The 112,154-nt window shown below is 69.5% G+C and carries 103 protein-coding genes and 3 pseudogenes (2 of these 106 running past the window's edge); 46 read left to right on the top strand and 60 right to left on the bottom strand.

The features are described 5' to 3' along the window. The 3 genes in view from AC1VVG_RS22735 to AC1VVG_RS22725 are tightly spaced (at most 59 nt apart) and all read left to right on the top strand, a layout consistent with a single transcriptional unit that may run on beyond the window. On the top strand, window positions 1-286 hold the 3' portion of the coding sequence (locus tag AC1VVG_RS22735; RefSeq protein WP_034188590.1) for a nuclear transport factor 2 family protein. 236 nt of this gene lie to the left of the window's left edge; 286 of the gene's 522 nt are visible here — the last part of the coding sequence; its start codon lies beyond the left edge, outside the window; the stop codon is at window positions 284-286. Between the two features lie 31 nt (window positions 287-317). Then, window positions 318-1,442 carry an amidase gene (locus tag AC1VVG_RS22730; RefSeq protein ID WP_482836337.1) on the top strand — a complete coding sequence of 375 codons (1,125 nt, stop codon included), beginning with the start codon at window positions 318-320 and terminating at the stop codon, window positions 1,440-1,442. Window positions 1,443-1,501: 59 nt separating this feature from the next. Continuing rightward, on the top strand, window positions 1,502-2,245 hold the full coding sequence (locus AC1VVG_RS22725) for an SDR family NAD(P)-dependent oxidoreductase (protein ID WP_124608065.1): 744 nt from the start codon (window positions 1,502-1,504) through the stop codon (window positions 2,243-2,245). Window positions 2,246-2,261: 16 nt separating this feature from the next. On the opposite strand, the gene AC1VVG_RS22720 is transcribed toward AC1VVG_RS22725, so the two are convergent. Further along, window positions 2,262-2,897, bottom strand: coding sequence for a response regulator transcription factor (locus AC1VVG_RS22720; RefSeq protein ID WP_034188317.1), 636 nt, complete (start codon window positions 2,895-2,897; stop codon window positions 2,262-2,264). Window positions 2,898-3,248: 351 nt separating this feature from the next. On the opposite strand from AC1VVG_RS22720, the gene hpaC reads away from it, so the two are divergent. Continuing rightward, the gene (gene hpaC / locus AC1VVG_RS22715) at window positions 3,249-3,794 is read left to right on the top strand and encodes a 4-hydroxyphenylacetate 3-monooxygenase, reductase component (RefSeq protein WP_034188318.1); all 546 of its coding nucleotides are present in this window, start codon (window positions 3,249-3,251) and stop codon (window positions 3,792-3,794) included. Between the two features lie 11 nt (window positions 3,795-3,805). Here the strand turns inward: hpaC and AC1VVG_RS22710 are convergent, their stop codons facing one another. Further along, the gene (locus AC1VVG_RS22710) at window positions 3,806-5,056 is read right to left on the bottom strand and encodes a YbfB/YjiJ family MFS transporter (protein WP_034188319.1); all 1,251 of its coding nucleotides are present in this window, start codon (window positions 5,054-5,056) and stop codon (window positions 3,806-3,808) included. A 485-nt stretch (window positions 5,057-5,541) separates the two neighbouring features. On the opposite strand from AC1VVG_RS22710, the gene AC1VVG_RS22705 reads away from it, so the two are divergent. Both AC1VVG_RS22705 and AC1VVG_RS22700 read left to right on the top strand, forming a co-directional pair. Beyond that, entirely contained in the window at window positions 5,542-5,664 is a 123-nt protein-coding gene (locus tag AC1VVG_RS22705; RefSeq protein WP_006766865.1) for a hypothetical protein, read from the top strand. A 58-nt stretch (window positions 5,665-5,722) separates the two neighbouring features. Next, window positions 5,723-6,676, top strand: a complete 954-nt coding sequence (locus AC1VVG_RS22700) for a CgnE/CgnB domain-containing protein (protein ID WP_049033179.1) — start codon at window positions 5,723-5,725, stop codon at window positions 6,674-6,676. Window positions 6,677-6,696: 20 nt separating this feature from the next. On the opposite strand, the gene AC1VVG_RS22695 is transcribed toward AC1VVG_RS22700, so the two are convergent. Both AC1VVG_RS22695 and AC1VVG_RS22690 read right to left on the bottom strand, forming a co-directional pair. Then, the gene (locus AC1VVG_RS22695; RefSeq protein ID WP_034188321.1) at window positions 6,697-7,206 is read right to left on the bottom strand and encodes a GNAT family N-acetyltransferase; all 510 of its coding nucleotides are present in this window, start codon (window positions 7,204-7,206) and stop codon (window positions 6,697-6,699) included. 55 nt (window positions 7,207-7,261) lie between these two features. Beyond that, a complete protein-coding gene (locus tag AC1VVG_RS22690) occupies window positions 7,262-8,293 on the bottom strand; it encodes an AraC family transcriptional regulator (protein ID WP_482836335.1) in 1,032 nt (343 codons plus the stop codon). A gap of 239 nt (window positions 8,294-8,532) precedes the next feature. Between AC1VVG_RS22690 and AC1VVG_RS22685 the strand changes: the two genes are divergently transcribed. From AC1VVG_RS22685 to AC1VVG_RS22675, 3 genes are read left to right on the top strand one after another with little or no spacing between them, the layout of a single operon-like run. After that, the gene (locus AC1VVG_RS22685; protein WP_034188323.1) at window positions 8,533-10,251 is read left to right on the top strand and encodes a GMC family oxidoreductase; all 1,719 of its coding nucleotides are present in this window, start codon (window positions 8,533-8,535) and stop codon (window positions 10,249-10,251) included. Continuing rightward, complete coding sequence (locus AC1VVG_RS22680; RefSeq protein ID WP_482836333.1) at window positions 10,238-12,688, top strand: flavin-containing monooxygenase; 2,451 nt, start codon at window positions 10,238-10,240, stop codon at window positions 12,686-12,688. Before AC1VVG_RS22685 ends, AC1VVG_RS22680 begins: the two co-directional genes overlap by 14 nt. Then, the gene (locus AC1VVG_RS22675) at window positions 12,685-12,981 is read left to right on the top strand and encodes a helix-turn-helix domain-containing transcriptional regulator (RefSeq protein ID WP_049032874.1); all 297 of its coding nucleotides are present in this window, start codon (window positions 12,685-12,687) and stop codon (window positions 12,979-12,981) included. The genes AC1VVG_RS22680 and AC1VVG_RS22675 overlap by 4 nt, the downstream gene beginning before the upstream one ends. Window positions 12,982-12,996: 15 nt before the next feature. On the opposite strand, the gene AC1VVG_RS22670 is transcribed toward AC1VVG_RS22675, so the two are convergent. Together AC1VVG_RS22670 and AC1VVG_RS22665 are read right to left on the bottom strand one after the other, a co-directional pair. Then, window positions 12,997-15,015, bottom strand: a complete 2,019-nt coding sequence (locus AC1VVG_RS22670) for an LssY C-terminal domain-containing protein (protein WP_482836331.1) — start codon at window positions 15,013-15,015, stop codon at window positions 12,997-12,999. A 102-nt stretch (window positions 15,016-15,117) separates the two neighbouring features. After that, window positions 15,118-15,570, bottom strand: a complete 453-nt coding sequence (locus AC1VVG_RS22665; RefSeq protein WP_059559643.1) for a hypothetical protein — start codon at window positions 15,568-15,570, stop codon at window positions 15,118-15,120. A 322-nt stretch (window positions 15,571-15,892) separates the two neighbouring features. Between AC1VVG_RS22665 and AC1VVG_RS22660 the strand changes: the two genes are divergently transcribed. Continuing rightward, window positions 15,893-16,546: a response regulator gene (locus AC1VVG_RS22660; RefSeq protein WP_049031728.1), complete on the top strand. Its 654-nt coding sequence runs from the start codon at window positions 15,893-15,895 to the stop codon at window positions 16,544-16,546. After that, window positions 16,543-18,336: a sensor histidine kinase gene (locus AC1VVG_RS22655; protein ID WP_482836329.1), complete on the top strand. Its 1,794-nt coding sequence runs from the start codon at window positions 16,543-16,545 to the stop codon at window positions 18,334-18,336. Before AC1VVG_RS22660 ends, AC1VVG_RS22655 begins: the two co-directional genes overlap by 4 nt. A 37-nt stretch (window positions 18,337-18,373) precedes the next feature. On the opposite strand, the gene AC1VVG_RS22650 is transcribed toward AC1VVG_RS22655, so the two are convergent. The 3 genes from AC1VVG_RS22650 to AC1VVG_RS22640 form a co-directional block, all read right to left on the bottom strand. Beyond that, window positions 18,374-18,691 carry a type II toxin-antitoxin system RelE/ParE family toxin gene (locus AC1VVG_RS22650; protein WP_080287841.1) on the bottom strand — a complete coding sequence of 106 codons (318 nt, stop codon included), beginning with the start codon at window positions 18,689-18,691 and terminating at the stop codon, window positions 18,374-18,376. Beyond that, entirely contained in the window at window positions 18,649-19,959 is a 1,311-nt protein-coding gene (locus tag AC1VVG_RS22645) for an MFS transporter (RefSeq protein WP_049035680.1), read from the bottom strand. Before AC1VVG_RS22645 ends, AC1VVG_RS22650 begins: the two co-directional genes overlap by 43 nt. Before the next feature lie 97 nt (window positions 19,960-20,056). Next, window positions 20,057-21,073, bottom strand: a complete 1,017-nt coding sequence (locus tag AC1VVG_RS22640) for an ABC transporter substrate-binding protein (protein ID WP_059560072.1) — start codon at window positions 21,071-21,073, stop codon at window positions 20,057-20,059. Between the two features lie 236 nt (window positions 21,074-21,309). Between AC1VVG_RS22640 and AC1VVG_RS22635 the strand changes: the two genes are divergently transcribed. Together AC1VVG_RS22635 and AC1VVG_RS22630 are read left to right on the top strand one after the other, a co-directional pair. After that, window positions 21,310-21,975 carry a response regulator transcription factor gene (locus AC1VVG_RS22635; protein ID WP_034188331.1) on the top strand — a complete coding sequence of 222 codons (666 nt, stop codon included), beginning with the start codon at window positions 21,310-21,312 and terminating at the stop codon, window positions 21,973-21,975. Beyond that, on the top strand, window positions 21,962-23,383 hold the full coding sequence (locus tag AC1VVG_RS22630; protein WP_049035679.1) for a sensor histidine kinase: 1,422 nt from the start codon (window positions 21,962-21,964) through the stop codon (window positions 23,381-23,383). The genes AC1VVG_RS22635 and AC1VVG_RS22630 overlap by 14 nt, the downstream gene beginning before the upstream one ends. Before the next feature lie 39 nt (window positions 23,384-23,422). Here AC1VVG_RS22630 and AC1VVG_RS22625 read toward each other — a convergent pair whose 3' ends face one another. Both AC1VVG_RS22625 and AC1VVG_RS22620 read right to left on the bottom strand, forming a co-directional pair. Continuing rightward, window positions 23,423-23,875 carry a hypothetical protein gene (locus tag AC1VVG_RS22625; RefSeq protein ID WP_482836328.1) on the bottom strand — a complete coding sequence of 151 codons (453 nt, stop codon included), beginning with the start codon at window positions 23,873-23,875 and terminating at the stop codon, window positions 23,423-23,425. 84 nt (window positions 23,876-23,959) lie between these two features. Continuing rightward, window positions 23,960-24,532 carry a TetR/AcrR family transcriptional regulator gene (locus AC1VVG_RS22620; RefSeq protein WP_226103878.1) on the bottom strand — a complete coding sequence of 191 codons (573 nt, stop codon included), beginning with the start codon at window positions 24,530-24,532 and terminating at the stop codon, window positions 23,960-23,962. Between AC1VVG_RS22620 and AC1VVG_RS22615 the strand changes: the two genes are divergently transcribed. Continuing rightward, complete coding sequence (locus AC1VVG_RS22615; RefSeq protein WP_226103877.1) at window positions 24,516-25,235, top strand: DinB family protein; 720 nt, start codon at window positions 24,516-24,518, stop codon at window positions 25,233-25,235. The two genes, AC1VVG_RS22620 and AC1VVG_RS22615, sit on opposite strands and share 17 nt — an antisense overlap. A gap of 16 nt (window positions 25,236-25,251) precedes the next feature. Here the strand turns inward: AC1VVG_RS22615 and AC1VVG_RS22610 are convergent, their stop codons facing one another. From AC1VVG_RS22610 to AC1VVG_RS22590, 5 genes and pseudogenes are all read right to left on the bottom strand, one after another. Beyond that, window positions 25,252-26,016: an ABC transporter ATP-binding protein gene (locus tag AC1VVG_RS22610; protein WP_482836327.1), complete on the bottom strand. Its 765-nt coding sequence runs from the start codon at window positions 26,014-26,016 to the stop codon at window positions 25,252-25,254. Beyond that, window positions 26,013-26,872, bottom strand: a pseudogene (locus tag AC1VVG_RS22605) (ABC transporter ATP-binding protein). The gene AC1VVG_RS22610 and the pseudogene AC1VVG_RS22605 overlap by 4 nt, the downstream one beginning before the upstream one ends. 13 nt (window positions 26,873-26,885) lie before the next feature. Further along, on the bottom strand, window positions 26,886-28,697 hold the full coding sequence (locus AC1VVG_RS22600) for an ABC transporter permease (protein ID WP_049034267.1): 1,812 nt from the start codon (window positions 28,695-28,697) through the stop codon (window positions 26,886-26,888). Window positions 28,698-28,735: 38 nt separating this feature from the next. Further along, window positions 28,736-29,929 (bottom strand): ABC transporter substrate-binding protein, encoded by a 1,194-nt coding sequence (locus tag AC1VVG_RS22595; protein ID WP_226226934.1) that lies wholly within the window; start codon window positions 29,927-29,929, stop codon window positions 28,736-28,738. Window positions 29,930-29,942: 13 nt separating this feature from the next. Continuing rightward, window positions 29,943-30,224 (bottom strand): hypothetical protein, encoded by a 282-nt coding sequence (locus tag AC1VVG_RS22590; protein WP_226226935.1) that lies wholly within the window; start codon window positions 30,222-30,224, stop codon window positions 29,943-29,945. Between the two features lie 60 nt (window positions 30,225-30,284). Here AC1VVG_RS22590 and AC1VVG_RS22585 point away from each other — a divergent pair, with 60 nt between their 5' ends. From AC1VVG_RS22585 to AC1VVG_RS22570, 4 genes are read left to right on the top strand one after another with little or no spacing between them, the layout of a single operon-like run. Further along, the gene (locus AC1VVG_RS22585) at window positions 30,285-31,298 is read left to right on the top strand and encodes a LysR family transcriptional regulator (protein ID WP_049034269.1); all 1,014 of its coding nucleotides are present in this window, start codon (window positions 30,285-30,287) and stop codon (window positions 31,296-31,298) included. Beyond that, the gene (locus AC1VVG_RS22580) at window positions 31,295-32,719 is read left to right on the top strand and encodes an NAD(P)-binding domain-containing protein (protein WP_473375359.1); all 1,425 of its coding nucleotides are present in this window, start codon (window positions 31,295-31,297) and stop codon (window positions 32,717-32,719) included. The genes AC1VVG_RS22585 and AC1VVG_RS22580 overlap by 4 nt, the downstream gene beginning before the upstream one ends. 45 nt (window positions 32,720-32,764) lie before the next feature. After that, a complete protein-coding gene (locus tag AC1VVG_RS22575) occupies window positions 32,765-33,295 on the top strand; it encodes a CMD domain-containing protein (RefSeq protein ID WP_069704496.1) in 531 nt (176 codons plus the stop codon). Next, complete coding sequence (locus AC1VVG_RS22570) at window positions 33,292-33,882, top strand: peroxidase-related enzyme (RefSeq protein ID WP_034188343.1); 591 nt, start codon at window positions 33,292-33,294, stop codon at window positions 33,880-33,882. The genes AC1VVG_RS22575 and AC1VVG_RS22570 overlap by 4 nt, the downstream gene beginning before the upstream one ends. 36 nt (window positions 33,883-33,918) lie before the next feature. On the opposite strand, the gene AC1VVG_RS22565 is transcribed toward AC1VVG_RS22570, so the two are convergent. Then, window positions 33,919-34,350, bottom strand: a complete 432-nt coding sequence (locus AC1VVG_RS22565; RefSeq protein ID WP_049034261.1) for an Lrp/AsnC family transcriptional regulator — start codon at window positions 34,348-34,350, stop codon at window positions 33,919-33,921. 296 nt (window positions 34,351-34,646) lie between these two features. Here AC1VVG_RS22565 and AC1VVG_RS22560 point away from each other — a divergent pair, with 296 nt between their 5' ends. Continuing rightward, the gene (locus tag AC1VVG_RS22560; RefSeq protein ID WP_059559672.1) at window positions 34,647-35,726 is read left to right on the top strand and encodes an ornithine cyclodeaminase; all 1,080 of its coding nucleotides are present in this window, start codon (window positions 34,647-34,649) and stop codon (window positions 35,724-35,726) included. Between the two features lie 61 nt (window positions 35,727-35,787). Then, window positions 35,788-36,789 (top strand): citrulline utilization hydrolase CtlX, encoded by a 1,002-nt coding sequence (gene ctlX / locus AC1VVG_RS22555; protein WP_034188346.1) that lies wholly within the window; start codon window positions 35,788-35,790, stop codon window positions 36,787-36,789. 130 nt (window positions 36,790-36,919) lie between these two features. Here the strand turns inward: ctlX and AC1VVG_RS22550 are convergent, their stop codons facing one another. From AC1VVG_RS22550 to AC1VVG_RS22535, 4 genes and pseudogenes are all read right to left on the bottom strand, one after another. Continuing rightward, complete coding sequence (locus tag AC1VVG_RS22550; RefSeq protein WP_482836326.1) at window positions 36,920-39,664, bottom strand: Hsp70 family protein; 2,745 nt, start codon at window positions 39,662-39,664, stop codon at window positions 36,920-36,922. A gap of 5 nt (window positions 39,665-39,669) precedes the next feature. Further along, window positions 39,670-41,511 (bottom strand): Hsp70 family protein, encoded by a 1,842-nt coding sequence (locus AC1VVG_RS22545; RefSeq protein WP_124670835.1) that lies wholly within the window; start codon window positions 41,509-41,511, stop codon window positions 39,670-39,672. Next, a complete protein-coding gene (locus tag AC1VVG_RS22540; protein WP_034188349.1) occupies window positions 41,508-42,092 on the bottom strand; it encodes a DUF2760 domain-containing protein in 585 nt (194 codons plus the stop codon). Before AC1VVG_RS22540 ends, AC1VVG_RS22545 begins: the two co-directional genes overlap by 4 nt. Before the next feature lie 260 nt (window positions 42,093-42,352). Further along, window positions 42,353-42,560, bottom strand: a pseudogene (locus tag AC1VVG_RS22535) (transcriptional regulator); the annotation flags it as partial. A gap of 3 nt (window positions 42,561-42,563) precedes the next feature. On the opposite strand from AC1VVG_RS22535, the pseudogene AC1VVG_RS22530 reads away from it, so the two are divergent. The 5 genes and pseudogenes from AC1VVG_RS22530 to AC1VVG_RS22510 form a co-directional block, all read left to right on the top strand. After that, window positions 42,564-42,764 (top strand): annotated as a pseudogene (locus AC1VVG_RS22530) (NAD(P)/FAD-dependent oxidoreductase); the annotation flags it as partial. A gap of 98 nt (window positions 42,765-42,862) precedes the next feature. Then, entirely contained in the window at window positions 42,863-43,789 is a 927-nt protein-coding gene (locus tag AC1VVG_RS22525; RefSeq protein ID WP_482836325.1) for a LysR substrate-binding domain-containing protein, read from the top strand. Window positions 43,790-43,900: 111 nt separating this feature from the next. Further along, window positions 43,901-45,031, top strand: coding sequence for a DSD1 family PLP-dependent enzyme (locus tag AC1VVG_RS22520; protein ID WP_034188351.1), 1,131 nt, complete (start codon window positions 43,901-43,903; stop codon window positions 45,029-45,031). 108 nt (window positions 45,032-45,139) lie between these two features. Continuing rightward, window positions 45,140-46,111 (top strand): ornithine cyclodeaminase family protein, encoded by a 972-nt coding sequence (locus AC1VVG_RS22515; RefSeq protein ID WP_034188352.1) that lies wholly within the window; start codon window positions 45,140-45,142, stop codon window positions 46,109-46,111. Window positions 46,112-46,134: 23 nt separating this feature from the next. Beyond that, window positions 46,135-46,857: an HAD family hydrolase gene (locus tag AC1VVG_RS22510; protein ID WP_034188353.1), complete on the top strand. Its 723-nt coding sequence runs from the start codon at window positions 46,135-46,137 to the stop codon at window positions 46,855-46,857. Between the two features lie 36 nt (window positions 46,858-46,893). Here AC1VVG_RS22510 and AC1VVG_RS22505 read toward each other — a convergent pair whose 3' ends face one another. After that, window positions 46,894-47,511, bottom strand: coding sequence for a glutathione S-transferase family protein (locus AC1VVG_RS22505; protein WP_034188354.1), 618 nt, complete (start codon window positions 47,509-47,511; stop codon window positions 46,894-46,896). 90 nt (window positions 47,512-47,601) lie between these two features. Next, window positions 47,602-47,970 carry a hypothetical protein gene (locus AC1VVG_RS22500; protein ID WP_482836324.1) on the bottom strand — a complete coding sequence of 123 codons (369 nt, stop codon included), beginning with the start codon at window positions 47,968-47,970 and terminating at the stop codon, window positions 47,602-47,604. 81 nt (window positions 47,971-48,051) lie between these two features. Here AC1VVG_RS22500 and AC1VVG_RS22495 point away from each other — a divergent pair, with 81 nt between their 5' ends. After that, entirely contained in the window at window positions 48,052-48,519 is a 468-nt protein-coding gene (locus AC1VVG_RS22495) for a MarR family winged helix-turn-helix transcriptional regulator (RefSeq protein WP_034188356.1), read from the top strand. 30 nt (window positions 48,520-48,549) lie between these two features. On the opposite strand, the gene AC1VVG_RS22490 is transcribed toward AC1VVG_RS22495, so the two are convergent. Further along, on the bottom strand, window positions 48,550-49,131 hold the full coding sequence (locus AC1VVG_RS22490) for a TetR/AcrR family transcriptional regulator (RefSeq protein ID WP_482836322.1): 582 nt from the start codon (window positions 49,129-49,131) through the stop codon (window positions 48,550-48,552). Between the two features lie 130 nt (window positions 49,132-49,261). On the opposite strand from AC1VVG_RS22490, the gene AC1VVG_RS22485 reads away from it, so the two are divergent. Together AC1VVG_RS22485 and AC1VVG_RS22480 are read left to right on the top strand one after the other, a co-directional pair. Next, complete coding sequence (locus AC1VVG_RS22485) at window positions 49,262-50,317, top strand: saccharopine dehydrogenase NADP-binding domain-containing protein (protein WP_482836321.1); 1,056 nt, start codon at window positions 49,262-49,264, stop codon at window positions 50,315-50,317. Further along, a complete protein-coding gene (locus AC1VVG_RS22480; protein WP_482836320.1) occupies window positions 50,304-51,065 on the top strand; it encodes an isocitrate lyase/PEP mutase family protein in 762 nt (253 codons plus the stop codon). The genes AC1VVG_RS22485 and AC1VVG_RS22480 overlap by 14 nt, the downstream gene beginning before the upstream one ends. 342 nt (window positions 51,066-51,407) lie before the next feature. On the opposite strand, the gene AC1VVG_RS22475 is transcribed toward AC1VVG_RS22480, so the two are convergent. Further along, window positions 51,408-52,307, bottom strand: a complete 900-nt coding sequence (locus AC1VVG_RS22475) for a LysR family transcriptional regulator (RefSeq protein WP_069245831.1) — start codon at window positions 52,305-52,307, stop codon at window positions 51,408-51,410. A 101-nt stretch (window positions 52,308-52,408) separates the two neighbouring features. On the opposite strand from AC1VVG_RS22475, the gene AC1VVG_RS22470 reads away from it, so the two are divergent. After that, window positions 52,409-53,287: an aldo/keto reductase family oxidoreductase gene (locus AC1VVG_RS22470; RefSeq protein ID WP_034188361.1), complete on the top strand. Its 879-nt coding sequence runs from the start codon at window positions 52,409-52,411 to the stop codon at window positions 53,285-53,287. 49 nt (window positions 53,288-53,336) lie between these two features. Here the strand turns inward: AC1VVG_RS22470 and AC1VVG_RS22465 are convergent, their stop codons facing one another. Next, complete coding sequence (locus AC1VVG_RS22465) at window positions 53,337-54,539, bottom strand: MFS transporter (protein WP_034188362.1); 1,203 nt, start codon at window positions 54,537-54,539, stop codon at window positions 53,337-53,339. A 70-nt stretch (window positions 54,540-54,609) separates the two neighbouring features. On the opposite strand from AC1VVG_RS22465, the gene AC1VVG_RS22460 reads away from it, so the two are divergent. Continuing rightward, window positions 54,610-55,659 carry a cupin domain-containing protein gene (locus tag AC1VVG_RS22460; RefSeq protein ID WP_482836318.1) on the top strand — a complete coding sequence of 350 codons (1,050 nt, stop codon included), beginning with the start codon at window positions 54,610-54,612 and terminating at the stop codon, window positions 55,657-55,659. A 59-nt stretch (window positions 55,660-55,718) separates the two neighbouring features. Here AC1VVG_RS22460 and AC1VVG_RS22455 read toward each other — a convergent pair whose 3' ends face one another. Continuing rightward, entirely contained in the window at window positions 55,719-55,889 is a 171-nt protein-coding gene (locus tag AC1VVG_RS22455; protein WP_167361897.1) for a hypothetical protein, read from the bottom strand. Between the two features lie 69 nt (window positions 55,890-55,958). Further along, complete coding sequence (locus AC1VVG_RS22450) at window positions 55,959-57,866, bottom strand: DUF3857 domain-containing transglutaminase family protein (RefSeq protein WP_482836316.1); 1,908 nt, start codon at window positions 57,864-57,866, stop codon at window positions 55,959-55,961. 420 nt (window positions 57,867-58,286) lie between these two features. On the opposite strand from AC1VVG_RS22450, the gene AC1VVG_RS22445 reads away from it, so the two are divergent. Then, on the top strand, window positions 58,287-59,150 hold the full coding sequence (locus tag AC1VVG_RS22445; protein ID WP_069245828.1) for a crotonase/enoyl-CoA hydratase family protein: 864 nt from the start codon (window positions 58,287-58,289) through the stop codon (window positions 59,148-59,150). A gap of 48 nt (window positions 59,151-59,198) precedes the next feature. On the opposite strand, the gene pdeR is transcribed toward AC1VVG_RS22445, so the two are convergent. The 4 genes from pdeR to AC1VVG_RS22425 all read right to left on the bottom strand — a co-directional run bounded on the left by pdeR (window position 59,199) and on the right by AC1VVG_RS22425 (window position 67,684). Continuing rightward, window positions 59,199-61,202, bottom strand: coding sequence for a cyclic di-GMP phosphodiesterase (gene pdeR / locus AC1VVG_RS22440; RefSeq protein ID WP_482836314.1), 2,004 nt, complete (start codon window positions 61,200-61,202; stop codon window positions 59,199-59,201). Between the two features lie 560 nt (window positions 61,203-61,762). Next, window positions 61,763-65,407: a hydantoinase B/oxoprolinase family protein gene (locus AC1VVG_RS22435; protein ID WP_482836313.1), complete on the bottom strand. Its 3,645-nt coding sequence runs from the start codon at window positions 65,405-65,407 to the stop codon at window positions 61,763-61,765. 120 nt (window positions 65,408-65,527) lie between these two features. After that, complete coding sequence (locus tag AC1VVG_RS22430) at window positions 65,528-66,826, bottom strand: MFS transporter (protein ID WP_034188368.1); 1,299 nt, start codon at window positions 66,824-66,826, stop codon at window positions 65,528-65,530. A gap of 84 nt (window positions 66,827-66,910) precedes the next feature. Beyond that, entirely contained in the window at window positions 66,911-67,684 is a 774-nt protein-coding gene (locus AC1VVG_RS22425; RefSeq protein ID WP_034188369.1) for a putative hydro-lyase, read from the bottom strand. A gap of 206 nt (window positions 67,685-67,890) precedes the next feature. On the opposite strand from AC1VVG_RS22425, the gene AC1VVG_RS22420 reads away from it, so the two are divergent. Beyond that, a complete protein-coding gene (locus AC1VVG_RS22420; protein ID WP_175028512.1) occupies window positions 67,891-68,823 on the top strand; it encodes a LysR family transcriptional regulator in 933 nt (310 codons plus the stop codon). A 155-nt stretch (window positions 68,824-68,978) separates the two neighbouring features. Then, window positions 68,979-69,806 (top strand): hypothetical protein, encoded by an 828-nt coding sequence (locus AC1VVG_RS22415; protein WP_069245825.1) that lies wholly within the window; start codon window positions 68,979-68,981, stop codon window positions 69,804-69,806. Between the two features lie 10 nt (window positions 69,807-69,816). Here AC1VVG_RS22415 and AC1VVG_RS22410 read toward each other — a convergent pair whose 3' ends face one another. The 6 genes from AC1VVG_RS22410 to AC1VVG_RS22385 form a co-directional block, all read right to left on the bottom strand. Continuing rightward, window positions 69,817-70,143 carry an antibiotic biosynthesis monooxygenase family protein gene (locus AC1VVG_RS22410; RefSeq protein WP_034188371.1) on the bottom strand — a complete coding sequence of 109 codons (327 nt, stop codon included), beginning with the start codon at window positions 70,141-70,143 and terminating at the stop codon, window positions 69,817-69,819. A gap of 76 nt (window positions 70,144-70,219) precedes the next feature. Beyond that, entirely contained in the window at window positions 70,220-71,206 is a 987-nt protein-coding gene (locus AC1VVG_RS22405; RefSeq protein ID WP_482836312.1) for a flagellin N-methylase, read from the bottom strand. Next, the gene (locus tag AC1VVG_RS22400; RefSeq protein ID WP_482836310.1) at window positions 71,200-72,012 is read right to left on the bottom strand and encodes a MetQ/NlpA family lipoprotein; all 813 of its coding nucleotides are present in this window, start codon (window positions 72,010-72,012) and stop codon (window positions 71,200-71,202) included. Before AC1VVG_RS22400 ends, AC1VVG_RS22405 begins: the two co-directional genes overlap by 7 nt. Then, a complete protein-coding gene (locus AC1VVG_RS22395) occupies window positions 72,009-73,058 on the bottom strand; it encodes a formylglycine-generating enzyme family protein (protein WP_069704482.1) in 1,050 nt (349 codons plus the stop codon). Before AC1VVG_RS22395 ends, AC1VVG_RS22400 begins: the two co-directional genes overlap by 4 nt. A gap of 16 nt (window positions 73,059-73,074) precedes the next feature. Then, entirely contained in the window at window positions 73,075-75,033 is a 1,959-nt protein-coding gene (locus tag AC1VVG_RS22390; RefSeq protein ID WP_049031087.1) for an arylsulfatase, read from the bottom strand. 128 nt (window positions 75,034-75,161) lie between these two features. Further along, on the bottom strand, window positions 75,162-76,115 hold the full coding sequence (locus AC1VVG_RS22385) for a LysR family transcriptional regulator (RefSeq protein WP_482836308.1): 954 nt from the start codon (window positions 76,113-76,115) through the stop codon (window positions 75,162-75,164). Between the two features lie 127 nt (window positions 76,116-76,242). Between AC1VVG_RS22385 and AC1VVG_RS22380 the strand changes: the two genes are divergently transcribed. Next, window positions 76,243-77,262 (top strand): zinc-dependent alcohol dehydrogenase family protein, encoded by a 1,020-nt coding sequence (locus tag AC1VVG_RS22380; protein ID WP_482836306.1) that lies wholly within the window; start codon window positions 76,243-76,245, stop codon window positions 77,260-77,262. A 44-nt stretch (window positions 77,263-77,306) separates the two neighbouring features. Here the strand turns inward: AC1VVG_RS22380 and AC1VVG_RS22375 are convergent, their stop codons facing one another. The 3 genes from AC1VVG_RS22375 to AC1VVG_RS22365 are packed head-to-tail and all read right to left on the bottom strand — an operon-like array spanning window position 77,307 to window position 80,493. Next, a complete protein-coding gene (locus tag AC1VVG_RS22375; protein ID WP_482836304.1) occupies window positions 77,307-78,491 on the bottom strand; it encodes a porin in 1,185 nt (394 codons plus the stop codon). A 51-nt stretch (window positions 78,492-78,542) separates the two neighbouring features. Continuing rightward, window positions 78,543-79,325, bottom strand: coding sequence for an ABC transporter substrate-binding protein (locus AC1VVG_RS22370; RefSeq protein ID WP_059559723.1), 783 nt, complete (start codon window positions 79,323-79,325; stop codon window positions 78,543-78,545). Window positions 79,326-79,371: 46 nt separating this feature from the next. Further along, window positions 79,372-80,493 carry a M20 aminoacylase family protein gene (locus tag AC1VVG_RS22365; protein WP_059560078.1) on the bottom strand — a complete coding sequence of 374 codons (1,122 nt, stop codon included), beginning with the start codon at window positions 80,491-80,493 and terminating at the stop codon, window positions 79,372-79,374. A 184-nt stretch (window positions 80,494-80,677) separates the two neighbouring features. Here AC1VVG_RS22365 and AC1VVG_RS22360 point away from each other — a divergent pair, with 184 nt between their 5' ends. Next, on the top strand, window positions 80,678-81,637 hold the full coding sequence (locus tag AC1VVG_RS22360) for a LysR substrate-binding domain-containing protein (RefSeq protein ID WP_069704478.1): 960 nt from the start codon (window positions 80,678-80,680) through the stop codon (window positions 81,635-81,637). 81 nt (window positions 81,638-81,718) lie between these two features. On the opposite strand, the gene AC1VVG_RS22355 is transcribed toward AC1VVG_RS22360, so the two are convergent. The 8 genes from AC1VVG_RS22355 to AC1VVG_RS22320 form a co-directional block, all read right to left on the bottom strand. Then, entirely contained in the window at window positions 81,719-84,025 is a 2,307-nt protein-coding gene (locus tag AC1VVG_RS22355) for a TonB-dependent receptor (RefSeq protein ID WP_034188382.1), read from the bottom strand. Between the two features lie 192 nt (window positions 84,026-84,217). Continuing rightward, on the bottom strand, window positions 84,218-85,435 hold the full coding sequence (locus tag AC1VVG_RS22350; RefSeq protein ID WP_049036340.1) for an MFS transporter: 1,218 nt from the start codon (window positions 85,433-85,435) through the stop codon (window positions 84,218-84,220). Further along, window positions 85,432-86,496: an ABC transporter substrate-binding protein gene (locus tag AC1VVG_RS22345; RefSeq protein ID WP_226226954.1), complete on the bottom strand. Its 1,065-nt coding sequence runs from the start codon at window positions 86,494-86,496 to the stop codon at window positions 85,432-85,434. Before AC1VVG_RS22345 ends, AC1VVG_RS22350 begins: the two co-directional genes overlap by 4 nt. 34 nt (window positions 86,497-86,530) lie before the next feature. After that, window positions 86,531-86,941 carry an ExbD/TolR family protein gene (locus tag AC1VVG_RS22340; RefSeq protein WP_089443264.1) on the bottom strand — a complete coding sequence of 137 codons (411 nt, stop codon included), beginning with the start codon at window positions 86,939-86,941 and terminating at the stop codon, window positions 86,531-86,533. Then, entirely contained in the window at window positions 86,941-87,657 is a 717-nt protein-coding gene (locus AC1VVG_RS22335; RefSeq protein WP_175028505.1) for a MotA/TolQ/ExbB proton channel family protein, read from the bottom strand. Before AC1VVG_RS22335 ends, AC1VVG_RS22340 begins: the two co-directional genes overlap by 1 nt. 41 nt (window positions 87,658-87,698) lie before the next feature. Beyond that, a complete protein-coding gene (locus AC1VVG_RS22330) occupies window positions 87,699-88,397 on the bottom strand; it encodes an energy transducer TonB (protein WP_482836303.1) in 699 nt (232 codons plus the stop codon). Window positions 88,398-88,534: 137 nt separating this feature from the next. Further along, window positions 88,535-89,581, bottom strand: coding sequence for an ABC transporter substrate-binding protein (locus AC1VVG_RS22325; RefSeq protein WP_482836302.1), 1,047 nt, complete (start codon window positions 89,579-89,581; stop codon window positions 88,535-88,537). Between the two features lie 50 nt (window positions 89,582-89,631). After that, a complete protein-coding gene (locus AC1VVG_RS22320; RefSeq protein WP_034188596.1) occupies window positions 89,632-90,804 on the bottom strand; it encodes an LLM class flavin-dependent oxidoreductase in 1,173 nt (390 codons plus the stop codon). 439 nt (window positions 90,805-91,243) lie between these two features. Here AC1VVG_RS22320 and AC1VVG_RS22315 point away from each other — a divergent pair, with 439 nt between their 5' ends. The 4 genes from AC1VVG_RS22315 to AC1VVG_RS22300 are packed head-to-tail and all read left to right on the top strand — an operon-like array spanning window position 91,244 to window position 95,084. After that, window positions 91,244-92,320: an ABC transporter substrate-binding protein gene (locus AC1VVG_RS22315; RefSeq protein ID WP_034188389.1), complete on the top strand. Its 1,077-nt coding sequence runs from the start codon at window positions 91,244-91,246 to the stop codon at window positions 92,318-92,320. A gap of 31 nt (window positions 92,321-92,351) precedes the next feature. Continuing rightward, complete coding sequence (locus AC1VVG_RS22310) at window positions 92,352-93,458, top strand: PhnD/SsuA/transferrin family substrate-binding protein (RefSeq protein ID WP_482836301.1); 1,107 nt, start codon at window positions 92,352-92,354, stop codon at window positions 93,456-93,458. Next, window positions 93,458-94,273, top strand: coding sequence for an ABC transporter permease (locus tag AC1VVG_RS22305; protein ID WP_034188391.1), 816 nt, complete (start codon window positions 93,458-93,460; stop codon window positions 94,271-94,273). Before AC1VVG_RS22310 ends, AC1VVG_RS22305 begins: the two co-directional genes overlap by 1 nt. Before the next feature lie 22 nt (window positions 94,274-94,295). Beyond that, a complete protein-coding gene (locus tag AC1VVG_RS22300) occupies window positions 94,296-95,084 on the top strand; it encodes an ABC transporter permease (RefSeq protein ID WP_059559741.1) in 789 nt (262 codons plus the stop codon). Here the strand turns inward: AC1VVG_RS22300 and AC1VVG_RS22295 are convergent. Further along, window positions 95,075-96,193 carry a sigma-54 interaction domain-containing protein gene (locus tag AC1VVG_RS22295; RefSeq protein WP_059559743.1) on the bottom strand — a complete coding sequence of 373 codons (1,119 nt, stop codon included), beginning with the start codon at window positions 96,191-96,193 and terminating at the stop codon, window positions 95,075-95,077. The two genes, AC1VVG_RS22300 and AC1VVG_RS22295, sit on opposite strands and share 10 nt — an antisense overlap. 120 nt (window positions 96,194-96,313) lie before the next feature. Then, entirely contained in the window at window positions 96,314-96,994 is a 681-nt protein-coding gene (locus AC1VVG_RS22290; RefSeq protein ID WP_482836299.1) for a class II aldolase/adducin family protein, read from the bottom strand. Between the two features lie 373 nt (window positions 96,995-97,367). Here AC1VVG_RS22290 and AC1VVG_RS22285 point away from each other — a divergent pair, with 373 nt between their 5' ends. From AC1VVG_RS22285 to AC1VVG_RS22255, 7 genes are all read left to right on the top strand, one after another. Further along, window positions 97,368-98,651: a lipase family protein gene (locus AC1VVG_RS22285; RefSeq protein WP_482836297.1), complete on the top strand. Its 1,284-nt coding sequence runs from the start codon at window positions 97,368-97,370 to the stop codon at window positions 98,649-98,651. 142 nt (window positions 98,652-98,793) lie between these two features. Continuing rightward, window positions 98,794-99,084 carry a co-chaperone GroES gene (locus AC1VVG_RS22280; RefSeq protein ID WP_034188396.1) on the top strand — a complete coding sequence of 97 codons (291 nt, stop codon included), beginning with the start codon at window positions 98,794-98,796 and terminating at the stop codon, window positions 99,082-99,084. Between the two features lie 12 nt (window positions 99,085-99,096). Further along, window positions 99,097-100,737, top strand: coding sequence for a chaperonin GroEL (gene groL, locus AC1VVG_RS22275; protein ID WP_034188397.1), 1,641 nt, complete (start codon window positions 99,097-99,099; stop codon window positions 100,735-100,737). 518 nt (window positions 100,738-101,255) lie between these two features. Further along, complete coding sequence (locus tag AC1VVG_RS22270) at window positions 101,256-101,627, top strand: DUF6697 family protein (protein WP_034188398.1); 372 nt, start codon at window positions 101,256-101,258, stop codon at window positions 101,625-101,627. A 58-nt stretch (window positions 101,628-101,685) separates the two neighbouring features. After that, entirely contained in the window at window positions 101,686-101,904 is a 219-nt protein-coding gene (locus tag AC1VVG_RS22265) for a hypothetical protein (protein WP_226103875.1), read from the top strand. 132 nt (window positions 101,905-102,036) lie between these two features. Continuing rightward, on the top strand, window positions 102,037-102,558 hold the full coding sequence (locus tag AC1VVG_RS22260) for a PTS sugar transporter subunit IIA (RefSeq protein WP_482836294.1): 522 nt from the start codon (window positions 102,037-102,039) through the stop codon (window positions 102,556-102,558). A gap of 49 nt (window positions 102,559-102,607) precedes the next feature. Next, window positions 102,608-103,501, top strand: coding sequence for an amino acid kinase family protein (locus AC1VVG_RS22255; protein ID WP_482836292.1), 894 nt, complete (start codon window positions 102,608-102,610; stop codon window positions 103,499-103,501). A gap of 69 nt (window positions 103,502-103,570) precedes the next feature. Here AC1VVG_RS22255 and AC1VVG_RS22250 read toward each other — a convergent pair whose 3' ends face one another. The 9 genes from AC1VVG_RS22250 to AC1VVG_RS22210 all read right to left on the bottom strand — a co-directional run. Continuing rightward, window positions 103,571-105,571, bottom strand: coding sequence for a family 2A encapsulin nanocompartment cargo protein cysteine desulfurase (locus AC1VVG_RS22250; protein ID WP_473375380.1), 2,001 nt, complete (start codon window positions 105,569-105,571; stop codon window positions 103,571-103,573). Then, entirely contained in the window at window positions 105,546-106,478 is a 933-nt protein-coding gene (locus AC1VVG_RS22245; protein ID WP_034188401.1) for a family 2A encapsulin nanocompartment shell protein, read from the bottom strand. Before AC1VVG_RS22245 ends, AC1VVG_RS22250 begins: the two co-directional genes overlap by 26 nt. A 138-nt stretch (window positions 106,479-106,616) precedes the next feature. Further along, window positions 106,617-106,838, bottom strand: coding sequence for a helix-turn-helix domain-containing protein (locus AC1VVG_RS22240; RefSeq protein ID WP_034188402.1), 222 nt, complete (start codon window positions 106,836-106,838; stop codon window positions 106,617-106,619). A gap of 8 nt (window positions 106,839-106,846) precedes the next feature. Continuing rightward, a complete protein-coding gene (epsC, locus tag AC1VVG_RS22235) occupies window positions 106,847-107,788 on the bottom strand; it encodes a serine O-acetyltransferase EpsC (protein WP_034188403.1) in 942 nt (313 codons plus the stop codon). Between the two features lie 28 nt (window positions 107,789-107,816). After that, window positions 107,817-108,287 carry a rhodanese-like domain-containing protein gene (locus tag AC1VVG_RS22230; RefSeq protein ID WP_049030959.1) on the bottom strand — a complete coding sequence of 157 codons (471 nt, stop codon included), beginning with the start codon at window positions 108,285-108,287 and terminating at the stop codon, window positions 107,817-107,819. Between the two features lie 378 nt (window positions 108,288-108,665). Further along, entirely contained in the window at window positions 108,666-110,066 is a 1,401-nt protein-coding gene (locus AC1VVG_RS22225) for an amidase family protein (RefSeq protein ID WP_482836290.1), read from the bottom strand. 76 nt (window positions 110,067-110,142) lie between these two features. After that, entirely contained in the window at window positions 110,143-110,934 is a 792-nt protein-coding gene (locus AC1VVG_RS22220) for an alpha/beta fold hydrolase (RefSeq protein ID WP_034188599.1), read from the bottom strand. 84 nt (window positions 110,935-111,018) lie between these two features. Then, window positions 111,019-111,345 carry a DUF4148 domain-containing protein gene (locus AC1VVG_RS22215; protein WP_049030956.1) on the bottom strand — a complete coding sequence of 109 codons (327 nt, stop codon included), beginning with the start codon at window positions 111,343-111,345 and terminating at the stop codon, window positions 111,019-111,021. Window positions 111,346-111,632: 287 nt separating this feature from the next. Then, window positions 111,633-112,154 carry the 3' portion of a cytochrome P460 family protein gene (locus AC1VVG_RS22210; protein ID WP_482836288.1) on the bottom strand. Its footprint extends 18 nt past the window's final position, so only the last 522 of its 540 coding nucleotides appear in the window; its start codon lies off the right edge, out of view — the gene reads right to left on this strand; it ends in the stop codon at window positions 111,633-111,635.

Genomic DNA, 112,154 nt, shown 5'->3' with positions numbered 1-112,154 from the left:
CGCGATGCTGGGCCGCTACCTGCCGCCCGACCCGCATTTCGCGGCGAACCTGCACTTCCTGACGTCGGAGTCGATCGAGATCGGCGCCGGCAACACGCGCGCGCGCGGCCGCTGGATCATGCTGCAGGCGTCGCGTTATGCGGACGGTTCGGCCGAGCTGATCGCCGCGCGGCTGACCGTCGATTTCGCGCCGGCGGCCAGCGGCTCCGCGTGGCTGATCCGTCATTTCCGCACCGAACGCGTACTCGACGGCCCGTGGCCGCTCGCCGCCGCGCCACGGTCCTGATCCATTCCACCGCTTTCGCGCGATACCGACCATGACAGGCTTCATCGACACCTTCACGCTGGGCGGCCCCGGCCCCACGATCGCGATCAAGGACACGATCGACATCGCGGGCCATCCGACCCGCGCGGCAAGCCGCGCGCTCGCCGACGCGCCGCCGGCCGCACATCACGCGGACGTGGTCCGCCTGCTGCTCGACGCCGGCTGGCAGATTGCCGGCAAGGCGAACATGCACGAGCTCGCGTTCGGCATGACCGGCATCAACGACTACACGGGCACGCCCGTCAATCCGCAAGATGCGACGCGCATTCCCGGCGGCTCGTCGAGCGGGTCCGCGTCGCTCGTCGGGCTCGGCGCCGTCGACGCGGCGCTCGGCACCGACACCGGCGGCTCGATCCGGGGGCCGGCCGCGTGCTGCGGCGTGGCCGGCCTGAAGCCGACGTTCGGCCGCGTATCGCGCCGCGGCGTCGCGCCCGCCGACACGACGCTCGATTGCGTCGGGCCGTTTGCGCGCGATATCCGCACGCTGGCCGCGGTGATGGCCGCGATCGCCCCGGGCTTCGATCGTGCGCAAGCCGCGGCATCCGCGGCAGGCTTTACCGTCGCGCACGTCACGGTCGAAGCCGATCCGGCCGTCGCGGCCGCGCTCGATGCGGCCGTTCGCGCCGCGGGCCTGCACGCGCACGCCGTCGTGCTCGACGACATGCCGGCCGCGTTCGCGGCGGGGCTCACCGTCATCAATGCGGAAACGTCGCGCGCGTTCGGCCATCTGGTCGCGACGGGCCGGCTCGGCGCCGATCTCGACGCGCGCCTGCGCACGGCCGCGACGACGACACCGGCCGCGCTCGCCGAAGCCGAAACCGTCCGCGCACGCTTCACCGCGCAGGTCGATGCCGCGCTCGAGCACGCCGACGTGCTGGTGCTGCCGACGCTGCCCGCGCTGCCGATCACGCTGCAGCAGGCACGCGACGGCGTGTCGGTCATCGCGATGTCGTCGCTGATCCGGCCGTTCAACCTGAGCGGCCATCCGGCGCTCAGCCTGCCGCTGCCGCTCGCCGGTTCGCCGCTGAAGGCCGGCCTGCAGATCGTCGGGCGCAAGGGCGCGGACGAACAGGTCTGCGCGATCGCGGCGCACTTCGAAGCGGCTCTCGCCGCATGAACCACGATACGGGCGCCGCTTCCACCGGCGTGCGCCCGCGAACCAGGGAACCACGCACCATGTCAGATCGAGTCGTCCTCGTCACCGGCGCCGCGCGCGGGCTCGGCGCCGTCATCGCCGAGCGCTTCCATGCAGCCGGCTACCGCGTCGCACTGGCCGATATCGCCGCCGACGCCGTTCGCGCGCATGCACGCGACCTCGACCCGAGCGGCGCCCGCGCGATCGCGCTGCCGCTCGACGTCACGTCGAAACGCGATTTCGAAGCCGCGCGCGATGCGCTCGTCGCACGCTGGGGCACGATCGACGTGCTCGTCAACAATGCGGGCGCCTCGAAGGTCGTGCCGGCCATGGAGATCACGGCCGAGCAGTTCGACCAGGTGATCGACGTGAACCTGCGCAGCGTGCTGTTCGGCTGCCAGGTGTTCGGCCAGTACTTCGCGGCGCGCGGCGCGGGCCGCATCGTCAACATCGCGTCGCTCGCCGGACAGAACGGCGGCTCGGCGACGGGCGCGCACTATGCGGCCGCGAAAGGCGGCACGCTGACGCTGACCAAGGTGTTCGCGCGCGACCTCGCCGCGCAGGGCGTGACCGTCAATGCGATCTCGCCGGGCCCGCTCGACCTGCCGATCGTGTACGAGAGCGTCGCGCCGGAGAAGCTGCGCCAGGTGCTCGCGAGCCTGCCGGGCGGCAAGCTCGGGTCGGCCGGTTTCGTGGCGGATGCCGCCGTGCTGCTCGCGTCGGGCGACGCGCACTTCGCCAACGGGGCGTGCTGGGACATCAACGGCGGGTTGTACATGCGCTGAGCGCGGCAGGCAGGCCTTATCGCGCCGACTCCCCGCCATCGCCCCACACGACCATCACGTCGCGCACGAGCGCGGCGATCGACGTCGCGCCGAGCTTCTCCTTGATGCTCGCGCGATGCACGTCGACGGTCTTCACGCTGATCGACAGGTCCGACGCGATCTGCTTGCTGCCCTTGCCGTCCACGACGCCGCGCAGCACTTCCTTCTCCCGCGCGGTCAGCGCATCCAGCCGCTGGCGCAGCTCGCGGTGGCGCTGGCTCACCGCGTGCCGCTGCTGCGCGAGCCGCAGCGCGCGCTGCACGCGTTCGAGCATCTGCTGCGAGTTGTACGGCTTCTCGACGAAATCGATCGCGCCGTTCTGCAGCGCGCGCACCGACATCGGAATGTCGCCGTGCCCGCTGACGAAGATCACCGGCAACGTCGCCCCGCGCGCATTCAGTTCGGCCTGCACGTCGAAGCCGCTTTTCTCGGGCATCCGCACGTCGAGCACCAGGCACGCGGGCAGGTTCGCGTCGAAGCGCGCGAGAAACTCGCCCGCGTTCGCGAACCCTTCGGACGCAATGCCGACCGATTCGAGCAACCACGCGAGCGACGTCCGCATGCCGCCGTCGTCGTCGACGATGTATACGATCGGTGCGGGTGACGTCGTCATCGCGGGTGTCTCGCTGAATATCGGTATGGGTGTCGCACGCGCCGCGCGACAGGCCGGTGGCCGGCGGGTCGCGCGCGTCGTTCGCTGGGGGTGTGCGGCACATCATAACGAGCCGAAAACTCGCTGAATACCCTTTTGCGTGCCGCACGTCCGCCCAATCGCGCTTTTTTCGCGCGGCGCGGCGCGCATCTAGGTAGAACCTTTAGATGCGTTGGCGGGAACGCCATGTCCATCGTCAATCGTGCGAATGGTCGCCCGCATTTTCGCGACGTACGCTTGGATCATCGTCGGCGATCCGGCGCTGCCTCGACAGCGTGACGCGATCGCCGCCTTCGTCCAACAGGAGCACCCATGTCTTCCACGACCGATATCCCGCGACCGGCACGCGTCGAACCGACCGACACGCAGAAGGCCTTCCGCCAGGCGATGGCCCACCTCGGCGCGGCCGTCAACGTCATCACCACCGCCGGGCCGCACGGCCGCTGCGGGATCACCGCGAGCGCCGTGTGCTCCGTCACCGATACGCCGCCGACGCTGCTCGTGTGCCTGAACCGGTCGAGCGCGATGCACGCGACCTTCGAGCGCAACCGCCACGTCTGCATCAACGTGCTGCCGGCCGAGCACGAGCTGCTCGCGCGGCATTTCGCGGGACTCACCGACCTGCCGATGGCGCAGCGTTTCGAACTGCCCGTGTGGGATCGGGGCGAGCAGGACGTGCCCGTGCTGCGCGACGCGCTCGCCAGCCTCCAGGGCACGATCGCCGACATGAAGGAAGTCGGCTCGCATTCGGTGATGTTCATCGAGGCGACGTCGATCCGCGTGCGCGACGACGGCGACAGCCTCATCTACTTCAGCCGCGCGTTTCATCGCGTCTCGCGCACCGCGTACGTGCGGTGACGTTCGCGTGATTACGCGGGCGTCCGCAACGCGCGCTGGGCGGCCGCAAGCGCCGCGCCCGCGAACAGCGTCAGCGCCGAATACACGAGCCCGCGCGCGAGCCCCGCGCTGTCCGACACCCAGCCGATCGCGACCGGCCCCGCGATCTGGCCGAATGCGAAGACCGTCGTGAACGCGCTGATCCCCTTCGCCCAGCCGTCGGGCGGCAGGTTGTGCCGCACGAAGGCCGTCGTCGACGCGACGGCCGACAGGAACGTCGCGCCGAACAGCACGCCCGACGCGAACGCGGCGGCCGGATGCACGAACATCGCGGGCATCAGCGTCGCGATGCCGAGCAGCGCGTTGAGCACCGCGAGCGCCTGCCCGCCGCGCATCCGGTCGAGCAGCCCCGACCACAGCCGCGCCGACACGACGGTCGCGACGCCGAGCATCACGTAGAACGCGGCGACCACCGTGCCGCTCATGCCCGCGCCGCGCAGCAGCGCGACGATGAACGTCATGTAGCCGATGTAGCCGACGCCGAACAGGCCGTAGCCGGCCAGCGCGAGTCCGAAACGGGCCGCGCGCGCGGTTGCCGCCGGTGCCGTGCCGTCGCGCGGCCTCGCCGGTGCCGCGTGTGCGCGCTCGATGCGATGCGCGGCCGCGATGGCCACCGCCGAGAACAGCGCGCAGGCGAGCGCGAGCGCGAACCACGCGGCCTGCCAGCCGTGCACGCCATGCGTGAGCGTGGCCGGCACGAGCAGCGACGACGCGACGATGCCCCATCCCGTACCGCCGTAATAGAGGCCGAGCAGCAGCCCCGCATCGCGCGGCGACGCCGACGCGAGCCGCGCGGCCAGCACGCCGCCGCTGATGAAGATCAGCGCGCTGCCGATACCCGTTGCGAGCCGCTGCACGAGCAGCGCGTGCATGCCGGACGTGAGCCCGCAGGTCGCCATCAGCACCACGGTCAACGCGCAGCCGGCCGCCAGCAGCGTGCCCGCGCGCCAGCGCCGCGACAGCAGCGGAAACGCCAGCGCGCCGACCAGGTAGCCGGCCGCGTTCGCGGTATTCAGCGCGCCGGCCTGCGCGAAGGTCCAGCCGAGATCGGCCTTCATCGGCGGCAGCAGCAGCGCATACGAAAAGCGTGCGAGGCCGAGCGCGATCGCGCTGCCGAGCGACAGGCCGATCGCGAGCCGCCACGCGGCCATGCGGTCGGGATCGGTGGTGCCGGCGGCCGGCTGCGTCGGGCCGGCGCGCTCCGGTTGCGGCGCTGCACGCATCGGGTCGTCTCCATCGTTGTGATGCCGTCCTGACGACGGCGCACGCGGCCGCGGCCATCGCGCAAGATCGTCAGATGGTGCCAGAAAACCGGAGGCATCGCCGCACGCGGGCCCGCGCGCAATATGCGCGTGATACGCGTGCGCGATCGTCTTTCATGAATCACGCAATGCGAAATAATCGACGCCATTGCACGTCGAATTATAAAAAACGGCCGAATGCATTAATCGAACGGAATCCCGATAATTGGAAAATCAGGTCGGTCCCGTTATTCTATTTATCGGCCTCCTTTTCCCGTCGACCTCGATAAAATGCCGGTGTTTAGCACGCTTTGGCTAAAAACGTCGCAATGCATTGCATTAACAAAATCGTCAGACTAATATCGACGCCACTTGTCCGGCATTCACGAAATACCGAACAAGGAGCGGCAAGATTTTCTACCGCACTTTCATGTTGAATCACTCATGTTCACCACAGGAGAATTGACATGCAGGACACCCAGCAGATCGAATTGCTTGACTGGATGCAGGAAGACACGCACCCCGAGGCCGTCGACATGATGGTCGAGGACGCCGTGGTGCCGTTCGGCACCGCGCTCTGGCCGGTCTGAGCGGGCCACCCGTTCTCGCGGAAGGGCCTCGGCCCTTCCGCCGCTTCCGGAGATACGCATGCTGAACCTGCACCGCGCGCTCGGGTTTCACCCCGCGCTGCGCGACAAGCTGGCGCGCGGCGAGTCGGGAAAACTGCTGGTCGGCCATGACACCCGCAACCGCGACATCGCGTTGCGCGCGTTTTCCGCCCTGCCTGATTCGCTCGACGCCACGACCCTCTGCCTCGAAAGCACCCCGCCCGCCGACATCGCCGCCGCGCTCAATGACGCCGACCTGTTCGTGCTGCTGTACGACTCGTCGTGCCTGCCGACACCCTCGCCGAGCGGGCCGCCGTTCCTCGCCGCGATCCGCCCCGCGATCGTCGAGCACTGGAGCAAGTCGGTCTTGTTCAAGGATTACGGCCCGCATCTCGACGAAGCCTTCGCCGAATCGCTCGACGACATCGCCGCACGCAACGGCCGGTTGATCGACGCGGCCGCACGCGCGTCACGGATCCGCTTCATCGACGAAGCCGGCAACACGCTGACGGGCTCGCTCGCACCGGACCAGAAATGGACGAGCGTCGACGGCATGGGCAACCTCGACGTCGTGCCCGGCGAGATCGCGACGCACGTGACCGACCTGAACGGCTCGGTCGTGTTCAGCGGCACGTTTCTCGGCACCGTGCCGTTCGCGATCAAGTACAAGGTGGCCGAGCGGCTCGCGACGCTGCGGGTCGAGAACAGCACGATCGTCGATTTCGACACCGACGATGCCGGCTTTCGACGCGATTTCACGACCTATCTCGACCGGCACGCGAACCACCGGCGCATCGAGGAATTCGGCATCGGCACGAACCTCGGCATCCGCGGGCTGTACGGCCGCAACGCCGGGTTCGAGGAACGCCATCCGGGCCTGCATCTCGGGCTCGGCGGCGGCGAAAACGGCAGCCATCACCTCGACCTGATCTTCGCGCGCGGCACGCTCGCGCTCGACGAACGGATCGTGTTCGACGGCGCGTTCGCCGTCTGACGACGGGGCGGCTTGCGGGCTCAGGCTTCGGCGGCGGGCGTGTCGCCGAGCCACTTGAACATCACGAGGCAATCGACGAAGCCGAGCCGCGCGTGGCGGTACGCGCGCGGCAGGCGGCCGACGATCTCGAATCCCAGCTTCCGCCACAGCGCGACCGCGACCTCGTTCGTCGCGACCACCGAGTTGAACTGCATCGCAAGGAAACCGCGCTCGCGCGCGACCTGCTGCGAGTGTTCGCACATCAGGCGCGCGACGCCGCGGCCGCGCGCGGCCTCGCTCACCATGTAGCCGCAGTTGCTCACGTGCTTGCCGGGGCCGGCCGCGTTCGCCTTCAGGTAGTACGAGCCGAGCACCACGCCGTCCTCCTCGGCGATCCACGTGCAAAGCGGCGCGTCGAGCCACAGCACGCGCGCCGCTTCCCGTGTCGGCGCGGGATCGAATGCATAGGTTTCCTGAGCGGCGACGATGGCGCGATAGGTCGGCCAGAAGCGCGGGAAATCGTCGTCGGTCATCGGGCGAATCGTGATCATGCGGGTTCTCTCGTGAGGGGGATGTCGGCAGGCAAGCGATCGATCGTACCGCGATTCATCGGCGGCCGCCGACCCGCCGCGCCGCACTGCGATACGCGCCCGGCGGCACGCCGTACCAGCGCTTGAACGCCTGCGAAAAACTCGACAGGTCGCTGAAGCCGAGCCGCTCGGCCACCTCCGCGAGCGACAGCCGCGCATCGCCGAGCAATGTCTCGGCCATCGCGCCGCGCGCCTGCGCGAGCAGCGTGCGAAACGTCGTGCCCTCCTCCTGCAGCCGGCGCTTGAGCGTGCGCGGGCTCGTGTTCATCAGCCGCGCCATGTCCTCGAGCGAGAACGGCGCACCGCCGGCCGTCGAGCCCAGGTACTGGCGCACCATCTCCGACGTGCCCACGCGCGCGCGCCGCGCTTCGACGAGTTGCCCGCACATCTGCTCGCACATCGACACCGTCAGCGGATTCGCATGCGGCAGCGGCCGGTCGAGAAACGCGCGGTCGAACGCGAGGCTGTTCACGCGCGCCGAGAAGGCCGGCTCGATGCCGGCGATGCGCGGCGCGACGAGCGACGGTGAACGCGCGGCCTGCAGCGTGAAGCGCGACAACGCGAAATCGCCGCTGGCGATTTCCTGCAGCAGCACGGCAGCAGCCGTCATGTCGCGCTCGACGAGGAACCGGCTCAGGTCGCCGTCGAGTTCCGGCGCGCCGAAGTTGAGCACGCCCGTATCGGGCGCCTCGCGGTACGTGATGACGGTGTATGCATACGTGAGCGGCAGGAAGCGCATCGCCAGCGCGAGCGCGTCGCGCCCGGTCGCGCTCGCGATCAGCCCGTAGCCCCACACGCCGTACGCGGAGAAGTGATAGCGCAGGCCGACCTCGAAGCCGAGGCCCTGCGCGCGGCCGAGCGCGCGCAGCAGGTTGCCGGTCAGCCGCAGCTCCTGTGCGGCCGTCACCTCGACCTTCGGATCGTCGAGCTGCGCATCCGCCAGGCCGGTACCGGCCAGCAGCGTCGCGTGCGGCACGCCGCGTTCGTCGCCGAAATCGACCAGCAGCCGGGCGCTGGCCGGACTCCGGGTGAAATCCCAGAAGCTCATGCGGAGAAACCCTCGAAGCGCCGATTTGGCCCAAATACTAAAACAATTGTCCCCAAGCAGCATTGGTGTTTCCCCGTGCGGCCCGCACCATCGGCGTCATCCAGTCGTCACCCGAACGACGCCATCGCCCCAGGAGGAGACACCATGCGACCGAGCCGCCCGACCGATCCCGCCGCCTGCGCCCCCGTGCCGGCGCCCGTCGGCTGATCCATCGACTACCGAACAAAGGAGACGATTCCATGAGCAAGACGTTCGACTACATCGTCGTCGGCGGCGGATCGGGCGGCTGCGTCGTCGCCGGGCGCCTGACCGAGGACCCGGCCGTGACCGTATGCGTGCTGGAGGCCGGCGGCCGCGGCGACGGCGCGCTCGTCAACGTGCCGACCGGCGCGGTCGCGATGATGTCCACGCGCCTGAACAACTGGGCGTTCGACACGGTGCCGCAGCCCGGGCTCGGCGGGCGCATCGGCTACCAGCCGCGCGGCAGGGCGCTCGGCGGATCGTCGGCGATCAACGCGATGGTCTACATCCGCGGCCATCGTGTCGACTACGACGGCTGGGCCGCGCTCGGCAACGAAGGCTGGGGGTACGACGACGTGCTGCCGTACTTCCGCCTGAGCGAGCACAACGAGCGCTTCGACGATGCATGGCACGGCCGTGACGGCCCGCTGTGGGTCAGCGACCTGCGCACCGGCAACCCGTTCCATGCGCGCTACCTGGAAGCCGCGCGACAGGCCGGCCTGCCGCTCACCGACGATTTCAACGGTGCGCGGCAGGAGGGCATCGGGATCTACCAGGTCACGCAGAAGCACGGCGAACGCTGGAGCGCAGCGCGCGCGTACCTGCTGCCGCATCTCGGCCGCCGCGACAACCTGACGGTCGAGACGCACGCGCAGGTGCTGCGCATCCTGTTCGACGGCACGCGCGCGATCGGCGTCGAGGTCCGCCAGCACGGCGAGGTCCGCACGCTGCGCGCGCGGCGCGAAGTCGTGCTCGCGGCCGGCGCGCTGCAGACGCCGCAGTTGCTGATGCTGTCGGGCGTCGGCCCGGGCCGCGCACTCCAGCAGTTCGGCATCGCGGTGCAGGCGGACCTGCCCGGCGTCGGGCGCAACCTGCAGGATCATCCGGATTTCATCTTCGGCTATCGCACGCGCAGCGTCGACACGATGGGCGTGTCCGCACGCGGCGGCCTGCGGATGCTGCGCGAGTTCGCGCGCTTTCGCCGCGAACGGCGCGGGATGCTGACGTCGAATTTCGCGGAAGGCGGCGGGTTCCTGAAAACGCGCGCCGATCTCGCCGCGCCGGACATCCAGCTGCATTTCGTCGTCGCGCTCGTCGACGACCATGCGCGCAAGCTGCATGCCGGCCACGGGCTGTCGTGCCACGTGTGCCTGCTGCGGCCGCGCAGCCGCGGCTCGGTCACGCTGAACAGCGCCGATCCGCTCGCGGCGCCGCGCATCGACCCCGCGTTCTTCGACGATCCGCGCGACGTCGACGACATGGTCGCGGGCTTCCGCATCACGCGCCGGCTAATGGAAGCACCGGCGCTCGCGAGCTGGATCACGCGCGACCTGTTCACCGCGAACGTGACGACCGACGACGAGATCCGCGACGTGCTGAGGCGGCGCACCGACACCGTGTATCACCCGGTCGGCACCTGCCGGATGGGGCACGACGCACTCGCCGTCGTCGATCCGCAACTGCGCGTGCGCGGCCTGCAGGGGCTGCGCATCGTCGATGCGTCGGTGATGCCGACGCTGATCGGCGGCAACACCAACGCGCCGACGATCATGATCGCCGAGAAGGCCGTCGACCTGATGCGCGGCGTGCGCCGCGTGCCGGACCGGCCGCATGCCGGCGAGACCGTCAGGACAGCGACGGATTGCGATTCCGCCCGTGCCGCGCGCGCGGCACACGACGTCATCCAGCCCGAGGAAACCCGCCATGCTGTCGCCTGATCCTTCCCGTTGCGCCGGCTCCGCCGCACCGCTTGCCGCGATCATCATCGGCGCCGGCTTCGCCGGCATCGGCATGGCCGTTGCGCTGCAACGCGCCGGCATCCACGATTTCGTGATCGTCGAACGCTCGCACGACGTCGGCGGCGTATGGCGCGACAACAGCTACCCGGGCGCCGCGTGCGACGTGCCCTCGCACCTGTATTCGTTTTCGTTCGAACCGAATCCGGCCTGGTCCCGCGTGTTCGCGCCGCAGCCGGAAATTCACGCATACCTGCAGCATTGCGCACGCAAGTACGGGCTCGCACGCCACCTGCGCTTCGGCGCCGAAGTCGGGCACGCGCGCTACGACGAAACCGGTGCGCTGTGGCACGTCACGCTCGTCGACGGCACGACGCTCAGCGCCGCCCTGCTTGTCAGCGGCACCGGCCAGTTGAGCCGCCCGGCGATGCCCGACCTGCCCGGCATCGACACGTTCCGCGGCCGCGCGTTCCACTCCGCGCACTGGGATCACGACTATTCGCTCGCCGGCAAGCGCGTGGCCGTGGTCGGCACCGGCGCGTCGGCGATCCAGTTCGTCCCGGCGATCGCCGGCAGCGTGCGGCACCTGACCGTGTTCCAGCGTTCGCCGGCCTACGTGATACCGCGTCCCGACCGCGCGTATCGCCCGTGGGAAAAGGCGATGTTTCGCCGGATGCCGTGGGCGATGAAGCTGCATCGCGCGTGGATCTACACCCGCTACGAATCGCGTGCGATCGCGTTCACGCGCCTGCACGGGCTGATGAAGGTGGCGGTCGGCCGGCCGTTCCGCAAGCTGCTCGCGCGCGACGTGCCGGACCCCGCGTTGCGCGCCCGGCTCACGCCCGACTACCCGATCGGCTGCAAGCGCCTCCTGCTGTCGAGCGAATACCTCGCGACGATGAGCCGCGACAACGTCGCGCTCGTCACGCAACGCATCCGGCGCGTGACCGAGGACGGCATCGAAACCGTCGACGGCGTCCAGCATCCGGTCGACGCGATCGTCTACGGCACGGGGTTCGCGGCAACCGAATTCCTGTCGCCGATGCGCATCACGGGCCGCGACGGGCTCGACCTGAACGACGCGTGGCGACGCGGCGCGCAGGCGTATCTCGGGCTCACCGTGCCCGGCTTCCCGAACTTCTTCATGCTGTACGGCCCGAACACCAACCTCGGGCACAACTCGATCGTCTACATGCTCGAAAGCCAGATCGCGCACGTGATGCGCTGCGTGCGGGCGATGCGGCGCGACGGCGCGCGCGAGATCGACGTCGATACGCGCCGCTACCGGCGCTTCAACGCGCACGTGCAGCAGCGGCTCGCCGGTTCGGTCTGGAGCGGCTGCAAGAGCTGGTACGTCGATGCAGCGGGGCACAACAGCACGAACTGGCCGGGTTTCACGCTGACCTACCGGTGGATCACGCGTGTCGGCGGCATGTCCGCATACCGCTTCACGCGCCCGTTGCCCGAGTCGGCCGCGGCAGCGCACGGCACGGTGATCGCGCCGCCGGCCGGTCGGCTGGAGGCGCTCGCCGCCGCTTCGCTGCGCGGCTTCCTGCGCGTTGCGTTCCGGCCGCTGATCGGGCCGCCGTTCGGTGCACGCACGCAGCGCCGCGTCGTCGCGCTGCTGTCGCCGCTGATGCCCGGTGCCGGCGGCACGCTGCGCTATCGCACGTCCGCGCACCACGTGCCGGTCGAAGTCGTCGCGCCGAAACGCGGCGACACGGGTGGCGCGATCCTGTATCTCCACGGCGGAGCATTCTGCCTCGGCGGCCCGCATACGCATCGCGGCGTGACGACGCGGCTCGCGAACGATGCCGGCCTGCCGGTGTGGGTGCCCGATTACCGCCTTGCGCCCGAGCATCCGAGCCCGGCCGCGCTCGACGATGCGCTCGCCGTGTACGACGCGATGCGCGCGCAGGGTCATGCGCCGCACCGGATCGTGATCGCCGGCGACTCGGCCGGCGGTGCGCTGGCCCTCTCACTCGCCATTGCGCTGCGCGAGCGCGGCGATCCGGCCGCCGCCGCGCTGCTGCTGATCTCGCCCGTGACCGACCCGGCGCTCGGCGGTCCGACGCTGGCCTCGCGCCGCCGCGACGATCCGATGATCCGGCGCGGCTGGCTCGAACAGGGGCTGCGCTGGTATCACGGCGCCGGCTCGACCGCCGCGCGCGGCCCGCTCGACACCGACCTGCGCGGTCTGCCGCCGATGCTGATTCAGGCCGGCGACCAGGAGGTGCTGCTGTCGGATGCGCAACGGCTGGCGGATCACGCACGCGCGTGCGGCGTGCCGTGCCGGCTGGAGATTCACGCGGCGCGCTGGCACGTGTTTCATCTGCAGGCGTTCTACCTGCGCTCGGCGCGCGATGCACTGCGCACGCTGGCGGGATTTGCGTCGGCACGGGTGGCCGCGAGCGCGTGACGATCGGGCGGCAATGCGCGGCGAGCGGCGCGTGCGCGGTCGCCTATCTGCGCGTCGCGATGGAATCGCTCGACGATCCCGACAATCGCGCGGCCGGCCTGCTCGCGCTGCGCACGGTCGCGGAAGCCTATGGCGGGCTCGGCGCGGTCGCGGCAGAAGCCGGCATCAGCCGCGAATCGCTGTATCGCACGCTGTCCCCGAACGGCAACCCGACGCGGAAAACCCTGCTCGCGGTGCTCAAGACCGTCGGCCTGCGCCGGTCCGTCGTCCTGGCCCAGCCGGAGCATGCATGAGCGGCGCGCGCCCGCTCACGGCCTGACCATCCACACGAGCAGCATCCCGGCCGGCGCGGCCGTCATCCCCGCCGGCGGACGCTCGATCGTCGGCTCGACCGCCAGCGCCTGCGCGATCGCCGCCGCATCGTCGATCGGCGTCGTGCGCACGATCGTCATCAGCCGCGCCGGCCGGTGCAGCGCCTCGCGATACAGCGCGCCGTACCACAGCGGCCGCATGCCGAGCGCGTCCTCCAGCACGTACGGATAGCGCCACAGCCGCAGCACGAGGCGGCTGTCCGGATGGGCCGGATCGACGCGGACGAACACGCGGCGCGTGCTTTCGCCATGCGTATAGCGCGGCAGCACGGGCAGCGCGTCGGCCGGCGCCTGCGGCAACAGCCAGCGCAACGCGGTGGCCGGCGACCACGGCGTCGCGCGCTGCCAGCCGGCCTGCGCGAGATGCCGGTCGAGCGTGTCCGATGTCGCGCTCCATTGCAACGGCAGATATTCCTCGCGATCGCCGCCGATCTCGGTGCGCCGCGTCGGCACGCGCTGCCACCCGCCGTGCAGCCACTGATCGACCGTCATTGCCACCACGTCACCGACGTGCGGGCGCGCCGCGCGCTCGAGCTGCCATTGCGCGGGAACCGTCCATACGCCGGCCGTCGCGAGCACCACGACCACCGCGACCAGCGCGCCGCGCGGCTGCACCTGTTCGCGCACGCGCCAGTATGCATAGGCGCCGGCGAGCAGCGCGAACCAGGCCAGCCCGAGACTCCAGCCGCCGAGCAGGCCCGACAGCCAGGTGTCGCCAACGTAGAGCCGCGCGAAACCGCCGAGCACGATCCACAGCACGACCGCCGTCACGACCGGAATGCGCCATCGCGCGGGCCGGTCGCGCGTGAGCACCCAGCCGAGGCCGCTGCTCGCGAGGATCGCGAACGCGGCGTCGGCATCGGGCAGCGGCAGGTGCAGCGCGCCGGGCGGCAGGCTCGCGGGCGTCGCGCCCGGCACGCCCGCGCCGAACGCCGGCACGAGCACGACCGCGATACCGACCGTCGCGAGCCACCACGCGGACGTCAGCCAGCAGCGATGGATCATCAGCCAGACGAGGAACGCGGCCGCGACGATCAGCCCCGTGTCGTGCCCGTGCAGCACGGCAAGCGCACTCATCGCGGCGTCGACGGGCGGCGTGCGCAGGTTCTGCAGGAACGCATACAGCGCGATGTCCGCGTGCATCAGCGGATCGTTCGCGACGACATCCCGCACCATCCCCGCGAACAGCCACACGCAGCCGGCGAACAGCAGCGCGAGCACGGGCACCGCGCCCGGCAGGCCGCGCACGTCCGCGATCGCGTCGTGCAGCCGCGCGCCCACCCGCGGCCAGCGGCGCGCGCAAGCGTGCACGGCTGCGACGAGCGCGCGGTGCAGCAACGGCCAGCCGCGCCGCAGCGCGACGCGCACGCCGACCCAGACGAGCACGACCAGCGCGGCGACGACCAGCAGGATCGCGGCGACCCGCACGCTGATCGCCGCGGCCAGCGCGGCCGACGCGCCGAACACGATGCCCGGCGCGACGTGTACCGGCGCCCACACGAGCGCCGAGACGACGTTGACCGGATAAAACGACCGCCGCGGCAGCGTCGCGCAGCCGACGACGACCGGCACGACCGCACGCACCGGCGCGAGGAAGCGCGCGAGCACGATGCTCTTCATCCCGTGACGCAGGACGAACTCCTCCCCGCGCGCATAGGCGTTCGCGTAGCCGAGGCGCGCCCACACGTTGCGGATCATCCCGCGGTAGTGCCGCCCGATCTCGTAGCTGATCCCGTCGCCGACCACCGCGCCGGCGGCCGCGATGCCGATCGTCGTCCAGCCGTCGAGCGCGCCCGCGCCGATCAGCGCACCGGCCGCGAACATCACGGCGCCGGCCGGCACGATCGTGCCGATCAGCGCGATCGCCTCGGCGCACGCCGCCACGAACACGATTGCCAGCACGAGCAGCGGATGCGCGCCGATCGCGCCGATCCACGCGTGGATCGTGTCGCTCATCGCACGCCCCGCGGCGAAACGGCCCGGCGGTCGAACACCGGATCGGCGATGGCAGGGTGAATGGTCATGGCGAGGTGCGCGCGCTCGCGCCGGCGTGAACGGTCAATCGAACTCGTGCTGCCGCGCATCGACCTCGAGCGGCGCGTCGTGATAGCCGACCGTCGCGATTTCCTGCAGATAGCGCGCAAGAAATGCGCCGATCGAACCGGCGGCCTCGTACTGATGCACGTGACGGAATTCGTGGGTCAGCAGGCGGCGCGTGTCCTGCCCGCGCAGCACGTACACCGCATGGCCGAGCGTCAGACCGATCGTCCCCGGCGACAGCAGCCCCGTGTCGCGGGCGATCGCGGCCAGCGACGGCGTCTCGGGGAACGGCATGCGATCGACGGTCACCACGCGGATCCGTTCCGGCCGGGCAACGCCCACCGCGCGTGCGTCGTCCGCCTGCGCCGGCGTCAGCGGCGCCCCCTGCGCGATCCCACGCGCCGCTTCCGCTTCGGCCCATGCGACCGCGGCGGGCAATGCGGACGGCAGGATATCGGCAAGATCGATCATCGCGGGGCTCCCCTGTGGGTGGATTGGCATCGGGCACCAGTTTAGTCCCGAATCGCGGCGGCTCGACGCACGGTCCGGGCAGCGCGTCGCCGGTCCGGCCCGGGTACGGCAGTCACCCGGGAATACCCTGACCGCCGCGCACGACACGTCGTGCCCTTTCCGGTCGATTATTTCGCTTCAGTACACATTCGTCGATCAGCCATCTCGAAAATTTCCCGAATGAGTACCGTTTTCGAATTCGGCGGAATATATTGGTCAGAAGAACGGCCGCGTCGATAACCAGACATGCAGTTCGCGGCGTCATCCCGAAGAGGGCCGCTAGATGATCAGGGTAATTCTGGCTGACGATCACGCAGTCATGCGGGACGGACTGCGTTACATCCTGGAAATGGCCGGCGGTTTCGAGATCGTCGGCGAGGCAAGCGACGGCTCGGCCACGCTCGCGCTGGCCGAACACGCGGCCGCCGACGTGCTGCTGCTCGACCTGTCGATGCCCGCGCCGACCGGCATCGAGCTGATCCGGATGGTCAAGAGTCACGCGCCGTCGCTGCGCACGCTCGTGCTGACGATGCATGCCGAGGCGCAGTACGCCGCGCGCGCGTTCAAGGCCGGCGCCACCGGCTACCTGACGAAGGACAGCGCGACCGCCGAACTCGTCGAGGCCGTCGGCAAGGTCGCGGCCGGCGGCGTCTACGTGAGCCCGTCCGCGGCCGAAAGCCTCGCGCGCACGCTGCGCGCGCCGGCCCGGACGTTGCCGCACGAGCGGCTGTCCGCCCGCGAGCTCGACGTGATGCGCCGCATCGTCGCCGGCCAGACCGTCACGCAGATCGCGTCCGAACTCGGGCTGAGCACGAAGACGGTCAGCACGTACAAGACGCGGATCCTCGAGAAAATGGAGTTGCCGCACGACGCGGCGCTGGTCCGCTACGCGGTACGCCACGATCTCGATCCCGGCGCCGGCGCCGACGACGCATGACGGCCGCGTCCCGGTTCCCGCCCGCGCCGCCGGAAGACGACGATCCGGACACGTCGCGCCTGTTCATGTCGTCGCTGCCGCCGGGCCGGCGCGAACGGCGCTTCGCGCTCGCGACCGTGCTCGTGTCGGCCGTGATCTTCGCCGCGCTCGCGCCGTTCGCGGGCATGCCGCTCGCGCCGGGCTCGGCGTTCATTCCCGTGTACCAGTCGGCGATCGTCGTCAACGACATGGTGACGGCCGGCCTGCTGCTCGGCCAGTACGCGATCCTGCGCCAGAAACCGCTGCTCGTGCTCGCGGGCGGCTACCTGTTCACGGGCTTCATGGCCGGCACGCACATGCTGAGCTTCCCCGGGCTGTTCGCACCGCACGGCCTGCTCGGCGGCGGCGACCAGACCACCGCGTGGCTGTACCTGTTCTGGCACGGCGGGTTTCCGCTGGCCGTTTCCGCGTATGCGCTGCTGCGCGCGACGCCGCGCGCCCGCCCGATCGCGAGCCCGCAGCGCCGGGCGGCGATTCCGGTGGGGTTCTGCCTCGCGTCGGCGGCCGCCGCGACGGTCGCGCTCGCGCTGCTCGCGACCGCCGGCCACGACCTGCTGCCGCGCATCATGAACGGCAACCGGATGGCCGCGACGATGACGAACGCGATCACGATCGTCTGGGGGCTGAACCTGGTCGCGCTGATGCTGATGTGGCGGCAGCGGCGCCGCCACTCCGTGCTCGACCTGTGGGTGATGACGGTACTCGTCGCGTGGCTGTTCGATATCGCGCTGTCGTCGATGCTCAATCACGGGCGCTACGATCTCGGCTTCTACGCGGGGCGCGCGTACGGCCTCGTCGCGTCCGGCGTCGTGCTGTTCGCGATGCTGTTCGAGAACGGCCGGCTGCATGCGCAGACCGTGCGCGCGCTGGCCGGCGCGCGCTACCAGCATCTGCTCGTCGTGCAGAAGAGCGCGCAGTTGAACGACGCGAACGAACGGCTCGAACAGCGCGTCGCCGCGCGCACCGCGCAACTGAGCGCGTCGAACCGCGACCTGCGGCGCGAAGTCGAGGAGCGCGTGCGCGCGGAGCGGGCGCTGCAGACGTCACGCGAGGAACTGCGCGAGATCGCCGCGATCAGCGCCAGCGCGCGCGAAGCCGAGCAGCGCCGCATCGCGCGCGAGCTGCACGACGAACTCGCGCAGACGCTCGCGACGCTGAAGAACGATCTCGAATGGCTGATCGACCGCGTGCCGCAGGACGACGCGTTGCTCGCGCGCAAGATCGCGGCGATGCATGCGCTCGCGCGCGGCGCGGTGGCCGCGACGCGGCGCATCGCGTCGGACCTGCGCCCGCTGATGCTGGATGACCTCGGTTTCGCCGCGGCGATGCAATGGCTCGTGGAAGATTTCCGGCACCGTCACGGGATTGCGTGCTCGCTGCGCGTCGAGCCGCCCGAGCTGCAACTCGACGAGCCGTACGCGACGGCCGTGTTCCGCATCGCGCAGGAAGCGCTCGCGAACGTCGCGCGGCATGCGGCCGCGTCGCATGCGGACGTCGAACTCGTGCACGGCGGCGATACGCTCGCGCTGACGATTCGCGACGACGGCGCGGGATTCGATCCCGGCGTGCCGCGCAAGTCGGGTTCGTTCGGGCTGGTGGGATTGCGCGAGCGCGCGTATCTGGTCGGCGGCACGCTGCGGATCGCGACGACGCTCGGCGAAGGCACGACGGTCGACGTCGAGATTCCGCTGACGCACGCGCCCGTCGCGGTCGCGCATGGCGGGAATGGGGGTTCTCGGCCCGATCGCTGACCGAGGCGGCGATGCCGGCCGCCGCATCGATCACGCGTCAGTGGTAATCCTCTTCCCGTTGATGTCGCACCGCGAGAATCGTAACTTGTTCGGCCACTTCAATCTCGAACAGCAGGACAAAACCCGACGCGCCGAAGGACACGATCAGCTCGCGCAAAAACGGATTTCCATTCTCGATCTTGCGGCATGTGAACGGAAACAGGCGCAGCACGGCAACACCTTGCCCGATCGCGTCCGCGGCGCGCGCCGCCGCATCCACATCACGTTCGAGCAGGGTTCGAAACGTATCTGGAGCCGCAATCCGCCCGCCGGTCACACCCGCGCCGCCACCATCCCCCGCTCCGATCGCGTCCATGCGACCAGCGCGCCGATGCCGAGCAGCGCGAGGCACACGATCGGCACGATCATCGGCCCGAACGCGGTGCCCGTCACCTTGCCCGCGAACGGCATCAGGTTCTGGCTGAAGAAACCGCCGAGGTTGCCGATCGAGTTGATCGCCGCGACGCTCGCCGCCGCCCGCGCGCCGGTGAAATAACGCGGCGGCATCGACCAGAAGCACGGATACAGCAGCGGGATGCACGCGCCGCCCAGCACGAGCGCCACGAAGCGCAACGGCGTCGACGGCAGCACGAGGCTCAGCAGGAAGCCGAGCGCGCCGAGCGCCGCGACGATCGCGATCGTGCGCAGGATGCTCTTCGCGCGACGCAGCTTCGCCGGCAGCCACAGCAGCAGCAGCACCGCGAGCGCCCACGGCAGCATGCTCAGGAAGCCGTTCGTGCTGCTCGACACGCCGAACGATTTCACGAGCGTCGGCAACCAGTACGTGACGCCGTACAGCGACGTCGACATCAGCATGTAGGTCGCCGCGAACAGCATCACGCGCGGATCGAGCAGCGCCTTCCACGGCTGGCCGTGCTCGGCCTGCGCCGGCTTCTCGCGCTCCAGCGCGGCCGCGACGATCTGCTTCTCGCGCTCGTCGAGGAACGGCGCTTCGCGGAACGACGCCGGCAGCACGCGGAACACGACGATCGCGACGACCACGGCCGGAATGCCCGTCGCCACGAACACCCATTGCCAGCCCGCGAGGCCCCACACGCCGTTCAGGCTCAGCAGCACGCCGCCGACCAGCGAGCCGAGCATGTTCGCGAGCGCGCTGCCGAGCGTGAAGATGCCGAGCACCTTCGCGCGGTAGCTCTGCGGGAACCACAGCGTCAGGTAATAGATCACGCCCGGGTAGAAGCCGGCCTCGGCGATGCCGAGCAGGAAGCGCAGCGAGCAGAACGCGGGCATCGACGTCGTGAAGCCCATCAGCACCGTGATGAGGCCCCACGTCAGCATGATCCGCGCGAGCCACACGCGCGCGCCGTAGCGATGCAGCGCGAGCGTGCTCGGCACCTCGAACAGCAGGTAGCCGATGAAGAACAGCGACGACGCGAGCCCGAACGCGGCCTCCGTCATCCCGAGGCTGTGCACCATCTGCAGTTTCGCGAAACCGACGTTCTGCCGGTCGATGAACGCGATCAGGAACATCACGACGAGGATGGGCAGCAGGCGCCGCGCCACCTTCGACATGATGCGCTGTTCTTCGGCGGACGCGGGGTCCAGGGTGTCGGTAGCGGTCACTTCATGCTCCTTGCGTGAATCGGTTGCGTATCGGTTGAACCGATGCCCGCGCGCAGCCGTCGCGCGGGCACCGGATGTCTCGTTGAACGGGGGGCGATCAGCCCGACCGGTAATCGTCGAGCATCGGCGCGAACATCTCGTGCCACGCGCGCGGCTTCGCCTTGATCGTGCCGGCCAGGTACAGGAATTCGACGTAGTCCATCAGCTGGTTCGGCAGCACCGAGAAGCGCGTGTCGGGCGCGGCCAGCATGCGCATCACGTCGTCGTGCGACACGCCGACGCCCGACGACGCCGCATACAGCGCGGCCGCCGCGCGCGGGTCCTGCGCGATCAGGCGGTTCGCTTCGTCGAGCGCGCCGAGAAACGCGACGGCGAGCGCGGGTTCCGCATCGACGAGCCGCTTCGGCGCGAACACGACGTCGAGCGTCAGCGGGCCGAGCACGTCGACCGAACTCACGACGCGATGAATACCCGGCTGCCGCAACTCGAGCGTCGAGAACGGCGGCGACGTGAAGTGCGCGGTGACGCCGTTCTCGCGGCGGATCAGCGCCTGCATCGCCTGCGGATGCGGCAGGTTCACGGTAATCGAATCGAGCTGCGCGAAATGCCGCGGGCCGAGTTGCCGGCTCGCGACCATCTGCAGCACGACGGCCGACAGCGACGTGCGAATGCCCGGCACCGCGATCCGGTCGGACGGCGCGAAGTCGCGCAGCGACGCCAGGCCCGGGCGGTTCGCGTTCAGCGACAGCGACGTGGTCGACAGCCCGCTGATGCCGATCACCTCGACGTTCGGAATGCCGCGCGCCCGCGCCCACAGTTCGATGAAACCCGGCGCGCCGGCGCCCGCGAAATCGAGCGTGCCGGCCATCATCGCGTCGTTGACGGAATTGCCGCCGTCGAGCAGCACCCAGTCGACCGCGACGTCGCGCACGCCGTGGCGTGCCGCGTGCCGCTCGAACAGCCGCTGCTTCTCCATCACGAGCAGCGGCAGGTACAGCACGCCATAGCCCTTGGAGATCCGCACCGTGCGCGGTTTCGCCCGCACGAGCGACGGTGCGGCGAGCACGCCGAGCCCGGCGGCGATCAATGCGCGGCGGCGTGGCGACATCGTCATGCGCACGCCGCCCCGCGACGGGCGGCACACGGCCGCGCGAAGGCCGCCGTCGCGCCGCGTCGCGCGTTCGTCGCGCCCGTGACATGCTGCATGTTGCCGTCTCCTTGAATATTTCTGGTATTAATGCCGTCCTTGCCTGCTGCTTCCGGCTCGACACAGGTTATCGACCGAGTCTGAGAAAATGCTGACATCCCGGCCCCGGGAAAACCCTATCCACTTACCTGCAAAACGGCACCATGCGCATTCTCGTCGTGGAGGACGATGCCGAAATCGGCGCGGCGATCCGCAACCGCCTGGCGCGGCTCGGCCACGCGGTCGATCTCGAAACCGACGGCGCGACCGCGCACGGGCTGTTGCGCGTCGAGCGTTTCGACCTCGTCGTGCTCGACGCGAACCTGCCCGGCATGGACGGCTTCACGGTATTGCGCCACCTGCGCGCGTCGGGCAGCACGACGCCCGTGCTACTCGTCACCGCGCGCTCGGCGATCGACGACCGCGTGAGCGGCCTCGGCCTCGGCGCCGACGACTACCTCGTGAAGCCGTTCGACTACCGCGAGCTCGACGCACGCGTGCAGGCGCTCCTGCGCCGCAACAGCGGCCACGCGAACGACGTGCTGACGCTCGGCGGCCTCGTGATCGACCGCAGCAGCCGCCTCGCCGAACTCGACGGCCAGCCGCTGTCGCTGTCGCGGCAGGAGTTCGCGCTGCTCGAAATCCTCGCGAGCCGCCCGCAGCGCATCTTCTCGAAGGACGAACTGCTGAACCAGCTGTTCAGCTTCGGCAACGAGCCGACCACGAACGCGGTCGAGCAGTACGTGACGCGTGTGCGCAAGAAGCTGCAGGGCAGCTCGGTCGAGATCCGCACCGCGCGCGGGATGGGGTATCAGATTGCGGCGCACTGACTGGTTCCCGAAGACGCTGTTCGGGCGCACGCTGCTGTTCATCGCGCTCGTCGTCGCGACCGGCGCGCTCGCGCTCGCGGCGATCGCGCGCTATTACGCGGGCGTCGCGGCCGAGCGGGCATACGACCAGTTGCTGGCGGGCGCATCGATCCAGGTCGCGGAAAACCTCTACGTGCAGGGCGGCGTGCTCGCGCTGAATCCGCCGGTGGGCGCGCTGTCGACGCTGTCGCGCTACGACCTCGTCTACTACAAGGTCGTCGATTCGCGCGGCGTCGTCGTGGCCGGCTACAACGATCTCGCGAGCCCCGCGACGCTCGCGGCCGCGAAACAGGGCCCCGCGTTCGCGAATGCCGTCTACCAGGGGCACCGCATCCGCACCGCGACGATCGCGCGCTACATGCCCGAGGAAAACACGCCGGGCTGGGCGCTCGTGACCGTTGCGCAGACAACCAACGCACGCCAGCAGCTGACGAACGACATGAGCATCAAGGTATGGACGCTGATCCTGCTGATGAGCGTGCTCGCGATCGGCGCGAGCGGCCTCGCGATCCGGCGCGGCCTGCGCCCGCTCGCGCAGATCGGCACGATCATCGCCGCGCGCGACCCGGCCGACCTGCGGCCGGTGGCCGTCGACACGCCGAGCGAGATCGACGCGATCATCGGCTCGATCAACGGGTTGATGCACCGTCTCGCCGAACGGATCAACGCGATGCAGCGCTTCATCGCCGACGCCGCGCATCAAATGCGCACGCCGCTGGCGCGGCTCGACGCGCAGATCGAGCTGCTCGACGGCGAATCCGATCCCGCGCGCCGCGCGGCGCGGCTCGATGCGCTGCGCGCGACCTCCTCGGACGTCGGCCGGCTCACCGGTCAGTTGCTCAATCATGCGATGGTGATTCATCGCACCGAAGCCGTGCCGCTGCAGCCCGTCGACCTCGTCGCGCTCGCGAAGGAAGTGCTCGGCCGCACGATTCCGCTCGCGGGCGAACGCGATGTCGCCGTTGCGTTCGCGAGCGACGCGCCGCTGGCGCGGATCGACGGCGACGCGATCAGCCTGCAGGAAGCGCTGTCGAACGTGCTGCACAATGCGCTGCTGCACGGTCACGCGGACGACATTGTCGTATCGGTCGCGACGACGGGCAACGTTGACGGCGCGGTCACGCTGACCGTGACCGACAACGGCCGCGGGATACCGCGCGAGCACTGGGATGCGGCGCTGCAACCGTTCGTGCGGATCGCGCCGGACGGCAGCGAGCGGCGCACGGGGTCAGGGCTCGGGCTCGCGATCGTGCAGGAAGTGATGAAGGCGCACGGCGGGCGCGTGGGGTTCGCGTTTCCCGATGCGGGCGGGTTCGCGGTGGTGCTGACGTTTCCGCGCTCGGCAGGAACCGGCGCGGAACACGCATGAACAGTCGAATCAGTGCAGTGCCGGGCGCGCGGCGCACGCTCAATCGTCGTTGTCGTTATCGTCGTCGAACCGGTTGCGCTCCGCATGCCGCGCTGCCCGTCGATCCAGCTCGTCGTACTGGCGATCGCAGAACAACCGGCACAGCGTATCGACATCCGCACGCGTATCGACGTCGATCGTGTCGACGTGCTGCTCCAGCGTCCCCTTCCCGATCCCGAACAGCCCCTTCTTGATCCGCATGGAGACGACATTCAGCTGGAAGCCGCCTGAACGCGCGTCGCTCAACGCGGTCACCCACAACGCCCTCTGATCGTCGGCATGCTGCAGCACGAGCGCCGGCAACGGGCCTTCCTGCGTCTCGTCCCACTCGGCATGCTGCGCCGCCCACGGGAACGCATCGAAGGCATGCGTGAACGACGCGTAATCCGTCGCGCCCTGCGGATCCAGTTGCTTGTAATCGTAGCCGACCTTCTGAATCGAATAAGTCAACATGGCGCGGTAGCCCCCGTGGCGTTCGAGATCAGGAAAGCATCAATCTACCTGAGTTTCGGTGTCCGTCATGATTTTCGCCGCGGCTCACGTATGTGCCTTTGCCGCGCGATCGCGCGGATCCTCCAGGTAGCCGCGCGCCAGCCTGACGAGTTCGCGCTTCAGTTTCGGATCGTCCAGCAGCCCGCGCCGGGCCGCATTGTGCACGATGCCTTCGAGCGCGGAAGACAGCACCTGCGCCGTCATGGCATCGGCCTTGACGGGCGCACGCCCGCGACAGGCGGCAACGATCAGCGCATAGCGGCGCAAGTACGCCTTCTGGAACGCGTCGTACGCGTCCTTCGCGCCCCCCGGATCAGGCAGATCGAGCAGCGCCCGGTGCAGCGACGGGTGATCGCGGTGCGCGGCGATCAGGTCGCCGATCAAGCCTTCGACGAGACGCCCGGCGCTTGCCCGACGGTCATGCGCGCGTTGCAGCACGGCCAGCACGTCGTCGAAATGCCGGCGCCGGATCGCATCGACCAAGGCGAGCTTGTTCGGGAAGTACTGGTACACGGAACCGATACTGACGCCGGCAACCTCCGCGACTTCGTTGGTCGTGAATCCGGCCCACCCGTGCGTATCGAGAACGCGAGCCCCGGCCGTGACGATCACGTCCACGGTCGCACGCGAACGCGCCTGGCGCGGGGCTTTCCGCATCGCGGCGGCGGTATTGGAAACGCGAGTGGACATGCGGACTCCGACCGAAAATAATGGTGCCGAAGCTCACATATTAGGTGAAACCCACGAGGAAACGACCATGAGCGCGAACGCACTCCTGTCCCGCATGCTGCGCTACCAGGCATGGGCGAATGACGACATGCTGGCGGCCATCGCCGGGCTCGACGCGGGGCAACACGCCGAAGCGCGCCATCTCGCGCTGCGCCTGATGAACCATTGCCTCGTCGTCAACCGGATCTTCGCCGCGCATCTGACCGGCGAGCGCCATGGCTTCGTGTCCGACAACACACCCGACACGCCGGAGCCCGACGCACTGCGTGCGGCCTTCGCGTCGCTCGATCGCTGGTATCTCGACTATGCCGACGCCGCCACGCCCGGAATGCTGTCCGAATCGATTCCGTTCACGTTCACCGACGGCGACAGCGGATACATGACTCGCGAAGAAATGCTGACCCATGTCGTCACGCACGGCGGCTATCATCGCGGCGAAGCCGGACGCCTGATGAGCCAGGCGGCGGCACGCTCGGGGCGAGCCATCGAACTGCCGTGGGACACCTACGCCGTTCACCTGCACCGGACGGAACCCGCGCGCAGACTTCAGGGAAAAACCGAAGCGGCGAATCCGGCACCCGCAGTGCGATAGGCTGACGCCAGGCCCGCTACGCCGCCACGGCCTCCCCGCCGAGATACGCATCGCGCACGCGCTCGTCGTCGAGCAGCGCCTTCCCCGGCCCTTCGAGCACGACGCGCCCCGTCTGCAGCACGTACCCGTAATGCGCGATCTCCAGCGCGAGGCTCGCGTTCTGCTCGACCATGAACACCGTCACGCCCTGCCGGTTGATCGCGTCGATCAGTTCGAGCACCTTGTCGACGTAGAGCGGCGACAGCCCCATCGTCGGCTCGTCCATGCAGATCAGCTTCGGCCGCGCCATCAGCGCACGCGCCATCGCGAGCATCTGCTGCTCGCCGCCCGACAGCGTGCCGGCGCGCTGCGTCAAGCGTTCGCGCACGCGCGGAAACAGGTCGAGCACGCGTTCATAGTCGTCGGCCACGGCCGCGCGATCGCCGCGCGTGTACGCGCCCATCAGCAGGTTCTCGCGCACGCTCATGTCGCCGAACAGCCGCCGTGCCTCGGGCACGGCCGCGATCCCGCGCCGCACGCGCTGCGGCGTCGCGAGCGCCGTCACGTCGGCGCCGTCGAAACGCACGACGCCGCGCTTCGGCCGCATCAGGCCGAGGATCAGCTTCATCGTCGTCGACTTGCCGCTCGCGTTGCCGCCGAGCAGGCTGACGATCTGCCCGCGGCCGACTTCGACGTTCACGTCGAAATGCACCTGCACCGGCCCGTAGAACGTGTCGAGGTGTTCGAGTTTCAGCAGCGCGTCGGTCATCGTCGTATCGGGTCCGAAAGAAGGCAGGGTCATGCGGCCGCCCGGGCGGTGCGATCGGCCGGTGCGCCGCCCGCATGGCGGCGGCCGAGATAGGCTTCGATCACGCGCGGATCGTGCCGCACGTCGCGCGGCGCGCCCTCGGCGATCTTCACGCCGTTGTCGAGCACCATCACGCGGTCGGACACGCGCATCACGAGTTCGAGCTTGTGCTCGATCAGCAGGATCGTCAGCCCACGCGCCTTCAGCGACTGGATCAGCTGCAGCATCTCGGCCGTCTCCGTCTCGTTCATGCCGGCCGTCGGTTCGTCGAGCAGCAGCAGGCGCGGATGCAGCGCGAGCGCGCGGCCGATCTCGACGCGCCGCCGGTTCGCGTACGACAGGCTGTGCGCCGGATGATCGATGCGCGGCGTGAGCCGTTCGCCGAACCCGGCGACGATCGCGCGCGCGCCTCGTCGCGCAGCGCGGCTTCCTCGCGCCGCACCGACGCCGGCCGCACGAGCGCGCGCAGCACCTCGGCGGCCGCACCGAGCGCGGGCCAGCCCGGCCGCGCCGCGCGCAGCCGCGCGTGCGCGCCGATCAGCACGTTGTCGAGCACGCTCAGGTTGCCGAACACGCGGCCGTGCTGGAACGTGCGCGCGATGCCAAGCGCCGCGAGCCGTTCGGGCGCCGTGCCCGTGATGTCGCGGCCGTCGAACGTCACGCGGCCCGCGTCGGGCCGGTCGGCCCCCGCGATCAGGTTGAACAGCGTCGACTTGCCCGCGCCGTTCGGCCCGATCACGCTCAGCAGTTCGCCGTCGGCCAGCGTCAGGCTCGCGCCGTCGAGCGCGGTCACGCCGTCGAAGCGGCGCGTCAATCCCTGCACGTCGAGCAAGGGTCGAGTGGTCGTCATCGCATTCCTCTCCTCACACCGTACCGAGCAGGCCCTGCGGCCGGAACCGGACGAGCAGCAGCAGCACGAGGCCGTAGATCAGCATCCGGTAGTCGGCCGCCCAGCGGAACAGCTCGGGCAGCCCGATCAGCGCGATCGCGCCCGCGATGCCGCCGAGCACGTTGCCGAGCCCGCCGAGGATCACCATCGTCAGCGCGAGGATCGACACCTGCGAATCGAAGGTCTGGTGATTGATGTAGCTGTACAGGTGCGCGGCAATGCCGCCGCTCACGCCGGCCGCGACGCCGCCGACCGCGAACGCGATCGCCTTGTAGCGGTTCGGCGCGATGCCGTGCGCGCGCGCGGCGACGTCGTCCTCGCGCACCGCGCGCAGCGTGCGGCCCAGATGCGAGCGCAGCAGCCGCACCTGCACGAGCGCGAACGCGACGAGCACCGCGAACGTGAACCAGTACGCGGCGCGCGCGGTGCCCGCCCACGGCAGCGGCGCGATGCCGGTGATGCCGAGCGGGCCGCGCGTCAGGCCGTCCCAGTTCAGGATCACGAGGCTCACCACTTCGCCGATGCCGAGCGTCGCGATCGACACGTAGTGCCCGCGCAGCCGGAATGCCGGATAGACGAGCAGCGTGCCGAGCACGGCCGTGATGACGCCCGCGCACGGAATCGTCACGGCCGGCGACCAGCCGAGATCCGACGACAACAACGCCGAAGCATACGCGCCGATCACGAGCAGCGCCGCGTGGCCGAGCGAGATCTGCCCGACCGTGCCCGCGACGAGCGTGAGGCTCAGCGCGAGCAATCCGTACAGCCATGCATTGGTCAACGTCTGCAGCACGTACGGCGACGCGCCGAGCCACGGCAGCACGGCCGCCAGCACGATCAGCGCGACGAGCACCGGGCGCGGCACGCGCACGGCCTTCGCGGCCGCGAGGAAGGTGCCCGTCATCGGCTCGGGCGGCAGCGCGCGGTTGGCGCTGAACAGGCCGTTCGGCCGCCACACGAGGAACACGATCAGCAGCCCGAACGCGAACAGGTCGCGATAGCTCGTGCCGAACAGCGCGACGCCGTAGCTTTCGACGAGACCGAGCAGCAGGCTGCCGGCGATCGCGCCCGGCACGTTGCCGAGCCCGCCGATCAGCAGCGCGACGACGCCCTTCAGCGTCGCCTGGAAGCCCATCGCCGGATCGATGCTGTTGTAGTACATGCCGACCAGGAGCCCGCTCACGCCGCCGAGCGCGCACGCGATCGCGAACACGGTCTGGTTCACGCGGTCGACGTCGACGCCCATCTGCAGCGCCGCGTCGCGATCCTGCGCGGTCGCGCGCACGGCCCAGCCGAGCCGCGTGAAACGCAGGAAGCCGTACAGCAGCGCGGCCGCCGCGATGCCGATACCCGCGATCAGCAGGTCGAGCGAGCCGAGCGTCGCGCCGGCGATCCGCACATGCCAGTCGGGCAGCGGCGTCGGCACCGCACGCGGATCCGCGCCGAACGCAAGCTGCGCGAGCTGGTCGAGGATGAAGCTGATGCCGATCGTCGCGAGCAGCGGCGCGATGCGCGCCGCGTGGCGCAGCGGCCGCAACCCGATCCGCTCGATCGCGATACCAAGCGCGCCGCAGCCGACGACGACCGCCGCCAGCGCGACCGGCAGCGGCAGGCCGAAGCGCGTCAGGCACAGCCAGCCGATGAACGCGCCGACCATGTAGACCGAGCCGTGCGCGAAGTTGATCAGGTGCGACACGCCGAAGATCAGCGCGAGCCCGACCGCGAGCAGCGCGTAGATGTTGCCGACGATGAGGCCGTTGAGCGTGTAGTCGAGCCAGGAAGCCATCACGATGCGTCCGTCACTTGCATGCGGTTAATGCGGAATCAGCGCGCGGCGAGCTGCGGTTTCGCGCCGTCCCACAGCGCCCACTGCCCCTGCTTCACGACCAGGTACACGGTGCGCGCGCCGGCCACGCGGCGCGTCTGCGGATCGAAGCGCACCTTGCCGAAGATCACGCTCGGCACGTCGCTGACCTTCGCGAAGCCGTCGTGCGCGGCCTGGCGCGTCGTGCCGTAGCGGCGCAGCACCTCAGCCGACAGGATCAACGCGTCGTAGGCACGCGCGACGAACGAATCGGGATCGGCGTGGAATTTGGCGCGATAGCGCTGTACGAACGCCTGCACCTCGGGGCGCGGCTCGGCCGGGAAGAAGTTCGATTCCGTATAGACGCCTTCGACGGCCGTGCCGCCCAGTTCGAGGAACTTCGGCGAATACACGGAGCCGACCGCCGCGATCGGCAGCGCGACGCCCGACGTGCGCGCTTGCCGCACGATCTGCGCGCCGTCCGCGTAGTAGGAAATCAGCACGATCGAATCGGGGTTCGACGCGCCGATCCGCACGAGCGTCGAGCGGAAGTCCTTTTCCGCCGGCTGGTAGCCTTCGGCCGCGACGACCTGCGCGCCGAGCCCGGCGACCGCCTTCGCGAAGATGTCCTTGCTGGTGCGGCCCCAGTCGGTGTTCAGGTACAGCACCGCGATCCGCTTGAAGCCGAGTTCCTTCACCGCATAACGCGCGAGCAGCGGCTGCTCCTCGGCCTGGCTCAGCGCGGTGCTCCACAGGTAGTCGCCGCCCTTCGTGAAATCCGGATGCGAGTTCGTGAAGCCGAACTGCACCAGTTGCCCGCGCTGATAGATCGGCGACGCGGCCATCGACGTCGCACTCGAGAAGTCGCCCAGCTCGATCGCGATGCGCGGATCGGCGACGAACTTCTGCGCGATCGCGACGGCCTGGCGCGGATCGCTGCGGCTGTCCTGGAAGTCGATCGCGAGCGGCCGGCCGTGAATGCCGCCGCTGCCGTTGATCTCGTCGAGCGCGAGATCGAAGCCGCGCTTCCACTGTTCGCCGTATTGCGCGTCCTGGCCCGTGAGCGGCCCGCTCACGCCGATCACTACCGGCTCGCCCGACACGCCGGCCGCGAGCGCACCGCCCGTCGACAAGCCCCATGCGGCAGCGAGCGCCGCCACCGTGCCCAGTACGCGCCGCCATGCGCCGCGTGCGTCGTTCCCCGAAACGTTCATGCGTCCCCCAGCTTCAGTCAGTCGAAAAGAGTGAGGGCATGTAACCATCCGGGTCGGGACGATCCAACGAAGTTTTGCGCATATCAATATCGCGCGCGGCGCGAAGCGGATCGCGCCCGCGAACGGTCGTCCGTTCGCCCCGCTTCGCACGATGCATCGGCACGCACCGCATCGCATTGATTCGATGGGCATTTTCTTCATGGCGACGATCGCAATCGAGGTGTTTGCGTGCGCGCCCCGCCGCCGACACGATCGCACGCTTCGCAGTTTTCGCGCTGTCGATAGCAAAAATCATTATATGAATCACGCATGCTCGCACTCCTACAATGCGCAAATCGCATCATCGGAACGCGTCATGGAGTTGCATCAACTCGAAGCCTTTTCCGCGGTCATGTCGGCCGGCAGCGTGACCGGCGCGGGCGAACTGCTCGGCCGCTCGCAGCCGGCCGTCACGCGGCAGATCCAGGAGCTCGAAGCCGATCTCGGCTACGCGCTGTTCGATCGGCACGGCCCGCGCGTCACGCCGACGCGGCGCGCCTTCCTGTTGTACGAGGAAGTCGAGCGCTCGCTGGTCGGCCTGCGCGCGATCGAGGCGCGTGCTCGCGCGCTCGGCGACGCAACGGCCGAACCGGTACGCATCGCGGCGACGCCGTCGCTCGCGGCCACGCTCGTGCCGGCCGCGCTGGCCGCGCTGCCCGACGACGTGCACGCGCCGCATTACCAGTTGCGCAGCGAATCGGCCGAGCATGTCGTGCACGAAGTGCTGGCCGGCACGGCCGACGTCGGCGTCGTCACGCTGCCGATGGCGCATGCCGGGCTCGACGTGCACTGGATCGCGCAGACGCCTTGCGTCGCCGTGCTGCCCGCCGGCGATCCGCTCGCGGCAAAGCCGCGCATCGCGCTGCGCGACCTCGCGCGCCGCCGCATCGTGACGGTCGCGAACCGGCACCGGCTGCGCCAGCGAATCGACGCGGCGTTCGCCGCCGCACGCGTCGACGCGCGTGTGTTCGTCGAAACCAATGCGTCGCTGAATGCGGTGATGGCCGCGCGCGCGGGCATCGGAATCGGCATCGTCGATCCGGCCACCGGTGTCGCGCTGCCGGTGGACGGCGTCGTCGCGCGTCCGCTCGACGTCGACATTCCGTTCGCCTTCGGCGTCGCGACGCCGGCCGGCAAGCCGCGCACGGCAGCCGTCGATGCACTGCTCGACGCGCTGCACCGCACGACGCGCACGCTGCTCGGCGACGTGATCTTTCACGACGCCACCGCGCATGACGCGCTGCTGCGCGGCGACCGGCTGCGCAGCGAGCGGGCATCGCGTGCGCCCCGCACCGCACGTCCGCGCCGCACGCGCCCGGAGGCCGCATGACGTCCCCGCTCGACGCCCTCGAGGCCCGGCTCGCGCAGGACCTGCGCTGGCTCGACCTGCCCGCGCCGTCGTGGGTGCCGCCACAAGAAGCCGACGGCGCGCGCGTGCTCGACGTCGCGATCGTCGGCGGCGGCATGGCGGGGCTCGCGGCATCCGCCGAACTGCGCCTGCTCGGCATCGACAACCAGCGCGTGATCGACCGCGCGCCGGCCGGCTACGAAGGGCCGTGGATCACGTTCGCGCGGATGGAGACGCTGCGCTCGCCGAAGCAGCTCGCGGGCCCCGCGCTCGGCCTGCCCGCGCTGACGTTCCGCGCCTGGTTCGAAGCGCAGCACGGCCGCGACGCATGGGACGCGCTCTACAAGATTCCGCGCACGCAATGGATGGACTACCTGCGCTGGTACCGGCGCGTGCTCGACCTGCAGGTGCGCAACGACACGACGCTCGTCGCACTGCGCCCGCGCGACGACGGGCTGCTCGCGCTCGACGTGCGCGGCAACGGCGAAGCGCGGACGCTGCTCGCACGGCACGTCGTGCTCGCCACCGGCCGTGACGGGCTCGGCGGTCCGTACGTGCCGCCGGTCGCGCAACGCGCACCGCGCTCGCGCTGGGCTCACTCGTCCGAACCGATCGACTTCGCCGCGCTCGCGGGCAAGCGTGTCGGCGTGGTCGGCGCGGGCGCGTCCGCGTTCGACAACGCGGGCACCGCGCTCGAAGCCGGCGCCGCACGCGTCGACCTGTTCTTCCGCCGCGCGGACATCCCGCGCATCAACAAGCTGACCGGCATCGGCAGCCCGGGGCTCGTGCACGGCTACGCCGATCTCGACGACGCGACGAAGTGGCGCTTCATGCACTACGCGCTGACGTCGCAGACGCCGCCGCCGCGCGACAGCGTGCTGCGCGTCTCGCGCCACGCACGCGCGCATTTCCATGCGGGCAGCCCGATCGAGACACTGGCCGACCGCCCGGACGGCCTCGACGTCACGACGCCGCGCGGGCGCTACCCGGTCGACTTCCTGATCTTCGCGACGGGCTTTCATTCGGACTGGACGACGCGCGACGAATTCGCGTCGTTCGGCGCGCACGTGCGCCGCTGGAAGGATCGTTATCGACCGGAACCGGATCTGTGGCTCGACGAGCTTGCCGAGTCGCCCGATCTCGGCCCCGCGTTCGCGTTTCAGGAGCGCGAGCGCGGGGCGTGCCCGGCCATCACGCGGATTCATTGCTTCAACCACGCGGCGAGCCTGAGCCACGGCAAGCTGTCCGGCGACATTCCGGCCATCAGCGCGGGCGCGAAGCGGCTGGCGCGCGGGATCGCGAGCCGGTTGTTCGACGCCGATCGCGACCGCCACTACGACGCGCTCGTCGCATACGCGAATGCCGAGCTGCTAGGCGACGAATGGCGCGACGCCGATGCATGACCGCGCGCGATCGATCACACCCACGAACAAGGGAAAACCGAAACGATGACTGATTCCATCACGCCGGCCGCCGTGCCGGATACGATCGACGCGGTGGCCGGCCTGCGCGACGGCGATGCCGTCGCCGCGCTGCGCCGCGCACGCGACAAGGTGCTGCTGCACACGCAGCGGAGCGAAGCCGCGCTGTTCGATCCCGCGCTGCCCGATCTCTCGCTGGTCGAGCGGCTGCATGCCGCACGGTATGTCGCGCGCCAGTCGAACGCACACGCGCTGGCCGACACCTATCGCGCCCGGCTGCTCGACGCAGGCGGCACGGCCGGCGACATCGAACACGCGGATGCCGACGCGTTCGACGCGCTGCCCCGACGCCTCGGCGCGATCCTCGCGCATGCGAAGCGCGTGACGCTCGCCCCCGTCGACGCACGCGCCGCCGATCTCGACGCGCTGAAGTCGGCTGGCCTCACGACACCCGCGATCGTCGCGCTGTCGCAACTTGTCGCGTTCGTCGCGTATCAGCTGCGCGTCGCCGTTGCCGCGCAGGCCATTCAGGCACGTACGACCAGGGAGGCGGCATGACGACGCCCCACGGCTTCACCTCCGACACGCTCGGCTGGCGCGCATGGCTCGACACGGTATCGCTCGATGCCGCAACGCCCGATCAGCTTGCGGTGCTCGAAGCGAGCCACCCGCAGGCGAAGACGTCCGACTATTACCTGCTGCTCGTGCATCTGCCCGAGATCCTGCGGCAACGCTCGGGCGTGTTCAACGCGATCATGTACGGCCCCGGCGGGCTGTCGCGCGCCGAGCGCGAGCTGGCCAGCACGGCCGTGTCGCGCGTGAACGGCTGCGTCTATTGCGCGTCGGTGCATGCGCAGCGCTTCGCGCAGCTCGCGAAACGCACCGATGCGATCGAGCAGGTCTTCGACGATCCGGCGACGGCCGGCACGACGGCGCGCGAACGCGCGATCATCCGCTATGCGATCGCGTTGACCGAACGGCCCGACGCGATCGACGAAAGCGCCGTCGCCGCGCTCGAAGCCGAAGGGCTGACGCATGAGGAAATTCTCGACCTGTCGCACGCCGTCGCGATCTTCGCGTGGGCGAACCGGTTGATGCTGACGCTGGGCGAGCCGGTGTTTCCGGAACCGGCGGCCGGCGCCTGACTGCATGGCAGGACCGTGACGCAGGCCCCGCCCGCGTCACGCCTTGTGCGTCGACAGCAGGATGCTCGTCTCGGTATTCGCGATCCCGTCGATCAGCCGGATCGCGCCGAGCACGCGATCGAAGTGCTCGAGCGAATCGGCATGCAGTTCGGCGACGAGATCCCAGCGCCCGTTCGTGCTGTGGATCGACGCGACGTTCGGATGCCCGCGCAGCACCTTCACCACCTCCGCGCCGCGGTTGCCCTGCACCGCGATCGACATCAGCGCGCGAATCCGGTGGCGCTCCGCCGCCGGCTTGAGCCGCACCGTATAGCCGACGATCACGCCGTTTTTCTCCAGCCGCGTCAGCCGGTTCTGCACGGTCGCGCGCGCGACGCGCAGCGCCCTCGCGAGCGCGACGACCGGCAGTCGCGCGTTGTCGCGCAGCAATGCGATGAGCTGCCGGTCGACGTCGTCGAGCGTGATCATGAACGGGGCTTCCTGTTGGGCATGGGAGACAGCCGCCAGCGTGCCGGGGGCGCGCATTTCGGCCCATGCGAACTGGACAAACTGCCGGAATTGGCTGGCAATTTGCCAAGTCTATCGAGAAATCTGCCACTTTTGCCGTCTTTTTGTTGGCGCGACTCGCGGAAATAATGACTCCATCGACCGGCGCGCCCCCGCCGCGCCGCCGCTTTTCAGGCAGCACGAGGCCCGCCGAAGCCGCGCCCGGTCGACCAGAACGCCAGGACACCCGTACCGGCACTGAATTTGGAGACAGACCGATGACCCGCTTCCTCGACGTTCCCGCCACTGCCCGCCTGATCGCCACGACCGGCGTGACGACGTTCCTGCGCGAACTCGTCGACACGCTGCGCGCCGACTACCTGCACTGGGCCGATTTCGACAAGTCGCCGCGTGTCGCCTGCCATTCGCGCGACGGCGTGATCGAGCTGATGCCCGTCGCGAACGCGTCGCTGTTCGCGTTCAAATACGTGAACGGCCACCCCGTCAACGCGGCGCGCGGCATGCACACCGTGATGGCGTTCGGCGCGCTCGCCGAAGTCGATACCGGTTACCCGCTGCTGCTGGCCGAACTCACGCTCACCACCGCGCTGCGCACGGCCGCCACGTCGGTGCTCGCCGCGCAAGTGCTCGCGCGGCCCGATGCGCGCACGATGGCGTTGATCGGCAACGGCGCGCAGAGCGAGTTCCAGGCAATCGCGTTCCACACGCTGCTCGGCATCGACGAGATCCGCGTGTTCGACGTCGATCCGCGCGCGACCGACAAGCTCGTGCGGAACCTCGCCGCGTATCCGGATCTGCGCGTCGTGCGCGCCGCGTCGACCGCCGACGCCGTGCGCGGCGCCGACATCGTGACGACCGTCACCGCCGACAAGGCGTATGCGACGATCGTCACGGCCGACATGATCGAGCCCGGCATGCACCTGAACGCCGTGGGCGGCGATTGCCCCGGCAAGACCGAACTCGACGCGGGCGTGCTGCACGCCGGCCGCGTATTCGTCGAGTTCGAGCCGCAGTCGCGCATCGAGGGCGAGATCCAGCAGATGCCGGCCGACTTCCCCGTCACCGAGCTGTGGCGCGTGCTGCAGCGCGAGACGACGGGGCGCGAACGCGCGGACGAAGTCACGGTGTTCGACTCGGTCGGCTTCGCGCTCGAGGATTATTCGGCGCTGCGCTACCTGTACGCGCTCGCGCGGCAGCACAACGCGGGCGTCGAGATCGCGCTGATTCCGCCGGCCGTCGACCCGAAGAACCTGTTCGCGCTGATCGACGATCCGGCCGCGATCGCGCAGGGTCACGCGGCGTTCGCGACCGAAGCCGTCGCCGCGTTCGCGCGCTGATTGTCGTTTGCGGGCGGCCCGTGCGCCGCCCGGTCTCCTGCCTTTCGCACCGTCCCCGCCCATGAATCTCGTATCGATCCAGGCGCCGGCCGCCGTCGTGATGATCCGGCCGCACCGTTTCCTGCCGAACCCGCAGACCGCGGCCGACAACGCGTTCCAGCGCACGGCCGGCACCGGCGCGCGCGACACGGCGTCGGTATCCGCCGCCGCGCGCGACGAAGTCACGGCCGCCGCGCAGGCGCTCGCCGATGCGGGCGTGCGCGTGCACGTGTTCGACGACCATGGCGAGCGCGGCACGCCCGACTCCGTATTCCCGAACAACTGGTTCTCGACGCATCCGGGCGGCCATGTCGCGCTGTATCCGATGTATAGCCCGAACCGCCGCCGCGAGCGGCGCGCGGACGTGATCGAGATGCTGAAGGCCGAGTATCGCGTGCAGGACGTGATCGACTACTCGGGCCTCGAATACGACGACGTGTTCCTCGAAGGCACCGGCGCGATGGTGCTCGACCACGTCGCGCGGATCGCCTACACCGCGCGCTCGCGCCGCGCCGATCCGGTCGCGCTCGAACGCTTCTGCACGCACTTCAATTTCGAGCCGATCTGCTTCGATACGGCCGACGCCGACGGGCGGCCGATCTATCACACGAACGTGATGATGAGCGTCGCGACCGAGTTCGCGATGGTCGGCCTCGACCTGATCGCCGACAGCCGGCGCCGCGGCGAAATCGCGCAGCGCCTGACCGAAACGGGGCGCGCGGTGATCGCGCTCGATCCGTCGCAGATCGCGAATTTCGCGGGCAATACGCTGGAGTTGTCAGGAAAGGCGGGACGCGTGCTCGCGCTGTCGCGGCGCGCGTTCGATTGCCTCACGCACGCGCAGCGCACGGTCATCGAACGCTCCGCGCGGCTGCTGCCGCTCGACGTGCCGACGATCGAACTGGCCGGCGGGTCGGTGCGCTGCATGCTCGCGGGGATTCATCTCGCGCGGCGGGCCGTTGCGCCGAACGCGATCGCGGTGGAGTCGGCCGCATCGTTGCGTGAAGCGATGGCGCAGGTCTGACCGCCGCACGATTCGTACAAACGAAAACGGCTGCCTATGCATCGGCAGCCGTTTTTTCAAGGTCGTCGAATCCGTGAGCATCGACGGCATGCTCAGGTATCCAGACGATACCGTCACCTCACCGCGCCGCTCACCCCGCCAGCAGCTTCAACCCGGCCGGCAGCGTCTCGCCGAACACCCGCACCGTGTCGGCTTCGTCGAACGCGATCGCTTCACGCACCATGTCGATCCAGGCCGCCGACGCGTTCGCGGCCGACAGGCGCTTGATGACGGCCTCGCGCGTCTCGTCCGGCAAATCGCGCGAACGATCGCCCGTCATCCGCGCAATCTGCGCCGCCGCGAACGCGGCCGGCTCGACCTGTTTCCAGTCGAGCGCGAACAGCGCATCGAGCCAGCCCGTGGCCACTTCCGCCGGCACGACACCGTGCGCGCTGCCATAGAACGGCCGACGCGCGCCGATACGCCCGAGCGCCCACGCGCATAACGCGCGCTCGGCCGGCTTCTGCAACTGCGCGATCAGGCGTTCGGCCAGCTCGACCTTGCGCTCGACGGGCAGCCGTTCGAGCGAGGCGGACAGTCGCGTCATGTCGGCCGGGCCGACCTTGGCCGGATCGAACGGCAGCTTGCGGCGCTTGTCGTCGGACGGTTCGAGGAACGCGATCGCGTCGCGCACCTGCGTCTGCGCATCGTCGTCGAGGCCGCCGGCCACGCGCCGCCACAGCGTCCACCACTCGGACCACACCTGAGCGTCGGTCACGTACTGAATCCCGTCGTCGAACAGCGGCCACAGCTGCTCGATGCGCCACGCATCGAGCGGATGCCCGAAGCCCGGGCGCAGGCAGTAACCGGCCAGGTTCAGCCACGCGCGCTCGTGATCGGCCGAGCGGCGGCGGCGGCGGGCGCGCGCGAGCAACGCGTCGAACAGCTCGCGCGCGAGCGCCACGTCCCACGCCTCGCGCGCGCCGAGCACCTGTTCGAGTTGTGCGCGCAACCGGCGCGTGTCCTTCGGCGCAACGCCGGCGGCCTTGCTGCCGAACGAGCGCTCGATCAGCTCGATCGCCTGGTCGGCACGCGGATGCCGCGCGGGCCCCGCATCGTCGCCATGCACCGGCGCATCGCCGCGCAGCTGGAATTCGAGCTTCCAGCGGCGTGTTGCGTCGTCGGTCGCGATGCAATGCATTTCGAGCGTGCCGACCTCGGTCAGCGACGCCGTGAGCTTCACCGGCGTTTCGCGGGCGTCGCTGCCCGCCTTCGCATCGACGACCGTCGCGATCGGCGGCAGCCGCACGAAATCGCCGCCGTCGAGATCGACGAGATCGCCGGGCCGGTATCGGGTTTCGGCCACCGTCGACACGAGGTGGAAACGCACCGGTTGCCCGAGCTGCAGCGCGAACGTGCGCTCGTCGAGCCGGATCTCGCGGCCCTCTTCCGTGCCGCGCGGCAGCAGGCAGACGCCGCGCGCGGCGGCATCGGCCGCGCCGTCGTCGAGCACGAGGAAATAGCTGCGCGCGGACCCGCCGCCGATGCGCGGCGCCTGTCCGGCGCGGGCGAGCCCGTACGCGACCGCGCCGCGGGCGACGGCCACGTCCGGATGCGCGTTGTGCAGCACGTCGAGCGGCGCGCCGCGCCACGCGCCGAGCGTCCGCGCGAGACGGTCGGCGAGTGCGCCCGCGCGGAACACGCCGCCGTTGAGCAGCAGCGTGTCGGGCAGCGGGCCTTCCGCATGACGCGTCAGGAACGCCGCGACGTGGCGCGTGACGGCCGCGTCGCTCGCATAGGGCAGGCCGAATTCGACGATCGCGGCGCGTGCCCGGCGCGGCAGCTCGCCCGCTTCGACCTGCGGAAAGAACCCGTCGACGACGATCCGTTCGACTTCGTCGCGCGTCAGCTCGGCCGAGCGCGCGCCGCCGACGAGCCGGCTGCCCGCGCCGAGCAGCGTGACGGTGACGGACGCCGGCGCGTCGTCGCCGAGCAGCCGCTCCTTCGCCGCGCGGCAGCGCTCGACGAGCTGCGACAGGCTCGCGGCCGACAGCCGCGTGCCGGGCTCGGTCAGCCGCGTCTCGACCAGGCGCGCGAGCGCGAGGTCCATGTTGTCGCCGCCGAGCATCAGGTGATTGCCGACGCCGACGCGCGTGAAGGCCGGCTCGCCGCCGCCGCCCGGCGCGACATCGACGAGCGTGAGATCGGTCGTGCCGCCGCCGACGTCGCAGATCAGCACGCGCCGCGCCGCGGCGAACGTATCGCGCAGCGTGTCGCGCTGGCCGTACAGCCAGTCGTAGAACGCGGCTTGCGGCTCTTCCAGCAGCCGCAGCGCGGGCAGCTTCGCGCGCCGCGCGGCCTCGACCGTCAATGCGCGCGCGCCGTCGTCGAACGACGCGGGCACCGTCAGGATCACGTCCTGCTTCGCGAGCGGCGCATCGGGAAAACGCGTGTCCCATGCGTCGCGCACGTGCGCGAGGTAGCTCGCGCTCGCGTCGACCGGCGACACCTTGTCGACGCCGTCGGCCGCGCCCCACGGCAGGATCGGCGCGAGCCGGTCGACCGCCGCATGCGACAGCCAGCTCTTCGCGCTCGACACGAGCCGGCCCGGCACCTGCGCGCCAAGCGTGCGCGCGTAGCGGCCGATCACGGCCGGCGGCGCACCGGCGGCGTTCGCTCGCGCATCGGCCGCCCACGGCAGCCGCAGCGCATCCGGCGGCAGCTCGCCCGCGGCCGGGTGATAGCGCACCGACGGCAACAGCGGCTGCGCGGCCACCGCGCCGGGGCCGACCAGTTGCTCGACGTCGAACACGCGGATCGCGTCGGAACCGGCCTCGACGTACGCGACGACCGTATTGCTCGTGCCGAGGTCGATGCCGACCGTATAACGCTTCATCGCGCTCAGGCGGCGCCGCGCACGTCGAACTCGACCTTCCAGCGCTCGTTCGTGCCGCTCGGGATCGCCTCGAGTTCGAGCGTGCCGGCCTCGGTCACGCGCGCGTGCAGCTTCACCGGCACGACTTCGCCGACCGTGCGGCCTTCGGCGGGCAGCGTCGCCTGGATTTCCTCCAGCTCCTGCAGCTCCTCCGGCGACCAGTAGTCGAGCAGCGTGCCGACCTGGTCCTGGCGGCGCACCGACGAACCGAAGAAACGGAACTGCACCGGTTCGCCGACGACGAGGCCGAACTCCTGCGGCGGCAGCGCCGCGTCCGAGCCCTCTTCCATCCCGAACGGCGCGACGCACAGCGCCTGTACCGGCGGTTCGAGCCCCGGCACGGCAGGCATCGCCGATTCGATCGCGACGTAGTACGCGCGCGCCGTACCGCCGCGAATGCGCACGCCGCGGCCGCGCTTCACGTAGCCGTAGTACGCCGCGCCGCGCGCGACCGCGAGATCGAGATCCGCGCCTTCGAGCAGGCGGGCGGGCGGCGCGCCTTCGGCCGCGAGCCAGCTGTTGAGCGTATCGAGCACGCGCTGCGTGAGCAGCGTCGACTTGAACACGCCGCCGTTGAACAGCACGGCGGTCGGATGCAGGAACGTCGCGCCTTGCGGCAGCGTGCGCTGCACGCCTTCGAGCGAATCGAGCGCCGCGACCTGGCGGCCGAGGAACGCCGCGAGATGACGCGTGATGCCCGCGTCCTGCGCATACGGCAGGCCAAGCTGCGTCAGGCCGACCCGCGCGCGGCTCACCGGGCGCGCGCTCGCATCGACCTGCGGGAAGAAACCGTCGAGGATCGTCTGCGTCAGTTCGGCGCGCGTGAGCTCGGTGCGGATCGAACCGCCGATCAGCTTCGAGCCGCGGCTCGGCACGACAAGCGGCACCGCGTCGGTCGTCGGGTCGGACAGCAGCGTTTCCTTCGCCGAACGGCACGCGTACGTCAGCGCCCGCAGTTGCCACGGATCGGCCTGCGTGCCCTGCTGCGCAAGCTTACGCGCGACCACGTGCGCGAGCGCGAGGTCCATGTTGTCGCCGCCGAGCAGGATGTGCTCGCCGACCGCCACGCGGTGCAGTTCGAGATTGCCGTCGCGCTCGACCACCGCGATCAGCGACAGGTCGGTCGTGCCGCCACCGACGTCGACGCACAGGATCAGGTCGCCGACCTGCACCTGCTTGCGCCAGCCGCCCTGGCTCTTCTGGATCCAGCTGTACAGCGCGGCCTGCGGCTCCTCGAGCAGCGTCATCCGCGAATAGCCGGCGGCACGGGCGGCCTCGGCCGTCAGTTCGCGCGCGGCCGGGTCGAACGACGCGGGAATCGTGACCGTCACGTCCTGGTCGGCGAACGGCGCGTCGGGATGCGCGTGGTCCCACGCCTCGCGCAGGTGCGTCAGGTAGCGGATCGAGCTTTCCAGCGGCGACACGCGCGCCACTTCCGGCGGCGCATCGCTCGGCAGGATCGCCGCGCGGCGGTCGACGCCCGGATGGCACAGCCAGCTCTTCGCGCTCGACACGAGGCGGATCGGCGTGCCGGCGCCGCGCGTGCGCGCCATCTCGCCGACCGCGAAGCCGCGCGAGGCCGTCCACGGCAGCGTCAGGTCGCCCTGCGTCAGCTCGCTTTCATGCGGCAGGTAGAGGAACGACGGCAGCAGGTCGCGCGATTCCAGCGCGCCGGGCGCGGTCAGCTGCGCGATCGGCAGCACCTGCTGCGTGATGTTTTCGCCGTCGCTGGCGCTGCTGTCGACATACGACAGCGCGCAGTGGGTCGTCCCGAGGTCGATACCGATCGAATAGCGCGGATCGCTCACAGTTCCACCTCCGCCGGTGCGACCACCGAGGCGTCGTGGCTGCCCGTCAGCTTCGGCAGGCGCACGTCGGCCACCCGCCAGCCGCGATGGCTGACGGTGCCCGTGAACGGCGCGGCGCCGACCACGTTGCCCGTCACGCGCACGGCCGTCGCGTCGAAGCCGGCCGGCAGCGTCACGCGGCTGCCTTCGGCTTCGTCGCGCACCGGCACGATCGTGAAGTGTTCGCGCAGCGCGGCGCGGCAGCCGTCGTGCACGAGGCGCGCGGCCGCGCCGATGTCGGCGTCCGCGTAGCCGGCGATGTCTTCCTCGACGAAGTCGATGAAGCGTGCATCGCGCTGCAGCAGGCCGAGCAGTTGCAGCGCGGCCTGCGGGCTCGCTTCGCGCAGCTCGGGCGCCGGCGCCTTCACGGGTGCGGGCGCAGGTGCAACGGGCGCGGCAGCCGGGGCCGGGGCGACCGGTGCCGGGGCGCCATCGCGCACGCGCAGCACGCCGGCGGCGAACTCGCGGTTGCCGAGCACGGAGAAGAACGTGCCGACGGCCAGCGACAGCCGGCCGAAGAAGGACAGGTTGGATTCGGGCATGGGGTCTGGACTCCTGTGGGCTCGCGCCATGGCGAGCGATCTTGCCTGGGCGCCCGGCGACGGCGTGCGGATGACGCACTGCCGCCGCCCGGCGCGTGATTGGGTCGCGCCCTCGCGGGTGCGGAAAACCCGTATTTTGCCCTGTGGCGGGCGAACCGGGCAGAAGTTGGGGGACAGAACATCGCGGCGCGGCGGTTTCGGCCGCGTGGAATCGCGCTCGATCGCCCGCCACGCGCGAGCGATTGCGATGCTGCGGCGCGTCAGCGCGGCTGGCGCAGCCGGGCCGCCTTCGCATCGAAATCGCGCGACAGCATGCCGAGCGTGACCTCGCCGAAGCGCGCCGGCAGCGATGCTTCGGTGTCCTTCAGCGCGGCCGCCAGACGCGCGTCGACGGCCTGCTCGACCCGGGCATTCGGGCGCGTCCTCGGGTACCCGGTCGGAAAACAGCGGCGGCAAGCCGGCCGCGCGACGGTCGTGCCCATCGATGCGCTGTTCGCCGGCGCGCGCACCGGGATGGCGAGCGACCTTGCGCAGCAGCTCGGCTGCGCGTTCGACGAAGGGCCGCGGGGCCACGCGATTCGCGTCGACGCGCGGAAGCGGACGAGCGTCGCCGGCGTGTATGCGGCCGGCGTGGGCGTACACCGGTCGCTGATCTTCGGGCTCGGCGCGTGACGGAGCCTCGCGCGGCAGGTCGCATCGCCGCCGATGGCTTCGTCGCACGATGTGCGGTTTAATGTCCGGCACTTACCGCATCGAGAGCCATGAAATAAATGCTCGACCTCGACGACCTGCGACTCGTCCGCGCGATCGGCGCGTCGCGTTCATTGGCCGCCGCCGCGCGCCTGCTCGATCTCACGCCGCCCGCCGTGACGATTCGCCTGCAGCGGATGGAAGCGCGCCTGAACGCGCGGCTCGCCGTGCGGCAGCCGAAAGGGATCGCGCTGACCGACGAAGGGCAGCGGCTGTATCAGGAAGCCGTCGGCATACTCGAACGCATGGAGGCGTTGCCGGCCAGCATCGCGGGCGATCACGGCGACGTGCAGGGCACGCTGCGCGTCGTCGCCCCGCTCGGCTTCGGGCGCAAGTACGTCGCGCGGATCGTGCGCGACGTGCAGCGTGCGCATCCGAAGCTCGAAATCTCGCTGCACCTGTCGGACAGCCCGTTGACCAGCGCATCCGGGGCGGACGTGGTCGTCCACGTCGGCAGCCTCAAGTCTTCTTCGTGGGTCGGTTATCCGCTCGCGCCCAACGAGCGCTTCCTGTGCGCGAGCCCGGGCTACGCACGCCGCATCAAGGACCTGAATCATCCGTCCGACCTCGCGCGCCACGACTGCCTGTGTCTGCGCGAGAACGACGAGGACATCCCGCGCTGGCGCTTCTCGCCCGGCGGCGACGTCAACGGCGAGTCGCGGCGGTCTGTCGTCATTCGCGTGACCGGCGCGCTGTCGTCGAACGACGGCACCGTCATCACCGAATGGGCATTGGCCGGGCTCGGCATCGTCGAACGCTCCGAGTGGGATGTCGCGCCGTTGCTGGCGAGCGGCAAGCTCGTTCGGTTGTTGCCGGACTGGCGCCTGCCGCCCGCGCCGGTAACGGCACTGCTGCCGTCCCGTACCGGCCGCTCCGCGCGACAACGGGTCTTTCTCGAAGCCGCGCGGCGGTTTCTCGATCCGCCGCCGTGGCGTGGCCAGGCCTGAGCGATTCGACAGATTAAATCGCGCTTAATGGCGGATTAGCGCGGCGTTAAACACGATGCGCGCCAACTGCCCTACTGTGTCCGCGTCGACAACTTCGCCATCGAACGCCTCGTGGACCTTCACACCCTCAACACCCCGGCCGCATTGATCGATGTCGGCCGCATGCATCGCAACATCGCGCGCATGCAGGCGCATCTGGACGCACTCGGCGTCACGTTCCGGCCGCACGTCAAGACCACCAAGTGCCGGCCCGTCGTCGACGCGCAGATCGCGGCCGGCGCGCAGGGCATCACGGTGTCGACGCTCAAGGAAGCCGAACAGTTCTTCGCGGGCGGCATCCGCGACATCGTCTACGCGGTCGGCATGGTGCCCGCCAAGCTCGGCCACGCGCTTGCGCTGCGCCGGCAAGGCTGCGACCTGAAGATCGTCGCCGACAGCCTGCCGGCGGCCCTCGCCATCGCCGAATTCGGGCGCGCACACGACGAGCGCTTCGAGGTATGGATCGAGGTCGACGTCGACGGCCACCGCTCGGGCATCCTGCCCGACGCCGACCTGCTGATCGACGTCGGCCGCGCGCTGGTCGACGGCGGCATGCTGCTCGGCGGCGTGCTGGCCCATGCGGGCTCCAGCTACGAATGCGACACGCACGACGCGCTGGTCGCGATCGCCGAACAGGAGCGCAGCCGCACCGTGCGGGCCGCGGAACGCCTGACAGCGGCCGGGCTGCCCTGCCCGGTCGTGAGCATCGGCTCGACGCCCACCGCGCTGTCCGCGCAACGCCTCGACGGCGTGACCGAGGTGCGCGCGGGCGTGTACGCGATGTTCGATCTCGTGATGCACAACATCGGCGTGTGCGACCTGTCGGACATCGCGCTGTCGGTGCTGACCACCGTGATCGGCCATCAGGAAGAGAAAGGCTGGGCGATCGTCGATGCGGGCTGGATGGCGATGAGCCGCGACCGCGGCACGCAGCGCCAGGCGCGCGACTTCGGCTACGGGCTGGTCTGCACCGAAGGCGGCGACGTGCTCGGCGACTACGTGATGAGCGCGGCCAACCAGGAGCACGGGATCGTGTCGTGCACGGGTGCGCCGGACACGGGCATCGCGCAGCGGTTTCCGATCGGCACGCGCCTGCGCATCCTGCCGAATCACGCGTGCGCCACCGGCGCGCAACACCCGGAATACCAGGCCGTCGACGCCGACGGCCTCGCGCAGACCTGGCCGCGCTTCTACGGGTGGTAGGCGAGCCCCGTCATCCGCGCCGCTTGGCACACGCATTGACTATTTATCCAAATCTGGACAAACTTTAAACCTTTCCGCCTCACGCTACGCCGCAAAGGCGTACCCGACATGCCGACAGACGCCCGACTCCTTCTTCTCGACCGCGACGCCGTCGAACCCGCCCTTCGGGCCGAACAGGTGATGGCGGCGGTCCGCGAAGCCTTCGTGCTGCACAGCCAGCGGGCCGGGCGCGTGTTTCCGGTGGTGCGCGAGAAGCTGCATACCGGCGGCGTGTTCGGTATCAAGTCGGGCGACGTCGCGGGCCAGGACCTGCTCGGTTTCAAGGCGGCCGGGTTCTGGCCCGGCAACCGGCGCGCCGGCGGCGAGCCGCATCAGGCCACCGTCGCGCTGTTCGATCCGGCCACGGGCCGCCCGCTGTGCATCCTGGACGGCAACGCGATCACCACCGCGCGAACCGGCGCCGCCGGCGGCCTCGGGCTGCAACAGCTGGCCCGCCGCGACAGCACGCGGATCTGCGTGTTCGGCACGGGCGTGCAGGCGCGCGTGCAGCTCGACTATGCACTCAGGCTGCTGCCGCAACGGTGCACGGTGCGGTACGTGAACGTCGGCGGCGAGCCGGACCCGGCGTTCGAATCGGCCTTCCTGACGCGCTGCACGATCGGCGTCGCGCGCGAGCGGAACGACGCGGTAGCCGACAGCGACGTGGTGATCACGGCCACGCCCGGCGGCGGCGCATTGTTCGACGCGGATGCGGTGCAACCGGGCACCCATCTGACCTGCGTGGGCACCGATACCGCGGGCAAGCGCGAACTCCCGGCCGGCGTGCTGGAACGCGCGCGCATTTTCGTCGACGATCACGACCAGGCGCGCGGCATCGGCGAGTGCCAGTGGGCGCCCGATTTGCCGCGCACCGAAATCGGTGACATCCTCGCCGGTGCGGCGTCGGTCGACCGTGCCGCGCACGACATCACCGTGTTCGACATGACGGGGCTCGCGCTTCAGGATCTGACCGTCGCGCGCTTCCTGTATCGGCACGCCATCGACAACGGCGCCGGAACCTCCGTTCCGTGGCCGTGGTAAGCCACCCTCATCGCTCGACCGCCATGCGTCTCGCCAAAGTGTCCGCCCTCTCGTTCGATCTCGACGACACCCTGTGGCCGTTCGGGCCGTCGGTCGTCCGAGCCGAGGCGATGCTGCGCGCGTGGCTGATCGAACACGCGCCCAATACGGCGAGCGTGCTGCCCACGCAACAGGCATTGAGCGAACTCCGTGAGGAATACGAACGGCTGCGCCCGGACCTCGCCGGCGACTTTCGCGCGATGCGAATCGGCTCGATCCGGCTGGCGCTGGCGCGCGCGAACGAAGACGTCGCGCTGACCGACGCCGCGTACGACGTGTTCTATGCCGCCCGGAACCGCGTCGAATTCTACGACGACGCGTGGCCCGCGCTGACGTGGCTGAGCGCGCGCTTTCCGTTGATTGCCGTGACCAACGGCAACGCGGATCTCCGGCTGACCGGCGGCGGCGAATTCTTCCGCACGACGCTCAGCGCGCGGGCATTCGGCTTCGCGAAGCCGGAACCCGAGATCTTCCACGCGGCGGCGGACGCACTCGACGTGCGTCCGGCCGAACTGCTGCATGTCGGCGACGATTTCCACCTCGACGTCGTCGGCGCACTGAACGCGGGGCTTCAGGCCGCCTGGGTCGTGCGCGATCCTCGTCCGGAAGAAGACCACACGCCGCGGCAGGCCGCGACGCCGCACCTCACGCTGCGCGACCTGTCGATGCTGTGCCGCGCGCTCGGCGGCCCCGACGACGGGTCGTGACCGCCACCGGGCGCGGCGCATGCCCGCCTCGCGGCGTCATGCGGCCTTGCGTGCGTCCGCGATCCGCTGCGGCGCCTTCGGCCGTGCGTACAGCCGGTCGAGATACGCGCGCAACTGCGGGAACGGTTCGATCAGTCGGCATTCGCTCGCCCAGTCGATCAGGTAGACCGTCACGCAATCGGCCACCGTCAGCGCATCGCCGACGATGAATTCGCGCCCCTCGAGATGCTTGTCGAGGAGCGCGGCCATCGTCGTGAAATCCTCGCGCGCCAGCGCGATATCGGCCGGCGAGCGCTTCTCCGGCGGATAGAGGAACGAATGCCGCGTGATCCGCCACAGCGGCTGCTCGAGCTCCGTCACCGCGAACATGACCCACCGGTAGGCCTCCGCGCGCAGCGCCGGATCCGCCGGCAGCAGCCCTTTTTCCGGATACTTGTCCGCGAGATACAGCACGATCGCGGCCGACTCGGGAATCACGAGGTCGCCGTCCACCAGCACGGGCACCTTGCCGGCCGGGTTGAGGCGCAGGAAGTCGGGCCGCTTGTGCTCGCCCTGGAGCAGGTTGACCGACACGAATTCGAAATCCGCATCGAGTTCCTTCAGCCCCCATAGCGCACGCTGCGAGCGCGTGCCGGCAAATCCGTAAAGCTTCATCGCCAGTCTCCATCCAGAATGTCGGGAATCAGTCCGCAGGGCGGCCAGCGCGCATCGACGCGACGCGCGGCACCCGGCAGGACGGGTCGCTCACGCACCGGGAATCGCCAGCACGGGCATCACGTCGACCGACACGCCCGGGAACAGCGTGAAATGCGGATGGCCCTCGAACATCGCGGCCGCCGCGTCGTGCGACGCCGCGCGCACGACGGTAAACCCGCTCAGCGCGTTGGCGGTGTCCTTGATGCCGTTCGCGTCGATGGTCTTGGTCTTGCCGAGCGGCCCGCCCATCTCGACGATCGCATCGCGATGCCGGTCGACCCACGCATGCCATGAGGCAATGCCGTCCCGCTCGCGCGTGCGCCGCTCCGCCTCCGACAGCGCCACCCACGCCTTCATGGCCGGGCTATCCTTCGTTCCGAGAAATACGGCGAGATACAACTGCTGTTGCGCACTCATGCCTGCTCCTCCGATGACGGACGCGGCGGGCTGCCGCCCCTTGACCTTGACACAATAGGTTGATATCAACATAATTGCAACATGGCACGAAAAGAAACCCTTCCGTTCGAAACGACGCTGATGGTGCGCGATTGCTGCCTGTGCCTGCACATGCAGCGCGCGGCGCGCAATCTCGCGCGCATCTTCGACGATGTGCTGCGCCCGCTCGATCTCACCAACGGCCAGTTTTCGCTGCTGATGTCGCTGAACCGGCCGCAACCGGCCCCGATGAAATCGGTCGCGTCGCTGCTCGCGATGGACCGCACCACGCTCACGGCCGCGCTCAAGCCGCTCGAGCGGCGCGGCCTCGTCACGATCGCGCAGGATCCGGACGACCGCCGCAGCCGCCTGCTCGAACTGACGCCGGCCGGCCGCGACCTGCTGGCCGAAGCGTTCCCGTTGTGGCAGCAAACGCATGCCGAGATCGAGCAGCCTTTCGCGCCGGGCGACGTCGATCGGTTGCGCGGCCAGTTGCGCATGCTGTCGGTCGATCCGTCGACACCCGGCTGAACCGGCGCGCGAACCCGGTGGCGGGCGCGCTTACTTCCTGCCCTTCTTCGGCAACAGCAGTTGCGCGAATTCCTGCAGGAACCGCGCGGCCCCGTACGCGTGCAGCGCCCGACCGCTGCTCAGCGCGCCGTCGATGACCGTCGCGAGCCGCAGCGCGAAGGTTGCCGGGTCGTCGACCCGCAGCGCGCCCGCCAGCTCCGTCAACCGGCGCCGCAGTTCCTGCTTGTGCGCGACCGCGACCTTGCGGGCCGGATGACTGTCGTCCGCGTATTCCGCGGCGATGTTGATCTGCGGACAGCCGCGATAGCCGGGCCGCTCGATGCGCTCGCCCAGCCATTGAAGCTGCGCGTCCAGCTCTTCGCGCGGCGTGCGCTTGTAGCGCTGCGCCACCGCATCCCAATGCGCCCAGAAATCGGCGTCCTCGCGCAACAGGAACGCCTCGATCAGGTCGTCCTTCGTCGCGAAATGACGATACAGGCTCGTCTTCGCGACGCCCGCCTGCGCGACGATCAGGTCCACGCCGACCGCGCGCGTGCCTTCCCGGTAGAACAGCGCGCTGGCCGTCTGCAGAATGCGTTCGCGCGTATCGGGCACGCTCCCGTGTGCATCCATGTCCTTTTTCATCGAAGCCCGGCCGTCCTGGCCGCCGTTACCGCAACAGGGGCTCCGATCATAGCACCGTGATCTTGACGACGCTACAGGTCTGTACTATAAAACAGACCGTTCTGTATCGGATTGGGTCATGGACGATCGAATGACGGTTGCAGTCTATGGCGCCGCCGGTCACACCGGACGGTTCGTGGTGGCCGAGCTGGCCCGGCGCGGCCTTCGCGCGCTCCGCCTCGGCCGCGACGCCGCGCGGCTTGCCGAAGACGGCGCCGATGCGGCGCCGGCGCGCGTCGCCGCGATCGACGATGCGGCCGCGCTCGACGCCGCGTTGCGCGGCGCGGATGCCCTGATCAACTGCGCGGGCCCCTACCTCGATACCGCGCTGCCGCTGGCCGAGGCGGCGCTGCGCGCCGGCATCCCCTATCTCGACCTGACGGCCGAACAGCCGTCGGTGCTGGCGCTGACCGAACACGTCGACGCCCGCGCGCGGGCCGCGAACCTGACCGTCGTGCCGGCCGCCGCGTTCTACGGCGGCCTGGCCGACCTGCTCGTCACGGCGGTCGCCGACCGCGATCGGCCGATCGACCGCGTCGACATCGCGACCGGGCTCGACCGCTGGCACCCGACGCGCGGCACGCGCGTGACGGGCGAACGCAATCGCGCGGTGAGGCTCGTGCAGCAAGGCGGAAAGCCGACGCCGGTGCCGTCGGCCGCACGCGAGCGCGTGTGGCCGTTTCCGCCGCCGATCGGTACCGTCGACGTGACGCTGCTGCCGTTTTCGGAAGTCACGACACTGGCGCGTCATCTGCGTATCGATACGATCGATTCCTGGCTCGCGACGCGCGCGCTGCGCGACGTGCGCGATGCCGCCACGCCGCCGCCCGCGCCGGCCGACGCACTGGGCCGCTCGGCCCAGCAATTCGCGATGGACGCGATCGTCGCGCAGGGCGGCACGACGCATCGCGCGATCGCGTCGGGCCGCGACATCTACGCGGTCAGCGCGCCGATCATCGTCGAGGCGGCCGTGCGCCTGGTCACCGGCAAGACGCGGGTGTCAGGCGGCGTGCGCAGCCTCGGCGAACTGTTCGACGCGCGCGATTTCCTCGCGGCGCTCGATACCGTGGCAGTATCGTTCGGCACGACGACCGATCCGGTTTTCACCAGGAGGAGCAAGCATGGGCAGCAATGAGAAAGGCGCGACGTTCCGGTCGCTACACCGCGCGGGCCAGCCGCTGGCGCTGTTCAACGTGTGGGATGCCGGCAGCGCGCGCACGGCGGCCGACGCGGGCGCCGTCGCGCTGGCGACCGGCAGCTGGTCGGTCGCGGCGGCGAACGGCTTCACCGACGGCGAGCAGATGCCGCGCGCGCTGATGATGGAGGTGCTCGAACGGATCACGCGCGCGACGAGCCTGCCCGTCACCGTCGATCTCGAAAGCGGATACGGCGAGCGGCCGGAGGATGTCGGCGACACGATCACGCTGAGCATCCAGGCCGGCGCGATCGGCTGCAATCTCGAAGACAGTATTCCCGCGACGGGTCCACTGCGCGACGTCGACGAAGCGACAGCCCGTCTCGCGGCGGCACGGCAGGCGGCCGATCGCGCGAGCGCGGATTACTTCATCAACGCGCGCACCGACGTGTTCTTCACGGCCGCGGCCGAGGCGCACGACGAACGCCTGCTCGACGCAACGCTGGCGCGCGCTCGTGCCTACGCGGCGGCCGGTGCCGACGGCCTGTTCGTGCCGGGTCTTCGCTCGCCGGCGCTCATCCGCGCGCTGACGGCCGCATCGCCGCTGCCCGTGAACGTGATGCGCGTGTCGGAAGCGCCGACGCTCGCGGAACTCGCCGACTACGGCGTGGCGCGCATCAGCCACGGGCCGTATCCGTACCTGCAGGCCATGAAGACGCTCGCGTCGATGATCAAGGAAAGCCGCTAGCGGATGCGCGGCACGGTCGCGCACGGCGTGCGCACCGCCTACGCTGCGGGTGGTGCCGCGCAGCCATTCGGGCGATCGTGATGGGCCGCCACCGGGACGTGCCGATGACCAACGATGCGGCACCGGGCTGTTTCGGCTGTGGCATCGACATGGCTCCGCGCGAAGGGCCACGCAACCTGCCGCATCCGAGGTTCGCTCGGCTCGGCATGCAGCCGTTCGCGCCGACCGGGGCGTCGTGTCGCGCAGCCTGCTGCGGCGCGTGCATCGTGAATCGGTCGGCCGCGCGATCGACGACGCAGCCCGGCAGTTGCTCGACGCACGCGCGGATGCGCCGGGCAATGCTCAGGACGCCTTGATGAAATCGATGAACGCGCGCAGTGCCGGCGGCACGAGCCGCCGCCCCGGGTAGTACAGGAAGGGCCCCGGGAACGGCCGCCACCACGGTTCGAGCACCCGTTCGAGCGCGCCGCTGTCGAAATGCGGGCGCACCCACTCTTCGAACAGATGCAGGATGCCCGTACCGGCGAGCGCCGCATCGACCAGCAATTCCGACGCGCCGCCGATCTGGACCAGCAGCGGCCCGGCGGCCGGCTCGACCCGCACGACTTCGCCGTCGCGCTCGAACTCCCACGGCAGCATCGCGCCGCTCGCGAAGCGCCCGCGCAGGCACTTGTGGTCGAGCAGGTCGCGCGGATGCCGCGGCCGGCCGTGCCGGTCGAGATAACCGGGCGCCGCCGCGGTCGCGAACCGCTGGACGCGCGGCCCGATCGGCACCGCGATCATGTCCTGCTCGAGCCGTTCGTCGTAGCGGATGCCCGCGTCGCAGCCGGCCGCCAGCACGTCGACGAAACTCTCGTCGGCGATCACTTCCAGCCGGATATCCGGGTACGCGTCGAGAAAGCGCGGCACGATCGCGGGCAACACGAGCCGCGATGCGCTGACCGGCACGTTGAGCTTCAGCGTGCCGGCCGGTCGGTCGCGGAATTCGTCGATATCGTCCAGCGCCGCCGCCACTTCGGTCAGCGCGGGCCCGAGGCGCGCGAGCAGGCGCTCGCCGGCTTCGGTGGGCACGACGCTGCGCGTCGTGCGATGCAGCAGCCGCACGCCGAGCCGCGCTTCCAGCCGGCGCACGGCCTCGCTCAGCCCCGACGCGCTGAGGCCCGTCATGCGTGCGGCGTCGCGGAATCCGCCGGCGCGTGCCACGGCCATGAACGCGTTCAGATCGCCCAGATCGGTTTGCATTGTTCGCCTTTTCGTACAGCCCGTACGGATTATGACGGCTTATCGCGCAGACGGCTCGTCCCTATGCTGGGCGCATTCATCTCATCGACAGGAGTACGGTCATGCCCGACATTCACCCCACCGCCACCTTCAGGCTCGGCGATCGCCACGTCAAACGCATCGGCTACGGCGCGATGCAGCTCGCGGGGCCCGGGGTATTCGGCCCGCCGAAGGATCGCGACGCGGCATTGAAGGTCTTGCGCGAAGCCGTCGAATCCGGCGTCGATCATCTCGACACCAGCGATTTCTACGGCCCGCACGTGACCAACCAGTTGATCCGCGAAGCACTGCATCCGTATCGCGACGATCTCGTGATCGTCACCAAGATCGGCGCGCGACGCGGCGACGACGCGTCGTGGCTGCCCGCGTTCGCACCCGACGAACTGGAACGGGCCGTGCACGACAACCTGCGCAACCTGGGGCTCGATGTGCTCGACGTCGTCAACCTGCGCATCATGTTCGACCCGCACGGGCCGGCCGAGGGATCGATCGAAGCGCCGCTCGCCACGCTCGCCGAACTGCAGCGGCGCGGGCTCGTGCGGCACATCGGCCTGAGCAACGTCACGCCCGCGCAGGTCGCACAGGGCCGGCGCCTCTGCGACATCGTCTGCGTGCAGAACCACTACAACATCGCGCATCGCGGCGACGATGCGCTGATCGACTCGCTTGCCCGCGACGGCATCGCTTACGTGCCGTACTTTCCGCTCGGCGGCTTCTCGCCGCTGCAGTCGTCGACGCTGTCCGGCGTGGCGGCCCGTACCGGCGCGACGCCGATGCAGGTCGCGCTGGCGTGGCTGCTGCGCCGCGCGCCGAATCTCCTGCTGATTCCCGGCACGTCGTCGGTCGCGCATCTGCGCGAGAACCTCGCGGCAGCCGACCTCGATCTGCCGGCGGACGCGCTCGCGGCGCTCGACCGCATCGCGGGTGCCGGCGCCGCCTGACGCGCGGACGATCGCCGGGCGGCCCGTGCCACGCGCGCCGCCCGGCCGCTCAGGACGCGACCACGCCGACGCGCTTCGGCACGCCGGTCACGATCGTCGCGACCGCGACCGCCAGCACGACGGCCGCGCCGACGAACACGCCGGCCGCGCCGTTCGCATCGAACACGACGCCGCCGACCGCCGCGCCCGTCGCGATCGCCAGCTGGATCGCCGCGACGATCAGCCCGCCCGCGCTCTCCGCTTCATCGGGCACGGTGCGCGTGACCCACGTCGACCACGCGACCGGCACGCCGCCGAACGCCATCCCCCACAACGCGACGAGCACCGCGTCGATCACCGGCGCGCGGCCGAGCACGACGAGCGCGATGCCCAGCACGACCATCAACGCGGGCATGCCGATCAGCATCGGCCGCAGCCGGTGTTCGAGCACGCGGCCGGCCAGCGACGTGCCGACGAAGTTCGCGATGCCGTAGCCGAGCAGGATCGCCGACAGCCCGTTCACGCCGACACCGGCCACCTGCTCGAGGAACGGCCGCAGGTACGTGAAGAACGCGAAATGCCCGGTGAACACGAGGATCGTCGCGAACATCCCGAGGCCGACGGTCGGCCGGCGCAGCACGTCGATCAGCGTGCGCAGCCGCGTCGTGCCGCTCGGCGGCATCGACGGCAGCGTGAGGAGCTGCGACACGAACGCGACGCCGCCGAGCACGGCCGCGATCAGGAACACGTTGCGCCAGCCGATCAGGTGGCCGAAGTAGCTGCCCATCGGCGCGGACGCGATCGTCGCGACCGCCACGCCGCTGAAGATGATCGACAGCGCGCGCGGCACCATCGACGTCGGCACGAGCCGCATCGCGGTGGCCGTCGCCATCGTCCAGAAACCGCCGAGCGCGATGCCGAGCACGACGCGGCCGATCAGCAGCATCGTCAGGTTGGGCGCGAACGCGACCGCCAGGTTCGACGCGACGAGCAGCACCGAGAACACGAGCAGCACGCGCCGCCGGTCGATCGTGCGCGTCAGTGCCGAGATCAGCAGGCTCGTGACGAGCGCGACCGTCGCGGTGGCCGTGACGGCCTGCCCGGCCACGCCTTCGGTCACGCCGAGGCTGTCGGCCATCGGCGTCAGCAGGCTCGCGGGCAGGAATTCGGCCGTGACGAGCCCAAACACGCCGAGCGCCATCGCGAATACCGCGCCCCAGGCCGGTTCGCGGGGGGCCGCCGTCGAGGCGGCCGAGGAGATTCCGGGATTCATGCGTGGTTCCGTGTCGGTTAGGGAAAGTACTGATGAGGGCGTATCGTAAGGAACCACGTCAGGACGGTCTATGACATACAATCCGTGCTTATTGATCGAACGTCCGAATCTCGCTATGTCCGAGCCCCTTCTGCCCCCGATTCCCGACACGCACGACCTCGTCAGCGAGCTGCTGCTGGGGATGCGCCTCAGCGGCGTGCAGTACCGCCGCATCCAGGTCGCGCGGCCGTTCGGGCTGAACTTCGGCCATGCGCCGGGCCGCGCGCAGTTCCATTTCGTCGTGCGCGGGCCCGTGCTGCTGCGCGACGCGTCGGGCGCCACGATGCGGCTCGAGGGCGGCGACGCGATCCTGCTGCCGCATGGCGGCATGCACGCGCTGGTATCCGATCCCGATGTGCCGTGTCGCGAGATCAACGGCTTCGAGGTCGCGACGCTCTGCGATACGGTGGCGTCGGTGGCGTCGGCCAGCGTGTCGCCCGCGACCTGCGCGACGACGGAACCGGGCGCCGGCGATGCGCTGATCTTCAGCGCGTGCATGGAGCTCGATCTCGGCGGCATGCAGCCGCTGGTCGGCACGATGCCCGAGTTCATGCACGTCGGCACGCTGCTCGCGCGCTACCCGGAAATCCGCCCGATGCTCGATGCGATGGAGCGCGAAGCATGCACGGCGCGCGCGGGCTTCGCGGGCATCCTCGCGCGGCTCGCGGATGTGGTCGCGGCGTTCATCGTGCGCGGCTGGGTCGAGTGCGGCTGCGGCGACGCAACGGGCTGGGTGCAGGCGCTGCGCGAGCCGAAGCTCGGTCGCGCGATCGTCGCGCTGCATCGCGAGCCGGGCCGCAACTGGAGCGTCGCGGAGCTCGCGACCGAAGCGGGCGTGTCGCGCTCGGTGTTCGCCGAGCGGTTTCTCGCGGCGACCGGGATGACGCCCGTGCGCTACCTGACCGAGTTGCGGATGCGGCTCGCCGCGCAGTGGATCGCGCGCGACCGCGAGACGATCGAAGCCGTCGCGTACCGGCTCGGCTACGGTTCGCTGGCCGCGTTCAGCCGCGCGTTCAAGCGCGTGGTGGGCAAGCCGCCGGGCGCGGTGCGCGCGGAGGGCGACCTCGGTGTCGAAGCGTAACGCCTGACGCGCGGCGCCATGCATTGGCGCCTGGCGTCATGTTGGCGTCACTTCGGCGTTCAGCCGCCGCTGCGCGCATCGAGCCTGTCGACCAGCGCCGTCGCGCATTGCACGGCAAGCGCCGCGCACTGCTGCGCATTCACCGTTGCACCGGTCGCGATCGTGCCCTGCACGATCCGCCCCAGCAAGTCCTTCGAGAGCTCGGCGATCTCGTGATCCCGTTCCGTCATGATGTCCTCCCGCACGCTGGCCGGTTGCGGCCATTCGCCCGTGCGTAGCGAACGTCGTGCCCGCGCCGCTCAACGCGGCTTCGCCCGCACGACGATCTGCGCCTGCGTGTCGCGTTCGATGCGTTCGAGCGACCCACGCAGCGCCGCGAATTCGTCCGGCGTGCACACCTGACGACCGAAATCCGCCTTCATCCGCCGCGTGACCTGGACGATGCGCGCGGCCGCATCGAACACGTAATGCGACGTGAACGCGACGAAGCGGTCGTGCACGTCCGCATCCGTCGGCAGGTCGGTGACGACGACATCCGCCGGCAGTGCAATCTGCCCGGTCTCGTCGAACGTGCCGCCGACGCAGCCCCACGGCTGCGTACGCACGGGTTCGGCCAGCCAGTTCTCGACCTGCGTCGCGATGCCGCCCGTGAGGCTCGACAGCGCGGGCAACGCGGTCGTGCCGTCGGGCCACACGAAATGATCGAGCGTGCCGGTGACCGTCACGTCGAACGGCCCCTCGGTCACGCGCCGGTCGCCGGTCGACAGTTGCGCGCGGCCGCGCAGGCCGCTTTGCCTCAGACGCTCGGTCGCCAGCGCGTCGATGCGATCGTGCGGCGCCCGGCGAAACAGGTTCCGCTCGAGTTCGGCCGTCCAGCCGCTGTCCTCGACGTATGCATTGAAACGCGCGACGCCCGGTTGCGCGGCGTCGATCCCGACCCGCGCGATGCGGCCGCGCGGCTGCGTGGCCGGCGTGCGCGACAGCACACCGGTGTCGACGAGCAGCGCGGGACGATCCATCACGATCGGCGGCAGGTAGCCGAACGCGATGCCGGCCGTCGTCGTGTCCGCATAGAGCGCGAGGTCGGGCAGCCACGTGATCGCATGATTGATCGCGCCGCCGCCGTAACCGGGTACCGACGGCAGCGTGTAGACGGCGCCGAGATTGATCAGCACCGGCTCGCTGCGAATGCCGACCGCCGCGAGCAGCGCGCCGAACAGCGCGACATGATCCTTGCAGTCGCCGTAGCGGTTGCGCAGGATGTCCGTCACGCGATGCGGCGCGGCGGCCGTTTCGCCGAGAAACAGCCCGACGTAGCGCACGTTCGCCTGCACCCAGTCGTACAGGATGCGCGCCTTGTCGCGCGGATCGGCGGCCTCCGCGGTGAGCGCGCGCGCCAGTTGCACGACGGCCGGATCGCCCGCGCTCGGGTCGACGGCCGCGTTGCGGTAGCGGGCGGCGAAGGCCGCGTAGTCGGGCAACGTCGACACGACGAGCCGGTCGCCGTAGGTCGGATAGCCGACCGCGCCGCTCTCGATGCGGTCGTACGGGCCGTGCCGGTAATCGAATTCATAACGCGTGCGGCCGTTCGCCGTGACCGGCGGCAGCGCGACGTAGCCGCGCGCGTCCGCATGCAGCGGCATGTCGGCCGGCACGTCGAAGATCAGCCGCTGGCTGTCGACGGGCTCGCGCGACGGCTCGACGTAGTAGCCGAAGTAGCCGGGATTGACGGGTTTCGTGCGCGTCTTGCGGAACGCCACGCGCGTGCTCGATCCGGCTTCGACGCCGGGGAACACGACGGTGCGCAACAGCCCGTCCTGGAACGTCGGCGCGCCGGCCGAGCGCGGCTCCTGCACGTCGCGGATGCCGTCCGCGCCGACCGGATGCGCGACGCCGTCGCGATCGATCGTCTCGGCCGCGAGCAGATCGACCTGCTCGAGATGCTTGTCGAACCACACGTAGCGCTGCGCGACCGCGTCGATGCCGTTCGCATTGTTCGCGCGCAGTATCGAATCGTCGTGCTCGTCGAGCGAGCCGTCGTGCTGGATCACGAATTCGTGGACGTCGCTGACGAGCGTGACGGGGGCTTCGTCTTCCGTGCCGGACGACTCGCGCGAGTCGTGCGTGCCGGCCGCGGCGATTCCCGCGCCGAGCGCAACGGCGCAGGCGAGCAGACAGCCGGCCCATCGGGAAGCAAAACGTGCCACGTCGCGACTCTCCGCGCGTTCGTTACCGGGCGTCAGGACTGCGCGCCCACGCGACAGGTCGTACCCGCATGACACGCGCATGACGGACCACCCGCCCGATGGCCGTCGTGCGATCCAGTGTGGGTGACGTGCCGGCGAGCGTCAAGCCGTGCGGCCCATCGCCGTCTCCCGACTTTCCGCACGTATCGGCGCCGTCCGGCACGCCGGCCGTCGCCTCCCGATCCCGATCCGTTCGCGCGCCCTATCCGTCCGAACGCCATCGATGCCCGCGTCCCGGTCGTGCGTTGTTCCCCGCAGTTCGTCTTTTGTGCGCGCGCAACAATGGCGATGCCTCGCGCCCGGCGCCCGGCGGGCAACCCGATTCCCCGCGTGGCGCCGGGCGCGATGGTCTTCAAGAACCACATCTCACGAGGACATACCATGCAACTCCAATCCCATCCGGCGTGCCGCCCGTTTTACGAAGCCGGCGAACTGTCGCAACTGACCGCCTTCTACGAAGAAGGCCGTAACGTCATGTGGATGATGCTGCGATCGGAGCCGCGGCCGTGCTTCAACCAACAACTCGTTACCGACATCATCCATCTCGCGCGCGTCGCACGCGACTCGGGCCTCACGTTCGACTTCTGGGTGACGGGCTCGCTCGTCCCCGAGCTGTTCAACGTCGGCGGCGACCTGAGCTTCTTCGTCGACGCGATCCGCAGCGGCCGGCGTGACCAGCTGATGGCCTACGCGCGCTCGTGCATCGACGGCGTGTACGAGATCTACACGGGCTTCGGCACCGGCGCGATCTCGATCGCGATGGTCGAGGGCAGCGCGCTCGGCGGCGGCTTCGAGGCCGCGCTCGCGCACCACTACGTGCTCGCGCAGAAGGGTGTGAAGCTCGGGTTTCCCGAGATCGCGTTCAACCTGTTCCCGGGCATGGGCGGCTATTCGCTCGTCGCGCGCAAGGCGAACCGCGGCCTCGCGGAATCGCTGATCGCGACCGGCGAGGCGCATGCGGCCGAGTGGTACGAGGATCGCGGGCTGATCGACCAGACGTTCGACGCCGGCGACGCGTATCTCGCGACGCGCACCTTCATCGACGTGACGAAACCGAAGCTGAACGGCGTGCGCGCGATGCTGCGCGCCCGCGAGCGCGTGTTCCAGCTGTCGCGCTCGGAGCTGATGGACATCACGGAATCGTGGGTGCATGCGGCGTTCACGATCGAGCCGAAGGACCTCGCGTACATGGAGCGCCTGGTGATGCTGCAGAACCGCCGCGTGTCGAAGCTGCGCACGGTGTAATGGAACCGGCGCCGCCGCGTACCGGCGGCGCCTGGGCGGGCACGAGGCTCAGGCGATCAGCCTGAGCTTCCGCGTCTCCGCGAGCCACGCCTCGAACGCCTGCGCCGGCATCGGCCGCGCGTAGTAGTAGCCCTGCGCGTGATCGACGTCGAGCTGCTTGAGGAAATCGGCTTCCGCATGCGTTTCGACGCCTTCGGCGATCACCGCGAAATTCAGCGCCTTCGCGAGCGACACGACCGAGCGCACCAGTGCCTGCGAGCGCGGGTTGCGGTCGATGCCCGTGATGAAGGTGCGGTCGAGCTTGATCGCATCGAGCGGCAGGCGCGACAGCTGCGACAGCGACGAATAACCGGTGCCGAAATCGTCGAGATGGATCTCCGCGCCGAGCTGGCGGAACTGCCGCATCAGCCCGATCGCGGAATCCTCGTCCTCGATGAAGCAGCTTTCGGTCAGCTCGATGTCGAGCAGGCCGGGCTTCAGCCCCGCGCCGTCGAGAATCGACGCGAACTGGTGCACGATGTTCATGTCCTGCAACTGCCGCGCGGACACGTTCACCGCGATCCGGATGCCGAGCCCCTTCGCCTTCCATGCGGCGGCCTGTGCGGCCGCGGTGCGCATCACCCAGCGCCCGAGCGGCGCGATCAGCCCCGACTCCTCCGCGAAACGAATGAACTCGATCGGCGCGACGAGCCCGCGATCGGGCGACTGCCAGCGGATCAGCGCCTCGACGCCGTGCACGTCGCCCGTCGCGATATCGACGACCGGCTGGTAATGCAGCACGAACTGCTCTTCCTCGAGCGCCTTGCGCAGGTTCGTGTCGAGCCACATGTACTTCGCGACCTTCTGGTTCATCTCCAGCGAGAACACGCGGTACGTGTGCGTGCCTTCCTCCTTCGCGACGTACATCGCGGTGTCGGCGCTGCGGATCAGCGTCTCGAGCGAATCGCCATGCTGCGGATGCATCGCGATGCCGATCGAGCAGCTCGTGTAGACCTCCATCAGCCCGAGATGGATCGGCGTGCGCAGCCGTTCGAGGATGATCTGCGCGGTCGCCTCGAGCAGCGGCCGCGTGCCGTGCTCGAACAGCACGAGGAACTCGTCGCCGCCGAGCCGGGCGAGCGTCGCGCCGGACGGCAGGCAGCCGCTGATGATCGACGACACGTCCTGCAGCAGGCGGTCGCCGGTGATGTGACCGTAGTGATCGTTGACGCGCTTGAAGTTGTCGAGGTCGAGGAACAGGATCCCGACCTGGCCGCGCGTGTCGGGGCTCTCCGCGTCGATCGCCGCACGGATCCGCTCGCTGATCGCATGGCGGTTCGGCAGCCCGGTGAGCACGTCGGTGTTCGCCAGCTCGGTGAGCCGCTGCTGCGCGTTGCGCTCCTCGGTGATGTCGATGCCCGAGCAGATCAGGAACTGCTCGTCGATGCCGCTGCCGCTCTGCACGAACTTGTTGCGGAACTGGAACAGGCGCGGCCCGTTGACCGTGTTGATGTAGCGCTCGACCGCGTACGACTGGTTGCTCGCGAAAAAGCCGGTGATGTTGGTGCGCGACTGCGCGCCCTGCTCGGGGCTCATGAACAGCTCGAACGCGCTGCGGCCGATCACGTCGACCTCGCGCTTGCCCGTTACTTCCTCGCACAGCCGGTTGAAGCGCTGCACCATCCCGTTGCGATCGAGGATCACGACGAGCGAATTGACTTCGGACACGACCTGCTCGGCGAAGGCGAGCCCGTGCGACAGATCGTCGGCGACGGATGCGGTATCGGAATAGGCGGACGCCGTGCCGGCCCAGTCGGTCGTGTTGACCTTCCTGCCGACCAGATGGAGGCTGACCGGATTGCCGAACAGCGCGATGTCGAGCACGAGATGCGACGTGACGCCGGTCAGCGCACGCACGCGCGCGGCCTGCTCGACCGTCAGCGCAACCGCCACGTTGGTCAGGCCGCGCACGGCGGCCAGCTCGAGCGCGTTGCTGTCGCTGCCGAGACGCCAGCAGGGGCTGCGCGTACCGACATGCGCCTCGAGCACCGCGCTATCGTTTTCGTCATCCATGGACACGCCCCGATCCAGAAAAAAACGCACAGTGTAGACGGAGGCGAGCGGGCCGACCGCCCTGCCCGGGCCGCGCCGAGCGCGTTCCGGCAGGTCAGCCGTGATTGCCGTGACAGCGGGCCTCGTCCCGTACTTGTTTCCAGCTACTGCGACCGGCGTTCGCGCGTGACGCGCGCAGGTTTTGCCAAACGAATGATGAGAGCCATCTTATCAAATGACGATGAGGATTGGCACTCACATTTAGAGCAGAGTGTCAAGGAATCGGGACTCGATTGGCAAGCCGGATTTTTCATGATTTGCGGCCGGCGAAAGACCCGGTGCGGCACGGCGAAACGGCGTGGCGGAATCGGTTGAATGCCTTGCTGGTCATGGGTTTGCGGTCGACGCGGAGCGATCGCGGCATGGCACTGGCGGCACCGCTCAGACAGGGTCGGATCGCATGCCAGCGCACCGGATTTCGGCCATTTTTGATTCCGTTTGTGCGTGAATTCGTTGTTTTATTCCACAGTCCGTTGCAATGATTTCAGCCCGGCGCGGCCGCCCGCGCCGGGTCGCACGAATCAGCCCGCCGCGCCGTACCCGCCGCCGCCCGGCGTTTCGACCACGAATACGTCGCCCGGCGCCATCTGCGCGCGGCCGATATGGTCGAGCGCCTCGACCGTGCCGTCCGCCCGCTCGATCGTGTTGCGGCCGAGCGCGCCGGCTTCGCCGCCCGCCGCACCGAACGGCGCGTGGATCCGGTTGTTCGACAGGATCGACGCGGTCATCGGCTCGAGGAAGCGGATCCGCCGCACCGCGCCGTCGCCGCCGCGCCAGCGGCCGCCGCCGCCCGACCCGGCGCGGATCCGGTGCGAGTCGAGCCGCACCGGGTAGCGCCATTCGAGCACCTCCGGATCGGTCAGCCGCGAGTTCGTCATGTGCGTCTGCACCGCGCCGACGCCCGCGAAACCGTTGCCTGCGCCGCTGCCGCCCGCGATCGTCTCGTAGTACTGGTAGCGATCGTTGCCGAATGTGAAGTTATTCATCGTTCCCTGGCTCGACGCGACGCAGCCGAGTGCGCCGTACAGCGCGTTGGTGATCGCCGACGACGTCTCGACGTTACCCGACACGACGGCCGCCGGATACTCGGGGTTCAGCATCGAGCGGGCCGGCACGATCACCGTCAGCGGCTTCAGGCAGCCGGCGTTCAACGGGATGTCGTCGCCGACCAGCGTGCGGAACACGTACAGCACGGCGGCCATGCAGACGGCCTTCGGCGCGTTGAAGTTGTTGTCGAGCTGCGCGGACGTGCCGGTGAAATCGATCTCGGCGCGCCGCGCCGCGCGGTCGACGCGAATCGCGACGCGAATCTCCGCGCCGTTGTCGAGCGGATAGCGGTACGCGCCGTCCTGCAACGCGCCGATCACGCGCCGCACCGCTTCTTCCGCGTTGTCCTGCACGTGCCCCATGAACGCGAGCACGACGTCGCGGCCGAACTGCGCGACCATCCGGCGCAATTCGTCGACGCCCTTCTGGTTCGCGGCGATCTGCGCACGCAGGTCGGCCATGTTCTGCTCGACGTTGCGCGCCGGGTAACGGCCCGATGCGAGCAGCGCGCGCGTGTCCGCATCGCGCAGCACGCCGGCCGACACGAGCTGCCAGTTGTCGATCAGCACGCCCTCCTCGTCGATGTGCGTCGAATCGGGCGGCATCGAGCCGGGCGTCGTGCCGCCGATGTCCGCGTGGTGGCCGCGCGAGCCGACGTAGAACAGCGGCGCGTCCGAGCCGTCGGCGAATACCGGCGTGATGACCGTCACGTCCGGCAGGTGCGTGCCGCCGTGATACGGGTCGTTCAGCATGTAGACGTCGCCGTCGCGCATCCGGCCGCGGTTGCGCTCGATCACCGTGCGGATGCTCTCGCCCATCGAGCCGAGGTGCACGGGCATGTGCGGCGCGTTCGCGATCAGGTTGCCGTCGCCGTCGAAGATCGCGCACGAGAAGTCGAGCCGCTCCTTGATGTTGACCGAGTACGCGGTGTTCTGCAGCCGCAGCCCCATCTGCTCGGCGATCGACATGAACAGGTTGTTGAAGATCTCGAGCCGCACCGGATCGGCGTCGGTGCCGAGCGAGCGGCGCGTCGGCAGCGGCGTCGTGCGCGTCAGCACGAGGTTGCCCTGCGTGGTCATCTCGGCGCGCCAGCCGGGTTCGACGACGGTCGTGCCGTTCTGCTCCGCGACGATCGCCGGGCCGTCGATCGCGTCGCCGGCCAGCAGCGTGTCGCGCACGTAGAGCGCCGCGTCGTGCCACTGGCCACCGGAATGGAAGCGCACCGCGGAATCGGCGCGCGGCGCGGTGCCGTCGTCCGCCCCGCGCGGCGCGAGCGGCGCGATGTCGACCGGCGCGTCCGAGCGGCCGATCGCCTCGACCGACGCCAGTTCGGCGACGAGCGGCGTGCCGGGCATCAGGAACGCGTAGCGCTGCCGGTACGCGGCCTCGAACGCCTGCTGCATCGCGTCGACGCTGCCGGCCGGCACGTCGAGCGCCGAATCGGTGCCCTGGTAGCGCAGGTGCACGCGCCGCTCGGTCGCGATCCGCTCCGGCGCGACGCCCTGTTCGAGCAGCGCGCCGACGGCCTCGTCGGCCAGCCGGTCGAGCGCCGCGTTCAACGCGGGCAGCGATGCGTCGGACAGCACGGCCTCGACCGCGCGCTCGCGCATCGCGGTCTGGTCGGCCAGGCCCATCCCGTACGCCGACAGCACGCCCGCGAGCGGATGCGCGAACACCTGCGTCATCCCGAGCGCGTCGGCCACGCCGCACGCGTGCTGGCCGCCCGCGCCGCCGAACGTCGTCAGCACGTAGCGCGACACGTCGTGGCCGCGCTGCACCGAGATCTTCTTGATCGCGTTCGCCATGCTGCCGATCGCGATCTCCAGGAAGCCTTCGGCCAGCGCCTCGGGCGTCTCACGCCGCCCCGTCGCCGCATGGATCTCGTCGGCGAGCGCCGCGAATTTCGCGACCACGCCGTCGCGGTCGAGCGGTTCGTCCGCGTGCGGGCCGAACACGCGCGGGAAGTAATCGGGCTGGATCTTGCCGAGCATCACGTTGCAGTCGGTGACCGTCAGCGGGCCGCCGCGCCGGTACGCGGCCGGCCCCGGGTTCGCGCCTGCCGATTCGGGCCCGACGCGCAGCCGTGCGCCGTCGAAGCCGAGCACCGACCCGCCGCCGGCCGCGACCGTATGGATGCTCATCATCGGCGCGCGCATCCGCACGCCGGCCACCTGCGTCTCGAACTCGCGCTCGAACTCGCCGTTGTAGTGCGACACGTCGGTCGACGTGCCGCCCATGTCGAAGCCGATCACCTGGCCGAAGCCGGCCGCGCGCGCCGCGCGCACCATCCCGACGATGCCGCCGGCCGGCCCCGACAGGATCGCGTCCTTGCCCTGGAACGCGTCGGCGCGCGTCAGCCCGCCGCTGCTCTGCATGAACTGCAGGTTCACGCCCGGCATCTCGTGCGCGACCTGCTCGACGTAGCGGCGCAGGATCGGCGACAGGTACGCGTCGACGACGGTCGTGTCGCCGCGCGACACCATCTTCATCAGCGGCGACACCTCGTGCGACACCGACACCTGCGTGAAGCCGATGCGGCGCGCCAGCTCGGCCAGCGCGCGTTCGTGCGCGGTGTAGCGGTAGCCGTGGATCAGCACGATCGCGAGCGCCCGCACGCCGCTGTCGAACACGCGGCGCAGCGACGCTTCGGCACCCTGAACGTCGAGCGGCACGACGACGTCGCCATGCGCGCCGACGCGCTCGTCGATCTCGACGACGGTCTCGTACAGCGCGTCCGGCAGCACGATGTCGAGATCGAACAGGCGCGGCCGGTTCTGATAGGCAATGCGCAGCACGTCGCGAAAGCCCTGCGTCGTCGCGAGCGCGGTGCGTTCGCCCTTGCGTTCGAGCAGCGCGTTGGTCGCGACCGTCGTGCCCATCTTCACCATGTCGACGCGCGCGGGCGTGATCGGCTCGCCGGCCGCGAGGCCGAGCAGGTGGCGGATGCCGGCCACGGCCGCGTCGCGGTACTGCTCGGGGTTCTCCGACAGCAGCTTGTGCGTGACGAGCGTGCCGTCGGGCCGGCGCGCGACGATGTCGGTGAAGGTGCCGCCGCGGTCGATCCAGAATTGCCAGCGCGCGGCGTCGGAGGGAACGGAGGAAAGGTGTCGGTCAGTCATGATGTCGGGTCGAGGCGTCGTTGAATCGAGGGACGAGCGCCGCCGCACGGCGCGCGTCGCACGCCGTGTCACGGTCTCGATGAAAGGGGAAGCAGGACGAAGGGCGGGCCGCCCGGCCGCTTACGCGGCGTCGAGTTCGCGGCCGCGGGTCTCGGGCAGCGTCAGCGCGGCGACGATCACCACGCCGTACGCGGCGACCGCGAAGATGCCGATGCTCGTGCCGAGCCCGTACTGCTTCGACAGCGCACCGATCAGGAACGGGAACAGCGCACCGATCGCGCGGCCCACGTTGTAGCAGAAGCCCTGGCCGGAACCGCGCACGCGGGTCGGGAACAGTTCGGTGAGGAACGCGCCCATCCCCGAGAAGATGCCCGATGCGAAGAAGCCGAGCGGGAAGCCGAGCCACAGCATCGACGCGTTGGTCAGGTTCAGCGACGTGTACGCGAATGCGATCACCATCGAGCCGACCGCGAACAGGATGAAGTTCGGCTTGCGGCCGAGGCGGTCGGTCAGGTACGCGCTCGTCAGGTAGCCGACCCACGAACCGAAGATGATCATCGCGAGATAGCCGCCGGTGCCCATCACCGTGAGGTGACGCTCGGTCTTCAGGAAGGTCGGCAGCCACGTCGTGATCGCGTAGTAGCCGCCCTGCGCGCCGGTCGTCAGCAGCGCCGCGCGCAGCGTCGTCGTGATCAGCTTCGGCGCGAAGATCTCGGTCAGGCGCGGCGCGTCGGCCACCTGTGCCTGCGCGGCCTTCTCCTTCTCGTAGACGTCCGGCTCCTTCACGTAGCGGCGGATCGCGACGACCAGCAGCGCGGGCGCGAGCCCGACGAGGAACAGCGCGCGCCACGCCTGCTCGGCCGGCAGCACCGAGAACAGTAGCGCATACAGCAGCGCGCACAGCCCCCAGCCGATCGCCCAGCCCGACTGCACGAGCCCGACGGCCTTGCCGCGGTCGCGCGCGCGGATCACTTCGCCGATCAGCACCGCGCCGGCCGTCCATTCGCCGCCGAAGCCGAAGCCCATCAGCGCACGCGCCGCGAGCAGCTGGTGGTAGTTCTGCGCGAGCCCGCACAGCGCGGTGAACACCGCGAACCACAGCACCGTGAGCTGCAGCGTGCGCACGCGTCCGATCCGGTCGGACAGGATGCCGGCGATCCAGCCGCCCGCCGCCGACGCGAGCAGCGTGACCGTGCCGATGAAGCCGGCGTCCGCGAGCGAGATGCCCCACGTCGCGACGAGCGTCGGAATCACGAACGACAGCATCTGCGTATCCATCCCGTCGAGCATGTAGCCGACCTTGCAGCTCCAGAATGCGCGGCGCTCGCGCGACTGTGCGTCCGCGTACCACGAGAACAGGCCGCTGCGCGCTCGGCTCGCGGGCTCCGCGGCGGGTGCCGCGAGGGTCTTGCTTTCCATGGTGGTGCTCCTGTCGTTATGCGCGTTCGAATGGCGATCGGGCGTGCGGGGTATCGGGCTTGGGCCGTCCGTCGGCCCCTGAATTCAGAAAACGGCCAGCGATGCGTTCGTGATGTCGGTCATCAGCATGTGGCCGGGCGTATGCGCGATCGCGATCGGCAGCTTCGCGTCCATCAGCGCGGTTTGCGGCGTCACGCCGCATGCCCAGAACACCGGCAGTTCGTCGTCGCGGATCGTCACCGCGTCGCCGAATTCGGGGGCGTCCAGATCGGCGATGCCGAGCGCACGCGGGTGGCCGATATGGATCGGCGCGCCGTGCACGCCCGGGAACCGGCTCGTGATCTGCACCGCGCGGATCGCGTCGGCGCCGCGCATCGGCCGCATCGACACGACCAGCTGGCCGCCGAAGATGCCCGCGCGGCGGTTCGCGATCGACGTGCGGTACATCGGCACGTTGCGCCCCTCCTCGACGTGGCGCAAGCCGATGCCCTCGCGGGCGAGCATGTCCTCGAACGAGAACGAGCAGCCGATCGCGAACACGACGAAATCGTCGCGCCACAGCGCTTCCAGCGACTCGACGCGCTCGGTCAGGCGGCCGTCGCGGTAGACGTTGTAGCTCGGCACGTCGGTGCGGATGTCGAGATCCTCGCCGAGCGCGTCGATCCGGAACGCGCCCGGTTCGCCGACGCCGAGCAGCGGGCAGGCTTTCGGATTCGCCTGACAAAAGCGCAGGAAATCGTGCGCATACGCGTCGGGCAGGATCGCGAGGTTCGCTTGCGCGAACGGGCCGCAATGGCCGGCGGTCGGGCCGCGGAATGCGCCGCTGCGCACGGACTGGCGGAATTCGGAAGGCGTCATGAGGTTCTGTCGCGGATCGGGTTGTCGTCGGGATGACGGTGATGTGTCATCGGTTACGGCGAAGAATAGAAAGGAAAAAAATTGACCGCCAACGAGTTTTTTTGCACTTCTTGTATAGAATTTCTTAACGCACCCTCGGGTTTCCCCCGGTCCCGTTCACTTTTCCTCAGCGGCAAGCTGCGCATCGCCCCTTCGCCCGATCCGCCATGAACACGCGTTTTCTCGAAACCTTCGTCACGCTCGCGAAGCTGCGCAACTTCCGCACGACGGCGGCCGCGCTGCATGCGACGCCGGCCGCGATCTCGCAGCGCCTGAAGGCGCTCGAGGACGAACTGCAGACGGTACTCGTCGATCGCGACAGTCGCGAATTCCGGCTCACGCCGAACGGCGAGTACCTGCTCGGCTATGCGAAGGCCGTGGTCGAGGCCACGCAGGAACTGCAGGCGGCCGCTGCGGGCGAGAGCGCGCTGCGCGGCAAGCTGCGGCTCGGCGTGATCGAGACCGTCGTGCACAGCTGGCTGCCGCACTACATGCGGCGGCTCGCGGCCGACTACCCGCAGCTGGAGATCGACCTGACCGTCGACGTGAGCGTCGTGCTGCAGCGCCGGCTGATGGCCGGCGAGCTCGACCTGATCATCCGCGTGGAGGGCAGCGACGAGGCGTCGGTCGTGTGCGACGCGCTCGCGAACTACCCGGTGCGCTGGATCGCCCGCGCGGGGCTGCTGCCGAACACGCGCACGGGCCTCGCGCGGCAGGTGCTGCGCCAGCCGATCCTCACGTACGGGCGCGGCACCGCGCCCCATCGCGCGCTGGAGGACATCGTGCGCACGCTCGCGCATGCGCACGGCGTGCCGCTGTCGGACACGCGCATCACCGGCTCGCCGTCGATCTCGGTGATCGTGCAGCTGGTGCGCGACGGTTTCGGCGTCGCCGCGATTCCGGTGCTGTTCGTCGACGCGCTGATCGAGAGCGGCGAAGTGGTCGAGCTGCCGCTGCAGCCGTCGCCGCCGTCGATCGTCGTGTCGATGTCGCGACGCGCGGACGCACCGCGATTCGTGCACGGCGCGTCGATCGCCGCGCGGGCCGCGTGTCACGAGTACTGCGAGAAGAGCAAGCGGTTGCTGGTCGAAGCGCTGTGACGTTGCAGCGGCCGATGACGCGCGTTCGACATCGCCGCGGGAATCGCCCACAATCGCCTTCGGCGCGTCCGCACCATCGCGCCCTCCATCGAGAATGACGGCACGGCCGGCCGGCATTCATCGCTTCGCATGCTCCTGCACGACCAGAGGGCAACATGCCGATCCGCTCCGCCTCCACCCGCCTGAATCTCGCGCGCGCCGTGATCGTGGCGCTGTACGTCGCGTCGCTGCTGCTGCCCGTCGCGGCCGAACCGCCGAATGCCGCGGGCGCGGTGAGCTGGTGGCACGGGTACACGGTGCTCGCGCTCGGCGGGCTCGCGATCCTCGACCTGCAGTTCGCGTGGCTCGGCAATCCGCTGCTGATCGCCGCGCTGATCAGGCCGAACCGCACCGTGTCCGCGCTGCTCGCCGTGGTCGTGGTATTTGCGATCGGGTGGCACACGATCCCGACCGACGCGAACTACGAAAAGATCACCACGTTCGGCGCCGGATACTACCTGTGGATCGTGGCGATGGCGGGCGGCGCCGCGTTGCCGTGGATCGACGGGCGCCAGCGGAAGGACGGCGCGGCGGCCGTGGCGGCGGTCGCCGCCGCGCCGTCACCGGCCCGCCCGCCCGGCCGGAAAACGGGCTGGACCGTCACGGCGGCCGGCACGCGCATCGAAGCGACCGACCAGACCGGTGCAACGCGCGGGATCGCGCTGTCCGACCTCGGTGCGGTCGTGATCGAAACCAACGACCAGGGCCCGTTCGTGTCGGACGTCTGGTGGCTCCTGTTCGATACGCGCAAGCAGTTCGCGTGCGGATTTCCGCAGGATGCCGAAGGCGCGAAGGCGGCGGTCGACCGGCTGCTCGACCTGCCCGGCATCGATCACCGCAAGGTCGTCGACGCGCAGACGTCGATCCAGAACGCGACGTTCCCGATCTGGGAACGCACGGCGGGCGACCCGGCCACGCCGGGTGAAACCGGAGCGACCGCCTGAGCGGCGACGCTTACGCCGGTTGCCCCGCGTGCGGCTGCGTCAGCTTGCCGTCACCGTACTCGCGGAGCACCTTCGAAATCACGACGCGATAGCCGTCGAGCCAGCGAGCCTGCTTCGCTTTGGCTTCGAGGTGCGCGGGATGCTGCATCAACTGCTGCAGCGCCGCCTCCGATTCCCAGTAGTAGACGTTCTGGATCAACCCCGCTTCGGCGTTCTCCCACGTTTCCTCGCCGACATAGCCGGGCGTCGCGCGCGCCATGTCGGCGATCTGCCGGTCGAGCCGGTGGAATTCGTCGTCGTATCGCCCGGCACGGAAAATGAAGGTCGACGCGTACATGCACGCTCCATCGAGAACGGTTGAAAGAGCGCCAAGTGTACGGCACGCACGGCGTGCCGCGATCGTCATGCGGCGCTTACGCGGCGAGCGGGCCGGCGGTGAGCCGGTCGTCGAGCCATGCATCGATGCGCGGCGCGTCGTCACGCGTTCCGACAGCAGGCGAAGGCATCGCGGCCAGCGCGTGTCGTGCGCGTTCAAGCGCCTGCGCGAAACCGCGCAACTCCTGCGTCGCGGGCCGGTCGTCGGCACGCCGGCGGACGAGCGCCGCTTCGATGTTGGCACCGATCAATGCAAGCTGCGCGTCGATGAAGTCGGTGCACAGCGCGCGGCAATGCGCGGAAACCGCTGCGACGGCCAGCAGCACGGGCACGATCGACACGGTCAGGTAGCCGCCCGGCGCGAGCCGCGACAGCGCATGACGCACGTCCTGCCCGCCATCGCTCAACGCGGCGAACACGGCGTCGCGCCACACCGCGCGCTCGAACGCGAGCGCATCGCGATGTGCGTCGAGCGCCGCGCGATCCGCGACCTGCCCGGCCGTCACCAGCGGAATCGGGAATGCAGCGTCGACGGATGCCTGCGCGGCGCCCGCCTCGACGATGCAGTTCGCGCCCAGCCATGCCGCGTCGTCCCGCCGCGCGGCGAGCACGCGCGACTGCAACCGGTCCGGCAGCATCGGATCGAGCGGCACCGCGCTGCAGATCGACGGCTTGCTCGCCTCCACGCTGCAACGGCCGTCGTCGGCCAACGCCGCGCAACGGCCGAGCGACGGATAGTCGTAGCCCTGCAGCGTGACCGCGATCCATTCGCCGTTCACGCCGCCGATGCGATGGAACAGCCGGTCGGCCAGCGCATCGGACGCCGCGACATCATCCGCATCGAGCACGTGCTCGCGCCCGCCCGCACGCCAGCGTTCGCCGATCCGCCGCTTCGGCACGCGACGGATCGTCAGCGCGCCGACGAAGCGATGACGATGCCGTAACAGTTCGCGCAACGACAGCGCCGGCGCGCTGTTGCAGCAGCGTCCGCATGCGTGGCAGGCAAGCGAATAGGTCTCTACCACGGCCGCCGCACCGAATCCTGGTAGCGCGTGAGGATGAAGCGCGCGACGTCGTCCGAGTGATACGCGGCGACGAGCTGCGCGACCCACGGTTTCGCGCGATCGGCGTCGCGCACCGTCAGCACGTTCGCATACGGCGAGCGGGCGTCCTCGAGGCTGATGCTGTCGCGCGCGGGTTGCAGCCCGGCGCGGGCGGCGTCCTCGCTGTCGATCGCGACGAACGCGGCCGTATCGAGCGCCGCATACAGACGGTCGCGGCGCAACGCGACGAGTTTCAGCCCGAGCCGGTTGCCGGTCACGTCGCGCAGCGTCGCGTGCAGGCCGGCCTGTTCGCGCAACGTCACCAGCGTGTCGTTCTGCAGCAGCACGAGCGCGCGTGCCATCCCGCGCGAATCGGCGGGCAGCACGACCGTCGCACCCGGTCGCAGTTCGTTCAGGCTTTTCAGCTTGCGCGAATAGAACGCCATCGGCAGCGTGACGGTCGGCGCGACTTCGGTCAGCGCGTAGCGCTTGCGCGCGCGCGTCGCCGCGAGCTGCTGCGCATCCTCGCAGCTGGCCGCGTCGATCCGGCCGTCGGCAAGCGCGGCGTCGATGCGTGACGCATCGTCGAATTCGACGACGTCGACACCCAGCCCGCGCGCGGCGGCGACCCGCTTCACTTCGTCCAGGATCTGCGCATGCACGCCGCGTGTGACGCCGACGCGTACTGCCGGCGCAGCGGTGTCGGCCGCCACCGCGGCCCCCTGATGCGCGACACCCCACGCGGCCAGCAGCCATACGGCCACGCAGCGCACGAAACCCTTCGTCATGACGCGTCCCTCAGGATCGTGCGAAAGCCGATATGCGACGCCCCGAGATCGGCTTCCTGCTGTTCGCGCGACGACGCGCGATAACGCACGCAGTAATCGCGCGAGCACAGGAACGAGCCGCCCTTGATGACCATCGGCGTATCGTGCCGGCGCGTCGGCGGGGCGACGGCCGCCGTGTCGCCGTTCGTATGCGACTGGTGCGGGCCCGTGTACGCGTCCTTCGTCCATTCCCATGCGTTGCCGATCATGTCGTAGAGCCGGAACCCGTTCGCCGCGTAGCAGCCGACGGGCGCGAGCCCCGCATGCCCGTCCTCGGCCGTGTCGAGCACCGGAAACGCGCCCTGCCAGTAATTCGCGGCCGGCTTGCCCCGCGCGTCGCGCGGCGCCGCATCGAGCGATGCGTCGTCGCGGCCGGCCTTGCCCGCGTATTCCCATTCCGCTTCGGTCGGCAAGTCGCGGCCGAGCCAGCGCGCATACGCGAGCGCGTCGCGCTGCGTGACGAGCGTGACGGGCAGGTTGCCGCGCCCTTCCACGTCGCTGCCGGGCCCGCGTGGATGGCGCCACGACGCGCCCTTCACCCACGACCACCACGCGAGGTCGCGCGCATTCATCTCGTCGCGCGTCGGCACATGAAACACCGCCGCGCCGCCCTGCTGCTCGGCTTCGGTCACGTAACCGGTCGCCTGCACGAATGCGGCGAACTGCGCGATCGTCACGTCGGTCTGGTCGATCCAGAAGCCGCCGACGCGCGTGCGGCCGTCGCCGACCGGACGCTCGTCCGCATAGCCGCGCGTGCTGCCGAACACGAACGCGCCGCCGCGCAGGTGCACCATCCCGGCCTGCGGATCGTCGCGCCACTTCGCCGGCAGCCCCGAATAGCGTTCGCACTGGTGTTCCGAACCGAGCGGCGCAAGCACGCGGCCGCGATTCAGGTCGTCGAACGCGCCGCCTGCCGGCGCCGCCGAATTCGCATAGCCCACCGCGAACGCGGCGGCGAACAGCGTGGCGGCAAGCGCCGCGCCGGTCGTCCAGAAGCGGAACCGCATCGTGTCGTCCCCGCGATCAGTAGTAGCCGCGCGGACGCAGCGGCTCGACGCCGCCGACGTTGCTCATGTAGGTCTTCCACTGGTCGACGAGCGTGCTGATCACCGACGGGTTCTGCGCGGACACGTCGGTCGTCTCGCCGCGATCCGACGCGAGGTCGTACAGCTGCCAGTGACCGTCGAGCGGCCCGAGCGGCGGCTCGGTCCACAGCGCCTTCCAGCGGCCGTCGGCGCTGCGCAGGTACGCGCGGCCGTATGCTTCGTCGCCGAACGGCGCGGTGTGCACCTCGCCCGTCGCCGAGCCCGTGAGCACCGGCAGCAGCGACTGGCCCGTGACCGGGTACACGTAGCGGTTGTTGTAGATCACCTTGCCCTTGTTCTGGTCGACGCCCGTCAGCGTGTTGACGAGCGGCGGCGCCGGCTGCGACGGCGGCGTGACGCCCGCGATCGCGAGGAACGTCGCCGTGTTGTCGGTCACGTGCGTGAACGCGCGCAGCGTCGGCAGTTGCTGCGACTGGCCCGGCAGGCGCACGATCGTCGGCGTCGACACGCCACCTTCGGCCGAATAGCCCTTCGTGAGCCGGTACGGCGCCGCGCTCACTTCGGCCCAGCGCAGCCCGTACTGCAGGCGCTGTGCGTTCTGCTTGCCGTTGTCGGTGCCGAGCGCCGAATAGACCGGCTCCTGCGCGTTCGCGGTGTCGGTCGCCGTCGGGTCCGCGCCGCTGTCGATCGGCCAGCCTTCCGCGCCGTTGTCCGACTGGAACATGATGAACGTGTTGTCGTATTCGCCGATGTCCTTCAGGTGCTGGATCAGCAGGCCGATGTTGTAGTCGAGGTTCTCGACCATCCCCGCGTAGATCTCCATGTAGCGCGCCTGCGCCTTGCGCTCGGCCGGCGACAGGCTCGACCACAGCTTGTCGACCTTGCCGGGGCCGTAATCGCTGTAGCCGTCCGCGGCGGAATGCACGGCACTGATGTACTTCGCGTTCGCGGTGCCGTTGTTCGCGGTCGCGGGCGACGCGGCCGTCGTTTCGGGCAGGCCGTCGAACGGCTTGAAGTCGGCGGGAATCAGGCCGAGCGCCTTCTGCCGCGCGATCCGCGCGTTGCGGATCGCGTCGTAGCCGGCGTCGTACACGCCCGCATACTTGTGCAGCCACGGTTCGGGCACCTGCAGCGGCCAGTGCGGCGAGGTGTAGGCCGCATACGCGAAGAACGGCTTGCCGTCACGCTGGTTCGAATCGATGTACGAGATCAGCTTCTGCGTATAGAAGTCGGTCGAATAGAACACGGCCGGGCTGCCGCCCGTACCGCCCGGCTGCCCGGGCTGGCCCGGCTGCACGTAGCGACCGTCTTCCGTGTAGTTCGACGAGCCGGCCGGCTCGTGCGCGAAGTGGTTCGTCGCCGCGCCGCCGAGCAGCACGTAGCTGCGCTCGAAGCCCCACTGGTCGGGCGTCTGCCCGCTGCCCGTCGCGCTGCCGACGATCCCCGAGCCGATGTGCCACTTGCCCGCGATATACGTGTGATAGCCGGCGTCCTTCAGCAGTTGCGCGAACGACAGCGCGCGGTCGTTCAGGTAGCCCTCGTAGCCGGGCAAGCCGCGCCGCTCGTCGGTCGGCACACCCATCGTGCCTTCGCCGACGAGATGGTGATCGGTGCCGGACACCAGCATCGCGCGCGTGATCGCGCAGACGGTGCCCGTGTGATGGTTCGACAGGATGCGGCCCGACGCGACGAGCGCGTCGAGGTTCGGCGTGTTGATCTCGCCGCCGAATGCATGGATGTCGGAATAGCCGAGGTCGTCGGCCATGATGTACAGGATGTTCGGGCGTTTCGCGGCCTGCGGCGGCGTCGTGTTGGCCTGCGGCGGCGGCGAATTGCTGTCGACGCCGCCGCACGAGGCGAGCGACACCGCGCCGGCAATCGCGGCACAGACGACACGGAAACGGAAAGCATGCAACGGCGACGCGGACTTTTTCATTATTGTTGACGCTCGATCTACGGGATCGGCGATCTTAGCCGCGCGCGCGCGGCGGCCAAAGTCGGATTCGTCACATGCTAACGGGATGCAGGAATATGCGATGCGCGCCGCCCGGACATGCGGGGCCGCTACGAAGCATGAGCGCCGCGCTGCGGCACGCGCTCGCCATCGGCGTCATCGGACGCCAGCATGCCCGGAATCTCGTCCATCAGCGCGTCGACGACCACCCGCACCTTCGACGGCACGTGGCGCGATGCCGGCCGCACCGCGTACACCTCGGCACCCGACACGCTGTCGCTGTCCATCACGAGCGCGAGACGGCCGTCACGGACATACGGCGCCATCAGCCAGCACGGCAACCACGCGAGGCCCGCCCCGGCGGCGGCGGCATCGGCGATCGCCAGCAGGTCGTCCAACCTCAGGCGGCCGGACGGACGATGATCGTGCACGGCGCCGTCCGCGCCGATGACCCGCCACGGCGTCGGCTGCCCGCCGCGCGAATACGCGATGCCGACGTGCGCCGCCAGTTCGTCAAGCCCCGACGGCCGCCCGTGACGGGCGAGATACGCGGGCGATGCGCAAATGCCCATGCGCTGCACGCCCAGCTTCCGGCCGACCAGCGCGCTCGTGTCGGCCAGCACGCCGATGCGCACCGCGATGTCGAAACCGTCGTTCACGAGGTCGGCCACGCGATCGCTGAACGACATGTCGATTTCGAGCCGCGGATGACGCTCGACGAGCCGCCGCACGACGGGCGCCACGCATTGCCGGCCGAACAGCACGGGCACGCTGATCCGCACGCGCCCGGCCGGCTCGCGGCGGCCCGCGTCGAGCGCGGCTTCCGTCTCGCCGAGTTCGGCCAGCAGCCGCCGGCACTGCTCGTAATAGACGAGCCCTTCGTCGGTCAACCCGATCTGGCGGGTCGTGCGCTGCAGGAGCCGCGCGCCGAGACGCTGTTCGAGCCGCGCGACGATCTTCGCGACGGCCGAGCGCGTCATGCCCAGGCGCAGCGCCGCCGCCGCGAAGCTGCCCGACTCCACGACGTCGACGAATTCGGCAACGCCCCTCAACCGCTCATCCATGCAAGTCCGCTCCGGTGGAATGACTGGTTTGTGTCCGTACTGGCAACAATCATTGGCCAAATTCTCGTCAATGCGTCCCCCAGCGCAACACTATGATAGTCCGGACTATCTCTGAACAGGAGCGAACATGCATGCATGGCAAATCAAACCGGGCGACGGCATTGCCGGGCTCCGGCGCATCGACGCGACGCAGCGCCCGGTCGGGGCGACCGACGTCGTCGTGAAGATCCACTCGGCCTCGCTGAACTATCGCGACCTGATGTTCGCGCGCGGCGACTATCTCGGCATCGGCACGGAAGCACTGATCCCGGTCGCGGACGGCGCCGGCGAAGTCGTCGAAATCGGCCGAGACGTCACGCGGTTCAAGCCGGGCGATCGCGTGATCAACACGTATTTCCCGCGCTGGATCGACGGGCCGGTCACGCCGCAGAAAGTCTCCGGATCGGCCGGTTCCCATTTCGACGGCGTGCTCGCCGAACGTTTCGTGTCCGACGAAGCCGCGCTGGTCGCCATCCCGCCTCATCTCGACTACGACGAAGCCGCGACGCTGTCGTGCGCGGGCATCACCGCGTGGAACGCATTGTTCGTCGACGGCGGACTGGCGCCGGGCGCGACCGTCGCGCTGCTCGGCACGGGCGGCGTGTCGATCATCGCGCTGCAGCTCGCGCATGCGGCCGGGCTGCGCACGATCGTGACCTCGTCGAGCGACGCGAAACTCGAACGCGCCCGCGCACTCGGTGCGGACGCAACGATCAACTATCGCGCCACGCCCGAGTGGCAACACGAGGTGCTGCGGCTCACCGACGGCGCGGGCGCGGATCTGGTCGTCGAAGTCGGCGGCCGCGATACGCTGCCGCGCTCGGTGGCGGCGGCGAAGATGGGCGGCATCGTGTCGGTGATCGGCGGCCTCAGCAGCTTCGGCGGGCCCGAACTCGGGCTGCTGTCGCTGATCGGCGGCGTCCGGCGACTGCACGGGTTCATGGTCGGCAGCCGCGCGATGCTCGACGACGTCGTGCGGCTCGTCGATGCGAAGCGCATCAAGCCGGTGGTCGATCGCGTGTTCGGCTTCGACGAAGCGCCGCAGGCGTATGCGTACCTGCAGTCGGGGCAGCATTTCGGGAAAGTCGTGATCCGCGTCGCGTCGTAAGCAACGCAGGCGGCGGGCGGCCGCCTGCGTTCCCGCCCGTTCCGTCAGAACTTGTGACGGATCCCCGCATGCACCATCAACTGTTTTCCGCTCGACGACAGATCGGCCGCGCCGGGGATATACGCATGATCCAGCGACGAACCGGTTGCATCGCCGGCAACCCGCTGGTACGCGCCCGTCAGGTACACGTCCGTGCGTTTCGACAGGCTGTAGTCGGCCATCAGCCCGAACGAATGGATTTTCGGTTTCGCGGTGCCGGTGGTCGCGTCGTAGCGGACCGTCGTGTACACGTATTGCGCGCCGACGAACAACGCCGGCGTGAACTGGTACTTGCCGTTGATCTCGAAGTTCTGATACTTGATCGACGTCACCGTGCCGCCCGCGAGCGGCCCGGTCGACGGCTCGATCGTCTCGTCGCCGAACAGGTAGCCGACGTTCGCGGTCGGCCGAGTGACGTTGCTGTTCGTGTATGCGAATCCGATCGTCGCGGGCCCTGCCGTGTAGTTGACGCCCGCGCCGAAGATCCGCAGCCGCGCCGACACGAAGTTCGCATCCGCGCCGACCGCCCCGGAGCCCGCGATCGCGCCACCCGACGTCGCGCCCGGGTTGTCCGCGTTCAGGAAGGCCGCGCCGACGAGCAACCCGCCCTGCTCGTACTGCGCGCCGACGCTCCACTGCCTGTTGTTCGCGAAGCCCGGGTCGTTGCTGAAGCTGTACGTGCCGCCGAACGAGAAGCCGGAGAAGTCCGGGCTCGCATACTTCACGGTGTTGTTCGTGCGGAACGTGTTGCCGGTGTTGTCGTTGTCGAGCGGATGCGAGAACGGATAAACGCCCCAACTGCCGTTCGCGGTCGTCGGCGCGAGATAGTCGACGACCGAGTCGTACTGCCGGCCGAGCGTCAGCGTGCCGAAACGCGTGCTGCCGAGCCCGACGTAGGCCTGGCGCCCGAACAGGCGGCCGCCCTGCGCCAGCGTGCCGCTGTTCACGTTGAAGCCGTTCTCGATCTGGAACAGCGCGCTGTGGCCGCCGCCCAGATCCTCCGTCCCCTTCATCCCCCAGCGGCTGCCCTGCGCGAAGCCGCTCGCCATCTGCCACGCGCCATGGCCGCCGACGTTGTTCGTATAGTCGATGCCTGCATCGACGAGGCCATACAGCGTCACGCTGCCTTGCGCAAATGCGGGCGCCGCGCACAGCGCCGGCGGCGGGACAACAATCGATCTCCAGTTCATTCGCCATCCTTATTGATATTTTTAGAATACGTCCTTTCGGTACGCCGCTGCTTACTTCGCGCCGTAGATGTCGAAGTCGAAATACTTCCGGTTGATCTTCCCGTACGTGCCGTTCGCGAGAATCGTCGCGAGTGCGCGATTGAACGCGTCGCGCAGGTCGTTGTCCTGCTTGCGCAATCCGAGGCCGTCGCCCTGCCCGAAGTACTTCACGTCGTCGATCGGCGCGCCGGCGAACATGAAATCCTTGCCCTGCGGCTTTTTCAGAAACCCGTCGCTGGCCGCGATCGACGCCTGGAACGCCGCGTCGAGCCGCCCGGTTACCAGGTCGGCATACACCTGGTCCTGGTTCGGGTACGACACGACCTGCACGCCCGCGGGCTGCCAGTTCGCGACCGCATAGTCGGCCTGCGCGGAACCCTGCTCGACGCCGACGCGCTTGCCCTTCAGCGATTCGGCCGTCGGCAGCAGCGGCGAGCCCTTGCGCGCGATCAGCCGCGCCGGCGCGTTCGAGATGCGGTTCGTGAACGCGATCTGCTGCATCCGCTTCGGCGTGATCGTCATCGACGACGCGATCACGTCGAACTTGCGCGCGAGCAGCCCCGGAATCATCCCGTCGAAGCTCGACTCGACCCACACGCAGCGCGCATGCAGTTCCGCGCACAACGCGTTCGTGATGTCGATCCCGAAGCCGGTCAGCGTGCCGTCCGGCAGCTTGTATTCGAGCGGCGGGTAGGTCGGATCGACCGCGAGCCGAATCTCCCTGCCCGTCCAGTCGCCGGCATGCGCCGCGCCTGCCGCCAGCGCGACCGTGAGTACCGCCATCCACTGTTTCATTGCCTGTCTCCTTGTGTGAATCGTGAATCGAAATCGTGCGGCCGCGTCATCCGAGATATCGCTCGGCGAGTGCGATCCAGTAGCTCGCGCCCGTCGCGAGGCAGGCATCGTTGAAGTCGTAGCCCGGGTGATGCAGCCCGCATCCGGACGCCCCGTCGCCATTGCCGATCGACAGGTAGCTGCCGGCGCATTCCTCCAGCATGAATGCGAAATCCTCGCTCGCCGCGATCGGCCGCAGATGCGGAATCAGCGCCGCATCGCCGCCCCATTCGCGCGCCACCTCGCGCGCGAAGGCCGTCTGCGCCGCGTGATTGACGAGCACCGGATAGTCGTGCCGGTAGTCGATCTCGGCCGTCGCGCCATAGCTCGCGGCCTGTCCGTGCACGATCTCGCGGATGCGCCGCTCCAGCAGCGCACGTACGTCCGGCGACAACGCACGCACGCTGAGCGTCAGGTCCGCGTGGGACGGAATCACGTTCGATGCGGTTCCCGCATGGATCGAGCCGGCCGAAACGATCGCCAGCTCCTGCGGATTCACGTTGCGCGACACGACCGTCTGCAACGCCATCACGATCGACGCGCACACGACCACCGGGTCGATCGTCGTATGCGGCGCGGCGCCGTGCCCGCCGCGCCCGATCACGCGCACGCGCACCTCGTCGGCCGACGCCATCGCCGGGCCGTCGCAGAAACCGAGCACACCGACCGGCAAGCCTGGCACGTTGTGCATCGCGAACACGGCGTCGCACGGAAATCGTACGAACAGTCCGTCGTCGATCATCCGCTTCGCGCCGCCGAGCCCTTCCTCGGCCGGCTGGAAAATCAGGTTCAGCGTGCCGGCGAAGCGCGCCCGCCCGGCAAGACAGCGGGCCGCCGCGAGCAGCATCGCCGTATGGCCGTCGTGGCCGCACGCGTGCATCACGCCGTCATGCCGGCTCGCATGCGGCAGCCCGGTCGTTTCGCGGATCGGCAGCGCATCCATGTCCGCGCGCAACCCGAGCCGTTTCCCGGGGCCGCGCGTCAGCGTGCCGACCACGCCGGTGCCGCCGAGCCCGCGCGTGACCTGATAACCCCATGTTGTCAGGCAATCGGCGACGATGGCGCTCGTCGCATGCTCGTCGAAGCCGAGCTCCGGATGCGCATGCAGCCTGCGCCGCAGCGCGATCATCTCCGCCTCGATCGCCGATATTTCCGGATGGATATGGTTCCGTTCCAACCCCGATTCCCCCTGACACGTTCCGGTTGCCGATCGCCCGAATGATCGATCGTGACCGGATCGTATGCAGCGAAAATCCAGGCGAACAGCCGCGGTTTCGTTATGATGACAACCTTTCGTTGTCGGGTATCGCGTCATGAGCACCATCAAGCTGCATCAGTTGCAGGCACTCGTCGCGAGCGCGGAGGCCGGCAGCATCCGTGGTGCGGCACGCGCGCTCGGGCTGTCGCAAGCGGCCGTCACGCGTGCGCTGCGCGAGCTGGAAGCGAGCGAGCGCCTGCCGCTGCTCGTGCGTGCGCCGGAAGGCATCGGCTTCACCGACTACGGGAAAACGCTGCTCACGCATGCGAAGCTCGTGCTGAAGCAGCTCGAGCATGCGCGGAGCGATCTCGAGCGCATGCGCGGCCGCGTCGAGGGCCGGCTGAGCGTTGGCGTCACACCGTGGCTCACGGTGACGTTCCTCGCGGAAACGGTACTGCGTTTTCGCGAGCGGATGCCCGACGTGCGACTCGAACTCTACGAAGCGCTGATGGCCGTTGCGCAGCCGCTGTTGCGCGACGGCAGCATGGACTTCGCGCTCGGACACGTGCAGCCGGGCGGCACGCAGGAATTCGCGTTCGAGCCAATGTTGCGCTACGACACGGCGGTCATGGTGCGCGCCGGCCATCCGCGCGAACGCGCACGGTCGATCCACGATCTGCTCGACCACGACTGGGTGCTGAATTTTGCGGCCGACGGGCAGGCCGCGCTCGTCGACTACCTGTTCACGCGCCACGGCGCGCGGATCGACGAGCGGCGCATCGTGCGCGCGCAGTCGGTCGCGATGCTGCAGACGATGCTCGAACAGGCCGACATGTGCACGTGGTGCCCGACGATCCTCGCGGCGGTACCACCGTTCGGCGGACGGATGCGGCCGTTGACGCTGACGGAGACGTTCGAGCCGCGCGACCTCGGGATCGTCACGCGCCGCAGCAGCACGCTGAGCGATGCCGCACGCTGCTTCATCGAATGCCTGCTGTACGTGATCCGCCGGCACGCGCGCTCGGCGCGCAAGGAGGATCTCGCGCTGTTCAGGACGGTATCGCTGCTGATCTGACGGCGTGCGCCGTCGCGGCAGACCCCGCGACCTGCCGCGGCCCGGCGCGCCACGCGCCAGCACCGCGGCATGCGCCACCCGTCAGATCTTCGCGGTCAGCGTGATTCCGACCGTGCGCGGATCGCCGTACAACACCGGATAGGCACCATATGACGGCAACAGCTCGAGCTTCTTGTAGACCTTGTTCGTCAGGTTCGTCACGTAGCCCGTCACGATGTACTTCTGGTTCGGCGTCGTGTACGACACGTGCGCGTTCAGCACCGTGTAACCGCCCTGCCACAGTTGCGGCATCGTCTGCCGCGTCGCGCTGAAATACTCGCGGCTGCGGTAGTTCACGTCGCCGCCCGCCGTCAGCGTGCCGAACGGCACCGGCACGCGATAGTCGAAGCCCGCGTTCAGCGTCGTATGCGGTGAACGCGCGAACGAATTGCCGACGGCCGTCGGCACGTAGCGGAATTCCGTGTAGCGCGTGTTCAGCATCCCGAGGTTCGCGAACAGGTACAGGCTGTTGACCGGCTGCGCCTTCAGCTCCAGCTCGAAGCCGTCCGCGCGTCCCTGCCCCGCGTTCGACAGCGTCGACACCGGCGGCCCGCCGAACGGGTTCGGTGCGAGCGCGAATACCTGGATGTCGCGATAGTCGTAATGAAACACGCTCGCGTTGACGATCAGCCGCTTGTCGAACCACTCGCTCTTGATGCCGACCTCGTAATCGGTCAGGTACTCGGGCGATACGGTCGACACGGTGCTCTGCGTATAGGCGTTGCCGTTGTAGCCGCCCGAACGGAAGCCGCGTGCGTAGCGGAAATACGCGCGCACGTTGTTGCTGAGCGCATATTCGGGCGTCAGGTCCCAGGTCGGTGCGCGCCACGTGTTGGTCTGGTTCTGCTGCGCGCTGACCGCGAGCGGCGACGACACCGACGAAGGCGACCACCAGCTGTTCGGATCGCTGAACGTCACGTTACCGGTACCCTGCAGCCCCGTCAGGTTGATGGTCTTGCGCTCGACCGTGTAGCGCAGCCCGCCCGTCACGTTGAAGCGGTCGGTGAAGCGGTACTTGATGCTGCCGAAGATCGCCGCGCTCTGCGTGTGCTGCGAGAGATCGGTCAGGTGGTAGTACGCCGGCGACGGCGAACTGCTCGGGCTGCCGCCCGCGCCTTGCTCGGCGAGCTGCTCGGTGAACAGGTGCGTGCCGACCAGCCAGCTCAGCCGGTCGCCCTGCGGCGATTCGAGCCGGAATTCCTGCGAGAACTGGCGGCTCGACAGGCGGTCGTGCGAGCGCGCCGCGTCGAATGCCGAATAATCCTCGTCGTCCTGGTACCAGCGGTGCAGCCCCTCGAACGCGGTGATCGACGTCAGCGTCACGGCCGGGTTGATGCGCCAGTGCGCGGTGAGCGACGTGCCCCAGGTCGAGATGTGATCGCTCGACGGCGCATTGAGCGACACCGTGTACGGATCGGTGGAGCCGACGAAGCCGAACTGGTTCGTGCCGCGCGGCCCCGCGCCTTCCGCGTGCCACGCATTGCCCCCGCCCGTATAGTTTCGGCCGTGGATGTTGAACAGGAAGTCGGTGTCCGACGTCGGCACGGCCAGCACCTGGAAGCGCACCGCATTGTCGTGGAAGCCGCCGAAGCGCCCCTGCTGAACGGTGTTCGTGTAGAAGCTGTCGGCATTCTCGTGATACACCGACACGCGCGCGGCCAGCACGTCGTTCTTGCCGATCGGCCCGCCGATCGCGGCCTCCGCGAGCCGGCTGTTGTACTGGCCGATTCCGAGCTTGCCATAGCCGCTCACATCGAAGGTCGGTTTCTGCGACGTGATGCTGAGCGCACCGCCCACGGTGTTCTTGCCCCACAGCGTGCCCTGCGGCCCGCGCAGCACCTCGATGCGATCGAGGTCGAACAGCGGAAAACCCTGCCCGAACACGCTGTTGATGTACACGTCGTCGAAGTACACGCCGATCGGGCTCAACGACAGGTCCGACGGATCGTTGCTGCCGACCCCGCGCAGGAACCAGCGCGGCCGCTCGCGGCCCTCGGTCGATTGCCCGGTGAAGTTCGGCACGTACTTCGTCACGTCGTTGATCACGCGCAGTTCGTTGTTCTTGATCGCATCGCCGCTCAGCGCACTCACCGCGACCGGCACGTCCTGGATGCTTTCCTTGCGCCGGCGCGCCGTCACGGTCACCGTGCCGAGGTTCGTTTCTCGTGCGGCCGTGCCGCGGCTCGCACGCGCCGGCTTCGGCGCGGTCGCGTCGTCCGGTGCCTGTTGCGCCGGCTGCGCGTCCGGCGTCCCCGCCGCCGCGCCATCCTCTGCCCACGCCGGCAACGATACGGCGCCGCCCGTCAGCAGTCCCCCCAGCGCGGTGACGATTAGTTTTTTCCTGAACATCGATGAGTCATCCTGTTTGATCGGTTGAACGCATGTGCGCGCTACGCACGGGTTCTCTAATGCAATTCGGATGCCAGCATCGACAGGCCCGTCGCACGGGGCTTCCGGCGCGCGCATGGTGCCGGTGTTGCTGCATGCGCATCTGTGAAGGGAAGCAAACTGCTTGTCACGCAACACCGGCGACGACGATCTTCAGGACAACTTTTCAGGCAGCGGCCGCATCGCGTCGCGCCGCCCATCGGCGAAGCGCAACGCGAACGCAACCAGCACGACGACGGGCAGCCAGCACAGAAACACGGCCCGCAACCCGACGACCGGCACGAGCGCACTGCAGGCCAACGGGCCGCAGAACGCCCCCGTCATCGACGCGAGGTTGTAGAGGCTCGACACCCGGCTCTTGTCGGCCGGGTGGCGGCCGAGATGCTGCATGTTGACGAGATGCACCAGCGACGACCCGGCGCACAACGCGGCGAGCCCCGCGCCGACGATCCACGCGTCGTGCGCGAGGCCGAACGCGAGCAGCCCGGCAACGCCGCCTGCGAGGCCAAGGGCATGGCAGCGGCGCTCGGTCATCCGCTGCGCGACATGCCCCAGCCCGAACAGCGCGATCACCGCGACGACGCCCTGCAGGGTCAGCAGCGCGACGGCGCCCGACTGCGGCAACTTCAGATACTGGATGGCGAGCACGACCGTATAGGTGCCGACGAGCGAGCGCGTCGCGCTGTTCACCGCTTCCAGCGCAAGTTGCTCGCGCACGTCGCGGCTCCACGCAAGCGCGAGCAACGCACTCAGGCCACCGGCGTCGGGTTGCGCACCGCGCGGCGGCGGCTCCGCGTCGCCGAGCAGCAGGCGGCTGAACCAGGCCATGCCCGCGAAGCTCGCCGACGCCGCGCAGAAGGTCGCGACCGCGCCATGCGCCCCGATCAGCCAGCTGGCGAGCCAGGGCCCCGCCATGCCCGTTCCGACCGTCATGGCCGCGCGATACCAGCCCGCGCGGGCGAGGCCGATCCGCGCGAGACGCGCGAGGAACACGCCGTTGATCGACACGATCCGGAACGGGATGCACAGTCCGATCAGCGCCTGCGTGAGCGCGATCAGCGGCCACGCGCCGGTAAACGGCACGACGAGATTGAGCAGCATCGGCCCCATGCTCGCGGCGAAGTACACGCGCCGCGCGCCGTAGCGCGCGACCAGCAGCCCGGCCGGCAGCGTCATCAGCGCGATGCCGAGCGGTTCCATCGCGGCGATGATGCCGAGCCGCGCGCTGTCGACGCCGAGCGCGAGCGCATACAGCGTCGTCGCGAGCTGCGCCATGCTGATCGTCGTGCCGCTCGCGAGCGCCAGCAGCATGAAGCCGCCGGTGAAGCGCTCGCGCCGCCATGCGTCGGCGACGCGTGCCGTCGCGCTCACCGCGACAAAGTCGCGATGCCGTCGAGCGCACGCCGGTCGATCCACGCGCGCACGTCGAAGTCGGCGGGCAGGAACCGCCACGCCACCAGGAAGCGCTTGAAATCGTCCAGCGCGGCGATCGACGCTTCGTCGAGATCGGTGCGCAACCGCCGGTGCACGTCGGCGCCGTACGCCAGCCGCAGCCAGTCATGGCCCGAGCCCGTCTCACGGCCGAGATAGCCGAGCACTTCGTGTTCGTGCTCGCGCGCCCAGCCTTCGACATCGGTCACGCGCGCGAGGAAGCGGCTGACGATGCCGGGATGGCGCTCGAGCGTCGCCGCATTGACGGTCAGCGGACGCGGCGAGCCGTTGTTGATGCGGATCTGCGGATCGGGATGAAAGCCGATGTCGACGACCGTCCGCGCGCCGATCAGGTGCGCGGTCTCCAGCCCGAGCGAGCCCTTCACGTAGATCGCATCGACATCGCCGCGCACGAGCGCGGCCGCTTCGGCCGCATAGAGCCGCCGGCTCGACAGGCTCGCGGGGTGGCTGAATGCCGCGTCGCGGGTCGCGGGCGTCGACACGGGCGCGCGCAGGTTCGACGCCGGCACGTCGACCCATTCGACGTCGCCGGGGCCGAGCCCGTCGAGCGACAGCGCGCTGACGAAGCCGCGCAGCGCCGCCGCGCGAAAGATGTCGATGCGCTCGCCGTCGCGACGCGGCAAGCCGATGCGGCGCCCGCGCAGGTCCTTCGGTCGCGTGAGGCCGGCTTCCGGCAACGCGATGATCGCCTGCGCCTCGTCGACCCAGGTCAGCGCGACCACGCGCGTATCGGCGCCGGCCGCGCGTGCCCACAGCGCGGGAATGCTGCCGCCCTGCCGGAACGCGTTGTCGAGCGAATGATCGACGTGCGCGTGATGCAGCGCCGCGTGCTGGCTTTCCTGCAGCGCGCGCACGGTGATGCCGTCGCCGGCGAATTCGCTGTCGAGCCAGCCGAGATGCGCGGCGATGCCGAGCGGCGTCGGCACCGGACAGCGCGTGTACCAGATCGATTGAACGTTGTGTGAAGCCGTGGTGCTCATGGATGCATTCGCAAAGGAAGTCGTGAAAGGCGCGTCAGCCGCGCGGCGCGGTCAGCACCGACAGCCGCGTGATGCCCGCATGCTCGATCGCGGCCATCAGCTTCGCGACGGTGCCGTACGGCACGTGCTCGTCCGCCTGCAGGTCGAGCGCGACGTCGGGCCGGCCCGCCTTCAGCGCGGCCAGTTCGGCCGGTACCGCGGCGAGCGCGACCGCACGCTTGTCGAGATACACGACGCCCTTGGCGTCGACGCTCACGGTGACGTTCGGCTTGCGGTCGGCCGGCGCGGTGGCGACTGTGTTCGGGAGATTCACGTGCACCGCGTTGTTGAGCAGCGGCGCGGTGACGATGAAGGCGACGAGCAGCACGAGCATCACGTCGACGAGCGGCGTGATGTTGATTTCGCTGAGCACGTCGTCGTTGTCAGAGGAGGACGAGAAGGCCATTATGCGAACGCCTCCTGACGGGTATCGCCGGCACGGCGCGCCGGCGCGGCCGCGGGTACCGTCACCGGCACGCGGAAGCCGGCCTTCTGCGCGAGCGTCACGAAGTCGGTTGCGAACGCATCGAGGTCGGCCGATGCGGCCTTCACGCGGCGCACGAAGAAGTTGTAGGCGAGCACGGCGGGCACCGCGACCGCGATGCCGATCCCGGTCGCGACGAGCGCCTCGCCGATCGGCCCGGCGACCACATCGATGCTCGCCGATGCGCTGTGCGTGATCGCGGTCAGCGCGTGGATGATGCCGAACACGGTGCCGAACAGGCCGACGAACGGCGCGGTGCTGCCGATCGACGCGAGTACCGCGAGCCCCGCTTCCTCGCGCCGGCGCGCATTGTGGATCTGCTGCCGCAGATGGCGTTCGAGCAGGTCGTGGCGGCTCCAGCTGTGTTCCAGATCGTGTGCGCTGCTCTCGTCGGCACGCCGCAGCGCGTCGAAGCCCGTCGCGGCAAGTTCGCCGACCGGGCTGTTCGCGCTGTCGAGCGCGGCCGCGTCGTGAAAGCTGTTCGCGGCCCAGAATGCGCTGACATAACGCCGGTTGCGCGCGCTCGACCGCAGGCTCTGGATCGCCTTCACGACGATCAACGTCCACGTGACGACGGAGAAGACGACGAGCAGCCAGAGCGCGCCCTGGACGATGAAGGTGGTCGGGATACCGTTCATGATGTGAGTTCCTTGAAAAATATGGCGAGCCGCCCGTCGGGTCAGCCCAGCTTGAAATCGATCGGCACGTTGACCCAGCCGTCGACCGCTTCGTCGCCGCGCTTCGCGGGCACGAACGTCCAGCGCTTCACGGCGGCCACCGCCGCGTTGTCGAGCACGCGGCGGCCGCTGCTCGTGCGGACCTCGACGGAATCGGGCGTGCCGCTCGCGAGCACGTGCACGCGCAGCACGACGCGCCCTTCCCAGCCCTGGTCCTGCGCGAACGCCGGATAGTCGGGCGCCGGGTTGCGCAGGTACGCCGCGTCGCCGATCGGCGCGGTTTCACGCACGGGTGCGGCGGGTGCGGGTGCCGGCGCCGGGGTTGCGACGGCCAGTGCCGTTGGCGCGGGCACAGGTGCAGCTTCGCGCGCCGCCTGCGGCACGGTGGACGGTGCCGCTGCCGGATGCGGAACGGCCGCGCGGGGTATCTGCGGCTTCGGCGGCGTCGGCGCCTGCTTCAGCGGTTTCGGCGGCACGATCGGCGGCGGATGCGCGGCCTGCGGCAGCGGTTCGGGCGGCCGCGTCAGTTCCACCGTCATCGGCAGCGGCCGCGGCGGTTGCACCGGCGGTGCGGCCGCCGGACGCGCGGCCAGCAGCACGACGCCCGCATGCAGCGCCGCGACGGCCAGTGCAATCGCGCCCGCGCCGCGCCAACCGCTCGCCGGCGCCGGCCGCTTGTCCGCATGCGCGGACGGCGCCACCGGCGAAGGTCGCGCGACTACCGCCGCGCGCGGCGCGGCGCGCGCCACGTGCCGGCGCGCCGGCGCGCCGGCGGCACGCCGTATTCGATCGTCAGCCCTGTCATGTTCGACTCCTTGCAATGACGCGCCGCGGCGCGCTACGCGACCCACGCATGGCGATGCCGGTCGATCTGCGTGAACGGCGCCGGGTCGATCCACGCGCGCGCGTCGAAATCGCGTTCGAGAAAGCCCCATTCGACGAGAAAATCCTTGAACGCGACCAGACCGTCGATCGACGTCGGCGCGAGCCCGGTCTCCAGATGGCGGTGCACATCCCCGCCGTATGCATAACGCACCCACTCGTCGGAGGCATGCGTTTCGCGGCCGATATAGGCGACCGTCTCGGCCGGATGGCGCGCGGCCCAGTCGCCCGCGCCGACCACGACCGACAGGAACCGGCTCACGAGATCGGGGCGCGTATCGATCAGCGCGCGATCGACGGTCAGCGTGCGCGGCGTGCCGTTGCCGATCCGCACCAGCGGATCGGGATGCGCGCCGAGATCGATGACGACCTGCGCGTCGATCAGGTGCACGGTCTCCAGCCCAGCGACGCCCTTCACGAACACCGCGTCGACGTCGCCGCGCACGAGCGCCGCGATCTCGAGTCCGTACTCGTGCGGGCCGCGCGTGAACGAGGCTGGCCCGGTGCGGCGCTCGCGCGTGTCGGACAGGTCGATCCATTCGGCGTCGCCGTGGCCGAGCCCTTCCAGTTCGAGCGCGCTCAGGAAGCCCTTCAGGGCGGCCGCACGCCAGAAGTCGATGCTGATCGGATGGCGCGGCAATCCGAGCCGCCGGCCGCGCAAATCGCGCGTCGTGCGAATGCCGCGCTCGGGCAGCGTGACGATCGCCTGGAATTCGTTGGTCCACGACAGGCCGATCACGCGCGTATCGGCGCCGCGTGCCCGCGCCCACAGCGCGGGAATGTTGCCGCCCTGCCGGAACGAGTGCGGCAGGCTGTGATCGAAGTGCGATTCGCGCTTGTCGGCATCGGCCGTCTCCTGCAGCGAATTCAGCACGATGCCGTCCGGCCCGAACTCTTCGTCGAACCAGCCGCGATGCACGGCGATGCCGAGCGCGGTCGGCACCGGGCAGCGCGTGTACCAGAGTGCGTCGCAAGCCGTGGCCTGCGCAGCGAGTGTCGTCATGGTGAGTATCCTTGTCGTTGTCGTTGATGCGCGGCGGCACGCCGCCGCGCTCAGGCGCCGGCCACGCGCAGCGCTGCCTGCGTGCCGCGCGCGTTCAGCGCGCCGTCGACGAGCGGCAGCACTTCCTCGCCCACGCGGTACGCCTCTTCGAGATGCGGGTTGCTCGCGAGGATGAACGTCGATACGCCGATGTCGACGTATTCCGCGAGCCGCTCGGCCACCTGCTCGTGGCTGCCGACGATCACGCAGCCGGGGCCGCCGCGGATCTGCGACATTCCGGCCCACAGGTTCGGGCCGACGATCAGGTCGTCGAAGTGCTGCGTGTTGCCCTGGTGCAATGCGAACTGGCGCTTCGCGCCGACCGATTCCGACGATTCGCCGCGCCCGCCGAAACCGGCACGCGTCGCGTCGCCCACCGTGGCGAACATCTGCCGCAGCTCGGCCCACGCCTGTTCCTCGGTTTCGCGCGCGAGGATGTCGATGCGCATGCCGAAGCGCAGGTCGCGCTCGGCGTTCTGCCGGTCGAGCGCGCGGCGCGCCGCGTCGATCACTTCCTTCTGCTTCGCGAGCGGCTCGCCCCAGCTCAGGTGCACGTCGCCGTGTTTCGCCGCGACCGCGAGCGCAGCGTCGCTCGCGCCGGCCAGATAGATCCGCGGCGGCTTCTGGCCGCTCAGCGGCGGCAGCAGCCCGCCGGCTTCGACGCGGTAGAAGCGGCCGTCGAACGAGAATGGCGCGCCGGCCGCGACGCCCTTCACGACGTCGAGGAATTCGTCGGTGCGCGCATAGCGGCTGTCGTGATCGATGAAGTCGCCGTACGCGCGCTGGTCGGGACCGCCGCCGCCCGTGACGACGTTCCACTCGACGCGGCCGCGGCTGATCCGCTGCAGGCTCGCAGCCATTTGCGCCGCATAAACCGGATGCACGAAATGCGGCTGCAGCGCGATCAGCAGCCGCAGCCGGCGCGTCTCGCGCGCCAGCGCCGCCGCGACGACCCACGGCTCCTCGGTGAAGCGGAAAATCGGAATCAGCGCGCCGTGAAAACCGGCGATGTCGGCCGCGCGCGCCACCTGCGACAGATAGTCGATGTAGCCGAAATCGTCGTCGTCGACTTTCGGCGCGACGCGCGACGCGCGCTGGCGATTCCATTCGCCGCGCGTATGCAGGTCGTGTGCGCGCCGGCCATCGCCGTGCATCGGCAGGCGCCACAGAAATTCAACAGCCATCGGGATTCTCCTTGTCGGCCCGTTCGGATTGCGTGCGGCACCGGCGTGCCGCGCGTATGCAGCGCTGTAAAGCACGCGGTGTGCCAACGCGCACGCCCGCTGACGTGCGGCGCGGCCGCCGAGCACGCGCGATGCCTTGCCGGCCGGGCGTCGACGGCCATCGACGAACACGCGCCGCGCGGTGCCGGCATCCCGAAAGCGAATCCGTGCCGTGCTGTTGCGCACGACACACCGGTGTTGCACGCGCAACAGCACCCGACGCGACTGTTGCTCACGCAACAGGCGTTGCGCCGGCCGTCGCGCCGCGCAGCGCCCGGGATGCCCGCGCCGCGTGCCGCCCGGCCGTTTCCGCTCATTGGCCCGGAACTTGCAACGTGGAACGGCCGCGCGTGCGACACCGCGCATCGACCACGCTTACCCAGACAGGGGAATCTCACACATGACAGACAGGCCCGATTCGTCATCGGACAAGCAGCAGACGTTCTGGTACGCCCGATCGCCCGTGCCGACGCCGCTCGGCATCGCCGTGCATCTCGGCTGGCTCAACGGCGAGACGTCGGCCGACGGCGTCGCGATCCGCTCGCCGCGCGGCGCCACGCGGCACGACGTGTCATCGATCAGCGATCACACGCTCGCGCAGTCGTTCCGCCAGGGCGGCAGCATCCCCGCGATGTGGGCGCGCTCGAACGACGCCAACACGCGCGTGATCGGGCTGTCGTGGGTCGACGAATCGCAACTGATCCTCGCGCGGCCCGAGTCGGGCATCCGCTCGGTGAAGGCGTTGCGCGGCCGCCGGATCGCGATTCCGAGCCGCCCCGACGACCGCATCGACATCTTTCGCGCGTCCGCGCTGCGCGGCTTCGTCAATGCACTGAGCCTCGACGGACTGACCACGCGCGACGTCGAGCTCGTCGACGTGCGCGCACGCACGCTGCAGGCCGTCGGGCCCGCGCGTGCGGCGAACCTGTTCGCGTCGCCGCACGGCTTTTCGAGCCGCGCGCTGTATGCGGCCGAAGCCGGCGCGCTGCTGCGCGGCGAAGTCGACGCGATCTACGTGAAAGGCTCGACGGGTCTCGAGATCGCGCAACTGATCGGCGCACACGTCGTGATCGACATCGGCTTTCATCCAGAGCGCTCGATCCGCAACAACAACGGCACGCCGCGCCCGCTGACCGTCAACGCGGACGTGCTCGCGAACCATCCCGACATCGTCGCCGGCTTCCTGAAGCTCGTGGTCGCCGCCGGCGAATGGGCGAGCACGCATCCCGACGAAACCGCTCACTACGTGGCGGGCGAAACCGCATCGTCGATCGACTGGGTGCGAGCCGCGTACGGCAACCAGCTGCACCGCCATCTCGGCGTCAATCTCGACGACGAATCGGTCGCCGCGCTCGACGAGTTCAAGACGTTCCTGCGCGAGCACGGCTTTCTGGAAACCGACTTCGACGTCGCCGACTGGATCGACCCGCGCCCGCTCGCCGACGTGCTGCGGCCGTCGTGGCAGAAACGCGCGTGAGCCCCTTTTTCGTTCATTGTTCGGGACCATCATGAAATACTCCCTCTCCCTCGCGTCACTGCGCCGCCTGCTGCGCGCGCTGCTCGCCGTGCTACCGCTGGCGGCCGCGTCGCTCGCGGCACCGGCAGCGCATGCGCAAGACGCGCCCAAGGTCGTGCGCATTGCCGTCGTCGCGTACTCGAGCGGCGGCAAGACGCAATATGCCGGCGCATCCGCGCTGATCGACGCCGACAAGTCGCTCGAGAAGGCGCTGGCCGCCCGGCACGTGAAGCTGCAATGGGTGCCGGTGTCGACCGCGGCGGTCGGCACGCTCGTCAACGAGGCGTTCACGAACGGCAGCATCGATTTCGCGGGCTACGGCGACCTGCCGTCGGTCGTCGTCAACGCGTCGGGCACGCACACGCGCCTGATCGTGCCGGGCGGCGCCGGCAGCAACACGTATCTGGTCGTGCCGGCCGGCTCGACCGCGAAGTCGATCGTCGATCTGAAAGGCAAGCGCATCGCGCTCAATCGCGGCCGGCCGTGGGAAGTCACGTTCGGCAAGCTGCTCGCCGAAAACGGGCTGAAGCTGTCCGACTTCAAGATCTACAACCTCGATCCGCAGGCCGGCGCGGCAGCCGTCGCGGCCGGCCGCGTCGACGGCTTCTTTACGCTGTCCGACGCGTATTCGCTGGTCGACAAGAACGTCGGCAAGATCATCTGGTCGACCAAGACCGCGCCCGACGACTGGAAGATGCGCGCCGAACTGTGGGCATCCGACGATTTCGTGCGGCGCTACCCCGACGTCACGCAGCTCGTCGCGACGGCCTACGTGCGGGCCGCGCACTGGATCTCGCAGCCGCAGAACCGCGATGCGTACGTGAAGATCCTGAGCGCGTCGGGCCAGCCCGAAAGCGTCGTGCGCCGCGAATACGCGGACGAATCGACGCCGTGGAAAGAGCAATGGACGCCGCTCTTCACGCCGGCGCTGACCGGCCACTACCGCGATGTCGTCGCGTACAGCCGCCAGGCCGGCCTGACGTCGGTGCCGGTCGACGTGAACGCGCTGCTCGCGCCGACCTTCGTGGCGACCGCGATCAAGCAGCTTGGTCTCGACGGCTACTGGCGCGCCGATGCCGCGCGCGTCGCGAGCCGCTGATGGCGATGCGCGCCCTCGCGCCGAACGGCTGGCGCGCGATCCGCCTGCCCGGCCTCGCGCGGCTCGGCGAACATGCGCTGTGGTGGATCACGCCCTTTACGTTCGCCGCGCTGTGGTGGCTCGCGAGCGCGCAGCGCTGGTTTCCGCCGCAGCTCGTCGTGCCGCCCGAACGCCTCGCCGCGACGCTGCGCACGCTGCTCGACACCGGCGAACTGCGCGACAACCTGCTGATCACGCTGCATCGCCTCGCGCTCGGCTTCGCGCTCGGCGCAACCGGCGGCGCCGCGTTCGGCATCCTGCTCGCACGCAGCCGGCTGTTCGCCGACTACCTGCGGCCGACCTTCGACCTGCTGCGGCAAGTGCCGACGCTCACGCTGATTCCGCTGCTGATCCTGCTGATCGGCGTCGACGAGCCGTTGAAGCTCGTCGTCGTCGGCAAGGCCGTGTTCTTCCCGGTCGCGCTGGCCGCGTACACGGGCGTGCACGATGCGCCGCGCGATCTCGTCGAAATGGCGCGCCACTACGGGCTCGGCCGCTTCGCACTACTGCGCGACGTGCTGCTGCCGGCCGCGCTGCCGCCGCTGCTGACGGGCGTGCGGATCGCTCTCGCGCGCGCGTGGCTCGCCCTCGTCGCGGTCGAGCTGCTCAGCGCCGACAGCGGGATCGGCCAGATGATGGAACTCGCGCGGCAGATGCTGCGGCTCGACGTGGTGCTCGTCGACGTCGCCGTGATCGGGCTGATCGGTTTCGCGCTCGACCGCTCGATCGCGCTCGTGCAGCGCTACGCATTGCGCTGGCAGACGCCCGCGCGCTGACTTTGACTGGATACGCTTCGGCATGACCTTCGCCACCCGCGCTTTCTCGTTCGCCCCGCTGCGCCGCCGCGCGCGCGGCCTCGTCGTGCCGGCCCTGCTGATCGCCGCGTGGCAAGCTGCCTCGTCCGGCGACGCGGCCCACCAATACGCATTCGTGCCGCTGCAGCAGGTCGGCGCGGCGCTCGTCGAACTCGCCCGCAGCGGCGAACTCGCAACCGATCTCGGCGCGAGCCTGCGCCGCACGACGCTCGGGCTCGGGTTCGGCGTCGCGGCCGGGCTCGGGTTCGGCTCGGTACTGGCGCGTTCGCCGCTCGCGCGCAAGCTCGCCGAACCGGCGTTCCAGGCGTTGCGCTACGTGCCGCTGCTCGGGCTGATTCCGCTGCTGAGCCTGTGGGCCGGCACCGGCGAATTCGCCAAGGTGTTCATCATCGCGCTCGCCGCGTTCTACCCGATGACCACCGCCAGCTTCGACGGGCTGCGCCGCGTCGATCCACGCTATGTCGAACTCGCGCAGTCGTATCGGCTGACGCGCGTCGGCCTGTGGCGCGACGTGCTGATACCGGGCGCATTGCCCGACCTGTTCGCGGGCGTGCTGCAGGCCGTGCCGTTCGCGTGGATCACCGCGACCAGCAGCGAGTTGCTGTTCAACACGGGGGCCGGTATCGGCAGCCTGATGCAGAATGCCCAGGCAGGCGCCCGCGCCGACGTGCTGCTCGTGTGCGTATTGGGCGTGACGGCGCTGGCCGTCGGGATGAGCGCGCTATGCGAGCGGATCGCGCGGCGCGCACTGCGCTGGCGGGATCACGCCTGACGGCGCAGCCGCGCGTCGGCGTCGCCCGTGTCGCGCGGCTTCAGGATGCCGAGCTGCGCGAGCCGCGCGCGCACGATGTTGCGCGACTGGTCGAGCAGGCGCGACATGCGCAGCTGGTTGTGATCGCTGTAGTCGAACACGCTGCGGTAGACGGTGTCCTCGATGTGCTGCCAAAGCGCCGGCGTACCCAGATCCAGCAATTCGATCACCGCATGACGCAGCGCCTCGGTCGCTTCGGCGACGTCGCGTGCGCGGCGCGGCGGTGCGGCGGCCGCACCCGGCGCGCCGGCCGTGTCGGGCGCGAGCGACAGCGCCGAGAACTGCAGGTCGCCGACGTCGATCGCCCCGCCCGCGCAGATCAGCACCGCGTGGTGGATCACGTTCTCCAGCTCGCGGATGTTGCCGGGCCACGCATGCGCATGCAGTCGGGCGCGTGCGGCGTCGGTCAGCGTCGGCGCGGCCACGCGCAGCCGCTTCGCATAGGTGTCGATGAAATGCTCGATCAGCGGCGCGATGTCGCCGGGCCGCTCGCGCAGCGGCAGCAGGCTCAGCTTCACGACGTTGAGCCGGTAGTACAGGTCCTCGCGGAAATTGCCCGCGCGCACCGCCGCCTCGAGATTCACGTTGGTCGCCGCGACCAGCCGCACGTCGATCTTCACGGTCTTGCGCGAGCCGACCGGCGTCACCTCGCGCTCCTGCAGCACGCGCAGCAGCTTGACCTGCGCGGACAGCGGCAGGTCGCCCACCTCGTCGAGAAAGAGCGTGCCGCGATTCGCGGATTCGAACCAGCCGGGCTGGGCATTGATCGCGCCGGTGAACGCGCCGCGCTCGTGGCCGAACAGCTCGCTTTCGATCAGCGTCTCGGAAAATGCGCCGCAGTTGACCGCGACGAACGGGCCGTCATGGCGCTCGCTCAGCGAATGCACGAGGCGCGCGATCAGCTCCTTGCCGGTGCCGCTCTCGCCGGTGACGAGCACCGTCGCATCGCTCGGTGCGACGAGCTGGATGCGTTCGAGCAGCACCCGCGATTTGGGATCGTCGAACGTCAGTGCCTTCGCGCGGATCGTGATCGCGTGCGAAGTCGGGTCCGGCAAGCTGAAGATGGCCATGGCACGACCGGCGTGTTGAACGGGGAAGGTTCGACGATAGCAAGGCGCACGCCGGCCACGAACCAATTCATCGAGCTATCGGTATGACGGCGGCCGGATTGCGTCGGCCGCCGTGCGGCGTCAGGCAAGACCGGTCATCTTCCACTGCTGTTCGAGCGCGCCCGGCCCGAAGTCGAGCGAGCCGCCGAGCGGTTCCGCGAGCGCCTGGAAATACGCGGCTTCCTCGAGGATCAGGATGTACTTCGATACGTCGAGGATCGACTTGCCCCAGAACGTCGCGCCGCCGTTTGCCTCGATGATTGCCGGCACGTCGGGATTGCGCCGGATTGTATCGACGATGAAGCGCGGCTCGCCGGGGCGACGATCGACGTAGACCGGAATCTCGCGAGCCCGCGTGTAGCGCGCGGCCGGCGCATAACGGATCGGCAGCGGGCGATGCGCGCTCGCCCACGCGCCGAGATACGGGCCATGCACGTGTATCACGACGTCCACTTCAGGCGCCTCGCGGAACACGCCCGCGTAACGCGGGCCGTTGCCGCCCGCGCGCGCGTCGCCGTGCAGCACGTCGCCGTCGAGCGTCACGACGACGGGTTGAATGTCCTGTGACGCGGCCCACGGGCTCGGCGCAGACAGCGCGACGACGAGCTCCGTGCCCGGCACGCGCTGGAACGCCTGGAACGTGTTGGTCGCGGACAGCGTGCGCGTTTCCTTCAGCACGCGCGCGGCCTGCGTGAACTCGCGCGTGGCGCGCTCGACGAATGCCACGAGTTCGCCGCTGTCGATGGCTTGGGTGACGGACATGAGAACGGTTTCCTTGATCGGATGGACGGAGGGACTCGCGTCGCGACACCGCGACGCACGGCCACCGGATCAGCAGCAATCGTGCCAACCCGGCGAGCGCACTGCGCGGGCCGGCCGGCGTGGCGCTCGCGCGATGCCCGACCCGCGCGATGCTATCCGCGACCGTGCGCCTGTTGCGGGAGCAACACTGTACCGGCCGCGATTGCTGCGCGACGCGCAGCGCGTGCACGTGCACCATCCGCGTGGTGCCGACCGGTTGCCCGCCGCACCGCGCGTGGCGTGCGCAACGAACGTGCTGGTTCGAAACTTGCATCGTGGTCGGCCCGCACCGGCCTTGCACGGTGCATTCGATCTCATCCACCTTCATCCGACCATGACGCTCCTTCCCCTGCGCGGTGTTGCCGCGCGCGCGCTGCTCATCTCGGCACTCGCCGTGCCTTCCGTCGTTTCGCTCGCGGCCTCGCCCGGCCATGTTCCCGTGCCCGATCCGCTGCAGGGCGACGGCCGCGTGTCCGCGTTCTACACGTGGGACCGCGACATCCCGGCCACGCCCGGCGCGCTGCTGCGCTCCGAACCACTGCCGGCCACGCTCGGGCTCGCGGGCGCCGCGCGGCAGTTGCGCATCTTGTATGCATCGACCGACGGCGTCGGCGGCCGGACGCCGATCGCGGTGTCGGGCGCGCTGTTCGTGCCGCGCGGCACACCGCCGGCCGGCGGCTGGCCGATCGTCGCATGGGCGCACGGCACGTTCGGGATGGCCGATATCTGCGCGCCGTCGTGGTTCGGCCGCTCGTATCGCGACGTGCGCTACCTGAACGCATGGCTTCAGCAAGGGTTCGCGGTGGTCGCGACCGACTACCAGGGCCTCGGCACGCCCGGCCCGAATCCGCAGCTCAACAACCGCTCGAACAGCTACACGCTGCTCGACAGCGTGCGTGCGGTGCTCGGCGGCGTGCCGGGCCTCGCGAACGAAGTCGTGCTCGTCGGCCAGTCGCAAGGCGGCTCGGCCGTCATCGCGGCGGCCGGCTACGCGCCCGTCTACGCGCCGGAACTGGCGATCCGCGCGACCGTCGCGACCGGGACGATCTACAACGCGTCGCGTGCCACGCTCGCGTCGTTGCCGCCGTTCGAGACGGCCTACCGGCGCGATCCCGACCGCGTCGACCCGACGCTTGCGTACCAGTTCTACTCGGTGCTGTCGGCGCAGCAGATCGACCCGTCACTGCGCGCCGACGAAGTGTTGACCGACCGCGCGCTGCCGATTCTCGAGCAATCGCGCATCGGCTGCCTCGCGTCGCTCGAGGACGACGCGGCGCTCGCGCACCTCACGCACGCGAATACGGTCAAGCCGGGCGGCGATGCGCGGCTGAAAGCATGGTGGGACGACTACCTGAAATATCCGACACTGAAGCTCGCCGCCCCCGTCTTCATCGGCGCGGGCGCGGACGACGGGCTGGCGCCGCTCGAACTCGCGCTGGCGAAGGACGCGTGCGCGGCGGGCACGACGGTCGAGGCACACCTGTACGCGGGCCGCGAACACAACGGCACCGTGAACGCGTCGCTCGCCGATTCGATTCCGTTCGTGAAGCGCGTGCTCGCCGGCGAGACGATCCACCCGATTTGCTCTCCGGTCGCCCAGCAGTCCGCGTCCCAATAGCCGGCTCCCTGCGCTTTGCACGACGACGCGAATGCTTGTGCAAATCCGTTATTGGATCGCGCCGCTGCCCGTTTTTATACTCGTCAGCACGCTCTGTTGAAGAGTGCCAGCCAATTCCGACAGATCAGCACAGGACGAAAAGATGAGCCTACGCCCCTTGCACGACCGCGTGATCGTGAAGCGACTCGACCAGGAAACCACCACCGCGTCGGGCATCGTGATCCCCGACAGCGCCGCCGAAAAACCCGACCAGGGCGAAGTGATCGCCGTTGGCCCCGGCCGGAAGGATGCCGACGGCCAGCGCATCGTGCCCGACCTGCAGATCGGCGAGCGCGTGCTGTTCGGCAAGTACGCGGGCCAGGCCGTCAAAGTGGACGGCAACGAGTTTCTCGTGCTGCGCGAGGAAGACATCGTCGCGGTCGTCAATCAATAACGGAGCGCAATCATGGCAGCCAAGGAAATCATTTTCAGCGACGTCGCACGGGCAAGACTGACCGAAGGCGTGAACATCCTCGCGAACGCGGTGAAGGTGACGCTCGGGCCGAAGGGCCGCAACGTCGTGCTCGAACGCAGCTTCGGCGCGCCCGTCGTCACGAAGGACGGCGTGTCGGTCGCGAAGGAAATCGAACTCGCGGACAAGCTGCAGAACATCGGCGCGCAGCTCGTGAAGGAAGTCGCGTCGCGCACCAGCGATGCCGCCGGCGACGGCACGACGACGGCCACGGTGCTCGCGCAGGCGATCGTCCGTGAAGGCCAGAAATACGTGGCGGCCGGGCTCAACCCGCTCGACCTGAAGCGCGGCATCGACAAGGCCGTCGCGGCGGCCGTCGACGAGCTGAAGAAGATCAGCAAGCCGACCACCACGAGCAAGGAAATCGCGCAGGTCGCGACGATCTCCGCGAACGGCGAGGAATCGATCGGCCAGCGCATCGCCGAGGCGATCGACCGCGTCGGCAAGGAAGGCGTGATCACCGTCGAGGACGGCAAGTCGCTCGCCGACGAGCTCGACGTCGTCGAAGGGCTGCAGTTCGACCGCGGCTACCTGTCGCCGTATTTCATCAACAATCCCGACAAGCAGATCGCCGAGATCGAAAGCCCGTACATCCTGCTGCACGACAAGAAGATCTCGAACATCCGCGATCTGCTGCCGGTGCTCGAACAGGTCGCGAAGTCGGGCCGGCCGCTGCTGATCATCGCGGAAGACGTCGAAGGAGAAGCGCTCGCGACGCTCGTCGTCAACAACATCCGCGGGATCCTGAAGACGGTCGCGGTCAAGGCGCCGGGCTTCGGCGATCGCCGCAAGGCGCTGCTCGAGGACATCGCGATCCTCACCGGCGGGCAGGTGATCGCGGAGGAAACGGGCCTGACGCTCGAGAAGGCGACGCTCGCCGAGCTCGGCCAGGCGAAGCGCATCGAGGTCGGCAAGGAAAACACGACCGTGATCGACGGCGCGGGCGATGCGAAGAACATCGAGGCGCGCGTGAAGCAGATCCGCGTGCAGATCGACGAGGCGACGTCCGATTACGACCGTGAAAAGCTGCAGGAGCGCGTGGCCAAGCTGGCCGGCGGTGTTGCCGTGATCAAGGTCGGCGGTGCGACCGAAATCGAGGTGAAGGAGAAGAAGGACCGCGTCGACGACGCGCTGCACGCGACGCGCGCGGCCGTCGAGGAAGGCATCGTGCCGGGCGGCGGCGTCGCGCTGATCCGCGTGCGGCAGGCGATCCGCGAACTGAAAGGCGTGAACGCCGACCAGGATGCGGGCATCAAGATCGTGCTGCGCGCGCTCGAGGAACCGCTGCGCCAGATCGTCACGAACGCGGGCGAGGAAGCGAGCGTCGTCGTCGCGAAGGTCGCGGAAGGCACGGGCAACTTCGGGTACAACGCGCAGACGGGCGAGTACGGCGATCTCGTCGAATCGGGCGTGCTCGATCCGACCAAGGTCACGCGCACGGCGCTGCAAAACGCGGCGTCGGTGGCCGGGCTGCTGCTGACGACCGATGCGACCGTGTTCGAAGCGCCGAAGGATGCGGCGCCGGCTGCCGCACCGGGCGGTCCGGGTGCGGGCGGGCCGGGCTTCGATTTCTGACGACGGGCCGTGCGCGCCGGTTCACCGGCGCGCGCAGCCGGGCAGGACGCGTAACGCGTGGCGACGCAAGTCGTCACGCGTTGTTGCATGGAAGCGGCGAAATGCGGTGGCCGGCAGGTCGAACCGGGCACCGACACACCGCTCTCACGCCTTTACGACCTTTTTACTTGCGCCGGCGAATACGTTCACTAGAATGGGTTCGCCATCCACCACCGAGCACGCGACATGCGCCTCCGAAGTCCTCGTCCTCCGAGTTGCTTTTCTGCCTGACAGGCAGGACGCCTGTGCCTCCCTCCCGAGCCATCGTCCTGCCGCCTGGCGGACGGTGCGCGCCGTAGTCCTCTCCGTGCACGCCTGAACACGACGTCGATGCGATCACCGCGCATCGGGAATGCATGCGCTCGAGCGTGTGCGCGGCACATCCTGTGCAACGAAGCGTCATCGATCCGCCGGTCCAGTTCATTTACTACGCATACCTGAATTTTATTCAGAGAAATTTCCGTTACCGGAGCCCGGTCATGTTCGAGATCGACAAGCAGTACACACGCGAATTCATCCACACCGCCTGCGGCGGCAGCAAGCAGGGTTTCCTGCCGACGAAGAACGGCAAGGTCGTGGCCGCCTGCCTGCGCACGGACCTCAATCCGCACGCGCCCGACGTGATCCTTTGCGACGGCAGCGCGTCCGCGCGCTCGGCCGGCAGGACGCTCGCCGCGCAACGCGATGCGATTCCGGTGTTCATCAGGACGGCAACCGACGCCTACCGCTTCGTCGGCCGGTACGTCGTCAGCGAATCGCTCACGGCGCCGCTCGACTGCGCGCCTTACGTGCGCAACAGCGGCTTCACCGCCGCGCAGATCTCGCGCGTGCTCAAGCTCGAGCGCAGCTGACACGCTTGCGCGGCGCATCGCGCGCCGCGTCCCGTTCGTCTTTCATACAGGAGCAATCATGCTGGGCCTGACGTTCTGGAAACACGTGATCGGCGCGCGGACCGATGCAATCCGCGACAGCAGGACAACGGCGCACGACCGGCATCGCCGGGTATCGAGAACGCTCGTGCTGACCAGCGCCGCCGTGGCGTTCGCGGCGATCGCGTTCGGCGCGCCGGTCGTCGGCATTTCGGTCTTCCTGCTGACCACGCTGCCGTTCGTTTTGTCGGGTACGTAAGCCTCGTCCGTAGCGGGTCCGGTTCCATCGACGATCGATACGAAATTTTAATACCGGCCCCCCGGTCTCTGACACCGTCTTTACGCGGCTTTGTCTAGGATTTCCCTGTCATCCCGACACGGAGCAATCCGCATGCAAACGCAGCAGGCCGCCGTGGGCGGCCAACCCGACCTTCCCCGCCCGCGCGGCGGCACGCCGTCCGAAGCCCGGCTCGCCGACGCCTGCCCGGTGGACAACATCCTGCTCGACGTCCCGGCCGAAAGCGCGACCCAGTTGTTCGACCTCGTCGCGCGCCATATCGCGCGCAGCGGCGGCGTATCCGCCGAACGGATCCGGACCGAACTCGCCAGGCGCGAGCAGCTCGGCTCGACCGGTCTCGGCCAGGGCGTCGCGATTCCGCACGCGCGGGTCGACGGGCTCGACTCGGCGGTCGCACTGTTCGTCCGCGCGCTCTATCCGTTCGCGTTCAACGCGCCGGACCGCAAGCCCGTGCGCGAATTCATCGTGCTGGTCCTGCCGTGGGCGGACGACCGCACGCACCTCGAACTGCTCGCCGACGCGGCACGGTGTTTCAGCGAGCGCGCGTTCCGGCACGCGTCGCGCGATGCGCGAACGCCCGGCGAGCTTCACCTGCTGATGCAACGCACACACTGACGCCGCGTTGAACGGCGACAGGCACCTCCCTCCATTCATTCGGACTCCCATGTTCCCAGACCCTGAAAGTCCCACTCTCATGTCGCGACGCGCAGCCGGCCTGGCTCGCTCGCTGCCGTTCATGCAGGCGCTGCACGGGCAGACCGTCGTCATCGTCGATGGCGGCGCCGCGAGCGATGCACGCACCCGTGCGGCCTTCGCACAGGATGTCGCGCTGCTTGCGCTCACCGGCGTTCGTCCGGTCGTCGTCCAGGGCGGGCCGGCCGCGGCCGATACGCAATCGGTCGAGGCCGCGCATGCCGCGATGGCCGGCGTCAATCACGAACTGGTGCGCCTGATCGGCGGTCACGGTGCTAGGGCGATCGGCATCGACGGTCACGACGGCGGCCTGCTGGTCGCCCGCGCGGCACCCGACCGCACGCAGGCAAGCGCGGTCGCACGGTTCGACGGCGCCGCGTTGAACGCCTTCCTGGAAAACGGACTCGTGCCCGTCGTGATGCCGGTCGCACCGGACGACGCGGGCCACGCGCACATGCTGCGCCCGGAACGGCTCGGCAGCCTGTTCGCGCAATGCACCGGTGCCGTCACGCTGGTGATGATGGTCGACGGGGCATGGCTGCGCGAACTCGGCGAGCTCGCCGGGCTGTACGGCATCATGGAACTCGAACAATGGCTTGCCGAGCATCCGGCCGCCGATGCGGCGCCCTGCGTGCGGGACGCGCTCGATGCGCTCGCGCACGGCGTGCAGAACGTCCACCTCGCCGATATCGGGCAACCCGAATCGCTGATCGACGAACTGCTGACGGAGGAAGGATCGGGTGTGGTGTTCTGTCGGCGCGGCAACACCGACCTGCTGTCGGAAACCCGCCGATACTTCGCCGATTCGGCGTGCGTGCTGCGTGACGGGTTCAGCGTGGAGAAGAAGCCGGTCGTACGATTCTGACCGCGCAACGGGAAAACGCCTGCGGCGACCCGCAAGGGCCGCCGCAGGCGGGCAACAACGACATCACCGTCAACGGCGCGTCGCCAGCCGCTTCACGACACGCACCAGCGCATCGACCTCGTCGCACGTGTTGTAGAACGCGAGCGACGGCCGCACCGTGGCCTCGAGCCCGAAGCGCCGCAGGATCGGCTGCGCGCAGTGATGCCCGGAGCGCACCGCGATGCCCTCTTCGTTCAGCGCCTGCCCGACTTCCTCGGTTTCATAGCCCTTCAGCACGAACGACAGCACGCTCGCCTTGTCGCGCGCGGTGCCGACGAGCCGCACGCCCGGTACCGGCGCGAGCACGCTCGTCGCATACGCCAGCAGGTCGTGCTCGTAGCGAGCGATGTTCTCGATACCGATGCGGTTCACGTAATCGAGCGCGGCGCCGAGCCCCACCGCATCCGCGATGTTGCCGGTGCCGGCTTCGAACCGGTTCGGCGGCGGCTGGAACACCGTGCGCTCGAACGTCACGTCCGCGATCATGTTGCCGCCGCCCTGCCAGGGCGGCATGTCGTCGAGGATCGCGCGCTTGCCATAGACGACGCCGATGCCGGTCGGGCCGTAGATCTTGTGGCCCGAGAACACGAAGAAGTCGGCGTCGAGCGCCTGCACGTCGACGCGCATGTGCGAGATCGACTGTGCGCCGTCGACGAGCGCCTTCGCACCCGCGCGATGCGCAAGCTCGACGATCTCCTTCACCGGCACGACCGTGCCGAGCGCATTCGACACCTGCGTGACCGACACGATCTTCGTGCGGTCGTTGAGCAGCTTCCGGTATTCGTCGAGCAGCACCTGCCCCGAATCGTCGACCGGAATCACGCGCAGCTTCGCACCCTTGAGCGCGGCAAGCTGCTGCCACGGCACGATGTTCGCGTGATGCTCGAGATTCGACACGATGATCTCGTCGCCCTCGCCGACGTTCTGCACGCCCCACGACTTCGCGATCAGGTTGATCGCCTCGGTCGTGCCGCGCACGAACACGATCTCGTCCGGCGACGACGCGCCGATGAAGCGCTGCACCGTTTCCCGCGCATGCTCGTACGCATCCGTCGCGCGGCCCGCCAGGGCATGCGCCGCGCGGTGAATGTTCGAGTTCTCGTGTGCGTAGAAATACGCGAGCCGGTCGATCACGGCCTGCGGCTTGTGCGTCGTCGCCGCGTTGTCGAACCAGACGAGCTGCTTGCCGTTCACGCGCTCCTGCAGGATCGGGAAATCGCGGCGGATCGCGTTCACGTCGAACGGCGGGTGCGCGCCGCGATACAACTGACCTTGCGGCTCGGCGGCATGCGTATCGTCGACGAAGTAGCGCGGCACGTCGGCGCCCGATGCACGCGACACCGGCACGTCGCGATGCACGGCGAGCAGTTCACGCAACGCGTCGTCGCCCGGCAGCCCGAACGCTTCCGGCGACGCGAGGCCGTTCGACGGCACGACGATGTCCTGCGGCGTCCGCTGCCAGCCCTGCAGCGAGCCGTCGGTGAAGTAGTACGGCGACGCCTTCGCCGCGCCTTCCGGTGCCGGCGCATTCACCTGCGGCACGCCGAGCGCCGCGCCGCCGACGCGCGGTTCGAGCGCGGGCGCGATCGACACGGCGTTGTCGGGCAGCCCGTTCTGCGCGGCCGCATGCGGCGCGAGCGCCGGCACGCGGTTGCCGAGCGACAGCACGTGCGTCGGCGCGGACGGCGCGAGGTTCGCGCCGGGCACCTTGCCCTGCGGCAGCGCGAGCCCCGGCACGCCGGTGCCGGCCCCGCCCGGGCCCGCGAGCGGCGAGCCGCCGGGCACCGGATTGCTGACCGACGCGAGGATCGGCGCGGCCGCCGGCAACGCCGACGGCACGCCGCCGACCGCGCCGCTGCCGGCCGACAGCCCCGGCGCGGTGGCCTGCCCGGGCGGCGTCGCGAAGAACTCGGACGCGAGCCGCGCGAGCGTCGCCGGGTCGGGCAACCCCGCCGGCAGCGGCGCGTGCGGCAGCGCGTGCGCGTCGCCGCCGGCCAGGCCGGGATTAACGGTAGGTGTCGGGATAGTCATGGAACTTGCCGATTTCGACGTCATCGAGGACAGCCAGCGCATCCGGCGAATGGACCGCGAGCGAGCAATACAGCGAGATCAGGTACGACGCGATCGCCTGGTTGTTGATCCCCATGAAGCGCACCGACAGGCCCGGCCCCTGCTCGCCCGCGACACCCGGCTGATACAGGCCGACGACGCCCTGGCGCTTGTCGCCGACGCGCAGCAGCAGGATCTTGGTCTTGCCGTCCGCGACCGGCACCTTGTCCGACGGAATCAGCGGAATGCCGCGCCACGTGAGGAACTGCGAGCCGAACAGGCTGACCGTCGGCGGCGGCACGCCGCGCCGCGTGCATTCGCGGCCGAACGCGGCGATCGCGAGCGGGTGCGTGAGGAAGAAGGCCGGCTCCTTCCACACCTTCGTCAGCAGTTCGTCGAGATCGTCCGGCGTCGGCGCGCCCGTCAGCGGGAAAATCCGCTGTTCGTCGGTCACGTTCGCGAGCAGCCCGTAGTCCGGGTTGTTGATCAGCTGGCTTTCCTGCAGTTCCTTGATCGTCTCGATCGTCAGGCGCAGCTGTTCCTTGATCTGATCGTGAGGACTGCTGTAGAGATCCGAGATCCGCGTATGCACGTCGAGCACCGTGCTGACCGCGTTCAGGAAGTATTCGCGCGGCTGTTCCTCGTACGGCACGAAGGTCTGCGGCAGCACGCTTTCGTCCTCGAGCTGCGTGCACGCGGCGCGCACGGCTTCCGGGTTCTTCACCTGGTTCAGCCGGTAGATGCCGGCCTCGACCGGCACCCATTGCAGCAGATGGGTCAGCCAGCGCGGCGTGATCGTGGAAAGCTGGGGGACGGTCTTGGTAGCGTTCGCTAGTTGGCGGGCGGCGTGATCGCTCAGCGCAGCCGCGCCGCTTGCAACGGTCGACATGTGTGGCTCCGGGTTCTTAAGATGAAAAACGGGATTGCTTATGACGCTGGGTGATTATCGGAAGCACGCCCCTGCCGGCTCAACATGCTATAGCCGTCAGGTCCCGTACAACCAAAAGGGAAACGAAATAAGGCAGCCTCAGGTGACGTACGCGCCCGGCAGCAGCGCGGAGATCGACACGTCGAATGCGCGCGCGATCTTGTCGGCGGTGACGATCGACGCGATCGCCTCACCGCGCTCGATCTCGCCGACGTACGAGCGGTTCAGCCCCGCATGCTCGGCCAGTTGCTCCTGCGACCACGTGCGCGCCTCGCGCAGCTTGCGCACGTTGGCGCCGAAGTGATGGATGAGGTCGCTCATCGCGCCTCCTAGGCGACGCGCGCCGCCGCGCGCGGCGCGGCGTTCGCTTCGCTGCGCAGCACGGCCTGCGTGACGTTTTCGCCGGGCGGCACGTCCTGCGTGAGCCACACGTTGCCGCCGATCACCGCGCCGCGTCCGATCGTCACGCGGCCGAGGATCGTCGCACCGGCATAGATCACGACGTCGTCCTCGACGATCGGATGGCGCGCGAGCCCTTTCTCCAGATGCCCGTCCGCATCGCGCGGGAAGCGCTTCGCGCCGAGCGTGACGGCCTGGTACACGCGCACGCGCTCGCCGATGATCGCCGTCTCGCCGATCACGACGCCCGTGCCGTGGTCGATGAAGAAGCCCGCGCCGATGCGCGCGCCCGGATGAATGTCGATGCCCGTTTCCGCATGCGCCTGCTCGGCGATGATCCGCGCGAGAAGCGGCAGGCCGAGCCCGTACAGCTCGTGCGCGAGCCGGTGGTGGATCATCGCGAGGATGCCCGGATAGCACAGCAGCACCTCGTCGACGCTGCCGGCCGCGGGATCGCCGTGAAAGGCCGCCAGCACGTCGCTGTCGAGCAGCCGGCGGATCTCGGGCAATCGCGCGGCAAAGGCCTGCACGGCTTGGGACGCGACCGCGTCGATGTTGTCGGGCGGCGCCCCGTCGGTATGGCGGTGACGCGCCGCATAGCGCAACTCGAGCGTCACTTGCGCGAGCAGCGCATTGAGCGCCGCGTCGAGCGCATGGGCCACGTGGAAGTTCTCGCTCTCCTGCCGCAGGTCGGGCGGCCCGAGCCGCATCGGGAACAGCACGCCCTTCAGCGCGCCGATGATCTGCGCGAGCGCCTCGCGCGCCGGCAGGTCGCGCCCGCCGGGTTCGAGCGAGCGCCGCTGCTTCTCGCGCCATGCGCGGCGCACCGTCTGCAGCGATTGAACGATGTCGTCGATGTCGAATGCGGCCATGCTGCCTTCTCCCCGTAACGGCCGTGAATCAGTCCTGCGCCCACGGCAGGCCGCGGAAGCGCCAACCGTTCTGGCTACCGCGCTGCTGCCGCTCGTCGAGGTCGCCCTCGAACCCTTCGAGCACATTGAACACCTGTGTGAAACCGCCCTTCGCCGCGGCCTCGGCCGCCTGGGCCGAGCGGTTGCCGCTGCGGCACAACAACAGCACGACGGCGTCCTTGCCGGTCTTCGCTTCCAGTTCGCGCACGAAGCGCGGGTTGCGCGTCAGGCTCGTGCCGGTCGCCCACGGCACGTGCAGCGATTCCGGCACGTGACCGACGAATTTCCGTTCTTCCGCCGTGCGCACGTCCACCAGCAATGCGTCGCCTGCCGAGAACAGCGCCCACGCGGTTTGCGGCGACACGCCGCCCGCATAGGACTTGCCAGCCGCCGCGGCCGCCGTGCGCGCGTCTTCGAGCGCCTGTTGCGCAGCGGTTCGTTCTTCCAGTTCAACCGTCATGACACTTCCTTGTTTTCGCTGATTCGTATGAACAAAAACACCGGGAATTCGGCCGTCGCAGCTTGCGTGCTGTCTATAGCCGTCAGCACCACTATGCGAGGGCCGCCGGGGAAGCAGAACCAATAAAAATTCATTTCCTAATCAGCGCCGCGGGGAATGCAATAGCAGACGCGCGCTATGCATGCGCGGTCGCTGGCGGGCAGGAAAGGCAGGACGACGACCGTTCGATGTCAGCCATCGAAGGAAATTGAAAGGAGGCGGGAGGCGATCAGCGCGGCATGCGGCGCGCTGTCATGGATTCCAGAATGGCATGGGGGGCACCATGCATCGACGAGGCCAGCGCACCTCGCCGACGCATGCGCCCGTCAGTGAAGTCAATCAGGCCACCGGATCGACCGGCACAATCGGCGCACCGCGCGCTTCGATATCGCGCCCCGCGAGCAGGCACAGATCCTCGCGATGATGCGTGGCCACCACCTGCACGCCCACCGGCATGCCGTTCACGACCGACGTCGTGACGGCCAGCCCCGGCAGCCCCATCGCGGGCAGCGCGCGCAATGTGAGCTGCGCCTCCCACACGCGGTCGAAGCCGTCCGGCCCCTGCCTGTCGAGATCGTCCGGGAACGGCAGTTCCGACGACACCGGCAGCAGCAACACCGGGTGCGCGTCCAGAAACAGCCGCCATTGCCGCTCCAGCGTCGTGCGGCGAACCAGCGCGCGGCCGATCACGTCGGCGGGCAAATCGCGCACCTTGCCGCGCACGGCCTCGATCACCGCGGCCGCGCCCGGATCGCCGTCCTGCCCGACCGCGTTCGCCAGCGCATCGAAGCCGTCGCCCAGCCAAAGCTGTTCCTGCAGCAGCGCGGCCTCGCGCAGCGGCGGCGTCTCGTCGATCTCGTCGACGCTCCAGCCCGCGTCGACCAGCCGGCGCGCGGCATCGCGCAACGCGGCCTCCACTTCGGGCACGACCGCCAGGCCGCGCGGCCGCACGCACAGCGCCGCACGCTTCGGCACCTCGCGCCCGTCGAACGGCGCCGCCACGCTCCACGGATCGCGCGGATCGGGTGCGGAGAACGCGCGCAGCGCGAGCGACAGGTCGTCGATCGTGCGCGCGATCGGCCCCGCCGCCGACATCAGTTGCGCGCCGATCGCACGCTCCGGCGACGACGCATTGAACGCCGGCACGCGGCCGAGCGACGGCCGGATTCCATGGACGCCGCACGCATAGGCCGGGTAACGCACCGAGCCGCCGATGTCGGTGCCGAGGGCAAGCGGGCCGATCCCGGCGGCCACCGCAGCCGCCGCGCCGCCGCTCGATCCGCCCGGCGTCAACGACGGATTGCGCGGATTGCGCGTGCGGCCATGCACGAGATTCGACGTGAACCAGCGCAGCGCGAACGTCGGTGAATTGGTGCGGCCCAGCAGAACCCCGCCGGCCTTCCGGATGTTGGCGACCACCGGGCTGTCGGCGTGCGCGATCAGGTGTTCCTGCAGGCGCGTCCCGTTGGTCGTCGCGAAATCGGCCTGGTCGATGTTGATCTTCACGGTGACGGGTACGCCCGCGAGCGGGCCCGGATCGTCGCCGCGCGCGATCGCGCGGTCGACGGCATCCGCCTGCCGCCGCACGTCGTCGGGGCGGTGTTCGACCACGGCGTTGATCGCCGGATTCACCGCATCGAGACGATCGAGCACGGCGTCGGCCACTTCACGCGCGGACACGTCGCGATGCCGCACGCGCTTCGCGAGTTCGGTTGCCGGCAGTTGCCAGAGTTCGGTCATGACTTCTCCTGATGGAAAGACATCACACACGCGCGCGGCGCCGCGCTTCCTCGCGAAAGCGCGGCACCGTGTTCACTCACTGCGCCGCCTGCTTCGCGCGTTCGGCCGCCGCAATGATCGCGTCGGCCACGGCCTTCGGCTGGCTCAGCATCGCGACGTGGCTGCCGTTCACGCGCGTGAGCGTCGCGCCAATCCGCTTCGCCATCGTTTCCTGCAGTGCCGGATCGATCATCCTGTCCTGCGTCGCGACGACGAACGTCGACGGCTTCGCATGCCACGCGGCCTGCGCGACCTTCTCCGAGATGCACCCGCCGTACCAGGGCCCCTGCGTCGCCGCGACGAGGCGCTGCTGCGCGGGCGGCAGGTCCGGCGCGAAATCCTGCGCGATCGCCTTGTCCGACAGCCGCGCGAAACCGCCCGCGTCCTGGCGCAGTTCGCCGGCCCACGACGGGGCCGGCAGCCCCTGCGTGACGTCGGCGATCGACTGGCCGTTGTCGGGCGCGAACGCCGCGACGTACACGAGCGACTTCACCTTGTCGTCGTTGCCCGCCTCGCTGATCACGACGCCGGCCCACGAATGGCCGACCAGCACGACCGGTCCCTTCTGCTCGTCGATCGTACGCTTCGTCGCGGCCGCATCGTCGGCAAGCGAACTCAGCGGATTCTGCACCGACACCACGTGCAGACCGCGCGCCTCGAGCAGCGGAATCACGCGGTTCCAGCTCGACCCGTCGGCGAACGCGCCGTGCACGAGCACGACGTTCGTGCCCTTCAGGTCTTCCTTCGGCGCGGCCTGCGCCGCGACCGCACCGGACAGTCCGCCGATCACCGCGGCGGACACCAGAACGCGTTTCATCAAACCGGCCATCGTCATGCTCCTTTCTCTGTCGTGTCGTTCAAATGAAGTGCTGCAACGAAGGCCGCGCCTGCTTGCGACAGGCGCGGCAGCGGGTCACGAATGCGCGTACAGGTCGTCGGCCGCGTTTCGCGCGGCACGCGATTGCGCCGCGTCGCGATGGCCGGCAGACGTCGACGCATCGGCCACGTTGTCGCCTTGCGACTTCGACGGGCCGTTCTGGTCGGAACGCGCGACCTGCAGCGCGGCGATGACGTCTTCCGGGTAGTGCGGCTCGCTACGCGCCGGGTTGTAGCCGGCCTGTTCGAGGCGGACCAGGTCGGCGCGCACGTCGGCACGCGTGAGGCCGTGGCCGGTATCGGCGAACGACAACGCGGGAGCAACGGCGAGGACGGCGACAGCGAGGATTCGAGCGGCTTTCATGAGGGTTCTCCTTGACGGAAGTTGAGGTGTCGATCACTGGGCGCCCGGTGCGAACGTCTGGCACCGAACGTTTGCTGCATGTCGACAGTAGAACCCGCCCACGTATCCCGAATGTTTCCGGAACCGGTGCTTTCTGCATGCCAGTTTTTCCGGAATGGCCGCAGATACAGTGCGATACAAACCCGCTCGCCGATGCATGCCGCCACGCCACGCTCGCCACGCATCATGAAAAAAGGCGTGCCTCGCAAGGCACGCCTTTCCATCGAACGCACACCGGCCGCGTCGCGTCAGGGCGCGAGTCGCGTGAACACATAATCGTGGTTCTTCACCCGCGCCTGGTGACACGCAAAGCACGTCTGATGCTGGCCGATATCCGCCGGCACGCCGTTGACGAAGCGCCCGAAGCCCCAGCCGCCCGTCGACGCATAACGACGCGCGTCCTTCACCATCACCTGCACGGTCGTCGCCTGGCCGGGTACCGTCGCCGGCGCGAACTCGTCGGACTGCCTGCGCTTGTACGCGAGCTTCACGAGGATCGTGCCGTCGGGAAACGGCAGCGTCGCCTGTTCGAGCGCGCGGATCGCGACCGGGTTGCCGAGCACCACGCGCAACTCGTCGAGCGGCGCGGCCTCTTCGGCCGGCGCGACCATTTCCCACTTCCGGTAGCCGGGCGGGATCGTCACGCCGTAGATCGGCGATGCCGCCGCCGGCTTCGGCTCCTCCGCGAACGCGGCCGGCCCGCCGGCCGACAGCGCCCCACCCAGCAGTACGCCCGCGACGAGCGCACGGCGCGCGCCGCGCCGCCACAC

Source organism: Burkholderia sp. L-4 (assembly GCF_056856535.1).
Note: the sequence above shows the minus strand (reverse complement) of the source record. Positions and strands in the feature narration are given on the sequence as shown.

What these genes read in the sequence shown, in the direction of transcription:
- AC1VVG_RS22515 (WP_034188352.1), top strand. Translation starts at nt 45,140, where the DNA reads ATGCCGACAGACGCCCGACTCCTTCTTCTCGACCGCGACGCCGTCGAA.
- AC1VVG_RS22360 (WP_069704478.1), top strand. Translation starts at nt 80,678, where the DNA reads ATGAGCACCATCAAGCTGCATCAGTTGCAGGCACTCGTCGCGAGCGCG.
- AC1VVG_RS22445 (WP_069245828.1), top strand. Translation starts at nt 58,287, where the DNA reads ATGCAACTCCAATCCCATCCGGCGTGCCGCCCGTTTTACGAAGCCGGC.
- AC1VVG_RS22355 (WP_034188382.1), bottom strand. Translation starts at nt 84,025, where the DNA reads ATGTTCAGGAAAAAACTAATCGTCACCGCGCTGGGGGGACTGCTGACG.
- AC1VVG_RS22695 (WP_034188321.1), bottom strand. Translation starts at nt 7,206, where the DNA reads ATGATCACGATTCGCCCGATGACCGACGACGATTTCCCGCGCTTCTGG.
- AC1VVG_RS22710 (WP_034188319.1), bottom strand. Translation starts at nt 5,056, where the DNA reads ATGCGTGCAGCGCCGCAACCGGAGCGCGCCGGCCCGACGCAGCCGGCC.
- AC1VVG_RS22585 (WP_049034269.1), top strand. Translation starts at nt 30,285, where the DNA reads ATGGAGTTGCATCAACTCGAAGCCTTTTCCGCGGTCATGTCGGCCGGC.
- epsC (WP_034188403.1), bottom strand. Translation starts at nt 107,788, where the DNA reads ATGGCCGCATTCGACATCGACGACATCGTTCAATCGCTGCAGACGGTG.
- AC1VVG_RS22575 (WP_069704496.1), top strand. Translation starts at nt 32,765, where the DNA reads ATGACTGATTCCATCACGCCGGCCGCCGTGCCGGATACGATCGACGCG.
- AC1VVG_RS22655 (WP_482836329.1), top strand. Translation starts at nt 16,543, where the DNA reads ATGACGGCCGCGTCCCGGTTCCCGCCCGCGCCGCCGGAAGACGACGAT.
- AC1VVG_RS22400 (WP_482836310.1), bottom strand. Translation starts at nt 72,012, where the DNA reads ATGACGAAGGGTTTCGTGCGCTGCGTGGCCGTATGGCTGCTGGCCGCG.
- AC1VVG_RS22665 (WP_059559643.1), bottom strand. Translation starts at nt 15,570, where the DNA reads ATGATCGATCTTGCCGATATCCTGCCGTCCGCATTGCCCGCCGCGGTC.
- AC1VVG_RS22470 (WP_034188361.1), top strand. Translation starts at nt 52,409, where the DNA reads ATGCCCGACATTCACCCCACCGCCACCTTCAGGCTCGGCGATCGCCAC.
- ctlX (WP_034188346.1), top strand. Translation starts at nt 35,788, where the DNA reads ATGAATCTCGTATCGATCCAGGCGCCGGCCGCCGTCGTGATGATCCGG.
- AC1VVG_RS22650 (WP_080287841.1), bottom strand. Translation starts at nt 18,691, where the DNA reads ATGGACGCGATCGGAGCGGGGGATGGTGGCGGCGCGGGTGTGACCGGC.
- AC1VVG_RS22335 (WP_175028505.1), bottom strand. Translation starts at nt 87,657, where the DNA reads ATGAACGGTATCCCGACCACCTTCATCGTCCAGGGCGCGCTCTGGCTG.
- groL (WP_034188397.1), top strand. Translation starts at nt 99,097, where the DNA reads ATGGCAGCCAAGGAAATCATTTTCAGCGACGTCGCACGGGCAAGACTG.
- AC1VVG_RS22225 (WP_482836290.1), bottom strand. Translation starts at nt 110,066, where the DNA reads ATGACCGAACTCTGGCAACTGCCGGCAACCGAACTCGCGAAGCGCGTG.
- AC1VVG_RS22465 (WP_034188362.1), bottom strand. Translation starts at nt 54,539, where the DNA reads ATGAATCCCGGAATCTCCTCGGCCGCCTCGACGGCGGCCCCCCGCGAA.
- AC1VVG_RS22475 (WP_069245831.1), bottom strand. Translation starts at nt 52,307, where the DNA reads ATGCAAACCGATCTGGGCGATCTGAACGCGTTCATGGCCGTGGCACGC.
- AC1VVG_RS22480 (WP_482836320.1), top strand. Translation starts at nt 50,304, where the DNA reads ATGGGCAGCAATGAGAAAGGCGCGACGTTCCGGTCGCTACACCGCGCG.
- AC1VVG_RS22385 (WP_482836308.1), bottom strand. Translation starts at nt 76,115, where the DNA reads ATGGATGAGCGGTTGAGGGGCGTTGCCGAATTCGTCGACGTCGTGGAG.
- AC1VVG_RS22270 (WP_034188398.1), top strand. Translation starts at nt 101,256, where the DNA reads ATGTTCGAGATCGACAAGCAGTACACACGCGAATTCATCCACACCGCC.
- AC1VVG_RS22680 (WP_482836333.1), top strand. Translation starts at nt 10,238, where the DNA reads ATGCTGTCGCCTGATCCTTCCCGTTGCGCCGGCTCCGCCGCACCGCTT.
- AC1VVG_RS22700 (WP_049033179.1), top strand. Translation starts at nt 5,723, where the DNA reads ATGCTGAACCTGCACCGCGCGCTCGGGTTTCACCCCGCGCTGCGCGAC.
- AC1VVG_RS22430 (WP_034188368.1), bottom strand. Translation starts at nt 66,826, where the DNA reads ATGGAAAGCAAGACCCTCGCGGCACCCGCCGCGGAGCCCGCGAGCCGA.
- AC1VVG_RS22255 (WP_482836292.1), top strand. Translation starts at nt 102,608, where the DNA reads ATGTTCCCAGACCCTGAAAGTCCCACTCTCATGTCGCGACGCGCAGCC.
- AC1VVG_RS22610 (WP_482836327.1), bottom strand. Translation starts at nt 26,016, where the DNA reads ATGACCCTGCCTTCTTTCGGACCCGATACGACGATGACCGACGCGCTG.
- AC1VVG_RS22635 (WP_034188331.1), top strand. Translation starts at nt 21,310, where the DNA reads ATGCGCATTCTCGTCGTGGAGGACGATGCCGAAATCGGCGCGGCGATC.
- AC1VVG_RS22595 (WP_226226934.1), bottom strand. Translation starts at nt 29,929, where the DNA reads ATGAACGTTTCGGGGAACGACGCACGCGGCGCATGGCGGCGCGTACTG.
- AC1VVG_RS22720 (WP_034188317.1), bottom strand. Translation starts at nt 2,897, where the DNA reads ATGACGACGTCACCCGCACCGATCGTATACATCGTCGACGACGACGGC.
- AC1VVG_RS22300 (WP_059559741.1), top strand. Translation starts at nt 94,296, where the DNA reads ATGACCTTCGCCACCCGCGCTTTCTCGTTCGCCCCGCTGCGCCGCCGC.
- AC1VVG_RS22460 (WP_482836318.1), top strand. Translation starts at nt 54,610, where the DNA reads ATGACATACAATCCGTGCTTATTGATCGAACGTCCGAATCTCGCTATG.
- AC1VVG_RS22525 (WP_482836325.1), top strand. Translation starts at nt 42,863, where the DNA reads ATGCTCGACCTCGACGACCTGCGACTCGTCCGCGCGATCGGCGCGTCG.
- AC1VVG_RS22340 (WP_089443264.1), bottom strand. Translation starts at nt 86,941, where the DNA reads ATGGCCTTCTCGTCCTCCTCTGACAACGACGACGTGCTCAGCGAAATC.
- AC1VVG_RS22305 (WP_034188391.1), top strand. Translation starts at nt 93,458, where the DNA reads ATGGCGATGCGCGCCCTCGCGCCGAACGGCTGGCGCGCGATCCGCCTG.
- AC1VVG_RS22265 (WP_226103875.1), top strand. Translation starts at nt 101,686, where the DNA reads ATGCTGGGCCTGACGTTCTGGAAACACGTGATCGGCGCGCGGACCGAT.
- AC1VVG_RS22230 (WP_049030959.1), bottom strand. Translation starts at nt 108,287, where the DNA reads ATGACGGTTGAACTGGAAGAACGAACCGCTGCGCAACAGGCGCTCGAA.
- AC1VVG_RS22550 (WP_482836326.1), bottom strand. Translation starts at nt 39,664, where the DNA reads ATGAAGCGTTATACGGTCGGCATCGACCTCGGCACGAGCAATACGGTC.
- AC1VVG_RS22730 (WP_482836337.1), top strand. Translation starts at nt 318, where the DNA reads ATGACAGGCTTCATCGACACCTTCACGCTGGGCGGCCCCGGCCCCACG.
- AC1VVG_RS22540 (WP_034188349.1), bottom strand. Translation starts at nt 42,092, where the DNA reads ATGCCCGAATCCAACCTGTCCTTCTTCGGCCGGCTGTCGCTGGCCGTC.
- AC1VVG_RS22310 (WP_482836301.1), top strand. Translation starts at nt 92,352, where the DNA reads ATGAAATACTCCCTCTCCCTCGCGTCACTGCGCCGCCTGCTGCGCGCG.
- AC1VVG_RS22505 (WP_034188354.1), bottom strand. Translation starts at nt 47,511, where the DNA reads ATGAAGCTTTACGGATTTGCCGGCACGCGCTCGCAGCGTGCGCTATGG.
- AC1VVG_RS22375 (WP_482836304.1), bottom strand. Translation starts at nt 78,491, where the DNA reads ATGAACTGGAGATCGATTGTTGTCCCGCCGCCGGCGCTGTGCGCGGCG.
- AC1VVG_RS22380 (WP_482836306.1), top strand. Translation starts at nt 76,243, where the DNA reads ATGCATGCATGGCAAATCAAACCGGGCGACGGCATTGCCGGGCTCCGG.
- AC1VVG_RS22690 (WP_482836335.1), bottom strand. Translation starts at nt 8,293, where the DNA reads ATGAGCTTCTGGGATTTCACCCGGAGTCCGGCCAGCGCCCGGCTGCTG.
- AC1VVG_RS22705 (WP_006766865.1), top strand. Translation starts at nt 5,542, where the DNA reads ATGCAGGACACCCAGCAGATCGAATTGCTTGACTGGATGCAGGAAGAC.
- AC1VVG_RS22215 (WP_049030956.1), bottom strand. Translation starts at nt 111,345, where the DNA reads ATGAAAGCCGCTCGAATCCTCGCTGTCGCCGTCCTCGCCGTTGCTCCC.
- AC1VVG_RS22280 (WP_034188396.1), top strand. Translation starts at nt 98,794, where the DNA reads ATGAGCCTACGCCCCTTGCACGACCGCGTGATCGTGAAGCGACTCGAC.
- AC1VVG_RS22600 (WP_049034267.1), bottom strand. Translation starts at nt 28,697, where the DNA reads ATGGCTTCCTGGCTCGACTACACGCTCAACGGCCTCATCGTCGGCAAC.
- AC1VVG_RS22250 (WP_473375380.1), bottom strand. Translation starts at nt 105,571, where the DNA reads ATGACTATCCCGACACCTACCGTTAATCCCGGCCTGGCCGGCGGCGAC.
- AC1VVG_RS22565 (WP_049034261.1), bottom strand. Translation starts at nt 34,350, where the DNA reads ATGATCACGCTCGACGACGTCGACCGGCAGCTCATCGCATTGCTGCGC.
- AC1VVG_RS22570 (WP_034188343.1), top strand. Translation starts at nt 33,292, where the DNA reads ATGACGACGCCCCACGGCTTCACCTCCGACACGCTCGGCTGGCGCGCA.
- AC1VVG_RS22370 (WP_059559723.1), bottom strand. Translation starts at nt 79,325, where the DNA reads ATGAAACAGTGGATGGCGGTACTCACGGTCGCGCTGGCGGCAGGCGCG.
- AC1VVG_RS22220 (WP_034188599.1), bottom strand. Translation starts at nt 110,934, where the DNA reads ATGGCCGGTTTGATGAAACGCGTTCTGGTGTCCGCCGCGGTGATCGGC.
- AC1VVG_RS22725 (WP_124608065.1), top strand. Translation starts at nt 1,502, where the DNA reads ATGTCAGATCGAGTCGTCCTCGTCACCGGCGCCGCGCGCGGGCTCGGC.
- AC1VVG_RS22625 (WP_482836328.1), bottom strand. Translation starts at nt 23,875, where the DNA reads ATGTTGACTTATTCGATTCAGAAGGTCGGCTACGATTACAAGCAACTG.
- AC1VVG_RS22510 (WP_034188353.1), top strand. Translation starts at nt 46,135, where the DNA reads ATGCGTCTCGCCAAAGTGTCCGCCCTCTCGTTCGATCTCGACGACACC.
- AC1VVG_RS22435 (WP_482836313.1), bottom strand. Translation starts at nt 65,407, where the DNA reads ATGACTGACCGACACCTTTCCTCCGTTCCCTCCGACGCCGCGCGCTGG.
- AC1VVG_RS22500 (WP_482836324.1), bottom strand. Translation starts at nt 47,970, where the DNA reads ATGAGTGCGCAACAGCAGTTGTATCTCGCCGTATTTCTCGGAACGAAG.
- AC1VVG_RS22590 (WP_226226935.1), bottom strand. Translation starts at nt 30,224, where the DNA reads ATGATTTTTGCTATCGACAGCGCGAAAACTGCGAAGCGTGCGATCGTG.
- AC1VVG_RS22485 (WP_482836321.1), top strand. Translation starts at nt 49,262, where the DNA reads ATGGACGATCGAATGACGGTTGCAGTCTATGGCGCCGCCGGTCACACC.
- AC1VVG_RS22325 (WP_482836302.1), bottom strand. Translation starts at nt 89,581, where the DNA reads ATGACGACACTCGCTGCGCAGGCCACGGCTTGCGACGCACTCTGGTAC.
- AC1VVG_RS22495 (WP_034188356.1), top strand. Translation starts at nt 48,052, where the DNA reads ATGGCACGAAAAGAAACCCTTCCGTTCGAAACGACGCTGATGGTGCGC.
- AC1VVG_RS22365 (WP_059560078.1), bottom strand. Translation starts at nt 80,493, where the DNA reads ATGATCGCGCTGCGGCGCAGGCTGCATGCGCATCCGGAGCTCGGCTTC.
- AC1VVG_RS22410 (WP_034188371.1), bottom strand. Translation starts at nt 70,143, where the DNA reads ATGTACGCGTCGACCTTCATTTTCCGTGCCGGGCGATACGACGACGAA.
- AC1VVG_RS22395 (WP_069704482.1), bottom strand. Translation starts at nt 73,058, where the DNA reads ATGCGGTTCCGCTTCTGGACGACCGGCGCGGCGCTTGCCGCCACGCTG.
- AC1VVG_RS22315 (WP_034188389.1), top strand. Translation starts at nt 91,244, where the DNA reads ATGACAGACAGGCCCGATTCGTCATCGGACAAGCAGCAGACGTTCTGG.
- AC1VVG_RS22420 (WP_175028512.1), top strand. Translation starts at nt 67,891, where the DNA reads ATGAACACGCGTTTTCTCGAAACCTTCGTCACGCTCGCGAAGCTGCGC.
- AC1VVG_RS22490 (WP_482836322.1), bottom strand. Translation starts at nt 49,131, where the DNA reads ATGGATGCACACGGGAGCGTGCCCGATACGCGCGAACGCATTCTGCAG.
- AC1VVG_RS22260 (WP_482836294.1), top strand. Translation starts at nt 102,037, where the DNA reads ATGCAAACGCAGCAGGCCGCCGTGGGCGGCCAACCCGACCTTCCCCGC.
- pdeR (WP_482836314.1), bottom strand. Translation starts at nt 61,202, where the DNA reads ATGGATGACGAAAACGATAGCGCGGTGCTCGAGGCGCATGTCGGTACG.
- AC1VVG_RS22660 (WP_049031728.1), top strand. Translation starts at nt 15,893, where the DNA reads ATGATCAGGGTAATTCTGGCTGACGATCACGCAGTCATGCGGGACGGA.
- hpaC (WP_034188318.1), top strand. Translation starts at nt 3,249, where the DNA reads ATGTCTTCCACGACCGATATCCCGCGACCGGCACGCGTCGAACCGACC.
- AC1VVG_RS22455 (WP_167361897.1), bottom strand. Translation starts at nt 55,889, where the DNA reads ATGACGGAACGGGATCACGAGATCGCCGAGCTCTCGAAGGACTTGCTG.
- AC1VVG_RS22390 (WP_049031087.1), bottom strand. Translation starts at nt 75,033, where the DNA reads ATGAAAAAGTCCGCGTCGCCGTTGCATGCTTTCCGTTTCCGTGTCGTC.
- AC1VVG_RS22240 (WP_034188402.1), bottom strand. Translation starts at nt 106,838, where the DNA reads ATGAGCGACCTCATCCATCACTTCGGCGCCAACGTGCGCAAGCTGCGC.
- AC1VVG_RS22285 (WP_482836297.1), top strand. Translation starts at nt 97,368, where the DNA reads ATGACGCTCCTTCCCCTGCGCGGTGTTGCCGCGCGCGCGCTGCTCATC.
- AC1VVG_RS22580 (WP_473375359.1), top strand. Translation starts at nt 31,295, where the DNA reads ATGACGTCCCCGCTCGACGCCCTCGAGGCCCGGCTCGCGCAGGACCTG.
- AC1VVG_RS22670 (WP_482836331.1), bottom strand. Translation starts at nt 15,015, where the DNA reads ATGAGCGACACGATCCACGCGTGGATCGGCGCGATCGGCGCGCATCCG.
- AC1VVG_RS22345 (WP_226226954.1), bottom strand. Translation starts at nt 86,496, where the DNA reads ATGAGCACCACGGCTTCACACAACGTTCAATCGATCTGGTACACGCGC.
- AC1VVG_RS22295 (WP_059559743.1), bottom strand. Translation starts at nt 96,193, where the DNA reads ATGGCCATCTTCAGCTTGCCGGACCCGACTTCGCACGCGATCACGATC.
- AC1VVG_RS22320 (WP_034188596.1), bottom strand. Translation starts at nt 90,804, where the DNA reads ATGGCTGTTGAATTTCTGTGGCGCCTGCCGATGCACGGCGATGGCCGG.
- AC1VVG_RS22290 (WP_482836299.1), bottom strand. Translation starts at nt 96,994, where the DNA reads ATGTCCGTCACCCAAGCCATCGACAGCGGCGAACTCGTGGCATTCGTC.
- AC1VVG_RS22425 (WP_034188369.1), bottom strand. Translation starts at nt 67,684, where the DNA reads ATGACGCCTTCCGAATTCCGCCAGTCCGTGCGCAGCGGCGCATTCCGC.
- AC1VVG_RS22640 (WP_059560072.1), bottom strand. Translation starts at nt 21,073, where the DNA reads ATGACGATGTCGCCACGCCGCCGCGCATTGATCGCCGCCGGGCTCGGC.
- AC1VVG_RS22560 (WP_059559672.1), top strand. Translation starts at nt 34,647, where the DNA reads ATGACCCGCTTCCTCGACGTTCCCGCCACTGCCCGCCTGATCGCCACG.
- AC1VVG_RS22685 (WP_034188323.1), top strand. Translation starts at nt 8,533, where the DNA reads ATGAGCAAGACGTTCGACTACATCGTCGTCGGCGGCGGATCGGGCGGC.
- AC1VVG_RS22245 (WP_034188401.1), bottom strand. Translation starts at nt 106,478, where the DNA reads ATGTCGACCGTTGCAAGCGGCGCGGCTGCGCTGAGCGATCACGCCGCC.
- AC1VVG_RS22415 (WP_069245825.1), top strand. Translation starts at nt 68,979, where the DNA reads ATGCCGATCCGCTCCGCCTCCACCCGCCTGAATCTCGCGCGCGCCGTG.